The following is a 115,343-nucleotide window of genomic DNA, read 5'->3' on the forward strand; positions in this document are numbered from 1 at the left end:
CCCTTCACGCACCAAAGTCACAAGATCAGTCTTGGTGAAGTTTTCAAACTTCAGGGTCACTTTTGCTACCATATAATCTGCTGATTCTTCGATGATGTCAGTACTAACTGTACAGTTTAGCTTCTCGCCTTTTTGTTTTTTCAAGTATTTAACGACTTCATTCCGGCTGTTGGTCTTTGCATTTGCCGACTGAACTTTTTGGCTGAAATCTTCAGCAAATAGTTGTTCTACGCCAGCTGACTCTCCTTCAGTCGTTACCGCAACATAATGTTCAAGAGCAAAGTCTGCAGTGGAAAGGTTAACGTTTGCTTTTGCTGATTTGGAGCCTGGTCCTTCAGCGGCCATAGCGAATGTCGATACTACGATTAGGGCTGCTGCTGTGAATGTTTTTATTAATGCTTTCATAATGTCTTTATTTTATTGTGTTAGTTATATTGTTCTTATTTGTTGACTCAAAACTACAACACAATATGCCCCTAGCCTATCGGCTTTAGACCAACGATCAGTAAAACTCGGTGAATGACAGGAATGGGGAGGTGAAGTTTACATAAAAATAAACTTGAGCGTTCTAGGTGTATTTAATAGACTCTTATTCTTGCTAATAGGATAAACACAATAAATAAAATGCCTATTGCAAATAGCGCATATATGCCTAACACAGATTTCCATCTGAAATACTCTTCGTAGATAAGAATTTTTGTCGGTTTATGATTGCTATTATTGACTCCATAAGTAGCAATATACTCTTTTACTTCGTTTGGTGAACCTTGATGTACGCCTTCAAATTTTTTAACGATTATCTTGTTTTTTGAGTGATAGTCTTCTAAAAAATAGCCTATATCATCAACGATTACAGTAACGTTAGATTCGCTTTCTTTATCATCTACATACAAATCAATACCTCCGCTTTTTTTTCCATTTAGCTGTGCTTCTTTAATCTTAAATCCTGTAAGCTCAAATTCATCTGATTGCATGCGATCAAGTGCCGTAATTGGAACCTGCTCATAGATTTTATGATATTTATCATAATCTTCTTTTATGCTTTTTCCTACAAAGAAGAGTCCTACGAGTAATATCATCAGCGGCTTAAAAACGCCTGCTATTCCTCCCATAAAATCGGTTTTGGGTTTATTGTCCATTCTTTCTGATTGAAGTCTTTGGTGTTGTTTTATTTCCCACATCTTCCTGATGTACATCGTGATTACTTGATTTGTCATTTGTGCACCTAAGCAAGGAAGCTTACTTAAAGCTACATCATTTCTCCTTCGTATAAATTAACTTTTTAATATTCGCCATGCACCAGTTATTATTCGCTGTATAGCATCAATCCATTTACCGTGGGTATACATCCGACTATGAATAAAGCAAAAAAGCCTCATCTCACGATGTGGCTTTTCTGATAATATATTTTCCCCAATTACCTGTTCTATTTACTATGCCTAGATTATTAGTCCAATTCATAAGATTACTCTGGAACTAAAAAATTTCTATTGATAAATTTAAAACCGGACTGAATTTGTTTATATTTTGAATATCTATAATCAGTAGGTTCAGGTATCTCGATTAAATTTTTCGAATTATTTTTTCGTTTCTTAATCAATATTGAAGAAGAAATCCGCGACTCACTTTGAAATTGGAAGAATTCTTTAGCACCGCGATCTATCGCAAGGAGTTTATTATGAATAAAAATCCCATATATAGAACTTGAGTTACTCAAAAGATAATTGTAAAATGCAGACCTATCCATATAATAAATCTCGAGTATAGAATCTCGTTTATCGAAATACAAAATAGCATCCATGTCATGAATGACCTTTCCGCTTGTAGAATCCTCTTTAAAAAATACCCTTTCCAATCTTTTATCCACCTTCTCTATTAAGGGAAAATCATTTCCGGTTTGTGATTTAGCTGTACTAATAACAAAACAAAAGAAGCTCAATAGTAATACCTTTTTCAAAAATTTCAAAACAAATCAAATAGTTCCTTTTCGTCCATCTGTCTTTTACTCTATAAACTTCAATTTTACTGTTCGAAGTTAAATCCCCTTTGCTCTCAAAAACTCAATTGCTTTATTGATAAATACTGATTTTTTTTCTAATGTAAATCGATAACGTTCTTTAAAAGTTCGGATATTTTCCGGATATTCCAGGTCAACGATGATATCTGGGATTACACCTTCCCCGACATGATAAGACTTTCCTTTCCGATCATGCAACAATGCTGTCATTAAATTAACGGAATAACCTTTATCCACATAATAGAGTTCATTGTTCGAAGTTAAACCATTCGTCTTCGCTCCGATTAAAGTGACATTCTTTTGTCCTAGGAAATGACTCGCAGTAATTTCGCCAGAACTTGCAGTGATATTTGAGACCAGGACAATAATGGGTATCTGATTATTTCTAAGTGGTTGAGCTTGGACGGTATCGAATTTACAATATTTAGCTTCAATGCTATTGTCAATATATAGACCATTTTGAGGAATCTGAAATTTATTGATTAAAACCTCCTTACCATCTTTATCTAAGGTTCCATCGAAATAAGAAAAAGTTTGAGTCGTATCAATTAAGCTATGGAATGGAGTGACCATTGGTACAAAAGCGCCCCCATCATTTTCAGTTAAGTCAATAATCCAGGCTTTCGGCTGCTTTCCATCCAGTTCACGCAACTGTTTTTGTAAAGTATCAATATAGCGTCTATGCTCTAAAAGTACACCAGGAACATTGATATATGCATATTTATCTTCAATGAAACGATGTTGAAAATTGAGCGGAGGCATTCCTTCTTTCTCATAGGTCGTACTTGCGATCATTTTAATTAATGCCAAATTATCCATTGTATCTTTAACGTAGCCCACGCTGGAATGAAGGTCACTTAATCCGGAAACTATTTCTTTAAATGTCGGCAATAATGAATCTGTCTTATTCATATGCTTAACCTTTGCATTGGTCTCTGTGCGTAATTGGTCGAAGTTGATCTTGCTACGCATAAAAGAATGGACTTCCAACGTATCGATAAATTGATTTGCTAATTTGATTACCTCCCTATTTTGAGCACGGCAAATATTTAAAATGGAAAAACAAGCTATGAAAAAAAAGGCTTTGTACATAAATTAAAGATTAATAATATATCAAAAATAAAGAAATAACACCAATTCTATTTAACGTTTGTAGAAATATATACTGAAAAAGCCACATCTCACGACATGGCCTTAAATAAACATATGATTCATTAGTTGTCAGCTCTCGGTATGACCGAGCTGACAACTAGTTATTGGGAACTATTTATAGGAGTTAACTGAACTAGTTACTTTCCAATTATTACCTTCACGTACCAAAGTCACAAGATCAGTCTTGGTAAAGTTTTCAAATTTTAGAGTTACTTTGGCTACCATATAATCTGCTGATTCTTCGATGATGTCAGTACTAACTGCACAGTTTAGCTTCTCGCCTTTTTGTTTTTTCAAAGATTTGATCAACGCGCTACGACTATGGCTTTGCGCATTAGAAGCTTGAACCTTTTGGCTGAAGTCTCCTGTAAACAATTGCTCTACTCCCGCTGACGCGCCTTCTGTCGTTACCGCAACATAATGCTCAAGGGCAAAATCTGCTGTGGAAAGGTTAACATTTGCTTTTGCTGATTTTGAGCCGGGTCCTTCAGCTGCCATTGCAAATGTTGATACTGCGATTAAAGCTGCTGCTGCGAATGTTTTTACTAATGCTTTCATAATGTCTTTATTTTATATTGTTAGTTATATTGTTCTTATTTGTTGATTCAAAACTACAACACAATACGCCCCTAGCCTATGGGCTTTAGACTAATAGATAGGAAAACTCGGTGAATGGTGGAAATGGGCAGGTAAATATTTTTTATTATCTTAATGTGAAATCATTCATCCAATCATTTATGAACGAACAATCAAACAGATCTGCTAGTGATCCGAATACATCGGCTAGCCAAGCGAAAAATAGAATGTATGGAGCATTGTTTGGTATTGCAGTTGGTGATGCTTTGGGTGTTCCATTTGAATTCAGGTCGAAAGAAGACATGCTTAAAAATCCAGCTACTGAAATGATCGGTTTTGGCAGTCATAATCAACCTATGGGTACTTGGTCTGATGATACCTCATTAACCTTGTGTCTCGCGGACTCGCTTTTGAATGGGTACAATATATTAGATGTATCCGAAAAATTTATAGCATGGAAGGAAGGTAAATTGTGGACAGCACGAGGAGATGTCTTTGATATTGGTATCACCACAGCTAAATCAATCAGTGAGCTCAAACATATTATCGAATCCGGGCAAATCGGGGAGCTAACTGCACTAAGATATCAGGCAAGAGAACAAGACAATGGTAACGGTTCATTAATGAGAATACTGCCGCTTTTATTTGAAATCAAAGGACTTACACCAGCAGAACAATTTGAGAAAATTTGGAAAGTCTCGGCCTTAACGCACAAGCACATACGCGCTGCCATGGCATGTTTTATCTATCTCAAATTAGCTGAACTCATTTTGCTAGGCTTGGCCAAAGAGCAGGCTTATACTGAAATGCGAAATCAAGTTTCAAAATTCTGGGTAGACAGCAATTTCCCTGACTCAGAAATCATTTATTTTAATAGTACGATTTTACATGACATTCGGTCTAAATCACATAATGAATTAAGGTCCAGTGGTTATGTGATAGATAGTTTAGAATCAAGCCTATGGTTTTTTATGGAAAAAGACAACTACAGGGATACAGTATTATCTATAATAAACCTTGGTGAAGATACAGACACTGGAGCTGCCATTGCGGGGGGATTAGCTGGTTTGTATTATGGACTGGAAAGTATACCTGAAGATTGGCTCCTGAACCTCGCCCGTTATGATGATATCAAATCGCTAATAGAAAAAATGGCGCGGAGATATTTGGATTAGAAATTTCGATCGTAATCTCTAGCACGCATAAGCTAGTTTCAAACAGGTCAATTTAAAACATCGAAATATTTATTTTTAAAACTATTTCAAATCGACTGTTGTTCTTATCATACAAAGCGGCTATTAGTTACCTTTCGAAAGAAAGGACCAACATAAAAATTGGCGTTGTACAGTGAAAATCCAATCGTCTAAAAAAAACATTGGATGACGAAACAAAAAAGAGGAAACGATAGGAAACATAAAAATTACTGTACAAGTAAACGCTAAGAGAAAGGGTCTGATTTAACATCAGGCCCTTTTGACGTAAAAAACCATATCTCACTATATAGTACCCCATAAATTAACCACTAACCTGTACAATACTTTTATAGAATTTTGGTACATTTAAAAATATAAACCAAAAATATATTTTACTTGAATGAGCGCAAATGTTCCTATTGTTCGACAAGTCTCTTGGCCAGCTGTCTTAATCATCTCATTGGTATTGGCTGGTTTTATCGCTATTTCTGTATTTTTCTTTCAAATACATGGGATTATTATGGGTATAGCTTTCTTTTGGGCCTTAGCTGTCCTATTAAATCAGACAATTCCGACAAGCCACAACAAAGGGATGAAAGCTATAAAACGAAAGGACTTCAAAGTGGCCCTAGAATACTTTAAGCAAAGTGCTGATTTTTTTACAAAGTATGCTTGGGTAGATAAATATCGTACTATAACATTTTTAAGTGCTTCAAAAATGCACTATCGGGAAATTGCACTTTGCAATATTGCATTTTGCTATGTACAGACAATGGAAGCAGAAAAAGCAAAATCAACCTATGAAGAAATTCTAAAAGAATATCCTGGCAATGGAATCGCTTATTATGCACTAAATTCAATCAATACGTTTTCAAAAAAGATTGATTAACAAGAGCAAGTCCGACAAATTATTCTGATCTTACCATAGTGTAAAAATGTCACATAAGTATTAATTCGTAGCATAGGTAATTTTATATCAATTATAAGGTCGGTAAATATGCAAATTACTACCACATGAATAGCGTCTAGTACTGATTAAATCGAGTTTGATCCGATCTGATATATTGGGGAACAACGGCCTTCCCGAGCCAAGAACAACAGGATATACCATTAATGCATATTCATCTATTAAATCTAACTTTGCGAGTTGAGAGACAATAGTACCGCTTCCGTAAATAAGAATATCACCACCCAGACCACGCTTCAATTCCTCAATATCATGTTTATTGACCTCCTTAACAATTTTTGTATTGTTCCAATCAGCCTTGGCAAGTGATTTTGAAAAAACAATCTTTGGGGTATTGTTCATGAAATGAACAAACGATGGCCGATCCGATGCAGTCAAAGTCTCATCGGACCAATATTGAAACATTACTTCATAGGTCTCCCTACCATAAATAATCGTATCCGCTTTATTCTGCCGCTGTTCATAAAAATCCTCGATTTCGCTATCCCAGGGAAACCAATCTGTTTCTCCATGAATACCTGCGATAAAACCATCAATCGATACCCAGTTTAAAAGGCTGATTTTTCTCATAATAAGCTTAATTTTAATTGTAATTTAGGATCGTGATTTTTTTCTACAAAACTATTTTTGAATAGAATAAAATTATAGATTTATAACCTTTAAGCACTTATCATAAGGCAAGAAAACAGTTATGTTTCTTCCTTAAATCTTTAAGTACATTAGTGATTGATGAGGAAAACAGCCATTATCTATTCACATGATAAAATTATAGGCACTGCGGAACTGGAAGTCGGGGATTTCAGTATGGGAGGTCTATATGGAAGCTTTAACCCAAATCAAACTTATTTCAACCAAATTCAGAAACATGCCCAAGAATTTTTAAATACAAATGGTAAGAATATAAAAGAATGGATGTCCCTAAGATTTAATGTTCAACTTGAAAATGGAATGTTTTTATTTCCCGTAGGTGGTATCACGATTGAAGACAGCGAGGAACTACCAGAGCTCGCTAAAAGAATCGATTTGGCGGGAGTTGATACAAGAATAATCGAAGATTTTATTATCGAAAATCCGTCGAAAATCTTTGTGGAATCCCCTTGGGAGCCACTTACTATTGCCCAAAAATTGGCTTTTGAAGATAAGCTGCATAAAGAAGTCCATTCATCAGGATTTATACGCAATTATTTTCGGAGTCATTCCTCCAACCCTATTTTAAAAGAAGCAATGGTATCAGCTTTGTCTATAAATGTTACCGCATCTGAGGTATTATTTGAAATACAGAGTAAGACAATCGATCAACGATTTGCTTTAATAGCATTCAAACAATCAGGTCTAGATAAAACCAGCTTGTTATCGGATATTACATTATTCCATGATTTTGAGGAATTCAAATATCTGAAGATGTATCCTGACAGAAACGAATGGGAAGATTAACTCACAATGATACACAAAAAATTAAAACCATATCTCGGGACCTGGCCCCAAAAAAAAACAGATGATTCCTCATCAAGAATAAAAACCTAGCCATTGATAAGGTTGAGGGTTGGTCAATTGAAAAATTGTCTTTTCTCGCTCATTCAAATTATCATAATAATTAGAGAATTCGACGATATATTCTTCTCCCGCTCCCATTTTCCAAAACATATCCATAGCGTCTTTATCTGGGAATTTAGACCAAGGTGTTAGCAGGGCATTTTCAAGCGGTTCGAAATGTCCGAATTGATTAAGCAAATCTCGTACTTCCATCAGTGCAAAACCCAACAGATTTTGCCCACGCCAACAATAGATATTTTCAATATCACTATCATCTTGTGACATCCCAATGCCCCAAATGTCATCAACAGGACTTGCTTCAACTAATATTCTACTTTCAGTATTCAACATGTAAGCGGCTAACTCAGGATGCTGATTAAACTTATGTATATTTCCGAGCTTGACAACTTCAAACTTTCTTTCATTCCAAATCTGATCGTCATAGCCAATAACCTGCCTGCCCAAATCTTTAGCCTCGCCTGGTTTATGACAATTGATAATTTTCTCAAAAATTTTTTTATCACCAAACAGCAGTGCTTTGTGAGCCATCATCCAATGTTCGGCGGTCTTATAGGTTATATTATCAACCGTAAACTCGCTTTCATACCATTGACTAAAAATAAATTTACCAACACCTTGATGTTGATTATTAGTATGGCCCCAGAAGAAGATAAATTTGAACATATCTCCATTTTCAAACCTTTCTTTTAGCCATTTGATATTGTATTGTGACATAATGCCATTTCTATGCTAATAAAGGACTAATTTAAATATAATAGCTACCAAACAAAATAATATCAGGAAAATAGCGCATTCTAATATAGATGAAAGTAATAAAGCCGCATCTTTCGATGTGGCCCTACAACATTTATATATTTATTGAGATGGCTCTTATTGATAGGAATGAATTGACTTGGACACCTTCCAACTCTCATTCTCGTAAACCAACGTCACAAGATCCGTCATCCTAAAGTTGTCAAATTTTAATACAATTTTTGCAATCATATAATCTGTCGATTTTTCGACGATCTTGATATTCACTTTGCAGTTCAGGATTTCTCCCTTTTGTTTTTTCAACGATTTGATCACTGTACTACGTCCATAGGTCGATACATTGGCAGCCTGGATCTTTTGATTAAAATCTTCGGCAAACAACTGCTCCACACCCACTGATTCTCCTTTTGTCGTTACCGCAACATAGTGCTCTAAGGCGAAGTCTGCCGTAGAAAGGTTGATGCTTACTTTGTCTGATTTGGAGCCTGGTCCTTCAGCTGCCATTGTGCATGTGGATACAGCAAATAAGGCTGCTGCTGTTAATGTTTTGACTAATCTTTTCATAATGTCTTTTCCATACTAATGAGTGCATAAAGCATATAGAATCCGTTTTATCAACCGCATGCCAAATACTATACCAGTCGCCACAATAAGTCCATTTGTATCTCCTAAGCGCTTCAATGGGTTTTTTAAAATCTTCTTCTAAAAAAGAGATGTACGCATACGAACAGTTTATAAACATATTGTCCGCATACGTACAGCGCATCAAGAGTCTAACAAGAGATTAACTATAGTGAATGCTGGTGGTATTCCTTGGAAAAACTGGGATATTTGAAAATAGAGATTTCGGAGTGGAGCTGAACAGGCTTCGTCAGTTGTTTGTTGAGGTATAGGAAAACTCTTTTTACTTTAGCCACTTCTAGATTAAAAATCCATATATGGAGAGATTTAAGGATAGGTTAATTGCTATGGTCAGTGATGGCTATTAAAGTCTGAATAATCTGCCAACTATGCTAACTATATAAATTAAGATATAGAAAATAAAAATCAACACAAAAAGGTTTATTATACGATTTAGTAAATACAGAGGAACTTCAGAAAACTCAATTTCCCCAAAAATAAGATCCAAAAATGTATAAATAAAAACTAGTATCAAAGGATACTTTATCATAATCCATAGTGTTGTATTTTTTTTCATTTTAGTTATATAGATACCCTCATCTCTCCTATATTTATAGACATCGCTAGACTCAATCATGCTACACGAATAGGTTAGCCTGTCGTGTAAATTATAAAAATAGCCACCAATACTAAAACTGATATCACAGCCGCTGCTACGGTAGACCTAGCTCTATATTGGAGATCTTTTGGAAACATTAGCTGGCGAATAAGAGCTAAGCCGACTGCACCAACTCCCGAAAGAAACAACCTGATATAAAAGCTACTGTCACTAATATCCATATAGTTTCCGCCGATATAATCAATAATAAAAATCTGTAACACCGTGAAACCTATTGCAAATAACAAAGAGGCAACGGCACCCTTGATGTCTTTTATTTTTACAAAATTTAGCGTTTGAAGTATAGCCCCGAAAATAACTCCAAAAAATAGACTAAAAAATAATATTGCACTATTTTTATATAGTTCGATGGCATTTTCATCGGTTGTAGCTCCTTCGTCCCATGAATTCTCCTCTGCAAACTCCACCGCTCTCTTCCTATTTACCAGCGCTTCAATCGCCTCCGATTCATCTGGAGTAAAATTCCGTCCCCTTTCTTTTAAAATCTCATAAGCATATTGAACCGCATCAGCTACTGATCTACTATCTGGTTTTATATACTTTTCAAGCTCAATGTCCGAAAGCTTTTTGATAACATTTCTATTTACCATAAAATTTAATAACCCTTTACATTGTTGCACAGACGAACAGTTGTCCAATTGCCCCAACTATTTGTTTTATTTCTCGCGAAACACTGTTTTGAAAAAAAAGATGATTGCACCTTAATATTCCTAATTAAGCTAAATTTAAACAACAGTGTTTATTGCTTTTGATATATAAAACTTAAACGGCCCTTGGCATAAATTCAGATTGTATGCTGCAATAAAATTACATCGATTTCAATTTAAAAATATAGCAATTCAAAAAAAAATATTTATTTCCAAAACGATTTTTAAACGACAACTGTTCTTATAATAGAAAAAGGCTATTAGCTACCTTTCGAAAGAAAGGTCCAACATAAAAATTGGCGTAGTACAGTGAAAATCCAATACGCTAAAAACGTTGGATGAGGAAACAAAAAAGAGGAAACGATAGGAAACATAAAAATTGCTGTACAAAAAACGCTAAGAGAAAGGGTCTGATTAACATCAGGCCCTTTTGACGTAAAAAAGCCACATCTGCTGATATGGCTTACAACTTATATATTTATTCTAGATGGCATCTTATTTATAAGAATTGACAGATTTGGACACTTTCCAGCTGTTACCCTCACGTACCAAAGTCACCAGATCAGTCTTCGTGAATTCTTCAAAAGCTAAAGTAACCTTGGCTACCATAAAATCCGCTGATTCTTCAAGGATCTGTGTACTTACCTTACAATCGAGTTTCTTTCCCTCCTGTTTTTTAAAGTAGTTAACCACTTCTTCACGGCTATGTGTTATCCCTTTGGAAGAAGATTGAACATTTTGGCTGAAGTCCTCGGCAAACAATTGACCTACTCCAGCTGATTGACCTTCGGTAGTGACCGCAACATAGTGTTCTAGGGCGAAGTCCGCTGTTGAAAGGTTAACGGCTACTTTTTCTGATTTTGAACCTGGTCCTTCAGCTGCCATAGCGAATGTCGATACTGCGATCAGGGCTGCTGCTGCGAATGTTTTTACTAATGAGTTCATAATGTCTTTATTTTATATTGTTAGTTTTTTAGTTTCTTTTCTAATTGTCGCAAGGATATTGATTTTGTTGCATCATTTCCTTGTAGATTCTGAATCAAAACTACAACACAATAGGTCCTTAGCATACGGCCTTTAGACCAATATGACGGAAAACTCGGTGAATAGCGAAAATGGAGCGGTGAGTGCTCCGAGCATAGCGCAAACTTTTAATAACCTTTTTCCAAAGAAACTTCGTTGAGTAAAGGTCGTCCTTCAGTCATTCTTCTATAATTATCCACTACCTGTAAGACCGAAGAACTAATATTTGTCCTACTTGCAACATGTGGAGTTATAAAAACAGAACTGCAATTCCAGAACGGATGATCTTGGGCTAATGGTTCCTGATGAAATACATCGAGGTAAGCGTTAGCAATTTGCTTCTCAGCGATTGCTTCTAATAAATCTGCATCAACAAGATGTTCGCCTCTACCGACGTTAAGTAGAACTGTTCCCTTGGGACATAAACTGAAAAGATCATGGTTTAAAATTCCTCTTGTCGCATCAGTCAATGGCAAAACATTCACAATAAAATCTGTTTTCTCAACAGCCAGGCCAAGTCCCGCAATCCCCGTGAAAGAGTTTACCCCTTTTAGATTTTTAGCTGAATTCGACCACCCGTTTACCTTGAAACCCAACTGGGCTAACCTTTCAGCTACATAACCGCCGATTTCACCCAATCCTAAAATCGTTACACAGGTTTGACCAATAGATTTATATACCAGGGGCTGCCAATGTTGTTTCACTTTTCTCATGGCATAAGCCGAAAAATTCTTCATCGAATGCATCAAACATGTCAAAACGTGCTCAAACATATCACTTTTTAACATGGGGTCTACAATCCTACAGGTCTGGATATGTGAAGGTATAGATTCAGGAAATAAATGATCTATCCCAGCTCCTCCAGACTGGATAACTTTTAGATTGGGAAAATGAGTATAATAATCTGCCTCGGGCTTCCAACAAAGTGCAAACTCGACCTCATCATTATTTTCGATCTCAGGATAGATCTCAACGTTTATTTCGGGTAAATGTTTATTGATTTCGAACTTCCACTCTTCAGCCCGACCACTACTTAGTACCAATGCTATACTCATATTGCTTTCATTTATACGAAAATAACATTTATCCTAAAAATAGTAATGTACTTATTCCAGAATAGCTTTATTATCTGGTAACCAAAAGCTGCAAGTGAGACGATAAAAGTGTTTTATGAGAACAAGAACCATTTAAGCCACTTATGATTTTTATACCAAGTAAAAATCAATGAAAAAACTGAAGAGAAAGAACTTGCCAAAGAATTCAAAACATGTAATATAGTCCCTGCCAACGACAATAAGTGTTTAACACAATAAATACAGTTATTATCACTTCTAGAAAAAGGACTAAGCATGCTCCTATCAATAACCTAACTTGTCTTTTCAATTTTAAAACCTCTGAATTCATAATTGATTAATTTAATGGATATCGTTGAACCGCCCCTTAAGATTCATATATTTTCCTATTCTCTTGAAACAAAATCTATCACCTTAATAATCAAAACCATAAAATAACATTCTTTCATTTTCATAAAAACCATAACAACTAATCTTAACACGCACAAAAAAGCCACATCTCACGATGTGGCCCAAAATAAGCTTATGATCAATCTGTGATCAGCCCTAATGATTTGTTTTGTTTAGAAACTACTAATACCCGAATTTTGCTAAGCGGCCGTACATCTCCACAAAAGCACATTGATCCAACAACCACTTGGATTTTTTAGGTTTCTCCAATGTCCAATCAGCATCAAACAGCCCATCTTGATCGCGCATTTTATCCCATGCCAGATCAAGATTTTTCGCAAAAATGTCCATGTATTTTCTATTCCCATCCTGTTCGAACAAACTGATATATCCCCGCATCATCACAGCATGGAACCAGACATTACTGTTTTTTAAGATTGGAAAATCAATTCCGTCTCTGGTCTGAAAAAAATAGCTTAAACAAGCTTCAGCCAGCTGCTGTGCATCCATCAGATACTTTTTTTCCTTCGTCAGTTTATAAAGCAAGGCCGCAGCCTGCAACATCTGGCCCGAATTATAGGAATATTTGGCTTTATCTACCTTACCATTTAGATGTATATTATCCCAATACAGCTTGTCATCTGGATCTCGCAAACCTGCTTTTGTCCATTCATATAGCCGTCGACCTTCATTTAGATAATTCTTCTCCTTGGTTGCTTCAAACAGTTTTAGGGCAAACACAGCTGCTGGAGCATTCGAACAGGCATTTTTAGATTCCTTTTTTTGCTCACACCAATAAATACCACCGCCAAGCTTGTTATCTTCACCACTCTTCACAAAAGCCCATATTTCTTTTGCATTTTTGAGGTAATCAGCTTTTTTGGTCTGGATATAGCTATCGGTAAAATCAATACCCAACCATATATTGTCATCGTAAAAACGGTCTGATGCCGGTGCGGAATTGATATAAGAGGCATAACCTACAGGTACACGCTGTTCATCTCTGTATTCACGGAGTCCTACCAGTACCTTTTGATCCAATACTTTCTGATGCTTAGCTTTATCCTTTGACAGTTCCATCAATGCATTTACGGCAGAGAAACTGCCCGAGAAAGGCCAGAGATAAGCGTATTTTTTCCGCTGCCCTGATTGTTCGTTATTATTCAGATAATCTGCTTTAAAATTTTCATCAAAAGGATATTTTTCGATCAATAATTTATTTTCAGCGCCCCCATATTTGTTATAGACCACATCTAGGGTCTTTTGCGCACGTTCGGAGAATTGATCTTTTTTAACTTGCGCCTGCGTCGTCAAATAGCATAATCCTGTCAGAAGTAATGTCGTCGTTATCTGGTTTATTTGTTTCATTTGCATCTATTAGTTTAATGAAGCCATCAGGAACTAATGTTCATCTAATGGCTCCGAGGTATCCAATCTGTTATTTTGACCTTATCTGATAGCGTGCCAGCCCTTCAAACAGCATGGCAGCACTGGCGTAGGCTGAAATTTCGCTATTACCAATCGGCGGCTGAGACCAGGAAGAGCCAAATAATAGCGTTGGTAAGCTGGTTCCTTTGGTCCAGGCAATTTTACCGTTGTTAACCAAAAACTTCTCAAACTTTGCGCGATAATCTGCATCGATTCCCTCCAGGTTCAAATATTCAACAAAATACCGGATGAATATACCCTTAAACAGCGCACCGTCACCATTACCTTCATCGCGCAAAATATTATTCCCCACATCTATACAGCGGGTAATGGTGTAATAGCTAATTTTTTGCGCATCGACCAGATAGATCTGATCTTTGGTAATCTTAAAAAGCTCCACAGCCGTACCAAGAAAAGTTCCCTGATTATAGGTCAACGTGGTTACATCAACCGCATCTGTCTCTCCATTGATATTATCGTACACAGCACCCGAAGATGGATTATATAAGGTTGCCTTCTGCCATTCATAGATTTTTTTGGCCCAGGTCAGGTAGTTTTCATTTTTTGTTAGATTATAAAGTCTAGCCGCAAGAATGCTAGCAGGTCCATTAGAACAGGCATTCTTGCTGTATAACATATCCTTGCGCCAGGCCAATCCACCGCCAGCATATTGTTCATTCCAGGCTTTCAAAATATCAGTCCATAACAGTAGTACCGCATCGAGATATTTTTGCTCCTTAGTCGTCTCGTATAGTCGCAGCATAGTCAAGGCATTCCACTCCATATCATCATAGAATACATTATAGTAAGTGTTGCCATTTTTAACCTTGACACCCTCAAACCACTTACTGAAATAGGCGCTGTATTTAGCGTCCTTCGTCCGTTGATAGGCATCAATAACCACGTCCATCGCGTGGGCATTGGGCCAATATTGAAAGCCCTGATCCGATTGGTTGATGGCGTTGTTAAAATATCCAGCTTCATTCCAGAAACCAGAGATCATTTTGTCGGACACCTGCGTAGCGACCTCTGTCCAAGATTCCCGAATCGTATCGTCGTATAGATATGTATCCTCGACTTTTGTGCACCCAAACAGTAAAAACAGCATGGATGAGATTATCACTATTTTCTTCATCATTTCCTCTTTTTAATTTGGAACTACTGCATGTGTATAATCTTTGTCCCCTTGTAAGATCATGGAGATTTTGGTCGGACGCCCATCTACTGCATCCACAAATTTCCATTTGTCATCCCATTGCGAAAGATTAGGTAATATACGGACAAAGTAATACGATGGGGCTGAAGAACTGTTTGGTGGGCTATCGGTCCCTGTCTGGGTTCCCAATTGCACAGTCTCTGCCTTTCCTGCCTTGACCGTTTCCATCTGGAACTTATAGCGTTGGTCGCGCCCCCAGCTTTCCTGTTTAAAGTTGATGACACCTGTTGCCGACCAGATACCCTTGCCTTGATAAGGGAGATCCAGTACCACCGCACCTGAAGGTGAGAAATAAACGCCCATGCTTTTGATTTCAGAATAGGTAATCGTCGAAACGTTGAAATCTATTCGAATTCGATACACCGCAGTCTTGGCAACGGTATTGCTGCCGGTCTCTGCTTCTTTTATCTTGGTTTGATCTTCGGAATAGAATACACGACCATCTGCCGATTTACGATCTGTAAAGATATATTTTTTACCGGCTTCCAATTTTGTAAAAATCTCATATTCACCATTACCAACAAGCTTAAACGGTATTGCTTGAGCAATGGTTGTACCGTTCTCAGCACCTTCACCGGTGATAAACAATTCGTCCGGAATATCTGCAAACCCTTCCAGCGTTTTGATGTTCAGATTTTTTTTCACTTTACTCAGCACGCGTTTCATGCCTCGTATGGAATACACGGACCAACTGATGTCACCACTTGCGCCGGGTTCTATCCCAGCTTTGGCAGCCACCTGATTCAATATTTTGTGACTGATATTTGCGCCATTTGAATTCCCATTATTGTCGGAAGTAACGGTATATAGCGGCTTGCTGAAATCGCCATTTAGCTTATCAAAAACAACTTCATATTGGGCAGCTCCCCCATCGGCGACCAGTGCAGATTCCCATTCAAAATACAGAGCCGCAGAACTCGAACTCAATAATTTAACGGCCTTACCATCTGTCGGTGCATATAAATTCTCCACAGCGGATACATCCGCATCCGAGTATTTCATATCGTCTTTTTTGCAGGAAACGATGTTCGCAACCAATGCGAGCATTGCTATAACTTTAAAATACCATTTCATGTCTTTATCTTTAATTTTGTAGTTCAAAACGGACGTTGTCCACGCTATCGTTTGCAACGGTTTGTTTCGATTAAATTTTAGTTTGAATAGCCTTGATTATTGGGCAATAGGTTTTTATTCAGGTCAATCTGTGTCCTTGGCACTGACCATAGATAATCTCTGCTCTCGTCAAATCGTCTAATATCCAATTTGATATAGCTATTGTTACCACCATATTTTGCACCAGTTACCTGTCCATCCAGAAAGGTTTTACCTGCTTTCCAACGTACAATATCATAGTAACGTAGTCCCTCCAAAGCGAGTTCGCTTCTTCGTTCATTTCGTACGATCGTTTTCAGATCACCGGTCATAGGAAAGTCCAGCGCTTTGCCCGCCACAAAGCCAGCTCTTTTGCGGATAGGTTTGATTGTCATATCCCAAATTGCGGCATCGAGTTGCCCTAGCGCCTCTTTCGCTTCGGCATACATCAGTAAGATATCAGCATATCTGAACATAATAATATTGAGCCCGGCATCGTATTTTACCGTTGCTGTCACATCGTAATATTTCTTCACATAATAGCCAGTTGCAGAAGCATTGGCGCTCGCTCCCTGATATTCGTCCAAGCGCTCTTTATCTGTTCCTCCGGAGCCTGGCTTGATAAAAATTTTACGGACTGTCCCATCAAAGTCAGTCCATTGGCCGCCATGAAAAACAATAGTTGCCGCCATCCGTGGGTCTCGATTTATGTAAGGATTATCACTATTGTAGTTAGGATCCGCGCTTATGGTATTTCCATCAAGGGTGATATAGTTGTCAACAAGGCTCTGCAAAGGGGCATAGCCGTTCAGTCGCGCCTGAGCAGAAATCGGAGCCGCATCATAGAGTTTATTCCAGGTTTTCAACTGTGGTACATAGCCGTAATCGAGAATAACCTCCGAATTGTATTCTTTTGCTGCAGTAAACAATTCCGGATAGCTATCGAAAAGCGCATATGTCCCAAATTCCCCTTGTTTCTTGATCAAGTTCTCACAATACTGCAATACTTTGTTCCAGTTGCTCTCATAGAGAAAAGCCCGTGCCTGAAAAGCTGAAGCCGCACCTTTTGTAATTCGACCTTTATCATCGGCAGGCAACACATCTTTGCTGGGCAGATCAGCCATGCATTCATCCAATTCCTGATGGATAAATGCCATGACGGTTGCCTTGGCCGTCCTTGGAACGATTTTAGATTCCTCTAGGGAGATGTCTTTGGTAAAGAAAGGAACATCGCCGTAAAAATTGACCAGTCTAAAATAGAGGAATGCACGGATAAATCGTACCTCCGCAATCCGGCGTTTTTTGAGCACAGCATCCATTCCGGGGACACGATCTACATTTTCAAGATAGACGTGGCAGGTCTTGATGCCGCCATAGAGATCGGACCATTCCGAAGCAAAACGTCCCAAGGTAGGGTCAGCAGTTCCATTGCGGATAGCGCGCTGGTCGGTATTTGACCGCCCTTCAAAAATATTATCACTTAGCGCTTCATCATTCCATAATCGGTCGGCTGAGAAGAGTTGATTATAAGCCATATTGACCATTTTTTCTGCGTTTTCTGGGTAATCCCAAAAGTTCTCATCCGTAAATCTATCTGTTGGCAAGGTATCCAACTTATTGCAGGAAGTGAAATGAACAACAGCCATTAAACTCAAGCCTCCTATAAGTAATTTATATAGTTTCATCACATAAATGGTTAGAATTGAATATTTAATCCGCCGCCATAATATTTCAACGTTGGATAATTGCGGGCACTATTGGCTGAACCTCCCATATTGGAGTCAAATTCGGAAGATTCGGGGTCTATCCAGGAGTTTTTGCTCAATGTGAGTAAGTTTTGGGCATTAACAAAAAAGCGTACCCGTTGTAGCCCCAATTTGGATGTGACATTCTTTGGTAGTGTATATCCTATTTGGAGATTTTTCAGACGTGCATACTTCCCATTGAAAAGATAGAGATCAGAATCTTTCCCAAAGTTGTTTGTTGAGGCTGTAGATCCATTGGCTGTAAGTCGAGGCCACTGCCCATCAATATTTGTCGGCGTCCAGTAATCAAGTTGATGTTGATAAATAGCGTACGAATAATTCTGGTGAAAGGGCTCAATCAGTTCACCGCGGATCATCATATCCCGTTTACCAACACCTTGCCAGAACATGCTAAAATCAAAATCCTTATAACTGAGGTTATAGGTCAGGCCGAATGTAAATCGTGGGAAACCATTACCCAGGACAAATCTATCCCGTGCATCGATCATTCCATCATTATTGCGATCCACATATTTGACATCTCCTGGGCGCAAGTCCGCGGCAGTGATACCACTTGGCAGGGCCGAGGTCTCGATATCCGAAATATTCTGGAAGAGTCCAGCCATTTTGTAGCCATAATAGGAATTGTACGGCAGACCGACACGTGTCAATTTGGTAATATTATCTACTGTTGAAATCCGGTCATCTCCTGGCATGGAGACAATCTTATTGTGACTGTCACCTATATTGGCATTGATCTGATGCTGAAACTCGCCTGTTTTAGTGTGATAGGTCAGGTTGATCTCCCAGCCTTCATTGTTCATTTCGCCCAAATTCTGGTTTTTTAATGAGGTCCCAAACACGGATGGGATCTGTGGTGACATCAGAATATCTACTGTTCGCTTCTTAAAATAATCAAAGCTTGCTGTCAGCTTATCCTGAAAGAAAGTTGCATCAAGGCCAACATTGAAATTATAGGTTTTCTCCCAGCGCAAATCCAAACTGGCATAATTAAATCCCGCGGCAGCTACTGGCTTATTATTAAATCCATAGCTGTTTGGATAGGATTCATAAGTAAAATAATATGAATAATCATCCACGGCCTGATTTCCCAGTACACCATAGGTGGACCGAACCTTGAGGCTACCGACATGCTCCTTATACCAATTCATAAAAAGCTCTTCCGATGCTCGCCATCCAAGTGATCCTGAAGGAAAGAATCCCCAGCGGTTTGCTTTTGAAAACTTGGAAGATCCATCGTAGCGAAAGCTGAATTCGGCAAAATACTTACTTTCAAAGTCATACCCGGCACGACCGAAGATTGAGTTGATACTATTCTGTAAAGTTCCATTTGGTGTGACACGGGCACTGGCGGGATCGATAACTGTTCCGGTAGTCGGTGTTCCCAGCACTGGATCGGTAAACTTCATTTTAAGTTCATTCTGTCTACGCGTATAGGACTCATTGGATGCACCAATCAAACCTGAAACATGATGACTCCCGAAGGTCTTATCATAATCCAGCAATAACTGAAAATTCAGCAAAGAAGCTTTTTCATTAAAATCTTCTGTATTACGATCTGAATTTACGAACACCTGTGGCAGCAATGCCTCAGGGTCGGAATACAAGGGTACTTGGATCCTTCGGATAAAACGATGGTCTGCATAGATATCTGCGCCAAAAATACCGCGCAGCTTCAGACCGTCGAACAGTTTTGCCTCGAGATTCAGATTGATGTTAAAATAATCATTATCATTTTTAATATAACCACCTTCATTAAGTTCAGCCAGCGGATTTTGATCTGTGAGTGCGTTATTGACCAGATATTTTCCATTATCTGCCCGCATTCGATAATAATAATAAGAAGGGAGGCGAGAAGCATTGATGATGGCACTTCCGGCTGTATTGCTCATATTGTTGTTACGTGTATACGCTAAAATTGAGGTCAGTTTAAAACGGCCGATCTCAGTACTGAGATTAGTCCGTAGATTATAGCGTTTTATCCCAAAATCCTGTCCAACAAAATTGCTGGGTTGATTATAAAAACCTCCTGAAAATAAATAAGAGCTTTTTTCACCACCACCCGTGACGTTGATATTATATTTTTGTTGAAACGAATTTTTCATGATTTCCGGCAAATTCCATTTTTCGATATCCTGATGTGCATACAGATCAGCAATCGCTTCTGGTGAAAACTGTGGATCCATTCCTGAGTTGGTGAGCGCAAGATTGCGTAAGGTCGCATTTTCATAGCCAGCGACTGGGGAAAATAAGATTTTGGGTTGTTGCACACCCCATTGCGTGCCAATTGTCACCGAGGGCTTCTGATTTTGGCGTCCCCTTTTTGTGGTTACCAAGATGACACCATTTGCTGACCGTGAGCCATAAATAGCTGTGGAACCTGCATCTTTGAGTACAGATACTGTTTCGATATCGTCCGGATTGATCTTGTTCAGTGTTCCACCTTCGGTAATAATTCCGTCAATCACTACTAGTGGGGCATTACTATTTACCGTAGATATTCCCCGGATATTGATGTTCATTGAATTATCGTTTGGATCCATACTTTTCTGTTGAATGGTCAAACTTGGGGAAGCGCCCTGAAGGGCCTGTGTAACGTTGCCGACCGGTCGGTCCTGAAAGGTCTTTGCACCGATCTGATCGACGGCACCGACAACGCGCTGCCGTGTCGTGGTACCATATCCGATAACGATAACTTCTTCCAGCTGGCTATTGCTACTTTTCATCAGCACATGTAACTGTCCCAATTCCTCTGTACGCATAGCGGCCAACTCCACAAGCTGCTGATCGTACCCGACAGAGGAAAATATCAACGTGGATTTTGGAGAAAGATTACTGATCGTAAAACTACCATCAGCGGCAGTGGAAGTTCCAGCTGATTCATTTCCTTTTACGCGAACGGAAACGTTGGCAAGCGGTTCACCACGCTCATTGGTCACCCGTCCCTTGATCATTGCCTGAACTGGCACCGTCGCATGCTGTACCGATGGGCTTATGCTTGTAGACCGGGGCTTGTCCCGAATGACGATTGTCTTACTGTTCATCTGATACGATAGCGGCTGATCTGCAAAAAGCTGAACCAGCACATCTGACAACATGCGGTCTTTTACTTTTATATTGACAGGTTTAGCCGCCGACATTTGCCGTTCTGTATAGAGAAAATTGTACCCTGTCTGTGACTTGAGGTCCTTAAATATTCTTTTAAGGCTCATATTGGAGTATTCCAATGTTACCTTTTGTGCAAAAGTCGAAGCGCTAACCTGCATAAAAGTAACCAAGATAATTATGGTCGTCAATCGCATAATAAGCCATAGTTTACGGAATAGCAAATATGCTATCACCTTTTTTCTGATATAATTTTGATACATTTGCAAGGTTTGATTTGCAGTATATTCGAGTCGTCCAAAACAGAAATATAATGCAGATTGGATAGTTAAAATTTAATTGTCCCAAACAGCAACCGAGTCCTTCGGGATCTTGGTTGCTTTCTTATAGCCCACCGTGGTGACTATTCGTTTTGTATATTTCTATTCATCAGTTGCTTTTTTAGGTATTTATAATCAATTATTTATTAAACAATTACGGAAGAACATATAGGGTTTTCCCTTCAATCCTGAAATGGACTGCCCCCGTATTTTCAAGCAGATTTAAGACTTGCTTTACGTTATCAAAGCGGGATATCCCTCCGCCGAACTTCTCTGTTGTTTTTTTTCCCTGATAGATTACATCCACATTATACCAGCGTGCTATTTTTCGCATTACACTTTCGATATCATCCTCATCAAACATAAATTCGTGATTGGTCCACGCAATTATTGGAGCTGTATCTACTTGCTGTAATTTAAGCGTTCCGTTGGCGTTAAGGCTAGATTGTTGTCCAGGAAGTAACTTCAGTTTTTGGTTGCTGGAAGATACTTCGACACTCCCTTCCAAAAGTGTAGTCCGCGATGCAGGTTCATCAGTGTAGCTATTTACATTAAAATGAGTACCCAGTACTTTGATCTGTTGACCGGATGTATTGACAATAAAGGGATGTTTCGGATCCTTTGCTACCTCAAAATAGGCTTCTCCTACCAATTCCACTTCCCTTTTCCCTTTGTGGGCAAACTGCATTGGATACTTAAGGGCTGAAGCAGCATTGAGCCATACCTGTGTACCATCTGGTAACTTAATCCGATAGGTTTCTCCTTTGGTTGTTGATAATATGTGATTGCCAGACCCAGCACCCGCATTTTTCCCTACTTCGTAGATCAATTGTCCATCATTACTTTTAGAAATCTTGATGCCCATTTCATCTGCAATCTGTCCATTCATGGTCTCCTGTAAGCGAATCTGATCGCCATTGGCCAGGGTTAAGGTCGCGGATTGTTTTCCTGGCGATATCAACTCTTGTGCAGACTGTTGATTTGCGGGATTACGAGCACCATCAAAAAACCACCAACCAGCAAACGATATTCCAATGACAGTAGCAGCAACAGCGGCAATACGTTTCCAGGACCACAATGATCTCGTTTTTGGTTTATTTATCTGAAGATGCAATTGCTCCCAGGTGTTATCCAGTACCAGCAGAAGTTCGGGATCCTGAAGCAAGACCTGATCTACAGGATCATCCAAGACTTCCTGGATCAGTTCCTGCAGCAGTATTCGGTCTTCCCCCGATTTTATATAAGTCAGAAAAGCGCGAGAATTTTCCTCACTGAGTTCTCCATATATATACTGCCTTAACGTATATTGAAGTATTTTTTTTTCCACAATTGGTTATCTTCTTTTTAGCTAATACACTTCAAAAGCAACGATCATCTGCTCCCGTTGCAATTTTATTTTATATTTTTTCAGCCTAAAGAAAATAATAGGGATCAATGATGTTGAAGAAGTATAAAAGAGGCTATTAGCAGCGTGGATTTATCCAAAACACCGTGTCTTTCTTTGATATATTTGGTAGCCTTTACAATATGGTCATTGATTGTGGAAGTCGAGATTCTTAATAAGGTACTTACTTCTGCGTAGCTTTTACCTTCGATCTTACAAAGCTTATAGATCAGTCTGCGTTGAGGTGGAAGCTGTTCAATCGTCTGGGAGAGCCATTGTTCGTCCTGTTTTTCGTCTAATTGTTCTTCTACATGGCTGTACAATTGCGTATTATGTTGACTAAGGTAGGCTTGAACCTGTTTCTCCAGAGTATTTTTACGGATAAAGTTATATACGGTGTATTTAGCAATCTGAAACAGATAGGATCGAAAAGACTGTTCGGGATCAATTAGCTCACGCTTATCCCATACTTTTATAAAAACTTCCTGTAAGAGCTCGGCAGCATCCTGTTCGGACTTCACCATTTTACGAATGTTGAGATAGATTCGGCCACTGTAGAGGGTATAAATTTGACGAAAAGCTGTTTGGCAGCCCGAACGCAGGGCCAACAGGTTTTCCTTCTCTTCAATATGATCATATCTCGGTTTATACATTGTCACTCTGGTGAAAATATAAAAAATGGGTCACCAAATCTTGGACCTTTCTCTCATAGTGATGACAAAATAGCAAGAACTATCCCCTTCGTTGAAAAGTAAAAATGCTATAGCTTTATCGTATTTGGTTATCCTCTATCCATCTTAGGTTCATTCAATACATTTATTATCACCATAAAATCGGATAATAAACGAGCGCTGGCATTCTGAAAAATTGAAACTCCAACACATCGATAGCTTAGCTATCGGATACATCCATAAGATTGAATAAAACAAATATAAAAAAACTAAAACGGTTTTGCTTATTTCAGAAGAAAATTAAAAAATGAGCAGGCCGCAGCAATTGCCTCCCCGTGGAATTTGCAAATTGTCCTTTGTCTTAAAATAACGAGGAAACAAAGCATGAATTGGCTCCTATAATCTAGCGATTTCATAAGACCTTTACTCGGACCTCGTTCGGATAAAAGCGAATAAAGTCTGTTTCAAATACGAATAATATAACTATGAAATAAGTATTATTTGGAAAAGAATCTCTTACCTGCTCCCTCGAAAAACAGAAAAAGCCGGATCTCAGGATCGCTCCGAATTTAGCCGCGTCTTCACAGCTATACGTTTTCGCATTAGAAGATTGAACCATTTAACAATATAAAATTGAACCATACAGAAACACTTTCAACATGCAAACTCAGGTAATTTAGCCTAAACCATTTAGATTAAAAAAATGAGTAAAACAATATTAATAACAGGAGCCGCAAGCGGTTTTGGAAAAATTGCTGCATTTGATCTGGCAAGCAAAGGTTACAAAGTAATTGCAACCGCACAGGTTTATCCACAGGTAAGCGACTTAATACGTGAGGCCACCGAAAAAGGAATCAAGCTTATTGTTGACAAATTAGACGTGACCGACCCTCGGGATCTAGCTTATATTCACAAGAAATATGATATTGATATCCTGATCAGCAATGCTGGCATCATGGAAGGTGGACCAATTGCTGAACAGCCAATGGACTTAATCCGTGCTATGTTTGATGTCAATGTATTTGGAGGTCTTGAGCTCGCACAAGGATTTATCAAAAAATTTATTGCCCAGAAAAAGCCGGGCAAGATTGTGTTCACAACTTCAATGGGTGGCCTTTGGACAGTGCCCTATGTGGCGGCTTATTGCGCTTCAAAACACGCGATGGAAGCGATTGCAGAAGGATTAAAAACTGAACTAGCAGACTTTAACATTAAGATCGCCACATGTAATCCCGGTGTATATGGTACAGGATTCAATGACCGTGGTGTGGATAGTATATTCCGCTGGTATGATTCTGAAGTCAATTTCACACCGCATGCTGTATTTGATGGCATCGCTGAATCGTTGAATAATCAATTGGATCCACAAGGCATGGCAGATTGCATTGTAGATGTAGCGCTGGACGAAAATTCTAATTTTAGAAATGTTTATCCTAAGGAAACCGAAGATTTTGTAAAACAGCTGCAGGTCGAAGCCTGGACTGCAAAAAGTTAGTTAAATAAACAATATCCTATGGGCACAGCTACCTTGCTGTGCTCTTTTCATAAAATAATGGACCAATATGATGAATATAAATTATAATCAAGCAACCCAACTATTGAATGCTTCTATTGTGAAAGCGAACGAAATAGGTATTTCTGTCTGCATAGCAGTAGTAGACAATGGCGGACATTTAATGGCTTTAGCAAGACTTGACAGTGTCTTTGGTGTCATAGACTTCGCAATAAAAAAAGCAAAAACTGCGGTCATGTTTGGTGTAGACAGTGACACTATGGGTAGTATTATCGCTGGCGCTGATATCCATTCCTATGGCATGATCAACTCCAATGATGGTTTATTGACAATACCTGGAGGAATAGTCATTAAAGATGCGAAAGACAACATTATTGGAGCAATTGGCTGCTCCGGAGGTACTCCTGAGCAGGATAAAGAAATTGCAAGCGCGGGTAGTCAGATAATCCTTTAATTTAATGATATTTGTATCATGACTGCAACCCACGAGATCATATTTGATAGGCTGGTGTATTCCTGTGCATTTGAAAAACATAGGGGATCCGAGGAATTTTATCCGGATCATTTTTTAGGATTTCAGCTCTGCGGTGAAACACATGCTTTTCATGATCAGGGATTTACAGTTATCCATGAAAACATGGTCGTTCTGGTCAAAAAAAATCAGCTTATCCGTACCATAAAATATCCTTCAAAATCTGGAAAATATAATTTCATTGCGATAACATTGGACAAAGAAACTTTGCAGCGTTACGCTTTTGAAAATAAAATTGTGATAGATACACAATATCGAGGAAAGCAGAAATTATTTTTTGAGCCCAATGAGTTCCTCACCAGTTATTTTATTTCGCTTGCTCCTTATATAAATAAAACGAAACAGGCAACACCTAGACTTGCCGATATAAAAGTCAGGGAGGCTATCGAGCTCTTGCTTGATAGTAACCCTGATTTAAAATATATTTTGTTCGATTTCATTAAAACCTATAAAATCGATTTGGAAGAATTTATGAACAACAACTATATGTTTAATGTTCCGATAGAATCATTCGCTAAACTTACGGGACGCAGTATATCTTCTTTCAAGCGTGACTTTGCTCAGATCTTTAATTGTAGTCCCAAATTGTGGCTCAAGAATAAACGTCTGGAAGAAGCGTATTATTTGATCAAACACAAACGGCAAAAACCAACAACCTTCTATCTGGATCTTGGTTTTGAAAACCTAAGTCATTTTTATTCATCATTCAAAGAGAAATATGGCTTAACAACTTCAGAAATCTAGTATTCTTTTTCTCTTATAATTTTTTGACAATATGGGAAAAGCAGTCTTTTTAGTGTACTTACAGCTGTTGACCAAAGCTGAAATCGAACGCGGAAAATAGATGCTCCACTGACTAATAAAATGACAATTTTTATTCATAAATTGAGTCATTTCATTATAAACAGATTTGCTATGGGAACTAAAATTTCAACAGACAAACTAGTATTGAAACCTGTCGAACTGTCCGACCTCCAAAACATGTATTATCTTAGGACCAATCCACAAGTTGCCAAATATATTGAGCGGGATGTCAATAAAAATCTCGAAGAGATCAGGCAGTTTATAGAGCTAGTCAGAAAAAATAATTTTTACTTCACGATCAATACCATAGCTCCCAGTGAATTTATTGGAACGATAACCTTATGGAATATCGACCGAAGTACAAATTATGCGGTGATAGGCTACGAGTTGCTTCCTCAATTTCAAGGGAAAGGATTAATGAGTGAAGCCGTAAAGGCAATACTAGATTATGCTTTCAATGAAGCAGGATTTGAATATATTGAAGCATATACGCATCGCGAAAATATAGCGTCCAAAAAACTCTTGGAGCGAGTCGGCTTTAAATTGGTAGTGGGTAAAATTGATGAGGATAATTCAGACATTATTATTTATGGAATAAATAAAATACAGAAAGAAAACTCAATTGATCATGAATAATATAATTTAGTAATTTCAAAGGTGATACATAAAGCATAATAAAACAACAGATGAAATTTAGCTTTTTAATTGTAATGTTACTGACTTATGGCTTTGGCCAGGCACAGGATATCGAAATTAACGCTTCAAAAAAAGCCAAGATCAATAATATAATCTCACTCTTCAAACAAAAGAACTTCGACGCTATTTCAGCCATTATAAATTACCCTTTGAAGCGAGAAAACCCGATTCCAGCTATTAAAAATCCAAAAGAATTTAAGCAACGGTCTCACGAGATTTTTGATCAGAGGCTCCTCAATCTGATTGCAGGTTCAAAAACTGAACAATGGTCGGAAGTTGGGTGGCGGGGAATCATGCTCGATAACGGCGCTGTATGGATAGATAGTGATGAAGGGAAAATAACCGCCATAAACTATCAGAGCCCTTTTGAAAAAAAATTAAAACAAACACTGATCCAACAACAAAAAGATTACGTACACAGTTCTTTAAAACTATTTAAAAATCCAGTATATACAATAAGAACTGAAAAATATCTGATTAGAGTAGATGAACTTGCTAACGGAAAGTACAGATATGCTTCTTGGAAGATTGGCAACAAAGAAAACGCGCAACCTGATATTATAATTAATAATGGCGAATTGGAGTTTGGCGGAAGCGGAGGGAATCACGTCATTACATTCACAAACAGAAACTATACTTACAAAATATATCGGAATATTATTGCCGAAAAAAATGCGCCTGATATTACCCTGGATGTAGAAAAAGATAACCAAAAAATTTTGAGTCAACGCGGAACATTAATAGCGAATTAAAAATACTGTTTGCTAAATTAGCATTCAATAACAAGCCAAATTAATACGAAATCAATATGATTTAATTGAGTGCGGTTACTCACCGGTACATTAGAAAGTTCATAAAGAAAAATTTAAGTGTCATAAAAAAATTGATGCTGGCAAGAAGAGTAATTATTCCTCTTCTTTATTGAACATCACCCTAAAAAATTCCAAAGTTGATTTTTCACCTGTTGGTAAATATAAAAACCCATGTCCTCCACTTTCCACGGATTTTAACACCCAATTTTTAGTCTGTTTCTCTACTTGTTGGTACACTTTCATGAGGTCGTCATAGGTATAAAGACTATCGTCTTTGGCATGTATTGAGTAGATAGGATGTGTGAGTTCTGGAATTCCGTTTTCGGATTCAAAATCACCAATCTTCGGCCGTGCTGAAATGGTATAAAATGCTCGAAACGGGGTATTTTGTTCCTGAGCAAACCGATAACTGACATTTCCCCCCATTGATAATCCCCCCAAATACATTGTATTTGTGTTAATATAATAACGGAGCTTAACCTCAGCCAATATCGTCGCAATAATTGCAGAGCAATTGTCGTAATTCTTCCATCCAGGATTTCCCTTTTGAAAGGGATATATAACAATCGAATTGGTGCTATCAGCAATTGTAAATATAGGTTCAAACCGTGTCTGAGGGTCTACTGTGAACGATGCTTCTTGAGCACTCACCCCTCCATGTAGGAAAAAAAGCGTCCTTGTTGGCGTATCGCACTGATAACCCCTGGGAACAAATACAAGATATGGAATTTCAAGTTCACCTTGATTAATATGATACAACGCAAAACCTTGTCGTGCATTTTGATAGGAAGCTTGTTTACCTGAGATCGCATTCGATAGAATTTCATCTTGCCAAATTTTGTCTAGCTTATATTTTTGCTGAATCTGGGCTTCCATCTTCGCTAAGATTTTTTTGTATGTGAGGTCATGTATTATTGATTTAAATAGGGAATCATTTTTAAAATAGGACAGCTCTTGTTCGTTATCGCCCAAGCCTAATTTAACCCCTTCATTTAACCATTCAATAGCCAAGTCGGTTTTACCACAGCGAAGTGCAATCAGCAGCGCATTTGCATAATCATATTTTCCTTTATCATCTTGCTTTTTAAAGGCTTTTTGAAAAGTCAGAAGAGCGTCTTTGTATTTTTCCAATTTAATTTGTGTACCAGCCAGATCCATCAATTGTTCATAGGATTGAGCAACTGATTTCTGAAACGAAAGCAAGACAAGCAATACCATTAAAATCTTCATTTTTTAATTTGGATAATTGTGTAGGAATATAAACTTATATAAATATGTTAAGCAAGAAAATGGATATCGTATGGAGCATATAGGTCGACTAAAAAGCCACATCTCGCGATGTGGCTCTCCAACATATATATTTATTTTAAACGACCTGCTTATTTATACGAGTTAATAGATTTGGATACTTTCCAGCTGTCGCCTTCGCGAACCAAAGTAACAAGATCCGTCATGGTAAAATTTTCAAATTTCATGGTTACTTTTGCGATCATATAGTCTGCTGATTTTTCGATGATCCGGGCGCTCACGTTACAATTCAACTTTTCTCCTTTTTGTTTTTTGAAAAAATCGACCACAGCATTACGGCTATTGGTTGCTGCCTGTGAAGATTGAACATTTTGGCTGAAATCCTCCGTAAACAATTGTTCAATTCCTGCTGATTCGCCCTTTGTTTTCACCGCAACATAATGGTCAAGGGCTAAGCCTGCTGTGGAAAGATTAACTGATGCTTTCTCTGTTTTTCCGACTATTTTTTCCGTTGCCATAGCGAAAGTAGATAATGCAATTAAAGCGACTGCTGCGAATGTTTTTACTAGTGTTTTCATAATGTCTTTATTCTATTGTGTTAGTTCTGTTGTTCTTATTTGTTGATTCAAAACTACAACACAATACGCCCCTCACCTACGGGCTTTAGACTAATGGACAGGAAAACTCGGTGAATGGCGGAAATGGGGAGGTAAATCGGCGACAGGACAAACTTTTCGAACCAATATTTCAAAAATCAAAATATTGTTGATAAATTGTCTATATATGGATAAAGCATTAACAGTTCTGGATTCGACGATACTAAGCAAAGAAGATATAATAGCTATCATGAATTTGTGGAATCAAGAGTATCCGGCTAATTTATCCTATACTTCCACAGCAGATTTCGAAGCGTATACAAAAAGTCTATTGTATCCAGACCATATACTTATCAGAAGCGACAATTATCTTATTGGCTGGGCGACCAAATTTGATCGCGGAAATGAGCGCTGGTTTGTGATTATACTGTCTAGAATCGTACATGGAAAAGGTCTGGGAACTGAATTAATGAATAAATTAAAAGAAAATGAACAACGGCTTAATGGATGGGTCATAGATCATGATCTTGGAATAAAAACAGACGGAACTTTTTACCACTCACCACTTGGATTTTATATAAAAAATGGATTCATTCCAACCACTGATCAACGCCTCGAACTCCCCCATTTATCAGCTGTAAAAGTGACATGGGATGCCAAAATATAAATACAAAGACTGAGTTTAACGAATGAACATAACAATTTCAGATACCCGAAACATCAATATTGATGATATTTTAACCTTATACAGGGCCAATGGATGGAGTGCGGCTGACAAACCGCACGAACTATATCGGGCACTGATCAATTCACATACATTAATCTCCGCATGGAAAGAAGATAGATTGATAGGCCTAGGAAATGCAATTTCAGATGGACACCTCGTTGTTTATTACCCACATCTATTAGTCCTTCCTGACTATCAGGGACAAGGAGTAGGCCAGCTTATTCTTGAAAAAATGCAGGATATTTATGGCCATTTCCATATGCAGATGCTTACAGCAGACGGAAAAGCTGTAAATTTCTACAAAAAGAATGGTTTTGAAAGAGCTGGAGAAACTGAACCTATGTGGATTTACAAAGGCAATGAGCACTAAAAACTGGATTGAACAATTTGCTCTTACATAGATAAATTCATTATTGAAAAGCCGAAGCTTATACTGCTAAAAAATCAGTTATATGATTTAAGTCATATAACTGATTTTTTATATTGTAAAGTTGCGTACTGTTATTGTCCGTTGAATTTGCTATTAAAGTAAGCATCCACGACATGCTGATCTTGTGGAAAATTAAAGACTTCTTTGATCTTATTTTCCTCGATTTTCCAAAGTAAACATGACATATTATTTAGGCTTTCACCATCTTCGTCATTACTCCAATTACGATGACAGTCTATAACATGATCATCACTAACACCCATTACTATTCCTTCGGCTTGAAAATTATACTTTCCCAATTTAGTTAGATAGTCGAGAATTCCGGATACGCCCACTTTAGTTCCGCTCAAAGGATGTGCGCCAGGAATATGCCATTTAACATCACTATGGAAGACATCCGCTAGGTCATCGACATTGTTATTTGCATAAGCTTCAAAAAAACGGTGTATTAATATTAAATTGGGATGATTGTGATTATCCATTGCTGATAAATATGTTTAGATTATTGATGGTGTCATTTGCTAATCTGCAAAGACCACTTGATTAGTAATTCTATTCTAAAAGCAATTTAAGATTAAAATCTAACAAAACAAACCTGCCAATGGACAAAAGCTACTTTCATTTTGCTCACGATAGTTACTAAAAAAGAATACCTCTCTAACCTGCTCACCTTAGCAAACGGATGAAGAAAACTCAATGAAAGGCGGAAATAGGAGGATAAGGCAGTAACAGGAAATTCAACCTAAGTTGTCAATCTCCAGTTGAATATTTAAACGGGCTTGTTTTTCATACCTATCGAAAAACAAATCTGTTTTAAAGATCCTTTCCATATTCAGAAAACTCTGCAGAACTTGTTTTCTACCTTGGTCAAAATAAATAGAATCTCCATATTCTTTGCGGATGCCGACGGCATATTGAGCATAAGATCCACTGTCAGCCCCTAGTATTGACATATCGGCATCTATAAAGTAATTGATATCAGACGAACTATTGCCCGCATGTGTCTTTGTTGCTAAGATCATCTCGCTACATACACTGATCAAATCGGATGGATATTGTAGTCTATTTAGGTGATTCACAGCCACAAGTGCACTCTTTTCTTCATTAGTACCATCCATCATAAAGTAGACGATGTCATGATAAATCATAGCTAGATAGGCTGTGGAATAATCTGACAATTTATTTTTGCAAAGATCTAATTGATTGCTAAAATGCTGCAAATGTACCAAGGTATGATATGCCCTTCGTTGATCGGAATATGATACGATTACCTCATTCCAGCAGGATTCCAACAGGACGATATCCTCAATATATGGTTTGAGGCACGAAAAATAAATCTCTTTCATTTGTAAGACATCAATGATCATAAGTAAAGCTAATTATTTTTGTTATCATATTCGTTTTCAAACAACTTATCTAATTAACTTTAAATACGAAATTAAAACCGAACAAGGAATGAAACCTGGTAGAATAATTGACACATTGGTACTGTGGATCATCTTAGCAATACCTTTTCTAGGCAATGGCCAACAATTGACGCAGATCCAAAAGGGGTATTGGGTTGCCTGTGGAGATGACAAAGTGCTTATTATCAATCCCGCAATTGGTTCCGATAGCTCAGCCATTGTCTGGAAATGGCAATTCGGAGAAAGCGCCAATCAAATACCGAAGGAATATAGCAACTATTTCAAGTCAATAGATGAATGCAAGCCCGTGTTTTCAAATAAAAAAATCCTGATTACATCATCGACTGGTGCAACCTGCTTATTGAATATCGCCGATAAAAAAATTGAGTTTTACGCGAAGACACCCATGGCCCATTCAGCGGACATATTGCCCGGAAAACTTGTAGCTGTGGCAAACTCAACTCATCCAAAAGGTAACTCTCTGGAGCTTTATCAATTAGACCAACCGGAGAAACCGATCTACAAGGACACACTTTATTCGGGGCATGGTGTAGTCTGGAACAACAGATTACAGCAATTATTTGTGCTTGGCTATGACGATCTGCGAACGTATAAATTAACTGATGCTAAAAAAAGCTTAACGCTCGTCAATACAATAAAAATTCCCGGACAAGGCGGGCATGATCTCTCTCGGATAGATGACAATCGTCTACTGGTTTCGTTTACAAATGGCGTAGTTATTTTTTCTATAAAAGAACGAAAATTCGATCCATTCTCACCCTTAGCTGATGCTCATCATATAAAATCCATAAACTGGAATGCAAAAACAAACCGTCTGGTATACACAAAAGCAGAAGAAAGTTGGTGGACATATAATATCTATGCGACCAACCCAAATCAGAAGGTATATATACCGACCCTGAAACTTTATAAAGTCCGTGTCTGCGATTAGGAGTAGCTGAACACAAAAAAGCCACATCTCACGACGTGGCTACTAAACTAAACTTATAAACTTATGATTCACTAATAGTCAGGCTATGAGCTAACTTGACTCACCATTAGTTATTGATTCTTTGTCCTATTTATATGCATTTACCGAACTGGACACTTTCCAGTTTCCATTCTCATTGATCAAAGTCACAAGATCTGTCTTGGTGAAATCCGCAAATTGCATTGTTACCTTTGCGACCATATAATCTGACGATTCTTCGATGATCTGGGTATTTACCTTGCAGTTGAGCTTCTCCCCTTTTTGTTTTTTCAAAAATTTGATGACTTCCCTACGGTTATTTGTCGCTGCGTTTCCTGATTGGATTTTTTGGCAGAAATCTGCAGCAAATAATTGATCTACTCCGGCCGACTCTCCCTCGGTGATAACCGCAACATAATGACTAAGGGCGATATCTGCAGTGAATAGATTAACTACAGCTTTCTCTGAAGTTGAAGATGGTTTATCTGCGGCCATAGCGAAAGTACTTATTGCGATCAACGCTGCTGCCACGAATGTTTTTACGAATGTTTTCATAATATTCTTATTTTATTATATTAGCTTTTCATCTAAATAATTCATCCATTATTAGTGATGAAGCTTTATACTCTCGGTGGTTTATTGTTCTTATTTGTTGATTCAAAATTATAGTACGATAGCTGCTCCGCCTATGGTCTTTAGGTCAACGGGTATAAAAACTCGGTGAATGAAGGAAATAGGGAGGTGAAATTTAAAACGCTTTTCAGAAATCTGAGAACAAAACATATATGACAGAGCATATTCCCTTTATACAAGTAATTAAAGTTCCCATCGTTGCAGATCTAGTACTGAGTCCCACCGTCCTATACGATGAAAATGGAACCTCCATCTGCTTTGAAACGGAGGATGAACAGTTTGGTAGAATCACCATACAAAAAATGGATGGAATCAGAATCTGCCGTGGGGAAATTCCACCTTATCACGATCCCAGAGAAAATTGGGAAGATTTTGAGGTAGGCACCTGGGTGTACCGGGTTGAAAACTCAAGATGGCTGATGGAAAGATATCAATATGAAAAAAAACACTATGGCCAATCGTATGAATGGGGCAATTCAGTGGAAGAAATGTTGACCGACTATACACATTATTACTTTTTCTTTCATGACGAATTTGTAGAGGTTATCGCTAAAGGCTTCTGGTGGGAAAAAGCTGAACAGAGCTTACTCGGAAAACCATTGTCAATGAGTCATCCATTCCTCAAATTACAGACTGATTTTACGGAAGAACTCAACATCAATGATGCTCGATTTTATATCAAGATAAATCCTAAATCACATCAAGAACTCTTAGAAGATGTACGTTTTTGCCATCAAACCATTCTAGAGGTTTGGGTAAAAATTAAGGGTGAATACTTTCAGGAGGGGACACTAAAAATTAAAGAAAATAAGGCTGTCGTTTTTTCTTATTATCAACCTAGGTTCGGAAAAGATATTATCATAAAAAAAGGCATTGCAGATCTAGCTGACCTGGAAAATGTACTAATGTCCAAACCTTGATAGATGAAGTCGTAGATCTTATTTTTCTCGTAATATTGGATGTAATTTATCATAATCTGACCAATCACCAAAACCTTTGAACTGGACACCTCGGTCCCATGGAACCATTGCTTTGCAATCAAAGCAAATTTTGGCAAGTCCAATACATTTTTTATTCTTATAAAAAACAAGGATATCTCTAAATTCATGTATACATGAACTATCTATATCCTCTTGTCTAGCTTTGCGAAAAAATAATGAATCTATAACGCCATAATGCTTTCCATTAATCAGCGTTTTGGTATAGTCGACATCCTCCAGTCTCTTTAGGAAAGCAGTGTCAACTTGATTATCACCTAATACAGACAACAAAAAAACATCCTGCTCGGATTGGATCTTCTTGTCTTGCAACTCTCCAATTTGATTAAGATCAATCATTGTTGAATAATGAACAAGCGAATCAAACTGAAAAGAACCAGAAGTGATGTTATTTGGGGTCTTTCCCTCTCGCGAACCACCATTGCCAACACAGCCCTGCGAGCAGATAGAGATGATCATAGCAAAAATTCCCACTGATATAAATGTTCCTCTTTTCATTTTCATAAGCTCCTTTTTATTACAGATTCATAGCACCATGATAGCTAAAGAATCGATCCTTGTGCAAAATTTATTGACCAACTAGATTCTAGGATAATAGACAAGGCTAAAATATGATAAAAAATTCTATCAAATAAGTAAATCGAAGATTAAAAAAACACAATAAAGTAGCAAAGATATAGCCACAACTAAGAAAAAAATATAGTCAAAATAGGGGTTCTAGCTATCTTCAAGCGTTAGATAAGCTCGCTATCATTACTATTGAGCAGAATAAAAAACCAAAAACAACTGTCCTGATAAACATTCAAAATGGGCCAATAATTATTGCCCATTTTTGCACCAGCATGTTTTAAAACAAAAGTAGAGTCCAAGGCTCAGTTCTCCGATTTCACCGACGACGAACCTTCCCTTATTTGAAGTTCCATATCAAGCTGAAAATTGTATTTTCCTTTAGGATACCTATTTCTTTTCAACTGATATACCACCATTTACTGACCAAGCGAGCAGGATAGCCCATGATGCATCTATCAAGTTTATTACGGATAATAGCGTATCATTCCGGATTTCCGGCCAAACCGATCGTCAAATATGAAACCATTTATAAAGACTCTGCTTCAAAAATTTGTAATAGTAGGATTTCTGTGCATCCTCTCACTTATGACCTATGCTCAAAAATTAAGCGTAATCGACCTCAAGGTAGAACACCTTAAAAATCCTATGGCAATCGAGACGGCTAATCCCCGATTTAGCTGGAAAATTATTTCCCCTATAAAAAACACTTTACAATCGTCTTATGAAATCAGAGTAGGTACAAATAAAGCTTCGATAAACCTTGGAAAAGATCTCGTCTGGGAAGCTACTGTCTCCGGAGATCAATCTGTACTGATTAAATATAATGGAGCAGCACTGCATTCAAAAAGAAGATATTTTTGGCAAGTTAGGGTAAAAGACAATCATGGCAATACCTCCGCCTGGTCTGATACCCATTTCTTTCAGATGGGTATCGGCGCTATGGACTGGAGCGCGAAATGGATCAAGGTAGCAGAAACAGACACCTCAGCACGAAGCCCCATTTTTAGAAAAGAATTTTCCATAAATAAAAAACTAAAGTCTGCAATGGTCTATGTCACAGCAAAAGGACTATACGAAGCTCGTATCAATGGCCAGCGCATCAGCGATACTTATTTTGCTCCGGGGTGGACCAGTTATAAAAATCATTTACAGTACCAAGTATATGATGTGACCGCTGTACTAAAACATGGTACCAACGTATTCGGTGTCAGCCTCGGAAACGGCTGGTATAAAGGACGGATAGGCTTCGGAAATCAACATAATTTTTATGGCGATACGCGTGGATTGCTTCTGCAACTCCTCGTGGAATATACGGATGGTACAACAGAAACAATCAATTCCGATGAAAGCTGGAAATATGCTTATGGACCGATCATGGCATCTGATATTTATGACGGCGAAATTTATGATGCCAGGATGGAAATAGCCGGCTGGGATAATATCGGCTTTAAAGAGGACAATAAATGGAATAACGTTGGCATCATGGAGAAAGGGCCGGAAAAACTTGTTGCGATGGCCGGTCCACCAGTTAAGAAACATGAACAGTTTAAAGCCCTTAAGGTTTTCAAAACACCAGCAGGTGAAACAGTTGTAGATTTTGGACAAAATCTAGTAGGTTGGGTCATGCTCAAAGCGAAAGGTGCAGCCGGAACCAAGATCACCTTGAGCCATGCTGAAGTGCTTACAAAAGAAGGCAATTTTTATACAACAAACCTTAGGTCTGCAAAGGCACAGGATATCTATATTTTAAAGGAAAACACAGCACAGATCTTTGAACCTCATTTTACATTTCAGGGTTTCAGGTATGTGAAGATCGAAGGCTACCCTGGTGAATTGACACCGGAAAACGTTACAGCTGTTGCCTTATACTCAGCAATGGAGACCACAGGCAAATTCGTAACCTCAAATGCATTATTGAACCAGTTACAGCACAACATTCAATGGGGACAAAAAGGAAATTTTTTGGATGTGCCAACAGATTGTCCACAACGCGATGAGCGCCTAGGATGGACTGGTGATGCGCAAGCTTTTGCCAATACAGCGGCCTATAATATGGATGTGTCAGGATTTTTCACCAAATGGCTAAAGGATGTAAAAGCGGACCAACTCCCTAATGGTGCAATCCCCCACGTAATCCCCAATGTACTGGGAGCAAATGATGGCGCATCTGCCGGCTGGGCAGATGTAGCGACCATTATCCCATGGGATATGTATGTGGCGTATGGCGATCGACAGTTCTTGGAAAATCAATATGAGAGTATGCGAAAATGGGTAGATTATATCTCATCTACCGCCAAAAACAACCTATGGAATTCAGGTTTCCACTTTGGAGATTGGCTTTTTTATCGTCCTAATGATGATAACGATGGAAGAGCTGCGGTAACGGACAAGTATTTGATTGCACAGACTTTTTATGCACATTCGACCCAACTATTGATCAATGCAGCAAATGTATTGGGTAAACAGGAAGACGTAGCTAAATACAGTACCCTCCTAACAAACATTAAATCCGCTTTTGTAAGGGAATACATGACCCCAACGGGTAGGTTAGTTTCAGGAACACAAACAGCCTATGTACTCGCACTACAATTTGATATGCTACCTGAACAACTCAGAGCAGCCTGTGCGGATCGTCTTGTAGCCAATATCCGGGACTATGGAAATCACCTCACAACCGGATTCTTGGGTACACCATATTTATGTCATGTGTTGACCAGGTTTGGTCACAATGATGTCGCTTACGACCTTTTAATGCAGGAAAGCTATCCTTCTTGGCTTTATCCCGTAAAAATGGGCGCAACAACAATATGGGAACGGTGGGACGGAATTAAACCTGATGGATCTTTTCAAACCCCAGATATGAACTCCTATAACCACTATGCATATGGGGCAATTGGGGATTGGATGTACAGAACGATTGCCGGAATCAATTCGGTCGCTGACAATCCGGGTTATAAAGCTGTTGTCATTGCTCCCAAACCCAATGGAAAAATAACAAGTGCGTCTGCGGAAGTAGAAACCGTTTATGGCACGGTAAAATCAGCATGGAAACTTGAAAATGGACTATTGAAACTTGAGGTCAGCATACCGGCAAACAGCAAAGCCAAAGTAATCTTGCCTGACTTAACCAAAGAAATTGGTTCCGGTACATACTATTTTGAAAGTAAAATTTAATACAAAATCTGGCTCAGATCTTGGTTAAGACAAAAAATATGAACGGTGTAACAGACTGATCCTAATTTTATACTAGATTGCTCTATTGTAAAGAGCTAGGATTACATTTGATTTTTGTAACTTTGCATAATCATGAGCGAAACACTGGAAACTTTACAGGATTACTATAAACGATTGAGCCATCTCCATACAAATAGTGGAGATATACTAGATGTTGAACTCGGAAAATCACATTTCAATATTTCGCCACGCAAATATTGTGATTTTAAAACACCCTACAACAGACGCGATTTTTATAAAATCAGTCTCATTTTAGGGAAAGGATGGTTCAAATACGGTCAACATGAATTATATATCGATCGGCCTGCCCTATTTTTACCCGCATTAAATATTCCCTATACATGGGTATGTGACACGAACAAACAAGAAGGATACTTTTGCCTTTTTAATCAAGAATTCTTTTCCGGAAGCCAGACATTTGAACCATTTAAAAAGACCTCCCTATTCAAAGAATGGAGTAAGCCCATTATCTTTTTAGATGTAGAACAGCTGCATTTGATTACAACATTTTTCGATAATATGTTCCGGTTGAATAACTCCAGTTACCCTCTTCGCTGTAGTGCCATCAAAAGCAATTTGGCAGCAATCCTTCATCTAGCCTTAGAGTGGAGAATGGAAGATGTAGAGTTGCAAGATCAATCGGGCAGCGTCCGGATGTATCGTTTGTTTGATGAATTACTGCACAAACAATTTCCATTGGATTCTCCCGCTTACCCGCTTGCATTACATACCGCAGCCGATTTTGCGGCAAAGCTCAATGTGCATGTCAATCATCTCAATGCCTCTGTCAAATCGGTCACCAATCAGACCACTACGCAGATTATCAAACAAAAAATCTATGAGGAGGCCAAAAATCTATTGATCTATACAGATTGGAATGTCGCTGAGATCGGTTATACCCTTGGGTTTGATGAACCAGCTCATTTCAACAACTTCTTTAAGAAAAATGCAGAGACATCTCCGCTCAAGTTTAGACAGAAAAACAAATGATATTTGATTTTCGTAATTTTTACTTTGTCAGATAGCATCGGTATTAGCCAAAAAGTCTCTAGTTTTGTTTAACAAAAAAGAGTAAAAATGTTAAAAGAAGCATCTTCGCAACGCATCAGGTTAGTAACATTCATGGCATTTGTATCCATGCCCCTTTCAGGATTTGTAACAGATATCTATCTTCCTTCGTTTCCGGCAATGGCCAAAAGTCTACTTGTTCACGAACGAGATATTCAATTAACATTGACCAGTTACCTATTGAGCTATGGCATTTCCCAGTTATTTATAGGCAATATTCTTGACAGTATAGGCCGATATCGCCCGAAGCTTCTGGCATTAACGTTTCTGATACTAAGCAGCTTATTGATAACACATACACACAGTGTGTTACTTATTTGCTTATTAAGAGTGGTTCAAGGCGTAGCCATATCCATTTTGGTGGTGGCTACACGTGCACTTTTTGTCGATCTATATGCAGGTGATCGGTTAAAAAATTACCTAAGCTATTTTACCATCGTCTGGTCATGTGGCCCAATACTAGCGCCTTTTTTAGGAGGTTATCTTGAAAAACTATTCGATTGGCAGGCTAATTTTTATTTCCTTGCTTTCTACGCTGCCGCCTTATTATTATTTGAAGTGTTGTACAGTGGGGAAAGTATTGCCGAAAAGAAAAAGATTAACCTAAGGGACAATCTCAACCTATATAAAATGATGCTTCAAAATAAGCTTTTTATACTAGGTATCCTGGTGCTTGGTTTTAGTTACTCCATTGTGATGCTATTCAATATGACGGGGCCATTTATTATTGAAAATACATTTCATTTTTCATCCGTCACAATTGGTTACTGTACATTGATACTAGGCTTTTCGTGGATGATTGGCGGGTTTATTACAAAAAAGCGGATGCATCTTGATTTCGTCCCACGGGTCATCGTTCCTGCTCTATTCCAGGCTTCACTTATTGTCGCTTTAATCGTGGTGAGTATGTTCCAGCAAAACCTATATATCATGGTCGGCTTTGCATTTTTTATTCATATAATTTCAGGCGTTTTATTTACGAGCTTTTTTACCAACAGCATGTTATTTTTCCCAAAGCATGCAGGCACCGCAGGCGGTCTCATGGGTGGAATGGTTTACATTGTGACATCACTGTCCAACTTTATTGTGGCCATTAGTGGCAAAGTAACCACACAGAATGGATTAGCTTGGCGTTATTTTATTTTTTCCATGTTATTGACCTTAATTATCATGTATATGTGGAAACTACAGAAAAATAACAGGAGGCAAAACAGCTCATCAAGTTAAGTTTGTTCAATTCCTTAAACTAAATAAGATAAAATATTTTATTATTTTTAAGCAAGTGGACAGCAATTTCAATTGAAAAAATCGAACTGCTTATTTTAGGTTTAGAACTAGAGATGGAGTATGAAGCGTTAAACCTTTGGAACCTAACTAAAGTTACGCCCCACAAATGGCAAGAAAAGCAATAAAACAAATTCCCAATTCAATTATTTAAAATAAGAAAAGGCGCTCAAATAAATGGACATATCGATATTTCTAAAACCTCTATCAATCCAAAATGTCACACCATTTTATACATGGCTCAATGATCCAGAGGCAATTAAATATTCACTTTCGTTATTTCAATCGTTAAATACAAAGGAAAATATCGATGAATGGTATATATCAGTCATCAATGATTCAAAAAATTACAATAGAGGGATTTTCCTTTCCAATTCAGATATTCCTATTGGTTATGCTGGGATTTGCAACATCTCTATCACAAACAAACTTGGCGAGTATTTTATCTTTATAGGGGATCGCAATCAATGGGGAAAGGGATTTGGCACGCAGGTAACCAAACTGATTGTTGACGCTGGATTTGAAGAATTAAATCTCAATCGTATTATGCTTACTGTATCGGAACCAAATTATGCTGCCATCAAGGCATATAAGAATGCTGGTTTCAAAATTGAAGGAAGAATGCGTCAAGCATGTTATAGAGACAATAAATTCCATGACAAATTAATCATGTCAATACTGAGAGACGAATGGAATGTTAGATAGCATGCCTAAAAGCTTGGTCAAAGAACTCGAAAAATCATATAAGTAAACTACTTAGAATAGGCTGTTTTTGGATATAATCTCTTGAATGCGTTATACACAGCTTGATGGATAACTGTTGAATGTAATTCTTCAGGCATATAATCAAAAATAACATCCATCTTCTTATTGTTACCTATAACTTTATAAAACGCTTCAGCATCCTGGTACATTCTAATATCTTCATCCCTATTGGGTACTCCCAGATATACACGCACTTTTTTTCTCAAATTAGCCTCCAGTAGCTTTTCGGTATTTTTCAATAGCTCCTGCTGTCCCCACCACAGACTCGGACTGACAATAATATAATTATCAAAGAGATCAGGTTGTTTAAGTAGTATTTCAGCTGAGAAAAGCCCAGCTAGCGACTCTCCAATAACTGTCCGTTCCTTGTTTACCCTATAATTTTTACTGATATGGGGCAGTAATTCATCTTTTAGAAAAGCCATGTATTTTTCGGATCCGCCATAGGTAGGAAAACTGCTTTTTTGAAAACCTTCTTTCTCTAGGAAATCAACGTTTGGAACAGCGAAAGTAAAATCACGTTTTCGGATATTTCCCTCGATTCCGACAACAATGCTATTGGGGAATCTCGCAATCCAAGGTTGGGTATCAAAACGAACAATTCCCGCAATATGAAAAAAGTCTTCTTCCATACCGCCATCCAAGACATAGATAACAGGGTAAGTTACCGTATCGTTGGCCTGATAATTATTAGGAAGAAAGATATTGATCGTCCGCTTTTCGTTTAAAATATTAGAATGCAGTACCTCTGATTGACAGTTAGAAAGCACATTACCTTTGGTTTGTGCAAAAGAGATACAGCTATAAATTATGGCTATAAAAAGAATGATATTTTTACGATATTTCATTTCGAACATGATCTTATTAAAGAACCTCCATCATAGACATTTTCATTTCGGTATAGAAACTTTGTCTGGAGGAGAGATACTGGAATCGAAAGTAAGTCTAATAATTAATTTAAAAAAACATTTTTTATTATTCTGTACCGCGCCCCATTTCATTTCTAGCTAATTCCACTATCGCGGACGCTCATCGCTATTCTATACGTTCACATTGGTAGCCCCAATCGAGCATCTGTTTGACAATCCCACTTATCTCAATATCCGATTGTGAAGATTCAATCCTTAAAATCCGTTCCTCGTCCTCAAGATCAAAGTTAACTTTATAGGAGGAGAACAGCTGTAGAAGCGTCACAACGATTTGTTGTGCTTCTCTATATTTATTGACATTCGTTTTAAATATTTCAACTCTTTTCATAGTATCGGATCTCACTTAATTTTAAAGAACGCTAGTATACTCTCATCACCGAATCGTGCCTTCATTTGGCTTTTTCTTCTATGCGTTAAGCATAAAATTCCCTATCGTCCAACTCTTTAGGTCACATCTACTGCTTATCGATTGATAAGCGCTGTAAATCGATCAGTTCCCTCTTGTCAGATGTACCTACTGAATCCGTACGATAGACTTGTAGAGCATCAGAGAACGCTTCATTATGTTTTTTTGTCTCGATATTCGAAAACAAAGCTAAAACCATAAAAAACAACAAAATGATCAACGCATTAAAGAAATGTACCATATCTGGAGCGATTAAATTATGATGGTCCAATTTCCCAAATAAGGAGCTCTTATCCCATATATTTTCGGTAAAAAGCAGATTTCGGTCGGTAAACAATCTCTTTTTTCCTTTTAATACACATCAAGCATTTTTATATTTGATTACAATTGTTTCAGAATAGAATTAGATGAATATATTGTGAAGAGCGAAGCAGATGACCTTAACATCTTATTGGGATGAGATAGTTTGAAAGTCAGGTTCAAAAATTAAAATTAATCGTGGCCAATAAAAAATTAGTTCCAAAATACCTTTTAAGAGATCCCCTATTCTGGAGTGTCTTATTGCTTAATCTATTGATTGTTTATTTATACGGTGATGATGCGATATATAATTATAAAATCATTCTCGCCCAGTCCATTCAAACATTTGCATATACAGTAGCACATTATATACTACTCAAGAATACGCCGATTAAATACACGATAAAAAAAATAAGGTTGAACCGCACGCGTAAAAAATCGGATAAAAACAGAAAATCATTTGGAACCTATATTGAAAAGGACGAAACTGGTAATTGGGTTTATACGACAATCTTCTTTATTTTACTTTGCTTTTTTACGGTATTTTTAACAGCAATTGTTCTTGTTATCAACAGGGTCGCACACAACAACACTTTTGTGTTTCAGGCTTCAGATTTTTACCCAGCAATATGGGCAGTATCGAATGCTATCTTTTATTATAAAAATAACAAAGCACGTTTGACTTATTCGAATGCCAGTCCGAGAGCGTTAGTAGCAGTTCCTTTTTTCAAACTTTATATTCCAATGTTTATGATGCTTTCAGGATATACTCTGGTCATGAAAGTCATAGGCGATATTGTTAGTTTTATACTCTCCAATCCTAAATATTGGACGTCATCAACTGATAAGGACGCATAAAAATCGTCTAAAAACAAAAAAGCCACATTCGACAAAATGTGGCTCAGTTAGTATATTGATTTAAATGGCTTCTTAAGAAAACTGTTCTGTAAGTATACGTGGATTTTCAGGAACAATCGCTACCACACAAAACTGCCTATCATTATCTTCGATCGTCTGTTGGGCATCTTTTGGCAGATTGCCTAATGCAAATTGTCGTCTCCAAACCGCTACCCCATCTGTAAATGCCAACGGAAGTTTCTTCGCAAATTCTCCAGGTTTCACAAAATCTATCTTGAAAAGATCCAGAATTTCCTTATCTATCTTGTCATTGGTATTCGTTGGAATAGCAAAAATTTTTTCAGCGATTTTATTGATAAAGGAGCTGTCGTGTCTCATCTCTCCAGTACTATAGATACAGTAGTAGATATTTTGCACATCATTTCCGTAGACTTTCTTTGCTATACATACAGGCGCCGTCTTAGTCTCTTCATAAAGTTTTTTATGTGCAGAGCGATTAATAATTGCTGCCAAAATAAAGCAGAAAACCACAATAACCGACAGGATACTAATGATACCTATGCCAATAGTTTCGACCAGTCCTTCAAAAATAGCAAATGCGAGGAAAAAGAGTAAACCTATGCCTATAATCAAAGGCGCATAGACAAGCTTATTCTTTCCAAAAGCAGAACTTTTCACATACTTATCAATAATTGTACGGTCATGCTCAAATTTACCCAGATGTGTCATGTTCATGTACTATTTCTCTATTTTATATAATTCATACCTGATTGCAAAATAAATGTATATAAAATACGCCTTACCATAATCTCACATTTACAATTCGCCAGCGCTGATTTAATATTCGTTTGAATAGGAGAAAAAGAATAAACGGCCGCTAGGAATTAGCTTTCTTCAAAATCCCCCTTTTCACGCCATCGTCAATTAAACTTTCGGCATATTCCCATAATACAGGTGAACCATCTTTGATCACGCTCTTTTTTGCGTATACCTTATTATAGTTTACACCAGGTTCATTCCAGGTCCCCCCATTATTAGAACTATTCTGCAACAGTGGTTCCAATCGGTCCATTGCTTTGGCGAACTGCGCTTCGCGAGTCTCCCCAGCTTCAAACTCCTCCCAGATCGAAATGAGTTCTTCCGCTTGCTGCTCCGGTAACATTCCAAATATTCGTTTGGCGGCTAAACGCTCTTCCTCCGTATTACTATGTGCTTTTTCGTTATCATAGATAAAGGTATCTCCAGCATCAATTTCAACAATGTCATGTATCAATACCATCTTAATAACTTTCAAGAGATCTACAGACTCGTCAGCATGCTCAGCTAAAACAATAGCCATCAACGCCAAATGCCAGCTGTGTTCGGCATCATTCTCACAACGATCACTATTAAAAAGCTTAGTCCTTCGCTGGATGTATTTCAACTTATCAATCTCCTTGATAAAATCAATCTGTTTCAACAATTTTTCGGATGTCATCATGAATATATTATAGTACAATCAATATACAAAGTTAGTGCTTTTATACTCCTTCCCAATTGCCAAATGGCAATTGGGAAGGACGATTTCAATTGCTATTTTATTGACATCCATAGGACAAACCAAGAGTCCTAGATCAGTATAGATTTATTAAATTTGATAAACATCAAATCTCGTCCCGACGAATGAAGAAAATAGGATTTTTATCTTTTGGACATTGGTCCAAACACCCTGCTTACAGTACCCAAACAGCAAGTGACACATTACTTCAGTCAATAGATCTGGCTGTTGCAGCAGAAGAAATAGGCATAGACGGAGCTTATTTTCGTGTACATCATTTTGCCAATCAGTTAGCCTCTCCCTTTCCTTTATTGTCCGCCATTGGGGCGAAGACCAATACGATTGAAATAGGCACAGGAGTAATTGATATGCGCTATGAAAATCCACTTTATATGGTGGAAGATGCTGGGGCAGCCGATTTAATTTCAGAAGGCCGATTACAACTGGGTATCAGTAGAGGTTCACCTGAACAAGTAATAGACGGTTGGCGTTATTTTGGTTATGAGCTCGCTGAAGGCGAGAGCGACGCTGATATGGGCCGCAGGAAAGCTTTAGAATTCCTGGAAAAACTTAAAGGAAAAGGTTTCGCTGAGCCAAATCCCTATCCGATGTTTCCGAACCCTCCAGGCTTACTCAGGCTAGAACCGCACGCTGAAGGGTTGCGTGACCGCATCTGGTGGGGTGCAGCATCGAATGCCACAGCGGTATGGGCGGCTCAAAATAGGATGCACTTACAGAGTTCGACATTAAAGTATGACGAAAATGGAAAACCTTTCCATATACAACAGGCGGAACAGATACGTCTATATAAACAAACCTGGAAAGAAGCTGGACATCCTGGCGAACCCAGAGTTTCAGTCAGTCGATCAATTTTTGCATTGGTTGATGATTTAGATAGGTATTATTTTGGACAGGAAGCAGATCGGGCCGACAAGATAGGTTTCATTGAAGCGGACAAACGCGCTATTTTTGGCCGTAGTTATGCGGCCGAGCCTGATCAGCTCGTCAAAGAACTGGCTCAGGACGAAGCTATCCAGGAAGCGGATACTCTTCTCCTGACAATTCCAAATACTTTGGGTGTAGATTACAATATTCATGTACTTTCGGCTATTTTGGAACATGTTGCACCTGAGTTAGGCTGGCGCTAGATATCCTATATTGATGATAAACAATATTCGTTACAAAACCAAAATTGCGGTAATCGGTGCAGGACAAGCCGGGCTTTCTTCTGCTTATCATTTAAAGAAATTGGGATTGGAGATTAATCGGGACTTCATTATTTTGGATGAAGCCCCCGCTCCTGGTGGTGCTTGGCAATTTCGCTGGTCTTCGCTCACATTAAGCACGGTTAACAAAATCCATGACCTACCAGGTATGTCATTTGAAGAAACATTGACAAATAATGAGACCGAGGTACAGGCAAATATAGCTGTCCCACATTATTTCGATCTCTATGAAAAAAGGTATGGGCTAGAAGTTTATCGACCACTTAAAGTTGATAAGGTGTCCTTGCATGGGCAACGTTTTCATATAGATACTACTGAAACGTTGTTTTCTGCAGCGGGCATTATTAACGCCACGGGTACCTGGGAGAATCCTTATATTCCTTTCTACCCGGGAGCAACACTATTTCAAGGAGAGCAACTTCATACAAAAGATTTCAAAACAGCGGACTATTTCAGAAACAAGCATGTTATTATAGTCGGTGGCGGAATATCTGCCATCCAATTGTTGGATCAGATTTCGGAAGTGACAACAACAACATGGGTCACACGACGTCCCCCACTATTTCGTGAAGGCCCTTTTGATGATATGGCGGGTCACAATGCTGTGGCTATGGTGGAGGAGCGTGTGCGGCAGGGGTTACCACCGCTATCAGTCGTATCGGTGACGGGACTGCCTTATTCAGCTGAAATCCGGGCGATGGAAAAACGAGGGGCACTCACACGACTTCCCATGTTTAGTGAGATCACTGAAACTGGTGTAAAATGGGAAGATGGAAGCGAAGAAAAAGCAGATATTATCCTTTGGAATACGGGTTTCAAAAGTGCATTGGAACATTTAGATCCGGTACTGCCCAAAGAAGAAAATGGGGGCATCTTAATGGATGGGAGACTGGCCACAAGGGTCGCAAAGGAACCCCGCATTCATCTGGTCGGCTATGGGCCTTCCTCCTCCACAATCGGAGCTAACCGAGCCGGAAGCGCAGCAGCAAGGGAACTAGTAAAAACATTAAACCTTTTGTAATGTTATCTAGGTCAGGATTAAAAATAACCATATTATATTTAGTGAAGATTTATCTATATTTAGATCTATAAAGAGTTTCATAATAAAAATAAATACAACTGATGGATACGCAAAACATTATTCCAGATCAATCCATTGCGTTGTTTGTCAAGAATATTATGGTATTCGAAAACAAGAGCAATGTGGAGACGATCATTCCATTTTTTGCGGATGGATACCCTGGGCTATTGTTCCATCAAACCGAAGCGGGTTTAACCATTCAACCTCATGGTAAAAAAATGCCCATAATCTTCTTATATGGCCAAACAATCAAACCCATTACCATTGACCTTAACGGCCCCTTTAAAATCATTATTTTTCAATTTTATCCTTTTGTATTACGTGCTTTTTGGGAAATAAATCCCGAAGATATCAATGACAACTGCTATGATTTAAATAATAGACCGGGAACAAAACTCAATGAACTTATTACAGAAATCCTGTCCTCTCCAACTATTCAAGAAAAGGTCATCATAATATCCAAGTTTCTTATAAGTTATTTTGAGCAGAAAAGAAACAAGCTAGATTTTTCAATAAAGGGTGTAATTCAATTCATTATAGATAAAAAGGGCACTGTGCCTATCAAAGAGATCGCCAAAAAAGAAAAATTGCACATCCGAACACTTGAAAGAAGATTTCTCAAAGAGACTGGAATATCCGCAAAACAATTCGCGAAAATAGTCCAATTTCAATCTTCACTCACTCAATTAACAACGAATGATTTTAGGGAGATAAGCGAAATTGTTTATACGAATGGATTCTCTGACCAATCACATTTTATTCGAGTTTTCAAAGCTTTCACAGGAGTAACTCCCCATACATTTGGCAAACGATAAAATTGTCGCTTTTATTCTATTTTGGATTCATGCTAATAACGAATTTTACCCTAAGAAATTAAATATAATATATTTAAATCACCATCAATGAAACTACAAGAAATCACTTTAGCTGCTGCTGTGACAACATCGGCATTAATATCCGGGCTCTTTTTTGCCTACACGTTTTCCGTCAATCTTGGGCTTCACAAACTGGATGACAGGGGTTATTTGATGGCAATGCAAAATATCAACAGAGAAATTTTAAATCCAGTATTTTATATCTGTTTTCTAGGAGCACCATTATTGTTAATTGCTTCATCGGTGATGTATTTCGATTTATCTTCTCCGAAGTTCTATTTGATCGCTGCTGCATGCGCCAGTTATATCATCGGTGTATTTATTATTACAGCCGCAAAGAATGTTCCGCTAAACAATCAATTGGATACGCTCGATATCGCAGGCGCGACGTCTGATGCTTTACAACGAATGCGCCTTCTTATTGAGGAACCGTGGGTGTTCTGGAATAACCTACGAACTGTATTCTCTTTTCTAACCTTAGTTTTTTTAATTGTCAGTCTTATATTTTTCAAATCAAAAGATTAATAACGACCAAAGCGGCACATTTTCTTTCACGCCGTTCTGGACTTCTTTGTAATTCCTTTAAAAGGCTTCCCCCATCAGGCAACCCTCTTTTCATGCCAGCTTCCTGAGCTGGCTATTTTTACACATAAGATCGCATATTGTCTACCCCAATAGAAGTACTGATATAGCGGATGATCAATCAGGTAAAAGACGAAAAAAGCAGCAGAGCATACGGATTTAAATTCATTGTCAACGGATTTAAATCCTGCTAGAAAGCGTAACAGTTTCTATTGTACTTTTATAAAAAATCCAGATGAAATTATCTTGAACGTAAACTAATAAAAAAAAATCCAATGAAAACACAAAACATAATCCCCGCCCTGTTATTGTCCTCCATAGGCTTAATGTCCTTATCTGCATGTAATGGAACATCAGTAGATACGATTAAAGCCATGGAATCCAACTATGACAATCAGAATAAGACCATCGAGTTAACCGGTGAATTTGATGCTCCCTCTTTTACGTTTTCATCGGGAAAGTCAAAAACCATGGCGATGCATTTTGTTGTAAAACCTCATGCAATCAGTTCGGAGAAATTTACAGCATTCAGTGTTATGTTACCTGTTGGAACAGAAAAAAACAGTGTTCTATTTGAACTCCCAGCAGACCAAAAAAACTATACATTAAAAAACTTCCATGTCATTGATAAAAACGGAGAGAAAATCAATCTCGATACGCATACCACATTTAAAATGACGGGTACTGTACATTACAGTGAATTAGAAAAACCTGAAGGTGAAAGGGACAAAAACAATTTCAACTATAAAATAACTGACGTGACCTTCGAAAAAGATTAAAAAATCATGCTATAAACCCGATCAAACTCGTTAATAAAAACTAAAAATATGATCAATATTCAGCTTGGAAACAGCTTCTCTTTTGGATGGATAATTATTGGATTTGCCCTTATCATGGCTCTGGGGATTTACATCGCTTATAGAAAACAACACGCAATTAAAATAAAATATGTTATTGCCTTTATCATTATGTTAGTTGTAGGCATAAAATGGCTTTTTGAAAAATAAAAGTAATCTTCTCCAATAGCTGTCTTTTTTAGATATAAAAAACGGAAGAGTGCACAAGTACACAACAGAACTTTAACACCTGAATAAATTTATTTTTGTAAATTCAAGTTTAAATGTTCGAATCAATCGTGATCGATGCCATTGTTAAATGTAAATTTATCATGAAATTTATTTTCACTTGTGTTCTCTTTTCAATACAACTATTTGTATTTGCTCAAGAACGACCCCAACTTATTCCGTTCAAATTTGAAGGTAAATTGGGTTTAATGGATGTATCCACAGCAGAACTTCTGTATCCGGACACTCTAATGGATGGCCGGAACAGGTATTATGTCATTGGAGACTTCTGTAGTTATATTATCTCGAAAAATGAAAAGGAAGATACTGTAGTTGATGCCTATTCGGGACAGGAACAATTTTCTGGGCATTTTGATAGTGCATGTGGCCGCTTGAAAATCAACAAAGACAGTTATTATCACTTTGAAGTGGGTGGAAACTCAGCTCTCTTAAAGCCCGGAAGTCCTCTTATACAGTTAACAACCCGATACCAAAGCATTGAACCAAATCATGACGCGTGGGACAATGAAAGCTTGGATGGCAAGCAATATATCTGGGCACTAAAAACGGATGAAACCTACGATGTTTTGAGTGCCGATAAAAACTTTGCCCGTATAAATTCCTTACCGAATTTTGAAAGTTTTGATCTGGTATATCGAATAAATGAAGATGCCCCCATAACTTTGGTTGGATTTGTCTTGGGTAGCAAAAATGCGATCCAACGTGCTTTCGGCCAGAAATATAATATTCCAGAATCTAACCAAATGGTTGAAGTCTATGATATACATTTTAAAAAATTAGGCAATACAATTTACCAGAATGTAGCAATCAAAAAACTATTCAATCATGAAATTGAACTACGGGGTAGTATGATGCCTCCACCAAACCTTGAAAACCAGATAATCACCGCTCAAAATAAAACAATTGTGCTGAACGACGAATTTAGCTTAATTCCGGCAAAAGATGATCAGACACAATTGGTCCTTGTCAATACGCAGCAAGGAAATGCTTCAGTTTTAGGAAATGACCACTTTGATTACAGGTACATTAGTACAGCCCAAAATTTAAAAGCGCTCCTACAGATAAGACATGCGGAAACTGGAACTTTTTTTTACTTTGATTTTAACGGGTTTTATTTCCCAAAAGGAGTTCCTTTAATCCCCAAGAATTACAGAAAATGGAACTAAAGGAACGAAGTAAGGTTTCAATAGAAAATAGACAAAATAGGATCACAAAAAACAATTTTTGACAGATGATTACTTTAGTTTTAGTATTAAGCGTAATTTTGGCGACAGTTGCTTTTCTAGTCACCGAAGAGAATGCAGCCTCGTCACTTTCTGGATATAACTCCCTTTCGTCAACAGAAAAGCAACAGTTTGACATAAAAGCTTTTGTCCCATATTTTAGAAAATTTCATCTATCACTAGCGGTTTCATATTTGTTGATTTCCCTCTTCCTTCTCTTCGCTGTCAGTTCGTATTGGGCGAAGATTTTTGGTATAGCTTATCCCTTACTTGCTTATATATTTTTTATTTGGAAAGCGAACAGTTTTTTCATAAAAAGGAATAAAAAACAGTATATCCTTTCAATTACTATCATTTGCTTTCTTCTTATTGTTCTTTTAGTGATTATGATCCAATTTTTAGAGAGCTAATTCTGTGATAGCCGTAATCAATTTTGATTAGATAGGAAGTATCAAAAAACTATTTCTAATTTTATAGGATTATAATTGACCACATGGACAAGCGATCAGAACATCTACAACAATGGATTGATATCTATAGTGATACACTTCTCAATAGCGCTCTTTTTTTGCTTTCTGACCGACAAGACGCAGAAGATATAGTCCAAAATGTATTTATGTCTGCATTCGAATCATACCATTCTTTCCAGGGGCGGAGCAATGTAAAGACTTGGCTAATGGCTATTCTTAAGAATAAGGTCGCTGAGTTTTACCGTAAAAAGTACCGGCATACAGGCAATATTCCACTAGCTCATTATTTTGATAATGAGGGATCATGGAAACATGATGATATTCTACAAGACTGGAATGAAAAAGACGACAACCTCCTTGACAACAGCGATTTTAATAGCGTAATGGCTGAGTGTATGGACAAATTGCCCCTAAAATGGCTTATCCCGGTAAAGCTCTATTATTTAGAAGAAAAAAAAGCGGCTAGCGTATGTCAGGAAACTGGCCTTACGACAACTAATCTATGGAAAATCCTCCAACGAAGTCGTATGCAACTTCGGGAGTGCCTGGAATTTAACTGGTTTAATATCTCATGATTTCGTAAGCAATGATAAAACAACTTATTCATATATTGATAATGCCCTGCAAACAAGCAACACTGCTTATCGAACAGCAAAATGCTGGTGAGATTCCATTTTTCCAAAAAATACGCTTAAGGCTACATCTTATGATCTGTAAGTGGTGCCGTGCCTATAACCGCAAAGTACATGCAATGGAAAGTATGATGAAAAAGATATTCACACAAGATGCTCCTGAAAAATTCAGTAAAAATGAACTAGAGCTCTTTAAAGACAAATTAAAAGACAAGTTAAAATAAAAGGATTTTTTTTGTCAGGATTTTGAAGTGCATGCTACTAAAAGGGAAACAGTAAGTACAAATTAAAATTTTAGAAAAATGCATCTCATAACGCAAACAAAAAATTCCCCACCATCATCGCAATGGGGTTTCTACATTTCCACATTCGGCATAGTCTTCATTCTTCTGTGGCTAGGGATTTTCAAATTTACCCCAACGGAGGCGATGGCCATAAAGCCATTGATAGCGAATCATCCACTCTCTTCCTGGCTATACAAACTATGGAGTGAACAAATGGTGTCCAATATTGTTGGTATTGTTGAAATAGCTGTTGCCATACTTATCTTACTGAGTTTAAAATTTAGGCAATTGAGACGATACGCCGGAATTGGGGTATGTATTATTTTTACGATGACTTTAAGTTATCTCTTTACAACACCAAATATGTTCAAACATGTAGACGGAGTTCCTGTGACAGATTTCTTTATCCTTAAGGATATACTATTTCTTGGGTTTGGAATCAATTTACTGCAATCAGCTAAAAAATAAAAGATCATGAAAATTATATGGACCATCACTATTCTCGCCTTTATAGGCTTGATAATAGTCAAAATAGGCTTTTCACAAGGAGAAGAGAAAGCATCAGCTCCAGAAAAGAACTCAGCTCATAACAGTAAAACTAGCGAAATCTACTTTGCGGGGGGCTGCTTTTGGGGGACAGAACATTACTTCAAACAAATAAGAGGGGTAACAGCTACAGAAGTTGGGTATGCGAATGGGAATCTTGACAAACCGAGCTATGAACAGGTATCAACGGGTAATACTGGGTTTGTAGAAGCCGTAAAAGTCGATTATGATCCTACGCTAGTTGATTTGAAATTGTTGATCGACTTATACTTTAAAACAATTGACCCGACAAGCATGGATAAACAGGGTAATGATATTGGTACTCAATATCGGACAGGAATTTACTTTACAAAGAAAGAGGATGAAAAAACGATCCGGGATGAGATTGCTCAGCTTGCAAAGAGCTATAGCTCAAAGCTTGTTGTAGAAATTGGTCCCCTACGGAATTTCTATACTGCTGAAAATTATCATCAAAATTATTTAGAGAAAAATCCTCAGGGTTACTGCCATATTCCTGCTGACCTATTTGAGAAAGCGCGACAGGCAAATCCGAAACCGGCTAAGTACAATAAAGTGGACAAAAAAACACTGAAAAAGGAGCTGACTGCATTACAATATGATGTTACTCAAAACAATGCTACTGAAAAGGCTTTTGACAATGCTTATTGGAATGAATTTCGAGAAGGCATTTATGTTGACGTGACCACAGGCGAGCCCCTATTTATTTCTACAGATAAGTTTGAATCCGATTGCGGATGGCCAAGCTTTTCTAAACCGATCAATGATCGGCTGATTGCCGAAAAAAGCGATAGGTCTTTTGGGATGAATAGAACTGAAGTGAGAAGCAAAACAGGTGACGCTCATTTAGGCCATGTTTTTAATGATGGGCCGACTGAACAAGGGGGACTACGTTATTGTATCAACAGTGCTTCACTACGCTTTATCCCAAAAGATCAAATGAAAGCGGAAGGTTATGAGAAATTTATTCCTCTGTTACAAACCAAAAGCGACAAAACTAAGTAGCACAACATCTCATATCAGACTATTAATAAGTGTAATTGCTGGCAAGATAAAATTCCATTAGTCCATTTGAGGGGTGTCATACTAGAGTTTACAGAGATTATTGCCCGGGGAATCTCTTTACAACAAGAGAGCCAAGAAGGTCAAACAGCCCTAGTTTATCTAATTTCGTTGGCATCCCCCGATAATCATTTTCCAAATCCGAAAGGGTTTGCTTTTGGGACTTGGAACGCTTCTTTTAAACACAAAAAGCCAGGTTGAAAAACCTGGCCTTAAAAATAAACATATGATGGATTAGTAAATGGCAGCCCCTATGAACAGTCTATCTCCACGATACGATCCGGGATCTATACTTGAAATTAGATTAAGTTCTAAAATACCCTAATAAATTTACCTTCCAAGGTTCCCTCAGAAACATCGAGGATATCTTCGACCACTATTGTTGCAGACTCTTTGTTAAACTCTTCCAGAAATCTCCACAAATCATTCACTTTTATCGGAACAAAATACTGATTCGTATCTTCCACAGTATTCTCAGACTTAAGTATATTATAGCCTTTACATTTTAAGTCCTGAAGGATAGCATTCGTCAATGGGATATTCATCTCTCTAAAGTTTCTATTGCTCGTATGCGCTGCACACGCCGTATTTAACCACTTAGATTTATAGAAATTGAAAGCAATGAACATGCAAGAATAATGAGCAACCAATGTCCTTTATATAGGGTTGTTTGTAATAGCGTATATTATATATACTGTTCGACGCTAAGACACCATACATTAAACATGTTCATCTGCTTCCAATTCATATTCAAATATAGTAAATAAAACTAATTAAATTAGTTTTATTTACTATATTTTTTAGTCAAAAAACTAACAACTTGTGAGCCATAGGGTTTATATTTTCCGGATATTAAGAATCTCTTTATTATTTAAAACAGTCTTAGGACGAGAAAGCGGTGATACAATTGGGCATACAAGTAGCTATATGCAGGAGCAACAGGAATCTTGTTTCGCAAATAAAAGCGGGTTTTATTTGCGAAACAAGGTTTGATTATGGTTGATCACTTCAAAGATGTCCAGTGGAAGACAAAAATGTACTGAACATCTTTATAATGAGCGGCTGATATCAACAACATTAAAGATCTGGTCCACATCATCCAAGCTAACTTCAAAGTCTGGATAAGTAGCTTTGTCCGTATTGAGGGAACGTAATGTAAGGATTCCATTAGCGACATCGTGATGAGCAATTTCCTTAATAATCACTCCTTCATATCGATGTACGACGACCCAATATCTATATTTATGGGTATGAAATTTTGACTGCCACAATTCTCGTTTAATCAAACGTCCGGTAACAATATCGCCGTCAAGGACACTGGCATCAGTCCCGTCTGTCATACTATCACCACTCACTTCAAAGGAACGGTAAGCTCCTTTGTGAAATTCATTTACGGTAATAAAATGTGCGGGTAAATCATCCATGTATTCAGCATCCGAAAATCCCGAAAGATAACCCGCTTTTGCCTTCTCGGTTACGAGCTTGGTCTGCATCAAATAGCGTCCGGGAGACACCTCAAAGAATATATTGTTCTTATTCTCGTCAATAAATTTGACATCACTGGAAAAATATCCGATAGATTTTCCGTTTCCTACATTGATCATGGAAACAGTATCAGACTGAATGATTGCACCGGACTGATTTCGTTCTCCTTTTCCATAAAGCAGCCAATCGTATTGAACTTGAGGAAAAGCGTTTTGAATACGGGTTTTCATCGTGAGACCGATCGGATATTCACCTTTCTTGATACGCGAATACACCTGTTCACGCACCCCCAATAAGCCCGCAAATTCCCGATTGGTAATTCCCATCTCCAAGCGCAAAATCTCAAAATTATTATCTGGATAAGTTTCCATGTTTTTATAGGGTATTTAACAAATGTTACACTAATTCATAACAATCTGACACTAAGTTACACAAGATATTAAACCTAAACAAATAAATAAAACAAACAAAAACACTATAAACTCATTATCAATGCATTACAATTAAACAAATAAGTTTAACTATTTTCAATTAAGACTAAAAATTCAACAAAATTAACATTTAAACTCTTGAATGATTAACAAATTTGTTTAACTTTGTTTAACAAACATTATGGATACTTAATGCTTACTATCGGCAAATCCAATAGAAAGAAAAGAACCGTCAATGACTTTGAATGATTAGGGGCAGTAAAACAGAACAAAAAATATACACTTTAAATGAACATAAAAATGGAACGCATCATCACAACAAATTCGCAGCTAAACAGCTCAATAGGATTGAAGCATCAGCATATCAGGAAATTTGGCATTATTTCAAAAGAAACACAGAGTATGGAATTGATGACCGTGCTAATGCAATCAAAAAGTTTAACAACAATTACAAGTCAACGAAAAGATAAGACCTATTCCCAGCGTATGAACACTTTATATTATTCTTTCATTATGAGTTTCTTAAAAGAGAACCATCCCGAAATTTTGAGATCAATTGACAAAATATACGAGCCCGATCTTTCCAAGATCAGTCAGGTCATCGATTGTTATTGTGAATTTATGGGTATCCCCTCGCAACAGATTATGGGTGAGTACATCAACTATAAAGATATCCAGCATCGTTACAAAGCAATCGCCGTTGTCTTGCGTATTTTTCAGCCAGAAAAACTGGATAACCTAAAGACTAAAGTAAAAAGCACGATATACAAGGAACTGGGTCCATATTTAAAGATAAATAGTGATACCTTACAAAAGTCCATCATCTGCGCATGTAACCAATTTGACATGTATAACGACTTTAAGAAAGATATCAAGCAAGCGACAAATTATTATTTCATTAACAAACGTTTCAATGATAAATAAGATTGGTTTCCCAAGAATTTATACCGATCATAAAACAAACGAGCAGCAAGTTTTCAATGATCGGTATAATAATCTTTTATCCAATTATTACGCTCTCCGACGCAACCACCAGACCAAAAGGCATATCACGACAAGTAAGCCTATCAAAAAATAGAATATATTTGTTCCAGCCGGCTGTACCGTCCGTTTTGAAGTCCTTCCATCTATCCGTATTTTATCTTCTTTGTACTGAACATTGTGGGCAATCTCCCGACGCTGATCAGAAAGATATTTCTCAAAACCATTAGTGCTATCAGAATAATGCGTTCGGCGTTTATTTACCCGTCCCTTACCTATTCGCACAACTCCATTCGGACTAATCTCAATCGCCTCACCTTCGATCTGCATCAGAGCCTCGCTCCGTGTCAAGAGTCGATTATATGATTGCTCAATCTCCAAGTGCCTTCTACTAGAATCCACGCTTGACAGTTCGGCCATTTTTTCGTTCGCCTCCACTGTCCGCGACTCCTTTGTTTTAGTAATCTTTTTAAATAAACCGCAGCTACTAACGAGCAGTAGCATTACGGTCAATCGAAGTATATTTTTCATTTTTCACTCTTTTTAGTTCAATCTGCAATTCATTATAAAGCTTCATCAGGTCATCATATTTCACCTGCAACTCGGCCAATATCTTCGAGCAGGCTATGCGATCCTCATTCGCGAGTTTCAGCCCTTCGTTGAGATCTTCTATAATGGCTCTTAAATGTTCTATATCTTTTTCCAGCCGGTTTGCATAACCTTCCCACTTATCGATCACTTTCCCGGCATTCTCCACATTTGTAGCTTCCACTTCCGCCTGCTGCTTGGGACGACCGACAAAGTAACCTCCGATAGCAGTAACGATAGGAATAATCAGCTTTTCCAAAATTTCAAGTAGTTCCATAGTAGTTATTTTTTATTAGTGGCTTAAACTTCATCCAAGGGAATTGTGCTCCCGGATCCTCCTTTCTTCCAGGGGCAATATCACTATGCCCCAAAATTTCCCGAATGGGATAATTGGCGATAATTGCCTGACAGACTTCTATCGCTGCATTGATCTGCTTTTCGGTATAAGATTCTGTCCCCTTATTTTGCAACTCAATCCCAATACTGTATCTGTTCAGATCTTTCAAGCCAGCCCACGAACTCAGTCCTGCATGCCAACATTTGACATTGAATCGCGCCAGTTGTGTTACAACACCCTCGCGACTGATATGCACGTGCGCAGAAACTTTACTTTTTGGATCTGACATCCAATAAATCGCACTGGTAGCATTGGATGCTCCATCATAATGCATGATGATATAAATAGGCTTGATATTACCGCTTTTATTAGGTGTATCCTTATAGGACACACCTACCAATTGATGTTCTTTAATATTCATGTCTTCTTTTATTATTATAATTTACTTTGATGTTAATCGCCTCCTTTTTCTTATCTGGAGTCCAATTTTATTCCGATAAAGGCGGCCAGCATTTTACTTTATTTGCTATTTCTATACAAATTTAGGTGGGAATCAAGATTGAAAATTAGAATATCAACGGTATGTAAGCGGTATGGAACAACTACCGAATATCAGCTCAAAACGAATATTTTTTATTGTCGGTCAATTCCTAACAAAAAAGAAGGCGATCAAAAAATAAAAAAAGTAAATTTACTTCGACTTGATTGGCTATTGAAAATGATTTATGAATAAAAAAGAAGTAGCAACTAGCAAATTTTTAAGCCTAATACTTCGGCATGTACCGGAGCGTATTGGGATCGAACTTGATGAGAATGGTTGGGCCGATACAGACCTGTTGATTCAAAAAGTTAATGATCATAATCACGAATTGACATTGGATATGCTTAAGCATATTGTTGACACGAATCCGAAAAAGAGATTCGCTTTCGATGATAGTTTTAAGAGAATCAGAGCAAATCAGGGGCATTCTATTCCTATTGAACTCGGATTGCGTCCAGAGGTTCCACCTGATGTCCTATACCATGGCACAGCGATGCAATATGCAAATTCAATCATTGAGCAGGGAATAAAAAAACAGAATAGACTGCATGTGCACCTAAGTAAGGACATCGAAACTGCAAAATCAGTCGGACAACGACATGGAAAACCTATTTTATTCGAAATAAATGCATTAGCTATGTTTAAAGATAGATTTGATTTTTTCTTATCCGAAAATGGTGTCTGGCTCACTGACTACGTGCCTGTACAATACTTACGTTTTGTCAATTTCAAGGTTGAATCTACTAAATAGGGACCATAGCGCATAAGTTTTAGAATAACACCATGTCCAATAGTAAATAACAGCGATGCTTACATCCGAAAAAATAACAATTAAAAAAAACGAGATAAAAGAAGACGGTTTCACTGTCATCGAGAATGTCTTTAGCAGAAATGAAGTTGAGCAATTGGTAACCATGATTGAAAACCAAGATCATTCAAGAGATACATTCAGGCGTTCCTCTGATCTTTTTGCGATCCGCCAGGTAATTAAAGAAATACCTGCCATATATACTATAATTTTCAATGATAACCTTAAAGATGTTATTTCTAAATTACTGGGAGCAGACCATTTTATTGTAAAGAGCATCTATTTCGATAAACCCGCAACATCAAATTGGTATGTATCATACCACCAAGACTTAACGATATCTGTGCTCGAAAAAACTGATTCTGAAGGTTTTTCGAACTGGACGGTCAAACATAATCAATATGCAGTACAGCCACCGCTGGAAATTTTGGAAAATATAGTTACGATAAGAATTCATCTTGATGACACGGATGCGGAGAATGGTGCACTAAATATTATTCCAGGATCACACAACAAAGGAATATACCGTCCCGAAACCATCGATTGGACCATGGAACAGGAAAAAAACTGTCCTGTCCCGGAAGGCGGAATTATGATTATGAAACCACTATTACTCCATAGTTCCAAACGCACAAGCAACAACAAACGTAGAAGAGTTATCCATATTGAATTTTCTAGTATAGAACTAGCCAATAACTTATGCTGGGCTGAAAGATTCTAGTATAAAAAAGACTCCCGTTGGCCACAAAAAAACTTTTCCGTTATTCCATTGTTATTTGATCGTTATAGCATAGGATGAGTTATATCGTGAAGGCTAGGAAATCGGTTCACCTAGCCTTTTTTATTGTCAGCGCAAATACATTCATCAGCACTAAAACGAGTCATTATTTGTTTTACTCAACATCACAAAACACGGCTGTGATGGCAGCTCGATATAATGCACAGCCTGTCTTATTACTTACAGAAATGTAGGTTTTACCGCTAAAGCCAGTCTATAATAAGGCTTCAAGGAATGGTGCAGCATCATTTCATCGCTTTTTTGTTCATCAAACACCCTGAAGTACTCCGCATCAGGAGCTAAAATAACATGTGTCCCTGTACGGACATAATCATTGCTAGGAAAATAGGTCGGTTCTTTAAAATTCGGCAAATATTTCTTAACCATTTTTGAAACCTGTTTACCCAAGATCTTTTGATAATTCACTACAGCTTTCTGTGATGGATTTTTCAACATCCGAAAAGCGATTCTTTTCTTTATCCCCTGCTTCTTGATCGTGGAGGCTATTGGTGTTACGGGATTTCTACTTGGAAGATCTTGAAGCTGCTGTACAGTAAATGGCATCTGTGGAACCCAATCTTTGGGATTAACAATTTGGTAAGCCCAACCATAACTTCTATTTTCATATTCATAGGCGAAATAAAGGTTACCAGGTTTAGGCGCAGCCGTGCAGTAGGTCTTGAACCGAATGTCTTTCGGCAAGCGGCCAGCATCTTGCAATTGATAGAAATAAGCCGTTAACAGATAACTGATTCCTCCACCCTGACTATGTCCGACAATCAGAATATCCTTTGTACCCTGTTGATAAAGTGAATCTATTTTGGGCAACATATCCCTAGAAAGAAAGGCTGTACTAATTAGGTATCCGACATGAACAGCCGCATTGGGATCATTAGACAATTTATAATCAAATACAAAATTAGTATCTATTTCCAATTTACCTATAGCTGGAACCATTGCGGCATAGAGATTTGCCAGCCAGCTTAGATTATCATCTACTGATCCCCGCGTACAAAAAATAGCTGTGTTTTCATCCCGCTGCCATAACTCATACAAATTATTGAGTCCCATGGTTGGGCTTCTATAAGACAATTTCGAATACTCGGGTGCTGGGATATCAGATGGATCGCTCCCATCCTGTTCGTAGATATGTGCATTGACTCGCAACATTTCCTGATATTCGGACAGGTTAAATCCAGGATTAAGCCGCTGGGCTTCAACAGCTATCGCAACAAAAAGCAGACAGCTAAATAACCAATATTTTATCATAGTGATATTTCTATTTGCGTAAATAAATTCAAAAAATAATTTTCGAAATGCAGTTAATACATATCCGACAGCAATAGCTATGCCTTAATTATTTATTTTTGTACTTTAGAAGAATATATCAAAAGGCATTTTATGGACAATAATCATTTTTCTAATTGTGACCAAGAGCCCATACATCTTTGTGGTCAAATACAGCATTTTGGTTGTCTCATCCTATTTGATGCCACCCAAAATTGTATAGGCTGGAGTGAAAACTGGACAGAAACAGGTTTACCTAGGCAAAGTGTATTTTTGGGACAAAGCTTGACCAAGTTTATCGACTGTTTAGCTATTCAACATGCAATTGATCTTGATCAGATATTACACGATCATGCTGATAGTTTCAAACACCGTTATGTTGCGGATATCTATCTGGAACAAATCCCATATTACCTAAGTATCTATCCCTTTGACAATAAGATATATATTGAGATCGAACAACATCGTTCGCAATCGCATCAATTTAAAAACACATTCTTTTATGCCAAACATATCAATGACAGTGAGGATATCTGGAAGGCTCTGGCTGAGAATATTTTTACGGTGACGGACTATGATCGTGTTATGATCTATAAATTTTCAGCGAGTGGAGATGGCCAAGTCATTGCTGAACATGTTGTTGGCGACTTGGAACCATTACTAGGCTATCGTTATCCTGAGTTTGATATTCCCCAACAAGCGCGCCAACTCTATACTAAAATATTTGCCAGGGTAACACCCGATGTAGATGCTGTCCCAGTCCCGATTTGGGGCTTTGAACCTGAGAAATTAGATCTCTCTATGACAGCGATACGCGCAATGTCTCCCATACACCTGCAATATCTTCGAAATGCCCAAGTAAAAGCAAGTGGTAGTTTCTCCATCATCATCAACGGAAAACTATGGGGATTGGTTGCTTGTCAGAATAGACTACCCAAATACATTGATCTAGCACAAAGACATCTTTCCATTTTCATTGTGCAATATGCTGTAAATAGTTTTTTGGCCAATAAACATATTGAAGAGAATAACTTCAAACTTAAAACAAAGAGTATCGCATTTGAAATCAGACAAAATCTATTTACAAAGAAAGATCTTTACAAAGTAATTAGTGCACTGACCACTAGCTTAATGGACATCCTTCGAACAGATGGTATCGCATTTAAATATCTCGACAAATGGCATATTGTTGGCCATGCGCCAAAAAAAGATATGTTATTAAATCTGGATAGTCATTTCAGTAGAACAATTTCTGATCAATTGTTTTGGCAATCCGATTTCAAAGGACATCAAGATGAAAACGAGACTACATTTCCATTTCCTGGTATTGCTGGAATAGATTTGGAAAATAAATTAGACTTCAAAATCTATTTCTTCCGAAAGGAAGTAAAGGTAGAGGAAACCTGGGCAGGACGACCTGAAAAGCAGCTTATTTATGATCCAACAAAGACTATAAATTTCCCTTCTCCCCGCACATCCTTCAATGCCTGGAAGAAAATAGTCGAAGGCACAGCCCCAAAATGGAAAGAACGCGAAATTAATTTCTTAAAAAGCTTAAGTATTACCATTCAGGAAGCCTGCTTAAAGAAGATCATTGAAATCCAAGCGCTCAACGAAAAATTGATTGAAACAAATAATGTTCTGGAAACATTCAGTTACACATTGAGTCATGATCTAAAAAACCCGTTGGCCGCACTACAGATGACAGCCCAGATGATCCGGGACAGACCCGGTTTAACTCAGGAATTTCTTGGAAAAGCAGGTAGAAACATGATGGACGCTATCCTATTAATGAATAACATGCTAGATAAAACAGTCGATTTCGCCCGTAGCAAAAGCTATGAGTTCGAATACGAAACTGTCTATCCGGAGCGGTTCATTGAAAATATCATTGATGATTGCAGTGTAAGATTTAATGTCCAAAACTTACGATTCGAGAAAGGGCGAATCCTTCCAATTGATGGAGAAAAGACCTTAGTCTATCAACTGTTTCTAAATCTTTTGGGCAATGCGATCAAGTATAGCAGTAATAAAACGGCACCCTTAATAGGTATAAACAGCCAAATAGAAGAAGATTATGTTTTGTATAAAATATGGGATAATGGCATCGGAATGTCAGCGGAAGAAACTGAACGGATTTTCGAAATATTCCATCGTTTACCTAATGCAATGCAATTTGATGGATCAGGAGTCGGCCTATCAATTGTGAAAAGAATTGCAGACCGACTCAATGCAAAAATCTCTGTCGAAAGCAAGTTGAATCAGGGTACAATTTTCGAGATCAGATTCCCCATAAGAAACTGATTTTTATGGTCATAAAAATAAAAAAAACACTATTTCCGACAAGAATATTGGTCAAAAGAAGGTCTAGGACAGATGAAGGTGCAAAGTAATCTGCGCCCCGTTTCATCCATTCTTTTTTATTAAATTAGAGACCAGCCGATAGATTCAGATTCGTACTCAACAGGTATAAATTATAATGTGTACAGAATCATTTGATTTACCGGTCACAGCGGGAATCTTCAATAAGTATTAATAGTAAAATGGATAAATTCAGCTTGTTAGTTGGCAATGATATCAATAACATTTCCCCTGGAATCAGTTGGAGCGATTTGCTGTCTAACATTAAAACAAAATATCATGTAACGGCATTGGAAAATGGGCAAAAACCTTTTCCGATGTTGTATGAAGAGATTTTTCTAAATGCAATTAAGATACAGCATCTTAATGAGAAAGAACTTAAAACATATATCTCGGAGAGTGTCTCTCAGATAAATCAAAATGAAATACACCAGTTGATCCGGGCCCTCCCCACTAAAAACATCATCACAACAAATTATGAATTTAGTTTGGAAGGATCCACTTCAAAGAAGAATACAAGCCTGATCCGAGAAACAACATACAGTGTTTTTCGCCGACATGAAACTTCGGACAAAACATTTTGGCATATCCATGGTGATTGTGACAGTCCCAGCTCCATCAACCTGGGGTACGAACATTATTGTGGGCAGCTTCAGAAAATGAGAGATTATGTTGTAAATGGCACTAATTATACCTCGGATACGGTATCTAAAGCGGCTTTAATAAAGAGATTGAAACAGAAAAAAGACTTACAGCTGCAATCATGGATAGACCTGTTCTTTACCCAAGATATTCATATTTTGGGACTATCGCTGGATTTTGTGGAAATAGATCTCTGGTGGTTATTGACCTATCGTGCCCGAAATAAGTTTTATAGAAAAAGTGACTTCATTCAAAATCAGCTGTTTTACTATACCACAAAAAAATGGCATCAAATCGCTGCTGATAAAATGCAATTACTTAAAGCCAACGATGTGGAAATTGTCGTTATTGATGAATCTGACAAAACAAAATATTACAAAAAAATATTGAAAGAGATCAGTAAACGGTACCAGCTTCCTTCCAATAAATAGCCTACTATTCCATGTCATTGACAAAAAAAGAGTTTCGCTCATCAAAAAGAAATATACTTTCTCCCTGTATTGAAAGCCTTTTAAATGGGTCCCTCCTTAAGAGAATAAAAAATATATTTCCGCCCCCATTTTCAGATGTAAAATTAAAGAGCGAAATCACCAACATCGTTTATTTGAACTGGATGATACCTATCGAAAAAATTCGAGACATGATTCCCCAAGGGCTAGAGGTGAATGCTATTCAAGGGAAGGTATTATTTTCTATTTTGACCTATCGTCATGGTCATTTTGGACCAGCTAAACCAGATGGATTGAGGTCATTTTATAGTTCTCCACTACAAAGCAATTGGAGGTTTTATATTGCAACAGATACCAAGCTATTTAAAGAACCAACGGTCTTATTTGTCTCCAATAGCATGAGCAGTTTCCTCTACTGTTTAGGCAGTCGCCTATTTAGCAATATGATGTTTACACATCATCCCCTATCATTTAGCCATCAATATATTGATGATCACATTCATACAAAAATAGATCCCGGCACCAGCAATGCGCCAGATCTGGAAGTCATTTGCCATTCAGTTGAAGAATGGAAAATTCCCAACGATTTTCAGCATATATCAACTCATCCCAGCGAGCTTCTTGAAAAAATTATTGTTCAAAACCGCGCATTAACATCTCAGGATCTGAATTCGTCACATATTGCCAACATTTCACTCGCTTTTGATATAAAGGAGATCAAACCTTTAAAAATTGACTTTTTCAAAAGTCATACATTATATGAAATTGTAAAAGAGGAAGAATGTTTTGCCTTTCAAATACCGTCATTGACATTTTTTATGAATAATGAAAAAAGAATAAAACAATGTTTTATATAGATTTTTTTATCGCTGTATTGATAGCGAATGCGATACCGCACTTCATTTTTGGGATCGCCAAAATACGATTTTTAGGACTTTTTGGTTATTCACCAACAGGCAATATCTGTTATGCTCTTTTACAATGTATTATTGCTTTATTACTCTTCTCTTATCAATATGGAATAACGAATATCTATACAAATCCCGCTATACTTGGTGGCCTAACAGTACTTTTGCTCTACTTTGCATTTGGCAGACTGCTCATCAACAAGTTCCATAAAAAATAATCTGAACAGTTTTATCGCAATATTAAGTTTATTTTTTTCTCTTCAGACTCTATTTGGTTAGCATAATCAAATAGCTATTACAAAACCTTACTGAATACATTCTCACCCTATTTCCATCGAAACAAAATGACTACTCCATACCAGAGTTTCCTTATCCAGCAAACTTAGCAGAATGTCAGACGAAGGAACTCGGTCAAAACAACCAAATGCATCATTAAATCTTCTCTATAGACAGTAACACAAAAAGCGAACAAGAGGAAAATATTTAAAAAATAAATTAATATATAAAATTAAAAACAAGATCAACAACCAATAAATTTAATTATTACCGCTAAAAAATATATTTTGCGAAATAAAAAAAATACATCAATTTTGTCTTGGCTAAATTAAAATTAACAGGGAAAGTAATACCAAAAAATTACCGTATCTACATTTTCATATTTTTATTGTTCGACAATGTTTTTCAAGAGATCCACCTATTTCTTATTAGGTTTATTGTTGCTTATTGGATGTAAAAAAGACATTCCATCTCGCATCACTCCAGTAGATCCCGAACCAATTGATAGAAGCAAAATACCTATTCCAGCAGGATTTACAGTTGATTTGGCTTCCATAAAAATTAATACGATAGCAAATGCGAATGAGCCTGGATCGTCACGGCCTGAATTGATCCAGGACATATCCGGTAAAAATGCAAGTTATTGTCATCCTGATGTTGAGTATTTCCCAAAAGGCTTCAACGGATACAAATATTGGATGGTCTTTACACCTTATTTTGGTATATTAGGTTCTGATCGAGCTGCATCATTATACGAAAATCCCACTATTGTAGTATCAAATGATGGCAAAGAATGGATCACACCCACAGGCTTATCCAATCCCATACAACGTCGTCCTGCTATAGAAGATTCTTATATTCCTCCGAGTGGCATACCCAACCAAGGCTACTGGTCTGATGTCGATTGGAACTTTAATGGAAAAGAGTTTGAATTATATTATAGAGGATGTTTCTTTTCCAATAAAATTTTAAGACAATGGGGTGCAAAGAGCGATAATAATACGAGAAAACTAAATCAGGAAGCCGAGCGTGTTATTGTAAGACAAACTTCAACCGATGGAATCCATTGGACTCCACTTGAAATTGTATACACGAGCAATGAACCAGCTTCTATTCAGGACAATCATATCATATCGCCTTCTTTTATCAGAAATGAAACTGGGATGTTTAGCTACGAAGTAGATTTTAAGCCGACCTATCAATCTCCTATCATGACAAACATCCTTCTGCGCGTGTCATCCAATGGTCTGGACTTTACAGCCTATCGAAATAGCAAACAAGTCAAATTCATCAATAAACCTTGGCTTGAATTAAATAAAAGTTATTCGACCTGGCATCTGCAAGCTGCCTATATTGACGGTTATTATTTTCTATGTCTCGCTATAGGAAATGTAGATAGGTACTCCTCGGACTTGAATTATCTCGCCTATTCAAAGGATGGAATACATTTCCGTGTATTTGAAACACCTTTAGCTTCATCGAATGTATATCGTTCAGCTGTGTTTGCTAAATCTTCTTCAACAAATGACATCGAATTTGGTGCTGTTATAGGCTATAAATCAGGCACGTTTGGTTATAGGGAATTTAAGTTAAACAAGAAGGTCTTGGAAGATGGGTTAAAATAAAATAATATGGGCTGTAATACTTACTTTTATAGCTTGACCTTAATACGCTAAAAATGGCAATCAAAGATATTGAAATTGTAAAAACTGAGATTCTATCTGATAATTGGTATACCTTAAAAAAAATCACCTATCAATATACAAAGCCGGACGGAACTGTACAACAACAAAGTCGAGAAGCTTATGATCGTGGAAATGGTGCTGTAATACTACTTTATAACATAGCATCTCGAACCGTTATATTGACAAGACAGTTTAGAATTCCAACTTATATAAATGGGAATGAATCTGGAATGTTAATAGAGGCTTGTGCAGGTTTGTTAGATCAAGATTCGCCACAGGATTGTATCCGTAGAGAAACAGAAGAAGAAACTGGCTATCAGATCAAGGAAGCAAAAAAAATATTTGAAGCGTATATGTCTCCAGGCTCGGTTACCGAAATTCTACATTTCTTTATCGCGGAGTATACGAACAATATGAAGGTTAGTGATGGAGGAGGATTGCAGGAAGAGGAGGAAAATATTGAAATCCTAGAAATTAATATCGATGATGCTTTAGCAATGATCGAAAGCGGTGAGATCAAGGATGGCAAGACAATTATGCTCCTACAATATATTAAGTTGAAAAGTATCATGTAAGTCTTTACTTTTAACCGGACATCTTAACGAGCTACCTTCCTGAAAATAAATTTAGCCTGTTGGAAATTGATTGTAGATGGTATATAATGAGGAATTCCCATATATTCTTGTTCGGTACCAGTTCCTAAAATATATTGAGACCCTTTCTTAAGTAAAATAAAGGGTCTCCTTTTTTTCTGTCCCCAGCCGAATGGCGTATAGTAATAATCACCGCTCAGGGTATCATTTTTGATATTCCCCCGAACCTCTCCCGAGTCAATTTCACCACCGGGTCTATAAAAACGTAACTTTCCATGAAAACGGCTTTCAAAGAGATCAAGTTCAAGTTGAGCACTATCGCGATTACTATAAGCAACATACTTTAATAACTCTGCATCCCGCCTCTTTTCCTCACAGCTTGCAAACGAGAGAACCAACAAAACACAATAAACGGCAATAGCAATTAAACGCATTCTTCGTATGAAATTTAAATATTCCTAGAATGAGCTAAAAATAATCTATTCTGCTTAAAAACAACAAAAATGTGATAAAATAAATCTATCATTAAAATGTTAGCCATTTCCCGCGTTAGCGACAACTTTATCTGCCAAAGCTTTAAGCTGTTGCATATCTGAATAATCCAGTTTTAAAGCTTCAAAAATCTGCATCGGAATACAGGCTGCTTTTTCTTTCAATTGCAAGCCTAGATCTGTGAGACGAATCTTTACGACTCGTTCATCCGTTTTACTTCGCGTACGGGTAAGTAGCTCCTTGCCTTCCAATCGTTTCAATAGTGGTGTAAGGGTACCATTATCCAAAAATAACTTCTCCCCCAATTGGTTTACGGTTTGTTCGTTATTTTCCCATAAAGCCATCATTGTGATGTATTGTGGATAAGTCAAATCTACTTCTGCTAGAATAGCACGATAATGCTGCATAATCTCGCGATGCAGAACATATACGGAGAAACATAACTGTTTGTCCAGTTTCAATAAATCATCCATCTTGCAAAGATATTGTTTTCTTAAAGTTTGAAGTATATGATGTTTCTATTTATACTCAACAACAAATTCTTCTTTCGGCATTCTGACTTTTTTCATTGTAGAGATCCAGTCACGAGAAGCATCTGCGACACCTACATACATTAATGATACACTTTTCAATCCAAGTTTTTCCAATTGCAATACTTCATCCACTACTTTATTATCAAAGCCTTCCGCCGGCGTGGAATCAACCCTGAGTTCTGCCGCTTGTGCCAGAGCTAAACCTAAAGCAATATAAGTTTGTCGTGCTGTATGTACAAAATTACGTTCCGCAGCCTCATTTAGATAAATGGACTTCAATTTATCTGTATACGATCCAAAGCGCCCACGAGGTAAATCTCGCTCATCTGTAGTGAAATCATATACTTTATCAATGCGCTCTTCGGTGTATTTATCCCAAGCCGCAAAAACCAACACATGAGAACATTCTCGCATGCATTCCGGATTTAAGGCTCCTTTTGCTAACTCATCTTTGAAAGCTTGATTTTCAACGACCAATACTTTAAAAGGTTGCAAACCCGAAGAAGTTGGTGCAAACCGAGCTGCCTCCAAGATCTTGTCTATATTTTCTTGTGTAACCTTTCTTGTCGGATCATACGCTTTCACAGCGTGTCTCCATTGTAAGTCTGTTATTAAGGACATTTAATTGTTTGTTTATTTTGAAAAAAGAACGAATAATATTGCTAGTAATGCCGGAATTCCCTGTACAAAGAAAATCTTTTTACTTGCAGTGATACCTCCGAAAATACCAGCAACAAGAACACAACCTAGGAAGAATAGGCGAACATTGTCACTCCAGATCGGATCATTGATAAAAAATGACCAAGCCAAACCGGCAACCAAAAAGCCATTATATAGGCCCTGATTAGCAGCAAGCCCTTTTGTCGGTTTAAATAACTCGGCAGCTAGCGCTTTACCGAAACTACGCCTTCCAGCAGTTTCCCAAGCAAACATTTCCATCCATACAATATAGACATGTTCAATGAGTACAAGCATCGTGAGCACTGTGGCAATATGATTCATCTATTATTCGTTGTTTGATACTGTTAACTTCACCTCTATATTACCTCTGGTAGCATTTGAATATGGACACACCTGATGTGCTTTTTCAATTAGTTGCTGTGCCACCTCCAAACTGACTGCAGGAATATTGGCATGCAATTCCGCCGCTAAACCAAAACCACCGTTCTCCAATTGTCCAATACTTACCTGAGCGGTAACCTTGGTCTCACCTGTTTTTATCCGCTCTTGTCTAATCACCAAATTCAAAGCACTATCAAAGCAGGCAGCATAGCCAGCAGCGAAAAGCATTTCTGGGTTTGCATAATCATCGTTCGCACCTCCAAGACCCCTCGGCATACGAACCGCCAGATCCAATACAGCATTTTCACTTTTTACCTGACCGTTTCGTCCGCCTGTGGCTGTCGCGCCTATGGTATATAACGTTTTCATATTTTAATTTGTTTTTGTTTCAACAACACAAATGTAGATTGAAAAATTATATTGTGCAAAATATAATTGGACTATTGACATTAAAATGAAAATAGAAGTCAATCTTTAAATGGCTAGATTAGACTAATCTCCAACCAAAGAATAAAAAAGGTAAATTTGATTATTGCAAATGTAATTGATATGAAAACAACTACAATCGAACAGTTCTACAATGAGATCAATGCTTCAATACCCGAGGAAATAGCGCGTGAGATCGGACACTTCAATGTATTTAGCTTTGAGGAGCTCGCTGCAAAGCTGAAAGAGAAGCCCATCATGCCTTACAATAAGCGAACTTATTACAAAATCAGTTTAATCACAGGAAAGAATACAGCCGAATATGCTGATAAAGTAATCGAAATTGAGGGATCTGCATTGGTATTTGCAACACCGAAAGTTCCTTACCATTGGATACCCAAAGACGAACATCAACAAGGCTATTTTTGTGTTTTTACTGATGAATTTCTAGCACGAAATAAAAGTGGTGTCGTACTGGATGATCTACCTATCTTTCAACCTGGTGGACTTCCTATTTTCCAGATTACAACCGAACAGCGCATCGAAATTGAGCGAATTTTCGAAAAGATGAACAAGGAATTATCTTCTGATTATAGGTTTAAATATGATCTTTTACGGAATTATGTTCTTGAAATCATTCATTATGGACAAAAGCTACAACCGAAAAGTATCAGTAACCCCATGCACAATGCATCAACCAGAATTACCTCTCTTTTCATCGAATTATTGGAAAGGCAGTTTCCAATAGAATCACCGATGCAACGGTTGCAATTACGAACTGCCAATGATTTTGCCGAACGTCTCGCCGTTCATGTAAACCACCTCAATAAAATTCTCAAGGACAATACGGGTAAGACAACAACACATGTAATCAGCGCAAGAATTATACAAGAAGCAAAAATCCTCCTCAGGCAAACGGACTGGAATATCTCAGAGATTGCCTATTCACTCGGTTTTGAGGAAATAGCGCATTTTTCTAATTTCTTTAAAAAGCAGACCAAGCTTTCACCAAACAATTATCGTTCTCAACGATTATAATTTGAATTTCGCAAATATTGATTTGCTTTTCACAAACTCAGCAGATACTTTTCATGCGAAATTTGTCTTATTAAATTTTAAAACAAAATAAAAATGGCTAAAAATAAAATCGCTTTAGTAACTGGCGGAAGCCGAGGTTTGGGAAAAAACATGACAATTAATCTTGCTAAAAAAGGAATTGATGTCATACTGACTTACAATAGCAATAAAGAAGAAGCAGATCATGTCGTCTCTACGATTAAGGCTTTGGGACAACATGCAGTGGCATTTCAATTCAACGCCGGAGATACAAAATCCTTCGATCATTTTATAACACAAATAACCGAACATCTAAAAAATCAAACAGGTCAATCAAACTTTGATTTTCTAATTAATAATGCGGGCACGGCATTGTATGCTCCTTTTATGGATACGACGGAGGAGCAATTTGACGCTGTTTACAATATCCATTATAAAGGTGTCTTTTTTCTAACCCAGAAAGCACTTCCTTTTATAAATGATGGTGGGCGTATCATTAATATTTCTTCGGGTCTTGCCCGCTTCGCGGTTCCTGGTTCTTCTGCTTATGGCTCGATGAAAGGTGCCATCGAAGTCTTGACAAGATACCTGGCCAAGGAACTAGGCCCTCGGAGTATTGCAGCGAACGTAGTCGCACCAGGAGCTATTGAAACAGATTTTGGCGGTGGACATGTTCGTGACAACAAAGAAACCAATGCTCATATCGCGAGTGTAACAGCCCTAGGTCGTGCTGGTGTACCTGACGACATTGGTGGAGTTGTGGCCTTCTTGTGTACTGAGGATGCCCGATGGATCAATGGACAACGCATTGAAGTATCTGGTGGTATGAATCTTTAATCAACTTGATAGAGAATAAGTATATATCTTACTGTTGTAAAATATATACTTATTAAAATATTGTATATGATTTTCGCTTCTATTACTCACGATTCATCTTAATGAATATAATACCAATTTCATTTTCTTTTTAAAAACAATAACCATACTGTTAAGTTGCGCTTCGAATGGCTAAGTTTGTAGGATAGATGAAGATACAACTTGCAATAATAAGTGATATACATGCCAATATTGTAGCATTGGATGAAGTACTAGCGGATATAAAAAAGAGCGGGGTAACACAGATTTACTGTTTAGGTGATCTGGTCGATTTTGCCCCATGGGGAAATGAGGTTATTGCCCGAATACAGGAAAGAAATATCACCTGTTTACTCGGAAATCACGATCAGCGGATTGCCTTCGATGAACGTATTATTCCCTTACCACACCACGATGCAATCGAAACAGTAAACCGTGACATCGCCATCAATCTCAGCAAAAACGATATAACAGCTGTCCACAAAAAATGGCTGGCAACATTACCTTACAATATTGAATTAACGTTCAAAGTCGGTAATCATCTTAGAAAGATCCTGCTTGTGCATGCCAGTCTTCATAGTAATGATGAATACATTCATGAATCAACACCCAAAGCAGACCTGTCCGTTCAATTGCGCGAAAGAGCCATTGATATCCTGGTCATGGGTCATACCCATCACTCCTATGTCCAACGGACTGAAGAAGTCCTGTTTATCAATTGTGGGTCTGTCGGCCGAAGCAAAGAGAAAGACAGAAAGGCTTCTTATGCCTTAGTTACGCTGACAGAAGAAAACATAGAAGCCAAAATAGTTAAAGTAGATTATCCGATTGAGGAAGTCGCAGCGGCTATTTATCACAGTGATATTCCCGATTTCTATGGCGATTTTTTACGCATGGTAGATGCCTAATTATCAATAAAAACCCGAGGTTTATTTAGTTTGTTTGGCAACTATATTTCCGTGTGAATAACCAGCTCGACATCGCTGTCTATGCTTTAAAATCGGTCTATTTTTCCGGTTAGTGCAAACATGATCTATTGGTAACAATGACTTTGCACAAAAAACAAAAGTCTTATTAACAAGAGATTAACCCAAGATGGAGAATAAGAAAATTGTATGTAAATTAGAATTATAAAAATGATATAAACCTTACGATACTGACATTCCTTAAAAAATCCAATTTTTTATCAAAAACAAAGGAATAATTATCAATAGAAAATCTTAACGGGAAATGGAAAAGCAGCTATTTATTGCAAGCAGACTTAGAGAAGTTTTATTAAATGGTCATTGGATTGCAAATACCAACTACCAAGAACAACTAGCAGATATCAGTTGGGAACAGGCTATCCTCAAGATCAACAATTTAAATACCATTGCTGCACTCACCTATCACATCAATTATTACTTAAAGGGATTGCTTGCCGCATTTGAAACTGGAAAGTTGGAAATTAATGATAAATACAGTTTTGATTTACCTGAAATAACCAGTAAGACAGATTGGGATGAACTCCGGCATGATTTTATCAGAAATGCTGAGCGCTTTGCAGATAAAATCGAGCAATTTGATACAGAAATTTTTAGCCAGCCTTTTTTTGATGAGAAATATGGTTCCTATCTGAGGAATATGGAGGGGGTGATTGAGCATAGTTATTATCATCTGGGACAAATCGTATTGATCAAAAAAATAATCACACAATGAGAAAGGGAGGTGGATCCTAGCAGATTTATTTTGTATTGCTAAAGCAATTTATCTAAGTTTGATCCCTATGCTAGCAGCTTACTTTCAATCTTTAGGTCTTTTTAACCCGGAAGAAATTACCGAGATTGTTCAGCTTTTTGAATTCAGAAGGCTGAGCAAAAATGACTATTTTGTCAAGGAGAATCAACCCTGTAACGAGGTTGCCTTCATCGCATCCGGAATCTTTCGTTCGTACTATACAACCTCAAGTGCCGAAGACGTTACCTATTGTTTCAGATTTCCCAATAGTTTGATCGCTGCCTACTCATCTTTTATTACAGGAGGACCAAGTGTTGAAACCATGCAGGCCCTCAGCCCCGCCGAACTCTGGGTCATCAAAAAAAGTGCTATTGACAAACTTGCCGCCGAAAGTCTAGTATGGACAAAATATCTTAAAATGATTGCTGAACAGCAATACCTAGAACTTGAAAAACGTATCTTTCAATTGCAGAAAGAAACTGCTTTGCAACGCTATACGGTCTTGCTCCGAGATCAGCCCGAATTTGTACAACAAATACCGTTGCAGTATTTAGCGTCCTACCTAGGCATCACACAACGGCATTTAAGTCGAATCCGCAGTGAAATTACTTTTTAGACATTTGTCCTATAATTCAAGTACCAGTACCTCTACTTTTGTGTTATCAGAAGAATAACATGAAGAAGAAAATACTTATCATCAATGGTCACCCCAATAGGGAATCCTTCAATTTTGGCATTGCTGCAACATATCAAGATGGTGCCGAAGAATCTGGAGCGGAGGTTCGATCGATTAATATTGCAGATTTGAATTTTAATCCCAATCTCCAGTTTGGATACCAGAAGCGAACAGAACTCGAACCAGATCTCCTACAAGCCTGGGAAGATATCCTATGGGCCGAACATTTAGTTTGGGTACATCCCGTTTGGTGGGGCGGTCTCCCTGCTATGATGAAAGGTTTTATCGATAGACTCTTTCTACCTGGCTTTGCTTTCCAGTACCGTGAAAATTCTCTTTTTTGGGACAAATTACTCAAAGGAAAATCGGCAAGGATAATAACAACTCTGGACCAGCCCGGTTGGTATTATGCTTTGGTCTTTGGTAGACCGAGTGTAAATCAACTCAAAAGATCTACCCTACTATTTTGTGGTGTATCACCAGTAAAAGTCACTTACATCGGAATTATAAAGACTTCGGATACAAAAACGCGGAATAAATGGTTGTTTAAAATCAAGCAACTCGGACGAAAACAAGGTTAAAAACCAACCTGATTTCTCTTTGATAAATTTTTCAGGGAATAAACACCATCGCTTGTGCTTTTTTGTCAAATGGCAATTGTCCCCTCCCTGTTATCCCCTAGCTTTGATCCGTAAATTCAAAACAACAGCAAAATGGATATTTTAATTGGGCTCCAGTGGGGAGATGAAGGAAAGGGAAAAATCATTGATCTGATCGGCAGTGATTATGACATTATTGCCCGGTTCAATGGCGGGGCAAACGCCGGACATAGTATTTATCACGAAGGCAAACGGATCACCCTCAAATTACTGCCTTCAGGAATCTTTTATCCCCGGATCAAAAATATTATTGGTACCGGTGTAGTGATCGATCCTCTGGCTCTCCAAACAGAAGTGGAACAGCTTCAATCCATTATTTCTGACACAGAAATAATCAATCGAATCCTAATTTCAGAGAAAGCCCATCTTGTATTGCCTACTTACAAATATTGGGATATGTACCTCGAAGAGTCGTCGCAATATCGCACTATCGGAACGACTAAAAATGGTATTGCACCCACCTATTCCAATAAAATACTTCGGCAGAATGTACGTGCGGGGGATATCTTTTCCAAAGATTTCGAAACCTATGTTTTCCAAATTTTAAATAAACAGTATGCCGAATTACAGGCTTTGGGGCAGGATATGCCGCCGGTACAAGAATTATATGATAATTTTCTGAAGGCATGCAGTTTTTTAAAAAAGTTACAAATTAAGGATACAGAAATAATCATCAATGAAGCAATTAAGAACAATAAAAAAGTACTGGCAGAAGGAGCTCAGGCGACATTATTGGACATTGATCATGGTACCTACCCCTATGTGACCTCTTCAAACACCATCGCATCCGCCGCATGTGTAGGTTTAGGCGTATCGCCTAAGCTTATCGATAAGATTTATGGTGTTACCAAAGCCTATTGTACACGCGTTGGAAACGGCATATTTCCAACGGAGATCACGGGCTCCCTTGCCGATGAGCTGCGTGAAAAAGGTGGTGAATTTGGATCCAATACCAAACGGCCGCGAAGGGTGGGCTGGCTTGACCTACCTGCATTAAAATATGCTGTCATGTTAAACGGTGTGACCGATCTGGTACTGACAAAAGCGGATATTCTAAATGGAATGTCCGAGGTTCCAATTTGTACAGCATATGAGACAGATGGTGAAACAAGAACCTTAGCTGCTCCGACATGCGTAGACAATGCCCCAAAGCCAATCTGGAAATTTTTAGACGGATGGAATTGCCCTTTGGGTAAAATCGATCAGCGGGCACAAATCCCAAAAGAACTGAAGCTATTTATCTCCTTTTTGGAAGAAGAGTTAAATATACCCATCAAATATCTGTCTACAGGACCGCAACGAGAAGAATTGATTATCTTAGGTAATTAATATAAGCAATATGGAACAGCTTTTAGCGTTTATCCGAAAATTTGGTCAGCTTGATCAGCGGGAGGAAAGTCTAATCAGGCAGGCATTCGAGAAGAAGAGCATTCTAAAAGCCAGCTATTTTGTCACCTGTGGAAAGGTTAACAACAGCATCGCCTTCGTAGAAAGCGGTGTATTTCGCTCCCTTTATTATAATCATAAAGGTGATGATTTTACACGTTACTTTATTTACGAAGGCCGCTTTATCGGGGATTTCCAAAGTTTTCTGGATCGTACCCCGTCCAATGACTATATCGAATCTGTAACTGATGCGCAGTTATGGAGTCTTGATATCCATAATTTCCTGTTGTTAGAAAAAGAGATCAAAATCTGGCCCTTATTGATGGCCAAGCTGTATGGGTTTGTGATTGAAAGCAAATTAAAAACAGCAAATACCATGATGAATCTTGATGCCAGGGAACGCTATCTGCTATTTCTAAAGCTCTATCCCGGACTGGCAAATCGTGTTCCCTTAACAATGCTGGCCTCCTATTTGGGTATTACAGCTTCTTCTTTAAGCCGTATCCGAAAAAATATCACGTGAGGATACTAATCATATCGGGTCATCGTTCCTCGCGAACTTGGTGAGTTGTCACGGAACCACTTATCAAATTGAGGTTTGGCAATAAAGAATGTTATTTTATTTTTTGCTGAATCCTTTAATTTGTCTTTAAACAAAGTAATGATCTGCTCCTTGCTAAACGTCTCTTTCGGTTCGATAGGATTACCATCGTCATCATAAGAAGGACTATACTCCTCATTACTCCGATCAAAACGCAAAGATTCTATCTCAGGGATTACAAGTTGAAATACTTTATCCTTGGTATGCCAGATCAAGCGCAATCCCGAGGAAACACCTTCCAATTCCCTCGAATTCATTGTCGCCTCGGGATTATCCAATGTAATCTGATCCACTAGTTTATTCACATCATCCGCAGATACATCCTCCTGTTCAGCCATCCAGGCAAAAACCTCCTTTTCTGCTAGATCTGTGAGGAGTTCAAGTGTTTTAAATTTAAAACTACCATAATCCGCCAGATTGATGTCATTCTTATTCGAATTGACATTATATTGAACATAATAGACTGTGCTATCAGGAAGATTTTTTCGCTCAAGTACGATTTCATTTTCTTCCACATCGAGATTCACCATATCGACTTTACCCCGGAAAAGATCCTCATTACTTAGAAATTTTGCGAGATCCACATTCATATCAACCCCTTTCAATTGCAATGGGGCTTCTGCGTATGGCTTGACAGACTGTTTACAGGCAAATATGCTAAGCGATAAGATTGCAATGCCTATAGTCCCTATCTTTTTACTTTTCATCCGTTTTGATTTTTTAAGTTTCTACCTGTCTTATTAGTAGAGGTCATCAATAGAAACATGAACAACATTTCCGTCCTTGTCAAGAACAATCTCTCCCATGGTGAAATATCCTGTGCCATCCTTTGAAAAGGCAACATCCAAGCGTTGAGAACCATCCGGAGAAGGAGGTAATACAATTTTTTTGAAGATCCTGTTGTTTTTATCTATCAGGAACAACTCCTCCTTTGCAGTGCGAACCAATGCATGACCCCTGTAGAATTCGGTAATATTACTATATTGAGGCTGAATAACAATCTTTCCGTTCAGATCAATAAAACCGTAGCCATCATAATCAGAGAAAGGAATCATCCCTTCGGCACTCCGACTGATATCTATATATCTCAGGTTTGCGGGAAGATCAACCCGTTTATTCTGATAATCTAGCAAAAAAGTCTCCCGACCTTTAGTGACGTACACCCAATTCGCAGTTTTTAATCCCTCAATTTTATCATATTCCAAAGGAATGACCAGTTTTCCGCTGGTATTTAAAACTCCGAATTTATGCAACTTGCTACGTACCATAAAGCTACTATCAGCAAGCATATCAACGGTACTTAATAAAGGGGTTTCAATAAGATCTCCTTTTAATGTATAGAGATCAAAAGTCTCGCGTCCCCTTAGTGTATAGTTTGCAACAAATAACTTGCCCTGTTTTTCTATAGCTGTATATTTAAAAGGCACTATTTCTTCTTGTCCATTGCGAAGCACACCCAGATTTTCCTTTTTATTTTTAAATACGGATAAATCCGCATTAAGCTTCCGCTCAAATCGGTAACCAGCTTTGACAGGCTCCAGCTTTTTATCTTTCACATTTAAGAAATAATCAATGCTATCACTTGAATCAAAGAAGTAATCTTGACTGCTACGTGTCAATTCTTTAAAACGAGGTTCAATAATTACATTACCCATGGAATCCACAATACCATATTTCTTTGCTTCCTGATCTAAATAGGTCATATATCCATAGGAGGCAGTACGTGAAACAGGAATTTGGCGTTCTGCTTTAATTGTTTCATTTGATTTTCCAAAATACAATAAAAATTGCTTTACAGGATAAGGGAATGAGATGGAGAGTCGCTGTTCAACAGGCCCTAGGTACTCCTCATTGGATTCAATATATGCTCTAAGCTTTTTGATAACGTCAAATACATCTGCATTCTTGTTATCGCCCAACAATACCTTAAGGTCTTTCTCAATAGCTGACTGATAGTAATTCAACTTTTTCAAACCTTGAAACATCGCTTCAGTAAACTGAGGTTCGAAGCGGTCAAGCATGGCATCCTCTACCGCTGCGGTTTGGAATTTTTGAAACAACTGTCCAGCCGACTTCGCCTGTTTCTGAATTTCTGGATGTAGTCCATAAAGTGGCATCGCCGAATAAGAATTCGATTCCACCAATTTATCATTTGGAGTTTCTCCTCGGTGACCAAGATAATTGTAATATAAATCCAGCGGTAGATCGAGTTCTATACCCTGTGGACTAATGGTATCGATCGTTAAATCGTAGCCCATATATTTCACCGTTTTGGCATTTGGAGCGATTACCAATGAGTCCAACTCATGTGGAAGTTGATATTTTATTTCCACGAGCGCCTGACTAACCGGCAAAAGGCCGACTTCGGATGAATCAAGGCGGTTATTTCCTTGAAAGAGCTGTTTAAATGAGGTTGAGAGCTGCCCTGTTTCCGATATTTTATCATCGGTAGCATCTAGCTCAAATGATGAATGTGGAATACCAAAACTTTGTACCGCTTTGAGTGTAGTGGCATAGCTTTCAAATGCAGCTTTCAGTGTATCAGGATTAGGAATAATAAAGGCCTTATTTTGGATATCCATCCGATTCCAGTTTACCGTATCCCAATTAATTTCCTTGGGATCACCTGAAGATAATCCCATTGAAAAGCTAAAATAAATGGTTTGCTCTTTTACCTTCGCTAGGGCAGTATCAATCAATTGTACCTGCTGTTTAAAAAAATTCGCCCGATCCTGAGGGGAAAGCTTACGGATATGAGCCAGCATCTCTGTCCGGCTGTCGAATTGTCCAATGTCTTTTTTCCCTGTACAGGAAGCAAAAGACAAGAACAATAAAAATAGGAATGTTATTCTCATGCAATTTCTCTTTTCAGAACCCAAGTCATTTATTTCACCACATGATCAAATATCCTGCCTAAGTCGGAGAGTTTGCTTTAATTTTTAAACATTCAATAAAATGACCTGGTACATTTTACCAACGGTATAACAATCGCGTTGTAAAAACATTGTCTTTCAGATCATCAGAAAAATTCTTCAAGCTCGTTTTTTCATTGGTCACATGCTCATTATATACCGTAAGTTTTAATCTATTACTGATCTGATAAGCGACACCATAGCCCAATGTGCTAAATTTGACATCACCATCCGCCGTAAAATTATCAGGCATTCCTATGGTCATGCCACTTGCCTTTGTATTAGGGTCATAGACATCGTAAGCCAATAAAGCTGTAACACCTGTTTTTGCGATTTCTTGTGTAAACCAAAGATAATAACCGTTAAATTTCCGTTGGTATAAATCTGTAGCAGGCTGTGTCGTAAAACTTCTGCTCGCATACGGACCTTTAATATCCGCACCTCCAGCGACACCAGGCTGATCACCGGCTACATATTCCGTCTTGAAGCTAGATTTTCCAAAGCTATTATCCAGTTCGATCTGAAAGTTTGCACCATAGTAGTTTCGACCAATGGCTTTTCCTTCATTGTCATCACTGGTATGCGCAGTATAGCCATTAGCAATCGCAGTGTAGTATGTTTTGGTGTCGTTGCGGACAGAACCTTTATAGAAAGAGCCACCAAATCCGAGCTGCAATCTTTTATCTGCAAGGCTATCGAATTTAAATCCTAGGTTACCGATCAGATCCTTTTTAGAATCGTAGTCTTTGGCGGAGTGGCCGCTTCCGTTTACCAGAGCCAAGTCCAAGTTCAGGAATTTCATTTTGGCTCCAGGGTGGTAACTGACCATCCCCCCAAGGTCACGTTCACGCGGCATTAGCGTCTGGAAAACACGCGCCCGTTCGGGGAAATCACGGTAGCCAGAAGAATAAACAATAGAATATCCGAATGGTCTGTTGAAGAGACCTGCTGTCAGACTCAAGCCTTTCTGACTAGGGTGGCGTAATTGAATAAAAGCGTCCATTAACTGTACACCATCTTGTGTCGCATCGAGCTGGAATACAATACTTGAGTAAGTATCCACACGGTCAATCTTGAGGCGTCCACGTCGGATCATGAAACGATTGTCTGAATTCTTAGAAAAATCACCACCGGAGAAAGAGGTTATTCCCGGCGATTGAGCCTTTTGAAACTGCGTCTGAAGGTATCCTGTGATTTTGATATCATGTGGATCATAACTTGAAGGTGCATTATTATTTTGCGCCATGGCTACTGCTGGACCGATCAGAGTTGCGAGTAAAAGTGCCTTTTTCATCTATTTAATTTATTTACAAGTGACCAGTCTCATCCATATAAATGAGCTTGTTGCACTTGGTTTGTTTTCAGCTGTGATGGAGCTATCAGCTTTATTCAATTCGTTGTTTAGCTCGAATAAAGCTCAATAGTTTCATTTGAATAAAATAATCTCTAATATAATGAATGAATTTTAAGCGCATTATAGGGTTTCATTAAATCGTATAAGCGCTCTTCTTTCAACGCCGTAAAAATAGATTCTCAACATTAAGTTAATGTTAATAAATTGTTAGACTATTAATTTATATACATAAAATTAATGATTTGGTAATAAACTACAACTATGATGAATTAGCTAATTTATCGGTACCATATCGTGGAATTTCTGAAGATTTCGTACCAGTATCTAAAATCTTAAAGTTCAAGACAGAAAAAACGTCTCATAATTACTTATGAGACGTTCCTTCATTGTTAGCAAAGTCTTTCAAAATTTTATTTTGTTAGCCATACTCTCGCTTGCACAGGAATAATTTCCTGTCCGTTATCAAGAGTCACTAAAAACATAAATGCTATTTCTTGTGTTTTTAGTGTTGTAGAATTTTCAAAATCTTTAATGATTTTTTCATTTGCCGCGCTCTTGCTCCTAAATTCCGAGACAGACGTATTAAATACAACCTTATTACCAGCTCCTGCAATGGGATTAGTAATATAGGTACCCGCCCTAACCCCACCAGCATTAATTGAAGTACCTCCAGCTAATACTTTCGAAATTTCCTTGATTTTTCTACTAGAACTCTCTGGTATTGTCAGAGTCAATGTGAACGTATTCGTTGCCAACGGGACTTTAATGTAAGGATTAAATCCTTCTGTCAAGGCCCCCTCATATGTAACTGGAATTTCAGGTCGATTGTCCGAATAGAATTCCGTATAATCTTTGTTGCATGACACCATGAATGTCATTACAGCTACTATAAAGTATATTAAATTTTTTTTCATCTTCTTTTTTATTTAATTAACATCCCACCAAACTTTGACATTCGATTGCGGTATTGCTGTGCCCTGTGGAAAATTTGGATTACGTTGAACTTCAGAACTAAGATAGACTGCTCTAACTGGTCTAGTTCCGTCTATCCCGCCTGCATTTTGGTGTGGAGCTAACACTGGGTATCCAGTTCTTCTCCAATCATTCCATTGTTCCAAACCATTTGCAAATTGAGCAATATATTTTTGTGTAATAATTTGTTCTATCTTTTTCTCATTACTACCGCTTAACGTAACTGTTGTAGCATTATCAGCAAAAAATTTATTTATGTCGCTCGACGTTACCTTTGCATCATTCATTGAAGCTTTAATACCTGCTTCATAAAAAGTTTGGGCATTTCCGGCAACTCCGAATCGAATGATTGCTTCTGCTATATTGAAACAAGTTTGAGCATATGTAACTAAACGAGTCGGTCCCTCCCCCTCAGCACCAGTTGCATAATCGTTATATTTTGAACGATCGTCAAAGGGAGGAAAGGTTCCTCCAAACCCGTTATCCGCTGTGACATAATCACCTTTAGGGCGGGTAACAAATATCGGTAGCCTAGGATCATTCGTACCTTTTAACAAATTTACGAACCTCGTACTTATCAACAATTCATTTTGAAACAATGAGTTATAGGATAATGTCCAAATCGGGGCCTGACTACCTGTTTGTCCACCAAAATTTATCGCAAGATTTTGATCATTACTATTAATATATTGATTTTTTGTTAACACGGCCTCGATCTCTGACTTAGCACGATTCGGTTCAACCAAGCTAATTTGCATTGCCAATTTTAATAAAAGAGAGTTTCCCGCTCTTTTCCATTTATTAATATCTCCTTTAAAAACAATATCATCAGTTCCAGGTTTTGTTGGACTCTCCTTTTCTAAATCCGCTAAGCCCGCTTTTGTCAAATCAAACAAGCTTTGTATATTAGAACCATTTCCAAGGTAAATATCTTTTTGAGAATCCAGTTTGGGTCTCGTCACACCAATATCTCCTGTTAACGCTTCAGAATAAGGGATGTCTCCCCAAACGTCAGTAGCCATAGCAAAACTAAGTGCCGACATGATTTTACCTATTCCTGCATAAGCGGGTCCATTGTTAGCTTCAGCAGTTTCTATTAATTTTTTATAATTTACTAATGCTCCTCCGTACAATTCAAAGCGCCACTGATTTCCAAAGTCATCACCGTCAATAATGTACCGATCATAATCCTGTGGACTGCCAGCGGCTCCCGTTGTAACACTCATGATCGTAGAAGCGAATCGGTTTAATTCGTTTGAATTTGCAAATGCAGTTCCTGCTAACCCAGTTGGCAATAATGTTGATGCCGGCACCTCCAATGGATTATTTGGGGTATCATTGACATCCAAAAAATCCTTACATCCGACCAAGGATAAACCAATGGCCAAAATAGACATTTTATATATATTATGTTTTATAGATTTCATTGTGTGTTGTATTAAAATGTTGCGCGGATATTAAAACCAAAATTTTTCGTAGTTGGAATACCATTTAAATCCAAGCCTTGAACGTTTCCAGCACCTTGTGTGTTGACTTCTGGATCAGTAGGAAATCCTGGGGCAAACATCCACAGATTTCTTCCACTAACCCCAATAGAGACCTGTCCAAATGGAGAATTTTTGAGAACATTTTGCGGAAGGCTATAATTGATTGCCACCTCGCGTAGTCTATAAGATGTTGCATCAAAAACAGCCGCTTCAGAAGCAATTCCACCTAATCCTTGCCAATAACTTTGGGCTGAAATCTGGATATCATTAGGTCTATAAGTACCATCTGCATTTGCAATTACACCAGGCAATATGCGTGGTTTGTCCCGATCAATTCCAGTCTCAAGAATGGCGCCCGCATTTCTCAAGTCAACTTGACCCATTGAGAAAATTTGTCCACCTTTATTAATATCAAACAAAGCACTTAAAGAAATACCCTTATATCTGAATGTATTTGAAATTCCTAAAGTGTAATCTTTTTGTGGATTAGCTATTACTTGGTTAGGAATTGGGTTAGCAAACAAACCAGTTGCAGGATTTATTAACAAATCGCCATTCTCATTTCTAGCATTTTTACTCCCAACAATAACTCCATATGGATATCCTTCAGCAATAGATGGGGTGATACCTCCGAAATAATTCACTCCTGGAATTACAGTACTTGTTAGTACATCTCCACCAACTGGCTTTTCTCCAAAAATAGCAACTACTTTATTGCGTATTCTTGTGAAGTTCAAATTAACGTTCCAACTAAAATTATTATTTTTAATTGGATAGCCATTTAACATCACCTCTATACCTTTATTAGTCATCTCGCCGATATTTGAAGTCTGTGTGTCATAGCCTGATGAATTTGCCACCGCTACATTAAATATTTGGCTCGAACTTTTAGTACTAAAGTAAGTAAAGTCTAAATCGATTCTATTATTGAAGAAGCCAAATTGTCCTCCAAGTTCATAAGATTTAACAAACTCAGGCTTTAAATTAGGATTTCCAATTCGCGAGCTAATTTTGAACCCTGTGATGCTTGATCCGCCCACTGATATCGGAAAAGTAATACTCGCTGTATTGTTTCCATATTCTCCAGCGGTATATACTGACCTAAGTAAATAAGGATCTGCATCCCGGCCCACCTTAGCTATATTTGCTCTAATTTTCATAAATGAGAGCACATCGGATTTCATTGATTCCCATACTTGTGTTGGAACGAAGCTTAAAGAAGCCGAAGGGTAGAAATAAGTGTTATTTTCTTTCGGTAAAGTAGATGATTTATCTGCCCGACCAGTTAATTCCAAGAATAAATAATCTTTGTAATTTAATCCCAATTGAGCATAATAACCCAATAATCTTCTACGTTCTCTATTAGCGTAAGATCCTGTAAAAACAGATGCGTTGTTCACATTATCATATCCTGGTATGACAAGATCACTGGAAACAATTCCCGATTCCTTGTAATCCCGCTGATTTATATTTTGGCCCAATAAAAGATTTGCACTCAAACCTTCCGTAAAGATATCAGATTTGTTTGCACGAATCATTAAGTCACCATTAAGCTCAGATCTGAATCTGTTATCTTCATCAATACCACCTTTAGGTGCGCGCGCCGCACCGATACGTAAAACTTGCTTTCTTGAATCGAAATAAGTATCCCCAGTTACCCGATAGCTTACGTTTAGCCAGTCTGCAATGTCGTAACCAATACTTAAATTACCATATACACGATCAACATCTGAAGTAAAGAATTCGTTCTGAACACTCCATAAAGGAGAATTTTGAGTAGGAACAAAATACTGTCTTTGTCCAGCTTCATTCAAAATTGGTGTTCCTATCAAATCATAACTAATCGGTATACGTGAAAGTTGTCCAAATGCACTTCCTCCATTTCCCATAGTTGCTCCTCTTTGATTAGTTTTGCTATAGGTAATCGTTCCACCAAGTTTAACTCCATTTTTCAGCTTGGAATTCCCGCCAACGTTTACAGTATGTCTATTATACTTACTTTCCGGAACAACCCCTTTTTGGATCGTACTTGATACTCCTGCATTAAAATTATTAATCTCATCTCCACCCGCAAGATTTAAAGAGTTTTGATAAAACGATCCCGTATTAAAGAAGTCCTTAATATTATTAGGATAAGCTTGATAAGGAACCTCTTTTCCTGTACCGCCTTGAATCACTGTAGGCACAGAGCCAAATTTCGGCCCCCAAGAAAGTGTACTTTGGTTGTTATAAATATTTTGAGATCCTTGACCGTAGGAGGTCTGCAGCTCGGGTAGAAAACCTACACGTTGCCAGTTTGCTGAAGAACTAAAGGTTACTTCGGTTTTTCCACCTAACCCCTTTCCACTTTTTGTCGTAATCATGATAACCCCAGCCGATGCTCTCGATCCATAAAGCGCAGATGCTGCAGGTCCTTTCAAAATATTGATAGTTTCAATATTATCAGGTGGTATATCATTTAAACGGTTCGACGGTTGTGAACCAAATAAACTATTTTGGCTATTATCTGTATCATTACTGAATATAATTCCATCCACAACAATCAATGGCTGGTTATTACCACCGAAAGACGTAATACCACGAATGTTAATATTCGTAGATGACCCCGGTTGACCCGAAGAACTTGAAATGTTTACACCTGCAACTTTACCCTGTAAAGCATTTAATACATTTGTTTCTGACTTTTGGGCTAACGCCTCACCTCCAACTTGTTGTGTCGAGTATCCCAACGATTTATTCGTACGTGTGATACCCTGCGCTGTTACAATTACCTCTTCAAGTGCATTTTCAGAATTGCTTAATGTAACATTAAAGGCAGACTGTCCTTCTTTAACGATTATAGTTTTGTCGGCAAATCCAACTGAACGGAATACGATTACCTTACCTGTAGGTACAGATAATGAATAATTACCATTCGCATCTGTTTGGGTAGCTGTAGTTGATCCCTGTACAACGATGGTAACACCAGCTAATGGCTTACCATCTGCACCAGTTACACGACCACTTACTTTCTTCTCTTGCGCGAACGCTACTGAAGTCAGGATCATACTACCCACGAAAAAACTGAGTAATTTGTGTTTCATATGTTTACGTTTATTTAAATAAGTATGTTTATTTTTCTAGAGATAATTCGGTTAGTATTCTATCTTTTCAATAATTTAATAAGTCTGTTAGTTAGCAATACATCTTTATATAGACGGTGAGTCTGTTAAAAAATGTTAAATACAAAAATATAACTTTTTTTAACATTTGCAATGCATGCATAATTTCCCAATAACAATATGGTAAAGAAAAAATAACAAATAGCTTATAATCAGATTATTATTTTATAACTTTTTTTTCAAAGATTGTAAAGAAAAATATTTTATTTATCGAAATAAAATAAAATACCATATCATTATAATAACCAAATAAAAAGGCTATACATGTTTTAACAAGTATAGCCTTTTGAATCAAGCTTATTTAATAAGTTCTATCTCTTTACATTCCCCACCAAACAGCGACATCCATCGGAATGTTCTTCGCATTTGGATTATATAAAGTTGTTGTTTGCGGGAATGGATACCGCTTTGGAATAACGGGCAAGGTCGCACCCACGCTTTGCGGTCTTGGTTTTAATGCAGGAATTCCAGTTCTCCTATAATCATTATAAGGTTCAATTCCTTGATTATAGAGTGCAACCCATTTCTCCATTAAAATATCTGTTTTAGTCGCTGTAGCATAATTTGCAACATTGCTAGCAGATTCTTTTCCATTTGTCACATACGCTACATTTGCCTTAATAGCCTCATTTAATTCTGCCGCCGCATTACCGCCTTGTCTTTGTTTCACTTCAGCTTCTATAAATTTTGCTTCATAATAGGTAATAATTGGAAAATTCTGATCCGCTGCGAAAAACGGACCAACCACTGAGATATCAGGAACAATAGACTCCTTCGTAATATCCCCTCCAATAAATTGTTTCTTAGAATTAGGACGTAGAAAGTACGCTAACCGTGGATCATTTTTTGCAGACAATCTATCAACAAATATATTGCTCGCCCCCAAATAACCTCTTCTCGCAGCCTGAAAAGCCCCCCATTGATTTTGGGAATTTTCATCGTGTGGTGCGATCATATTTTCATCATTAGAAGAAATTCCTTTCTTTAAATAGTCAAGCACTTTAGCCTCAGTACCTGCCTGTTTACTCGACGTCCGATTCAGAAAACGTGCTCTTAACGTGTAAGCTGCCTTCATCCATTTTTCAACATCTCCTTTGAAAATCAAGTCATCTTCTGCTGGCAGGTAATAGTTTTCATCTTCGGCAACAGATAAATCTGTAATTGCATCAGCTAGAAGTTTATCTATACTTGTGTAAACATCTTGTTGGGAATCCAATTTAGGTGTTTTGTTACCAGTTGTCCATTGAAAAGCCTCAGAATAGGGCACATCGCCCCATAGGTCAGTCGCTAAACTGATATTAAGCGCCATCATAACTTTCGCTATCCCCTCATAGTACGGGCTTTTGGTTTCGGTGATCTTCGCCTTATCGATCATTAGTTTCAAATTATACATCGTATTCGTGTATAATCCGATCCACACATTATCAAAATCACCTTGGGTAATGCGGTAATTTTGGACATCTGAATACTGTGCATTTAGACCTACTGAGTGTTGTACCAAAATACTGCTCATACGGGACAAGTCCCCTTCCACATTTTGAAAAGTATTCACCTCAGCAGCGGTCAACATGGACGGCAAGTTCCCATCAAGTGGATTATTGGGACTTATATATAGATCATCGCCTGTTTTACATCCGACAATAGCTGTAAAACATAAGGCATATAGTAATTTTACTTTATTTTTCATGTTATGAATAATGTTTAATTAAAAACCAACTCTAAAATTAAGGGAATAAGATTTTGTGCCAGGATTATTAAAGAAGTCATATCCGGCGAAATTTTGATCCGATCCGGTCAAACTAGTTTCTGGGTCAATCCCTTTATATTTTGTGATCAAGATCGGGTTCCGAAGATTAACGCCTACTTGAATATACTGGATCGCTTTAGAAACTTTAGTAAAACGGTAATTCAAATCAATAGAACGTAACCTTGCCCAAGTACCATCCTGAATGGACACTTCCGATGAGGAATTTCCTAAATAGTTTTTAAAGTAGTTAAATGCTGTCAATTCGGTTGTATTTTTTTGTCCTTCATTAGCCCCACCTCCGTAGACACCATCAATGACATACTTACGTTCACGATCTTCAGTAATAGCCGCTTTTCCTCGATTGATCAATACTGCATTCGTAGCGCCCCATAGTTTGCCGCCCTTTCTAAAATCCCATAAGAATGAGAAGGACCAGTTTTTATAGGAAAATTCATTATTGATATTCATTAACCATTTCGGTATGGTACTTCCTACACTACCCAAATCAGATTCATACATCGGTAAACCGCTATTTGGATCAATCAATACCTGTCCCTGTGCATTCCGCTGAAATTTTTGTGCATAGATTACACCAAATGGCTGTCCTACGATCGCAAAAGATTGCGGAGCTGAAAAAGCGTCACCAATAGATAATTTATCCACGCCAGGCGCTAGTTCCGTTACCTCGTTGGTATTTTTGGACCAATTTAAAGTAGCATTCCAGTTAAAATTGTCCGACTTCACAATGTGACCATTTAACGTCAATTCAATACCGCTATTTTTCATTTTACCGAAATTGTTATAGTAATAAGCGAATCCACTGGTTGGATCTACAGGCATTGAAATCAAAAGATTAGATGCACGTTGTTGATAGTAGGTAAAATCAAAGCCCAGACGATTATTCAAAAATTTCATTTCCAAACCTGCTTCATAACCAACGTTTCTTTCTGGTTTAAGGTTTTCAGAGACATATTCATTTGAAATAGCAAAACCTAACTGTCCTTGGTATGGAAAGGAATAACCATTTGTCATACCGTCTGCAATCAATGGTGATGTGAAATACGTTCTATTTGAATAAGGCTTTGGTGATATGCCCACATTTGAATAAGCCAAACGAATTTTACCAAAATTTACAATTTCCGATTCTTTAAACAAATCTGAGAAAACGTAAGAGATATCAGCTTTCGGATAGAAGAATCCTTTTGCATTTCGGCCAAAGGTAGTTGACCACTCGTTACGACCAGTCAATGTCAAAAATAAAATACTCCGATAATCAAATGTTGCGTCTAAGAAAATTGCTTTGCTATTTCTGTACTCTTCTGAATTACTCGCGTAGAGCATTTTTGCATTATTTAAATTATAATAATCTGGAATACTTAGATTTTTTCCCCTCGCAAAATTAGCAATGCTTTGAACATAATTAAAATTTCCCCCTAATAAACCAGAAACGGAAAAATCGTCCGAAATCTTCTTATTAAATTTCAATAAAAGATCGGTATAAATATTACGGTAGTTGACATTTGTCCGCTTGATTTCACCCCATCCAGCTGAATCATCATCACCACTTGACCCTACGGCGTAAATCTGATTCCCATTCGTTGCGTAGGTATCAAGTCCAGTTTTCCAAGAAACAGAGAACACATCATTTAATTTAACATCTGCATAGACGTTGCCTAAAAAACGATTATTTTCTTCTTTATAGGGATTACGCTCGGTTGACCAATAGGGATTATCATAACTTTCGAAATACGTTTTTTGTATACCTAATTCATTTTGATAATCTTTCAGATTAAAATCCACCGGGGAGCGCAAGAGCGCAAGCATGACGCCGGCAATATTGCTACCATTTTGAGCCGCTCGCGTATTTGCATTTGTAAAACTGAAATTTCCACCTACAGTAATTCGGTCATTCAATTTTGATTCTGCGTTGAGTCGTGAAGTATAGCGATTATAACTTGTGTTCGGAATTATACCGGTATTATTTGTGGAGCCCACCGAAAAACGCATAGTGGTTTTTTCCCCACCGGAAGTGATCGATAAGTTATTATTAAAAACGTTTCCATTCTTAAAAAACTCATCCACATTGTTATAGATTGGCTTTCCTGCCGCTATTAAATTTTCACCCCAGCTATCCGCCGTCTCGTTAGTATATACTCCATCCGTTCCCTGACCATATTTTTTTTGAAACTCGGGCAATTTATTTACCTTCTGCATTTCATAACTCGAAGAGAAAGTAATGCCAAGACCTGAACCTAGTTTACCTTTTTTTGTGGTGTAAATAACAGCCCCATTACCTGCTGCCTGACCATATAAAGCCGCCGCAGCTGGGCCTTTGAGAATAGTCACTGTTTCAATATCATCAGGATTAATATCCAACGCTCTATTAGCAACCTGCACACCAGAAAGACTCTGGTTGTAAGGATCGTCGCCAGCCTTTGTGTTGTTCAAACCATTATCAATTGGAACACCATCAACAACGATAAGTGGCTGGTTATCTCCTGAAAAAGAGGCAGCACCACGCAACACAATTTTTGAAGAAGCTCCTGGTGTACCCGCTGATGAAGTGATTTGAACACCTGATGCCTTCGCTGCTAAACCTTGGATAATGTTTGCTTCACCAGATTTTACCAAATCATCTCCACTTACTTTAGATGTAGAGTAACCTATACCTCTAGAGCTTTTAGAAATTCCTAATGCCGTCACAACGACCTCTTCTAAAGCATTATCCTTGTTGTCCAGTACCATATTAAAGGATGTCTGACCTTCTTTTACGATCAAAGTTTTATCAGCAAAACCTACAGAGCGAAAAACAATTACTTTACCGGTTGGTACCGTCAAAGTATAGTTTCCGTTAGCATCTGTGGAGGTTGCCACATTTGATCCTTGTACGGCAATAGTTACTCCGACCAATGGCTTACCATCGGCACCCGTAACACGACCACTGACTTTTTTTTCTTGTGCAAATGCGACAGAAGTCAAGATCATACTACCCACAAAAAAGCTGAGTAATGTCTGTTTCATATAATTTGTGTTTATAAAAATTTGTTTATAGTCTTAGCAAGCCAAATAGCACAGGCTATTTATCGCTTAAAAAGTCATTTAGTTAGTAATGTATTTTTAACAAAATTTTCTCCTGTTAAAAAATGTTAAGAGCAAATTTATAACTTTTTTTATCTTTTACAATGCATGCATAAAACCATGAGATCATTTAGTAACATCAAAACACACAAACAATTGATTAACAAGAGATTAATTTACAAAAAAAACAATAACGGGAACCTTAAGGTTAATAATCTTCCTTCACAACTAATGCAGACATGTCGCTAGTATTAAATTAAACAATTTCAATTCTCTAAACCATTTGCTAAATCAAAATTTTCAGATTTCAATTACACACAATTTTAAAACCGCAACTCTATAACAAGAAAACAACTTATTTACAACAACATAACAATAAATAAAATTTCGTCTTAGAGAGTATTTAAAATATCATTTATGTTATAAAAGGTATCTAAAGGTATTTCAAAGCTTTTTTTGCTATAAAAAAAATATTTTAAATTCATTAATTTCTTAAAATAAACGAAACAATAATAAAACATAACTTATATTAATTAAACATAAAGCTACAGTAATAAAAAAGAGTCTTTCTGAAATTTAATAGATCTGTTGACATACGTTTACGAACAAGACAATCCTAACGTGCCAGTAATCGAGGATTCAGTTTTGAGGTTGATAGCAAAAAAAAGCGGTCTCTTTCGAGACCGCTTTCCAATTTATAACCTTAGACTGATAGACTAGCGTGTACCGCCTGCCCACCAAACATTTTCAGTGTAGACATATTGTCCATTACCGTATGCTGCCTGAACATTTGGATTCGTTGTTGTATCATCGTTACCATATGGTAAACGTAATGGGAATTTACCAGGATTTTTCAATTCAATAAGGTTTTCACCATTTGCTTTCCAACGGCGGATGTCGTTGTACATCTCAGTTGACTCGCCAGAAGCACCAAAGAAGGCTAAATATTTTTGGTTTGCAATCTCTTTCAATGCATTGGCTTGAAATAATGGTTTTACGTTATTATTGAAATAATCCGAAGCAGCTGCACTCGTAATTTTATCCGACGTTTCAACCATTGTACCGTTTGCCGCTACTGTTGGTGCAACCAGTGCTGCATTAACAGAAACTTCAGAATTAGCTATAGATGCTATTACCGCATCCTTCAACACAGCTTCTACCGTATTCACTCCCTGTCCTAAACGTTGCATAGCCTCCGCTTTCAAAAATAACAACTCGTGATAACTCAAAAACTGAGTAGGAGCAGTTTGAGAAAACACAAATGTTGATGTTAAGTACTGATACTGTACTTGCTCGCTTTCTCCATTTGGAGCCAATAGCTTATAGGATGCTGCATTTGACGCGATATCATTTACTTGTGTCCAAACACCCGTTTTTGAATTCTGCGGCGTAAAGAAATCTCTCACTAAACGTGGATCCTTACGTACAACCATCTTATCTGCTAGGCTTTTACTTGCAGCTAAACCATCTCTTGACCACTGAAAATCAAATAATGGATTTAAGTTTGTCTTGCTATACTGCGTAAATTTCGCTTCATCCGAAGCATTTGCGAACGACTTATCAACATTCGCGATAACCTCAGTTAATACAGCCGACTTATTTGAAGAAACATTCAAAAGACGCATTCCGTAACGAGCTTTAAGCCCATATGCAAATTTCAGCCATTTAGCACTGTTACCATTATATAGTATATCTTGTCCCCCGGCAGCACCCGACGCATGCGTATCTCCTTTAGGAAGATTAGCAATAGCCGCGTCCAAATAAGCGATGACTTGTTTATATAATTCCTGCTGTTTATCTAATTTGGGATTCTTAATTTCCAAAGGTTTAAACCCTTCAGAATATGGCACGTCACCAAACATATCGGTCAACAAAGCTAAGTTGTAAGCCGCCATAACCTGCCCCATACCCAATGTAGTATAGTTGCCAGCTTGTGGACCACCTTCTGAACATTTCTCAATGACAATACGGGCATCACGAAGGGCAAAATACATATTCCCCCAAGTATTGTTAAACGTTGATGCTGCCGATGGTTCATTTGTACGATGCTCGGCATTCCATGTCTGATTGAATACCCCTACCTCATGCTCCACATAAGTAGAAAGATAAGTATTGAAGTCCCCACCGACATTATAAAAAGCAGTTCTTGTGATGACATCAGTCAACAAAAATTTAGCCTGTACATCTGTAGGTTTGTTTACATTTTCGTTGATCTTGTCCATCGCATCCTCTGAACAAGAAGTAAAAATTACTGGAGCGGCCAAGACGCCCATAGCCAATAATCCTACTATATTTAATTTTAATTTCATTGTCTTAATCTTAGAATTTAACATTAACACCTAATCCATAACTCGATGTACCCGGTAGAGAGAAACGCTCAAATGCACCTGACATATTTGTATTTCCTTGTGAAACCTCAGGATCAAAACCCTTTAATTCGGACCAAAGAATGATGTTACGTGCGAAGGCATTTAAATCAACCTTGATTTTTGAATTTTGATATACCGGATACCCTACAGCAATTTCACGTAACTTCACGAATGAAGTTCCACGAATACCAGCTTCGGAAATATTGCTCAAAGTATTGAAATAATCGTATGCTTTTGAAGGATCAATCAGGATATCGTTAGTTTCATATTGACCTGGAGCTACTTCTTTTACAGCAGGTTGCTCAAATAAGAATCCATTTCCATCACGAAAATCAACTGTTTTCTGTGTAACACCATAAACATCTAACGTGTTTGAAGTACCGTGATACATTTGTCCACCCTGTTTCCAATCCAGTACCGCTGAAAGTCTTACTTTTTTATATTCAAAGTTGGTATTGAAACCTAGGTTGAAATCTGGAGAAACGCTACCGATTACTTTTTCTTCACCCGCTTGAGGAAGGCCATTTTTATCAACGACAATCTGTCCGGCGTCATTTCTCAAATAAGACACCCCGTAAATTACTGGGAATTTAGATCCAATACCTGCACGAACTTGCGGAGTAACAAAACCTCCCATGAAGATACTGTTTACACCTTCTGCCAATTCATCGACATAGTTATCTATTTTGGTAAAGTTGAATGCAAAATCCCATTTAAAATCTCCCTTACGATATGGTGCAACCGCTAAAGTAACCTCATGTGCATTGGTATGAATTCTACCACCATTTGTAACTAAGCTAGAGTAACCAGTAGAAGCTGCTAATGGCACTTCAAATATTTGGTCTTTTACGTTCTGACGTGAGAAAGTGTAATTCAAATTAATTAAACCATTCCAGAATGTTAAATCAGTACCAACTTCAATCGCTTGCGTGTTTTGCGGTTTTAGATTCGGGTCATAAACAATGGAGTATGGGGTATAAGAAGTTATACCGTCACTGTTGATTGGATAAATAATTGGTGTACCACTAGAAAAACCGCCACCATATGTTGGTTTGTCATAGTAGCTCTCATAATAATCTCCTGCTTGACCAACTTCAGCGTATGAAGCTCTCAATTTACCCATGGTCAATACCGAATTTTTAACACTCTCCAATTCTGTAAAGACAAAACCTGCCGAAACAGAAGGGTAGAAGAATGAACGGTTGTTTCTAGGCATGGAAGAAACGATGTCATTACGGCCAGTGGCATTTAAAAACAACATGCTTTTGTACGCCAATGCTAAACTACCAAAAGTACCAAAAGTACGTGTGTGACGCAAAGTTTGCTCACCTGTTACACTTGAAGCATTATTGATATGATTCCATCCAGGAAAGTTAAAATTCATTCCATAAGCGTAATCTCTTCTACGGACACGGTTTACAATCTCGTTACCCACCATGGCATCAAAGACCAAATCATCATTAATCTTCCAATTGTAAGCAGCTGTTCCTAAGGAGTTCCACTCTGTTACAGAGACGTTGAAATTTTCGACTTCACCAAAACCATTCGCATGACCATAACCCCAAAGATCAGTGTAGTTTGTTGTATATGAGTCAACACCTGCTTGATACTTTAGCGTTAATTTTTGGTTCTCGCCTAAGTTAGTCGCATATTGTCCAAAGCCATTACCAAAGAAACGTTGTGTATCCTCTGTAAATTTGTTGTTCTCAACTGCCCAATAAGCACCATCAAATCCAGCGGTACCACGGTAAGTATTTTGGCTTGTAGGCGCATTCAAATAATAGGATGGTATACCTTTTAGATCATATGAAGCTGGAGCACCATAAACAGTGGCAACAATTCCATTATTTGCACCTGTTTGTTTTGAGATATGGGAGTTCACATAGTTACCCGTGAAACCAGTCGTCCATTTATCAGACAATTTCGCCTCACCCGATAATTTAGCCGTATAACGGTCCATTCCTGTCGAAGGGACAATACCATTGGCATTGGTCGAACCTAAAGACAACGCGTAACTTCCTTTTTCAAATCCTTGTACAATATTAAAAGAGTTATTAAAGGTATTTCCAACATTAAAGAAATCCTTCGCATTGTTATATGCTTGCGGAGTTGCCCAAGGATCTAACCCTGCATTGGCACGTTGTGGAACATAATACTGCCCTTGGTGCTTTCCATATTGTTTCGTATACTCATTATCGGTATTTCCACCATAAGTCGCATCATTGGCCAATTGATCGATAGCAGGTCCCCAGGACATAGAAGACAGCGGTGAATACTTTCCACCTGTTCCTTGCGCATATTTTGTCTGAAAGTCTGGAAGAACGGAGACTTTATCGAAGGAAACATTGGAACTGTATGATATTTGTGGCTTACCTTGTTTTCCTTTACCGCTCTTTGTGGTAATAATAATTACACCATTAGAAGCTCGCATACCGTATAATGCCGATGCTGCCTGTCCTTTTAGGATATTGATGCTTTCGATATCGTTCGGATCGATGTCCAGCCCTCTGGATGAATAATCTGCACCAGAAACAGAGTTACCTGTAGACTGATCTGAAGTCGAAGAAATGGGCAATCCGTCGACAATGTATAGCGGTGAGTTATTTCCTGTAAATGAACGTGCTCCACGAATCGTAATATTCGCAGATGCTCCCGGCATACCTGAAGAAGGTGTTACCTGAACCCCTGACACTTTACCTTGTAATGCTGTAGCCAAGTTGCTATTTGCAGCTTCAGTCAATTTATCGCCTTTGACTTCTTGTGTCGCATAACTCAATGCACGCTTTTGGCGCGATTGTCCCATTGCAGTCACAACAACCTCTTCTAAAGCGTTGTCATGATTCTCCATAGAAACATTGAATACAGTGCTATTGTTATTAACAATAATGGTTTTATCGTCAAAACCAACTGAACGAAATACGACAACTTTACCTGCGGGTACATTTAATGAATAATTACCACTAGCATCTGTTTGTGTCGCTTGATTAGTTCCTTGTACTACTACTGTTACCCCTGGTAACCCCTTACCATCAGCAGATGTAACACGACCACTAATCTTTTTTTCTTGTGCGAATGCGACCGAAGTCAGGATCATTCCACCAACAAGAAAACTTAGTAATGTTTGTTTCATGTTTTAGTTAGTTAATTTTATTATTTTTCTAGTCCTTTATATTGATATAAATTATATCCGTTAACATAACTGTCTAAACAGACATTGTTTAGACAATAAATAGCAATACGCAAAACAGCATATCGCCATTCAGTTGGTAACAGTTGAAAATATTATTGAAAAAGTCAACCCTAGGTAGATGTAGAGTCAATCTGTTGAAAATACTCAGCTGTAAAATTTGCTCCTTTCAGCATTTACAGTAAATAATAGTTAGTGCGATTTTTATTAGCGGTTCCAAATATAGAAAGCCAAAGTTGCTTTTACAAGTTTTTTAACATTCACCAGCAAAAACAAAAAATACTGCAATAAAGACAGCAGTATCTTACAAATTCAAACGGGAGATTCATTTTAGAATAAAAACTCAACAAACAAATTCAAAACAGAATTTTATACGGAATCACACATATTTAACAAAACATTAACAATGTCATAAGAAAACGTTAACATTTGTATTTCTTTATTTTTAGTCACAAAAAAAAGAGTAATTTATAACGATTCTAAAGTTTACATAAATCGAGTTATTTCAAAAAAAAGAGACTTTACCTGTTCAGGTAGAGTCTCTTTCTATCACAAATCCCGATTAAGAAATTTGTTATTTAATTCGTTCGCTTAATCAATATATTCGAATTTGGTATAAGGTACCAAAACAGCTGGTATCCGAATACCTTTATCTGTTTGATTATTCTCTAAAATAGCCGCAACAATACGTGGTAAGGCTAACGCTGAACCATTTAAAGTATGAGCTAATTGCATTTTTCCTTCAGAATTTTTGAAACGTACTTTCAAACGATTTGCCTGATAGGTTTCAAAATTAGATACGGAAGAAACCTCCAACCAGCGTTTTTGGGCAGAACTATATACCTCCATATCATAAGTCAATGCAGCGGTAAAACTCATATCGCCACCACATAAACGTAATACGCGATAAGGTAGTTCCAATTTTTTAAGCAGACCTTGTACATACAGGCTCATTTCCTCCAACACTTCATACGATTTTTCCGGATGGACAATCTGTACAGCTTCAACTTTATCAAACTGGTGAAGACGGTTCAAACCGCGTACATGAGCACCATATGACCCCGCTTCGCGACGGAAACATGGTGTATAGGCACAATGCTTAATCGGGAATTGCGCTTCCTTCACAATCACATCTCTGTAAATATTGGTTACGGGAACCTCTGCCGTAGGGATCAAGTATAGATTATCATTGTTGACATAATACATCTGACCTTCCTTATCTGGCAATTGCCCTGTAGCAAAGGCTGAATCTTCATTCACCAAGATCGGCACCTGTACCTCTTCATATCCTTGCTCAGCCGCCTGATCCAAAAAGAAATTGATCAATGCACGTTGCAATTTTGCCCCCTTGCCTTTATAAATTGGAAATCCGGCTCCCGCAACTTTTACGCCGAGCTCCAGATCCACAATATCATATTTGTTTAATAATTCCCAATGTGGCAACGCGTCTTCTGATAATGCGGGAATCTCTCCATTTGTTAATACGACTTCATTATCATCAGCGCTTACACCAACTGGAACAGAGTGATGCGGTAAATTAGGCAATTGTACAATCTTATCATTCAACTCGATTTCAACCGCTCCCAATTTATCCAACAGTTGCTTTACTTGCTCTTTATATCCGGACGATTGTGATTTAACGGCTTCAGCTTCTTCTTTTTTTCCTTGGCGCATCAGATCTCCAATCTGTTTTGCTGCCGCATTAGCTTCTCCCGAAAGGGCGTCCGATTCCGCTTGGATCTTACGGCGGTCTTCATCTAAACTGATGATTTCGTCGACCAATCCAATTTCCTTGAAATGCTTGACAGCCAATCTTTCGATAACCGTATCCCTGTTTTCACGGATATAATTCAATTGCAACATAATATAAATGTATTATTTAAAAAATAGTGAACAAACTTAGATAAATTTGCCTTCATATACAAGCAAATTTATTCAATAACACCTGTTTGTAGCGCATTCATGCTCCTTTCACTAGCATAGGTTCCTTTGCCAACTTTGTGAATTATACACGGGTTGATTGAATGGAAAGGCTTGGTTATGCTCAGAAGATACTGCGTATTAATGATAGCTTGCGCCATCCTTGGATGAGTTCATTAGGATCAGAGTTAACACAGTTTTATCATCAGGTAGTGGTACGTTCAGTAATAGTGAAGGAGATGTTCTTTACCTATTTTCATTCCGATCCGATTAATATAAAAAACGTCCTCCAGAAAAACTGTTTTCCGAAGAACGTTTCAAGCTATATTTTACTACTGCAAAATGAATTGGCAACAAGAATATTTTGTCAACACCCTGATATTAAATCAGATTTAAACGATCATCTAAGCTACCGTAACTTCTTTACATAAATAGACATCTTGGATTGCATGTAGCAATTCGACCCCTTCATTCATCGGTTTTTGAAAAGCTTTCCGACCAGATATCAAGCCAGTCCCGCCAGCTCTTTTATTGATTACAGCAGTTTTTACAGCTTCCTGTATATCGTTTTGTCCCGATGCTCCGCCTGAATTGATCAGTCCTGCCCTACCGGCGAAACAATTGAGTACCTGGTAGCGACAAAGATCAATGGGATGGTCCGATGATAACTGGGTATACATCCGTTCATCCAATTTACCATAGCTACTTTTACCCATATTCAGTGCCTTAAAACCACCGTTCAATTCTGGAAGTTTTTGTTTAATAATATCTGCTTTTATGGTTACACCGAGATGGTTGGCCTGTCCTGTTAGATCCGCAGCTAAATGATAATCTTTGTCTCCTGTTTTAAATGCTGAATTCCGCAAATAACACCATAATACCGTAGCCATACCAAGTGAATGTGCTTCTTCAAATGCTTTTGCTACTTCGATAATCTGACGATCGGACTCTTCTGAACCGAAATAAATAGTCGCTCCAACTGCTACCGCGCCCATGTTCCAGGCTTCGCGTATCGTTCCATACAGAATTTGATCAGCACGATTGGGATAGGTTAACAGTTCGTTGTGATTGATCTTGACTAGGAAAGGAATCTTGTGTGCATATTTTCGCGATACTGCCCCTAAAACGCCAAAAGTAGAGGCTACGGCATTACAGTTTCCTTCCAGTGCTAATTTCACGATATTCTCCGGATCAAAATATTGGGGATTGGGAGCAAAAGAAGCACCTGCACTATGTTCAATCCCCTGATCTACCGGCAATATGGACAGATACCCGGTATCGGCAAGCCGCCCCGTTCCGAAAAGTTGTCCCAAGCTACGCAATACCTGCGGTGTGCGGTCGCTCGCACCATATACCTGATCAATAAAAGTAGATTCGGGAAGATGGAGCATCGTTTTGGAAACTGCTGGTTTGTCAAACCCTAATAGATAATCTGATTCCGCACCTAGATGTGCCTGTATTTTTTCGATGTATTGCATAATTTATTATTGCATTTATATAGAAAATAACTCCAAAATAGACAGAATGTTTTAGCACATATTATATAGTAAAAAAAACTTAACTTTGACCATGTTATATTTAGTTCCAACACCTATTGGCAATCTGGAAGACATGACCTTTCGTGCAGTCAATATTCTGAAAGAAGTAGACATCATCTTAGCAGAGGATACAAGAACAAGTGCTCCCCTTTTAAAGCATTTTGGCATCGATAAAAAGGTATTTGCACATCATCAGCATAATGAGCACAAAGCAGTTTCCGAAATCATAAAGTTTCTGAAAGAAGGACAAAATATCGCCCTTATTTCAGATGCGGGGACACCAGCGATCTCTGATCCCGGTTTTTTATTGGTGCGGGCTGCTCTTAAAGAAGGATTGGAAGTGCAATGTCTACCCGGCGCCACCGCTTTTGTACCGGCCCTTGTAAACTCAGGTTTACCAAATGACCGTTTCTGTTTTGAAGGATTTCTACCTGTTAAAAAAGGACGCCAAACTCGTCTCAAGGCTTTAGCTGAAGAAAAGAGAACAATGATTTTCTACGAATCACCTCACCGCATACTCAAGACAATCGAAGAGTTTATTACTGTCTTCGGTGCCGAGCGACAAGCTTCAATTTCTAGAGAATTGAGCAAGTTATATGAGGAAAATGTTCGCGGAACATTAACTGATTTAAAATTACACTTTGAAAACAATCCAATTAAAGGAGAATTTGTATTTTGTGTAGGTGGATTGGAATAAATTTTGACAATCTTTGATTAATAAAACGTATTTGACATGAACATGGAACAATTTGCACAAGATGGACAGGATATAAAAATCATTGAAAAATTGATTACTAAAGTCCAGGACATGCTTACTCCAGGAGAAAAAATAGATTATATCGCAGTACAGAAAAAGCCTGCGGTGACAATTTTACCTGACAGTATCACCATTAGTAATAAGCGCATTTTTATGTGTGAATTCACCAAATTGGGCTTAGCGACTGATTTTGAGATTTTTGGATGGCAGGATATTAAAGATATTGCCTTCAAAGAAGAGATCTTTGGTTCAAAGGTCACTGTCATTCCTTTTACTGGAGAAAACTTAAGTATTGACTACATTCCAAAAGTTCAAGCCAGAAAACTCTACCAATATATTAAAGCTGCTCTTGAAAATTATAAAAAAGCAGAGCTAGCCGCTGAAAAGGAGAAGATCGTAATCACCCCGAGCAGCCCTCGGGAGGTTATCGTTGAGAAGGTTGAAGACAATCAGCCGACTCCGGCACCAGTTTCGACAGCAGCACCGGTCGTTACACCTCCTGCGCCAGTAGCACAACCTGTTTTCTCGGCACCAGTAGTTCCACCAGCGCCACCTGTTTCCGCCCCTGTGACTCCGGTTGTCGAAGAAGAGGAGGATGAAATTACCTTAAAGCTAAAAAAACTAAAAACACTCTTTGACAAGCAACTCATCACACAAGATGAATACGAACAAAAGAAAAGAGAAGTTTTATCCAGTTTATAAAAATAAGTGGATATTGTGAAGAACAACTATTTATTGGCACTTTTAAGTGCCTTTTTATTGTGGTTGGCTTGGCCCCCCATCCCCTATTCCAGCGTATTGCTTTTTATCGGCTTTTTACCCTTATTGATTGCGCTGGAAAATATCATCCGTAATGATACAATTAAAAAGAAAGGTAAAAAGATCTTTCTAACGGCAGGTCTGACAGCAGTCATCTGGAACACCGCATCCATTTATTGGGTATACAATTCCATCTCTGCAGTTATGCCTCCTTTTGCCGCGATTTTGATCAGTTTGATCCCTTTCTGTCTGGGCGCGGCATTAATGGCCATTGCATTCAACTTATACTATCGATTAAGACGTAAGACTTCGCTGTTGTTATCTCTTTTTGGATTAATGGGATTTTGGATCAGTTATGAATTTCTTCATGCTACCTGGGATCTTGCATTTCCATGGATGACCTTAGGAAACGGCTTTGCTAATTTTCATCAATTGATTCAATGGTACGACATCACTGGTGTATACGGTGGATCAATATGGATCTGGTTGGTCAATATCTTGGTTTTTGTGCTCTATCTCAATCGAAAAGGTATCTACCAACTCAAAAATCGGATAGTTCCCATTCTTTGTCTAGTGCTGGTCTTATGTGTTCCAACCGTCTATTCATTGGTTCGCTATTTCAATTACGAGGAACACCAAAACCCAGCCCAGGTGGTAGTGGTGCAGCCCAATGTGAACCCTTACATCAAGTTTCAGATCAGCCCCGAGGAGCAGTTAAACACCTTGTTTTCACTGTCGAGTTCAGTAGCCAAACCCAATACGGAATTTTTTATCTGGCCTGAAACTGCCCTTTCCCAAAATGGTGATTTTGATGAAGAAAACCTGCGAGAAACGTATTCCTATCAACGGATTCTAAAATTTTTGGATCAATACAAAAATGGCAATGTCTTATCGGGTATAGAGAGTTATCAATTATACAATTATGCAAAGACAGCAACTGCACGTGAAATTGCCCCGAATATCTACCAGGATAATTTTAATGCAGCAACATTGATCGATTACTCATCCAAGCTGCAATTTTACCATAAATCTAAATTGGTTCCTGGCGTAGAACAGATGCCCTTTGGTGCTGCGATGAATTTTTTAAAACCCTTGTTTAAAGCTTTTGGTGGTACGACAGGTGGTTATGGAAAACAAGCAGAACCTTCGGTTTTCTATGCACAAAGTGGTATTGGCGCTGCTCCTGTCATCTGTTATGAATCAATCTGGGGGGATTATGTGGCGAAATATGTTAAAAAAGGAGCACAGTTTATTGCGATTATCACCAATGATGGCTGGTGGGGTAATACTTCTGGAAAAGACCAACATCTGCAATATGCAAAATTAAGGGCCATCGAAAATCGACGCTGGGTTGCCCGATCGGCGAATACCGGAATTTCTGGTTTTATCAATCAACGTGGTGATATCGTACAACAGACAAAATGGTGGGAGCCAGCAGCATTGAATCAGGAGATCAATCTGAGCGAAGAGATTACAACATACACCAAAGTAGGTGACATCGCTGCATATCTTGGTCTAGCAATCGCTCTGGGTGGATTTCTTATAATAATTGTACGCAAACGCGATCCTCGTTTACTATAACAGCTAGTTCCTTTACTCAAATGTCTGTTTTGGCATAGTTGGTGAACCCCAAAAGTTAAATCAAAAACCTTTGGGGTACACTTCAACCTCGATACAACAAGTTTGCCCCTATTCCCCTCATATTCCCCCAACAATTCCATAGCAAAGATCCTATTCACAACGGATCCACTTTTACTTTTTTAGGTCTTCTGATTTCAATCGAAAAGCTCTCCATCCCCATTCAGCCCTCCAATGGAAAAAAACGACTAAATTATGATGAAAATAAGTCATTTAATGCATTTGATTTACTTTTGATATTTGTAATTTTGCATCATGCAAGTATATTTCGACAATGCTGCGACTACAGCCTTAGATCCTGAAGTTATAAAAGTAATGTTAGATGTCATGGATAACAATTTTGGAAATCCATCTTCTATCCATAGTCACGGAAGACAAGTAAAAACAATAGTAGAAAAAGCCCGGAAAACAATCGCCAACCTACTCCATGTATCTCCGGCAGAAATTTTCTTTACCTCGGGTGGAACCGAAGCCGATAATATGGCTATCGTACGTTCGATCACGGACTTTGGCATCACACATGCAATTACCTCACCGATAGAGCACCATGCCGTTCTACATACGTTGGAGGAGCTTGAAAAACAGGGAAAAGTTCATCTTGATCTGCTTCATGTGGACAACAAGGGAAATCTGGACCTGAATCAACTGGAGGAGCTTTTAAGTAGCAATCCCCGTACCTTTGTTTCCATTATGCACGCCAATAATGAAATTGGCAATCTGAATGATATCCAACGTATATCGGAATTATGCCAACAATACAACGCGATATTTCACTCGGATACCGTGCAGACCATGGGCCATTATCCGCATGATTTAGGTCATCTTAAAATCGATTTCATTACAGGTGCAGCGCACAAGTTTCACGGACCAAAAGGTGTAGGTTTTCTCTATATCAATGCAAATAATAAAATTAAACCTTTGATTTATGGTGGAGCTCAGGAGCGGAATATGCGTGGCGGAACTGAGAATGTTTATGGGATAGCGGGACTAGCCAAAGCTTTAGAGCTTGCCTATGAGCATATGGAAGAACATCAAGCTTATATCCAAGCACTTAAATCGTATATGATTGAAGAGCTGCAAAAAGCGATTCCAGATATTGATTTCAATGGTGTTATCGAGCCCAGTAAATCACTATATACGGTACTAAACGTATCCTTCCCTTGTAGTGACCTTGCTGACATGTTGCTATTCAATCTGGACATTTCGGGCATATCCTGTTCCGGAGGAAGCGCCTGTAGTTCAGGAACAGATATTGGGTCTCACGTATTGGGAGCTATTAAAACAAATTCAGACCGTCCATCGGTCAGATTCTCCTTTTGCAAAAACAACACAAAAGAAGAAGTGGATTTTGTCGTGTCAACCTTAAAAGAACTTTGTACCAAAAATAAATAGCAATAAGGACTACTAAACAAAAAAACCGAAGAGAATTCTCTTCGGTTTTTTTCTATGTAGGTATTATATCGTTCAATAAATTTCAGTTTTTCGTCAGCACATAGTATTTGGAGATATCTCCTGTAATATCATTACCCGATAGATCCAGCTGGCTTAAGAAATGGTTACCTAATTTGAATTTGTAATCAACGCCGTCCAGTGTAATAATGTTTCCATCCAATTTCCATTTTCCTTCACGCACAAAAACATCATCACTTTTGTTCAGATATTTGGACGAATATTTATAGGAGTTGTCTTTGTGTAATGATATCAATGTTTCAATGCCATCGCAGTCGGCACAGGGCATCACCCCTTTATATTCTCCAATCACGATTTCCGCTCTGTCTCTTCCCTTTAATTCTTGCAAATTATCTTTATAGGCAGCCACACTCTGTTTGGGATTATCACATCCCCCCAATACAATCATTACCAACAATCCCACTGTCCAAATAAACCTTTTCATCTCATTCCAAATTCAAAAAATCAGCATCTAATAGTTACACCCTTAAAATTCATAACAAATTAGATACCAAAAATTTAGAATGGATTAAAAATCATCATCGTCATCCTCTACTAAAAATGACAAAGCTCCCTGTAACTCTCCCAATGCATGGAAATTACGGCTTTTACGCGCAATTTCAATTCCATTTTTATAGGTTGTAATTGCAGGTTCCTGTTTGTCCAGTTTTTCATATAATTTTCCCAGATGATAATATGTTCCCACATAGTCGGGATGGTTTTCTATCAGCTTTTCAAATCTGGCCAAAGCTTCTTGCTCGTCATTCAGCTTCAGATACTCCGCAGCAATGGCGTATTTTAAAAAAGGATCTTCGGGGCTCTCTTTCAAAAATTCGTTGAGTTGATCCAATCGTGTTGACATATCTTTTTTATTTCAAATTTAACTAAAATTGCGTTTATCTGTAAACAATTGTTTTAATTCCCTCCTAGCTGCTGTGCCGTAAATCAACCCATTCGGTACACTTCTCTCGTAATGATCAAGTGAATTCAATTTAGTGTTCTAAATCTCCTATATATCCCAGCAATAAAATCTAAATCATAGTTGCTTCATACTCTCATAATAGTACCCCGATGAAGGCCATCATAAAAAACTGCTAACTTTTCAACTTCATCAAACAAATAACAATGTTACATGCTAATTTGCTCCAAGCACTTGAACATTAAATGCAATAGGCTGAGCAATTCGTCGAAGCAAAAATACTATGCTAGCATATAAAATGACATTATACTGACGCATGATCTTCATTAAAAAAAAGAATACTGAAACTATCAAAACTTAACAAATACAAACAAAAAAAGCCAAAAAATTCAAAATACAGCAAAAATAACAAGACATAAGCAATACAAATTAAAAATAACACAACAGCGCAAGTGAACCCTGAGACAAAATTTTAAGCGGGTCGGGGCTTTTTATTTGATAGAAAATATGGTAAGTTTGGGTAAAACCAATCGTATATGAAAATATTAGTTTGTATAAGTAATGTCCCTGACACTACATCGAAGATCACTTTTACAAATGACAACACTGCCTTTAATACAGCTGGGGTGCAGTTTATTATAAACCCTTATGATGAGATTGCCCTTTCGAAGGCAGTTGAATTGGCTGAAGGAGGAAAAGGAACAGTGACTGTCATCAATGTTGGAGATGCATCCACCGATGCGACCATTCGCAAAGCATTGGCTATAGGCGCAGACAATGCAGTACGTATTAATGCTATTCCCAGAGATGCCTGGTTTGTGGCTAATCAAATCGCAAATTACGCAAAGGACAATGCTTTTGATCTGATTTTAACCGGACGGGAATCCATCGATTATAATGGTGCTCAGGTCGGTGCAATAGTTGCCGAATTGCTGAATATACCATCGGTATCAATCGCCAAAAAGGTTGATATCGCTGCTGATTCCGTCAGTATTGAACGTGAAATAGAAGGTGGAAAAGAAGTCGTAACGTCTAAACTTCCCATTGTTATTGGCACAGCGGAAGGAGTAGCCGAGCCTAAAATACCCAATATGCGTGGTATTATGAGTGCACGTACCAAACCATTGGATGTGCTGGAACCATCCGCAGTTGATACACTTTCCCACATTGTTAATTATGAGACTCCAGCTCCACGCGGCACTGTAAAACTCGTTGATGCTGCAGAAGTTGAGAAATTGGTTGCTCTATTACATGATGAGGCCAAAGTTATTTAATCATTAAATTCCGAAAAAACTATGTCAATACTAGTATATGTAGAAAATACCGATGGCAAATTCAAGAAGTCCGCTTTTGAAGTAGTTTCTTATGCGAAAGCCATCGCTGATAATACAAACACTGATCTTGTTGCCATTTCCATTGGTAATGTTGCGCAGGATGAACTTGCTGCACTGGGCAACTATGGTGCTTCCAAAGTACTCAGCGTCAATAATGAGCAACTCTCCTCTTTCGTCAATCAGGCTTATGCAAGCATTATCGCTGAGGCTGTCAAAAGCATAGGAGCTAATCTGCTTGTACTTTCCAATTCATTCTCAGGTAAAGGACTTGCTCCCCGGATTGCTGCAAAACTCCATGCTGCACTTGCGGATGGCGCGCTTTCCTTACCAACTATCGAAGGCGAAAAATTAACTGTTAAAAAGACCGCATTTTCAAATAAAGCATTTGCCACAGTAGAATTGACCACAGCAACCAAGGTCATTGCCCTTAGTCCCAATGCTTACGAGACCAAGGAAACCGGAGGCACTGCTGTAGTTGAATCATTTACGGCAAATATTGCCCAAGCAGACTTCTCTACAATCGTCAAGGAGATTGTACGTGCGACAGATAAAGTCTCATTACCTGAGGCAGAAATCGTTGTCTCCGCAGGCCGTGGACTAAAGGGTCCTGAAAACTGGGGAATGATCGAAGAGTTAGCAGATGTCCTTGGTGCCGCCACAGCATGTTCAAAACCTGTTTCTGATGCAGGATGGCGCCCCCATTCTGAACACGTTGGCCAAACGGGCATTGTTGTGAGTCCTAATCTCTACATCGCAATTGGTATCTCAGGTGCTATCCAACACTTGGCTGGGGTCAGCTCATCGAAAACTATTGTTGTCATCAACAAGGATCCCGAAGCGCCATTCTTCAAAGTTGCTGATTATGGTATTGTTGGTGATGCATTTGATATTGTACCCAAATTGACACAAGCATTAAAAGCTTACAAAGGTAGTTAAGCTTTTTATACCATATTTTCCTCCCCATTCATAAAAAAGTGAATGGGGAGTTTTCGTTTTGCCTTTAAAAATTTGCACTCTCCACATTCGAAAAGGTCTTAATTACTAAGGAGAAATCGATAAATTTGTTTCACACAGAACGTAATTATAATTGCATATAAAAGCAAATTTATCTAAGTTTGTACACCGCTTTGGAATTAAAATGAAGAAAATCAGATTAGATATAGTTGGTTTATCCTATAGTCAAACACAGTCTGGGGCTTATGCCCTGGTATTGGGAGAAGTGGAGGGCAACAGAAGATTGCCCATCATTATTGGTAGCCATGAAGCCCAAGCTATTGCTATTCGGATAGAAAAAATGATTCCAAGCCGCCCCCTTACGCATGACCTATTTCAATCTTTCGCGGAATCTTTTGGTATTAAACTCGTTGAGGTACTTATCTATAACTTGATTGAGGGTATTTTTTATGCGAAGATTATTTGTTCTGACGGCAACAAGATGGTTGAAATTGATGCACGAACCTCCGATGCCGTTGCGCTGGCCGTTCGATTTGAAGCACCAATTTACGCCTATGAATTTATCATGTCATCTGCGGGAATCATTATTGAGGGACATGAATTCGCATTTTTGGAAAATTTGGACAAAGCCAACAAAGTACAAGATCCCAATATGGTTGAGGTCGAAGAAAAGACTCCTTCCAAATCCCCTAACAACCCTTTTTCTTCGTTCACAGACGAACAATTGGAGCAAGCACTCAACCAAGCATTAACGGAAGAGAATTACGAGCAAGCAGCGTTGATTAGGGATGAAATTTCCAAAAGAAAATAACTCCTCTCTCTAAAGCGAAACAAAAACTCTAAATAATATCGTTTTATGTCTATTAAATTAAGATTGACCATTATGAGCTTCTTTCAGTTTTTTGTCTGGGGAGCATGGTTGATTACAATAGCTAACTATTGGTTTGGCACAAAGCAATGGGATGGCACACAATTCGGCGCTATCTTCGCGACAATGGGAATAGCTTCGCTATTTATGCCAACATTAATGGGGATCATTGCAGACCGCTGGATAAATGCTGAAAGACTATATTTCATACTGCATTTATGTTATGCTGCCGTTCTTTTCTATTTACCGCAGGTAAATGATCCTAACACCTTTTTTTATGTGATGCTCGCGGCCATGTGTTTCTACATGCCTACATTGGCCCTATCCAACTCAATCGCTTATACGGCGTTGAATGAAAACAACTACGATCTGGTCAAAGCATTCCCTCCGATCCGTGTTTTCGGGACTCTCGGATTTATCGTTGCCATGTGGATTACAAATCTTACAGGCAATAAAGCGACGGGCTACCAATTTTATATTGCCGGAACAGCCGCCCTCTCTTTAAGTCTATATGCACTGACTTTACCCAAATGCCCACCTAAAAGACTCCAGCAGGAAAATGCCTCTTGGACGCAATTGCTGGGGCTAGAAGCTTTTAAATTATTTAAAAGCTATAAGATGGCGTTGTTCTTCGTTTTCTCCATGTTCTTAGGCGCGGCTTTACAATTAACCAATGCCTATGGAGATGTATTTTTGGACGAATTTAAATTTTTCCCTAAATATGCTGAGTCAATAGTAGTAAAACGTTCGACAATCATTATGTCCATCTCGCAATTCTCCGAAACATTGTTCATTTTGGCCATACCATTCTTTTTAAAAAGATTTGGTATTAAGAAAGTCATGTTGATCTCTATGTTTGCTTGGGTCTTGCGCTTCGGCTTATTCTCGTTCGGGGATCCGGCAGGAGGCTTATGGATGATTGTACTTTCTTGTATCGTCTACGGAATGGCATTTGACTTTTTCAATATCTCGGGTTCCCTATTTGTAGAGACATCTACGACTTCAAGCATACGTAGTTCTGCCCAGGGCTTATTTATGATGATGACTAATGGTTTTGGTGCAGTGTTTGGCAGTTACGCTTCAGGGTGGATTATCGATCATTATTTTACCAAAAGCTTTCAGAGTGGACAAGATCTTGCCCAATACCTGGACACGAATATCAACGATGTACATTTTCTACATTTTTTGAAGGGGGAAAAAATCTCCTTATTATCTGATGGGATATTAAGTAAGAATTTGATGCTCAGAGACTGGCATAACATCTGGCTTGCCTTTGCCATCTACACGCTAATTATAGCAATTCTCTTCGCAGTATTCTTTAGACATAAACATGAGCGTGAATCGCAAAATTAAAAATAACAAAAAGCCGCAAATGCGGCTTTTTGTATATTTGCAGGATGCAAAACACAACAACAGAATTGTTGAAGGATTCTCAATCCCAAATTTATAACTGGACTTTTCAATGGATTAAAAATCTTGGTTTGGATAACCAAACCAATCATTTTATCAACTCAATTATTTTATTGTTGTTGGTTGTCTTATTTTTGATCATTGTTGATTATTTCAGCAAAAAAACACTCTTATTATTAACTATCAAAGCCATCCGAAGAAGCACCAACCGATTTGATGACTTATTGATTCGGAATAAAACGTTAAAACTGGTTGCCCATTTTGTCCCCATATTGGTCGCACAGTATATCATACCCGTTATTTTCATGGGTTTCCCGAATTGGAAAGAAAACATCAACAAATTGCTGGCGATTGCCACTACGGTTGTCAGTTTACTGATTGTACACTCCTTGTTAAAAAGTATTCGGGATATATTACGAACAAAAAAATCCTTTGCGGACAAACCATTAGAAAGCTATTTACAAGTCTGCCAGATCATCATGCTCTTTATCGGTGGTACCATCTGTTTTTCGATCTTGACAGGTAGTTCTCCCTGGTCATTTCTTTTATCACTGGGCGCAGCCTCAGCGATCCTGATGTTGGTCTTCAAAGACACCATCTTAGGCTTTGTCGCCAGTATACAGGTCTCGGCCAATGATTCAATACGTGTAGGTGACTGGATAGAAATGCCTAAATACGGAGCCGACGGGACCGTAAAGGAAATCAATCTCAACAATGTTAAAGTGCAGAACTTCGATAAGACCATCACAACAATCCCAACACATACCTTATTATCGGATTCCTTTAAGAATTATAGGGGCATGCAGCAATCTGGAGGAAGGCGCCTAAAAAGAGCTATAAATATTAAAATTTCCACGATCCGTTTTTTAGCTAATGAAGAGATCGAAGGATTAAAGAATATACAGATACTCCGTCCCTATATCGAAGACCGTGCAAGAACAATAGATGAATTTAACAGCATTCATCAGATTGACCCTTCCAATCCAATTAATGGCAGGAAAATGACCAATTTGGGTATGTTTCGCGCCTATGCACTTACCTACCTCCGTCAAAATCCCCATATCCATAAAGCCATGCCCTTAATGGTCCGGCAGTTGGCATCGACCGAACATGGGGTACCGATCGAACTTTACTTCTTTGTCAATGATATACGCTGGGAATATTATGAAGGTATTGTATCTGATGTTTTTGACCATCTGTTTGCCGCCACAAAATATTTTGACCTCGAAATATTTGAAAATCCCGCTTCGGATGATTTTAGACAATTTATAAGAACACAAAAAATCAGTGTATTGAATTAGTGCCAGTAACAAGCGCTATCCATAAAAACAGTGAAAGGTAATCCGGGGAGATTACCTTTTCACTTTAAAAACAAACTAAATTTTTAGACGTGTTTCACAACAGATCTACACATTAACCCTAACTCTTTATGAATCAAAAATTACTCTACACAAATATAGGACTGCTATGTTAAGTCCATCTTAAGCTAACTTTAAACTTAAAACAATTCGACAAATAGTTATTTAAATCATTTAATACGCATCTTTTACCAATAAATCAGACTTCAATACGCTTAAAATAAATTTTGGTTCGTCAACTGAACCAACCCTATAAGATTGTGTGCCAAACCTGTTGGAATTGTTTTTCGATTAATTTCTTACCCCTATCGCAATAGGGATACTGTGGTGTTTCCAAAAGAAAAGGCAATCCGAAGATTACCTTTCCTGGAATAGTAAATACTCAATTATTCCACCACAATACTTTTCGTCGCGAAATGTTCTCTGTTGAACATATCTATTGCCCTAATTTCGATCTGATATTTCCCTGTTTTAAGTTTCGGCAAATTCGTTACCCACAGATGGCTGGATTTTTCCGGATTAGATGGGCGGCGAGTTGTCATCAGCTTTTCGGCGGTATCGTATTTCGCTAGGGACTTTAAGAAAGCCGGATCATTCTCATTCACATATTCCATCTCTTTCCAATCTCCTTGGTTAATTCGATAAGCCACTTTATCCCCTTCTCTACCAATGAAGAAGTTTGCATAAATCGGATATCTTTTCGTATACTTTTCGGGTACTACGGAAGCACCATAAATATCGATCTGATAGCTTGCCGGCTTACCTACCACTTTATAATCGAAACTATATTGATTACCTTCAATTTTCAAAACGGCATAACCCTTTGGTGTACCATCCCGCATGGTAGAAACCGGAATTCCCTTGTCATTCAACTCGCCTGAATACCAATCTCCTGATGTGGTTCCGACATTATATTCGTGGTGCGCATGCTCCTGTTTCCAACCATCTTTCTGTCCATAAAAATATTGACGTTGAAAATGTGTATGTGCCGAAAGCGAAAGTGTATGCTCAAAAGGGGCTAAAATATCAAAAAGACGCTGTCTGTCTTCATTGCGAAACACATTCGAGTTTTCATGATATAATGGGATATGGAACGAAAGGATAATCAATTTGTCTTTAGCTACCTGCTTTAAGTCATTCTCAACAAAATCCAATTGATCTTTCCGAAAACCACCGAGATATCCTTTTCCGGTACGTGGATTGGGATAGATAATATTGTCCAACACAATGAAGTGTGCATTCCCATAATTAAAGGAATAATTGTTGGGACCAAAAGTTCGCTCAAAAGACTCATCCGAAAGGCTGTCGGTTTTGGCATCATAGTTCATGTCGTGATTTCCCATGACATTATACCAAGGTAGTCCCATCGTAGAAATGACCGACTTGTATTTTGGCTGAAGAGACAAATCATCACCGACCAAATCTCCGAGACTGATTCCGAATTTAGCGACAGATTTGTCCGCAATCTCGTTGATGATGCCATCCTTAAAAAATCCCAGTTCTTCCTCGGTATATGCTTGTGGGTCACCAAAG

At 38.0% G+C, this 115,343-nt stretch carries 109 protein-coding genes (1 of these 109 running past the window's edge); 55 read left to right on the top strand and 54 right to left on the bottom strand.

Annotation, left to right across the window (positions count from 1 at the left end):
- The 5 genes from ABFX33_RS01800 to ABFX33_RS01820 all read right to left on the bottom strand — a co-directional run.
- On the bottom strand, positions 1-405 hold a 405-nt coding region (locus tag ABFX33_RS01800; RefSeq protein ID WP_346083924.1), incomplete at its 3' end, for a nuclear transport factor 2 family protein.
- Positions 406-578: 173 nt separating this feature from the next.
- A complete protein-coding gene (locus tag ABFX33_RS01805; protein ID WP_346083925.1) occupies positions 579-1,181 on the bottom strand; it encodes a hypothetical protein in 603 nt (200 codons plus the stop codon).
- A gap of 284 nt (positions 1,182-1,465) precedes the next feature.
- Positions 1,466-1,957: a hypothetical protein gene (locus tag ABFX33_RS01810; protein ID WP_346083926.1), complete on the bottom strand. Its 492-nt coding sequence runs from the start codon at positions 1,955-1,957 to the stop codon at positions 1,466-1,468.
- 78 nt (positions 1,958-2,035) lie between these two features.
- Entirely contained in the window at positions 2,036-2,989 is a 954-nt protein-coding gene (locus tag ABFX33_RS01815) for a S41 family peptidase (protein ID WP_346083928.1), read from the bottom strand.
- A gap of 291 nt (positions 2,990-3,280) precedes the next feature.
- A complete protein-coding gene (locus ABFX33_RS01820) occupies positions 3,281-3,727 on the bottom strand; it encodes a nuclear transport factor 2 family protein (RefSeq protein WP_346083930.1) in 447 nt (148 codons plus the stop codon).
- Between the two features lie 179 nt (positions 3,728-3,906).
- On the opposite strand from ABFX33_RS01820, the gene ABFX33_RS01825 reads away from it, so the two are divergent.
- Together ABFX33_RS01825 and ABFX33_RS01830 are read left to right on the top strand one after the other, a co-directional pair.
- Positions 3,907-4,920, top strand: a complete 1,014-nt coding sequence (locus ABFX33_RS01825) for an ADP-ribosylglycohydrolase family protein (protein ID WP_346083931.1) — start codon at positions 3,907-3,909, stop codon at positions 4,918-4,920.
- Between the two features lie 418 nt (positions 4,921-5,338).
- A complete protein-coding gene (locus ABFX33_RS01830; RefSeq protein ID WP_346083933.1) occupies positions 5,339-5,827 on the top strand; it encodes a tetratricopeptide repeat protein in 489 nt (162 codons plus the stop codon).
- A gap of 87 nt (positions 5,828-5,914) precedes the next feature.
- Here the strand turns inward: ABFX33_RS01830 and ABFX33_RS01835 are convergent, their stop codons facing one another.
- Positions 5,915-6,475, bottom strand: a complete 561-nt coding sequence (locus ABFX33_RS01835) for a dihydrofolate reductase family protein (protein WP_346083934.1) — start codon at positions 6,473-6,475, stop codon at positions 5,915-5,917.
- Between the two features lie 159 nt (positions 6,476-6,634).
- Between ABFX33_RS01835 and ABFX33_RS01840 the strand changes: the two genes are divergently transcribed.
- Positions 6,635-7,339: a hypothetical protein gene (locus tag ABFX33_RS01840; protein WP_346083935.1), complete on the top strand. Its 705-nt coding sequence runs from the start codon at positions 6,635-6,637 to the stop codon at positions 7,337-7,339.
- A gap of 72 nt (positions 7,340-7,411) precedes the next feature.
- On the opposite strand, the gene ybiA is transcribed toward ABFX33_RS01840, so the two are convergent.
- The 12 genes from ybiA to ABFX33_RS01900 form a co-directional block, all read right to left on the bottom strand.
- A complete protein-coding gene (ybiA, locus tag ABFX33_RS01845) occupies positions 7,412-8,173 on the bottom strand; it encodes a riboflavin biosynthesis intermediates N-glycosidase (protein ID WP_346083936.1) in 762 nt (253 codons plus the stop codon).
- Positions 8,174-8,329: 156 nt separating this feature from the next.
- Positions 8,330-8,776, bottom strand: a complete 447-nt coding sequence (locus ABFX33_RS01850; RefSeq protein ID WP_346083937.1) for a nuclear transport factor 2 family protein — start codon at positions 8,774-8,776, stop codon at positions 8,330-8,332.
- 708 nt (positions 8,777-9,484) lie between these two features.
- A complete protein-coding gene (locus ABFX33_RS01855) occupies positions 9,485-10,102 on the bottom strand; it encodes a hypothetical protein (RefSeq protein ID WP_346083938.1) in 618 nt (205 codons plus the stop codon).
- Between the two features lie 552 nt (positions 10,103-10,654).
- The gene (locus tag ABFX33_RS01860; protein ID WP_346083940.1) at positions 10,655-11,104 is read right to left on the bottom strand and encodes a nuclear transport factor 2 family protein; all 450 of its coding nucleotides are present in this window, start codon (positions 11,102-11,104) and stop codon (positions 10,655-10,657) included.
- Between the two features lie 206 nt (positions 11,105-11,310).
- Complete coding sequence (locus ABFX33_RS01865; protein WP_346083942.1) at positions 11,311-12,237, bottom strand: 2-hydroxyacid dehydrogenase; 927 nt, start codon at positions 12,235-12,237, stop codon at positions 11,311-11,313.
- 591 nt (positions 12,238-12,828) lie between these two features.
- A complete protein-coding gene (locus ABFX33_RS01870; protein WP_346083944.1) occupies positions 12,829-14,013 on the bottom strand; it encodes a glycoside hydrolase family 76 protein in 1,185 nt (394 codons plus the stop codon).
- 70 nt (positions 14,014-14,083) lie between these two features.
- Positions 14,084-15,211 (bottom strand): glycoside hydrolase family 76 protein, encoded by a 1,128-nt coding sequence (locus ABFX33_RS01875; protein WP_346083946.1) that lies wholly within the window; start codon positions 15,209-15,211, stop codon positions 14,084-14,086.
- Between the two features lie 9 nt (positions 15,212-15,220).
- Positions 15,221-16,363: a SusE domain-containing protein gene (locus tag ABFX33_RS01880; RefSeq protein ID WP_346083947.1), complete on the bottom strand. Its 1,143-nt coding sequence runs from the start codon at positions 16,361-16,363 to the stop codon at positions 15,221-15,223.
- A 77-nt stretch (positions 16,364-16,440) separates the two neighbouring features.
- A complete protein-coding gene (locus tag ABFX33_RS01885) occupies positions 16,441-18,066 on the bottom strand; it encodes a RagB/SusD family nutrient uptake outer membrane protein (protein ID WP_346083949.1) in 1,626 nt (541 codons plus the stop codon).
- Positions 18,067-18,077: 11 nt separating this feature from the next.
- Positions 18,078-21,488, bottom strand: coding sequence for a TonB-dependent receptor (locus ABFX33_RS01890; RefSeq protein ID WP_346083950.1), 3,411 nt, complete (start codon positions 21,486-21,488; stop codon positions 18,078-18,080).
- 238 nt (positions 21,489-21,726) lie between these two features.
- Positions 21,727-22,899, bottom strand: a complete 1,173-nt coding sequence (locus ABFX33_RS01895; protein ID WP_346083952.1) for a FecR family protein — start codon at positions 22,897-22,899, stop codon at positions 21,727-21,729.
- Positions 22,900-23,003: 104 nt separating this feature from the next.
- Positions 23,004-23,609 carry an RNA polymerase sigma factor gene (locus ABFX33_RS01900; protein ID WP_257092830.1) on the bottom strand — a complete coding sequence of 202 codons (606 nt, stop codon included), beginning with the start codon at positions 23,607-23,609 and terminating at the stop codon, positions 23,004-23,006.
- A 721-nt stretch (positions 23,610-24,330) separates the two neighbouring features.
- On the opposite strand from ABFX33_RS01900, the gene ABFX33_RS01905 reads away from it, so the two are divergent.
- The 5 genes from ABFX33_RS01905 to ABFX33_RS01925 all read left to right on the top strand — a co-directional run bounded on the left by ABFX33_RS01905 (position 24,331) and on the right by ABFX33_RS01925 (position 27,924).
- The gene (locus ABFX33_RS01905) at positions 24,331-25,122 is read left to right on the top strand and encodes an SDR family oxidoreductase (protein ID WP_257092832.1); all 792 of its coding nucleotides are present in this window, start codon (positions 24,331-24,333) and stop codon (positions 25,120-25,122) included.
- A gap of 67 nt (positions 25,123-25,189) precedes the next feature.
- The gene (locus ABFX33_RS01910; protein WP_208642553.1) at positions 25,190-25,594 is read left to right on the top strand and encodes a GlcG/HbpS family heme-binding protein; all 405 of its coding nucleotides are present in this window, start codon (positions 25,190-25,192) and stop codon (positions 25,592-25,594) included.
- An 18-nt stretch (positions 25,595-25,612) separates the two neighbouring features.
- Complete coding sequence (locus tag ABFX33_RS01915) at positions 25,613-26,416, top strand: helix-turn-helix domain-containing protein (protein WP_346083954.1); 804 nt, start codon at positions 25,613-25,615, stop codon at positions 26,414-26,416.
- Positions 26,417-26,587: 171 nt separating this feature from the next.
- Positions 26,588-27,112, top strand: coding sequence for a GNAT family N-acetyltransferase (locus ABFX33_RS01920; RefSeq protein ID WP_346083956.1), 525 nt, complete (start codon positions 26,588-26,590; stop codon positions 27,110-27,112).
- Positions 27,113-27,162: 50 nt separating this feature from the next.
- Entirely contained in the window at positions 27,163-27,924 is a 762-nt protein-coding gene (locus tag ABFX33_RS01925; RefSeq protein ID WP_346083957.1) for a hypothetical protein, read from the top strand.
- 153 nt (positions 27,925-28,077) lie between these two features.
- On the opposite strand, the gene ABFX33_RS01930 is transcribed toward ABFX33_RS01925, so the two are convergent.
- Both ABFX33_RS01930 and ABFX33_RS01935 read right to left on the bottom strand, forming a co-directional pair.
- Positions 28,078-29,214: an alpha/beta hydrolase gene (locus tag ABFX33_RS01930; RefSeq protein ID WP_346083959.1), complete on the bottom strand. Its 1,137-nt coding sequence runs from the start codon at positions 29,212-29,214 to the stop codon at positions 28,078-28,080.
- 149 nt (positions 29,215-29,363) lie between these two features.
- Complete coding sequence (locus ABFX33_RS01935; protein ID WP_346083960.1) at positions 29,364-29,810, bottom strand: nuclear transport factor 2 family protein; 447 nt, start codon at positions 29,808-29,810, stop codon at positions 29,364-29,366.
- A 205-nt stretch (positions 29,811-30,015) separates the two neighbouring features.
- Between ABFX33_RS01935 and ABFX33_RS01940 the strand changes: the two genes are divergently transcribed.
- Both ABFX33_RS01940 and ABFX33_RS01945 read left to right on the top strand, forming a co-directional pair.
- Entirely contained in the window at positions 30,016-30,495 is a 480-nt protein-coding gene (locus tag ABFX33_RS01940; RefSeq protein WP_346083962.1) for a GNAT family protein, read from the top strand.
- Positions 30,496-30,517: 22 nt separating this feature from the next.
- Positions 30,518-30,925: a GNAT family N-acetyltransferase gene (locus tag ABFX33_RS01945; protein ID WP_257092852.1), complete on the top strand. Its 408-nt coding sequence runs from the start codon at positions 30,518-30,520 to the stop codon at positions 30,923-30,925.
- A gap of 131 nt (positions 30,926-31,056) precedes the next feature.
- On the opposite strand, the gene ABFX33_RS01950 is transcribed toward ABFX33_RS01945, so the two are convergent.
- Both ABFX33_RS01950 and ABFX33_RS01955 read right to left on the bottom strand, forming a co-directional pair.
- Complete coding sequence (locus ABFX33_RS01950; RefSeq protein ID WP_346083963.1) at positions 31,057-31,467, bottom strand: nuclear transport factor 2 family protein; 411 nt, start codon at positions 31,465-31,467, stop codon at positions 31,057-31,059.
- 255 nt (positions 31,468-31,722) lie between these two features.
- Positions 31,723-32,331 (bottom strand): HD domain-containing protein, encoded by a 609-nt coding sequence (locus ABFX33_RS01955; protein WP_346083965.1) that lies wholly within the window; start codon positions 32,329-32,331, stop codon positions 31,723-31,725.
- 109 nt (positions 32,332-32,440) lie between these two features.
- On the opposite strand from ABFX33_RS01955, the gene ABFX33_RS01960 reads away from it, so the two are divergent.
- On the top strand, positions 32,441-33,343 hold the full coding sequence (locus tag ABFX33_RS01960) for a DUF6528 family protein (RefSeq protein WP_346083966.1): 903 nt from the start codon (positions 32,441-32,443) through the stop codon (positions 33,341-33,343).
- Positions 33,344-33,469: 126 nt separating this feature from the next.
- Here the strand turns inward: ABFX33_RS01960 and ABFX33_RS01965 are convergent, their stop codons facing one another.
- Positions 33,470-33,916 carry a nuclear transport factor 2 family protein gene (locus ABFX33_RS01965; protein ID WP_346083967.1) on the bottom strand — a complete coding sequence of 149 codons (447 nt, stop codon included), beginning with the start codon at positions 33,914-33,916 and terminating at the stop codon, positions 33,470-33,472.
- Between the two features lie 230 nt (positions 33,917-34,146).
- Here ABFX33_RS01965 and ABFX33_RS01970 point away from each other — a divergent pair, with 230 nt between their 5' ends.
- The gene (locus tag ABFX33_RS01970) at positions 34,147-34,914 is read left to right on the top strand and encodes a hypothetical protein (RefSeq protein WP_346083968.1); all 768 of its coding nucleotides are present in this window, start codon (positions 34,147-34,149) and stop codon (positions 34,912-34,914) included.
- A gap of 18 nt (positions 34,915-34,932) precedes the next feature.
- Here ABFX33_RS01970 and ABFX33_RS01975 read toward each other — a convergent pair whose 3' ends face one another.
- The gene (locus ABFX33_RS01975; protein ID WP_346083970.1) at positions 34,933-35,490 is read right to left on the bottom strand and encodes a hypothetical protein; all 558 of its coding nucleotides are present in this window, start codon (positions 35,488-35,490) and stop codon (positions 34,933-34,935) included.
- A gap of 657 nt (positions 35,491-36,147) precedes the next feature.
- On the opposite strand from ABFX33_RS01975, the gene ABFX33_RS01980 reads away from it, so the two are divergent.
- The 4 genes from ABFX33_RS01980 (at position 36,148) to ABFX33_RS01995 (ending at position 41,853) form a co-directional block, all read left to right on the top strand.
- The gene (locus tag ABFX33_RS01980) at positions 36,148-38,736 is read left to right on the top strand and encodes a family 78 glycoside hydrolase catalytic domain (protein WP_487047292.1); all 2,589 of its coding nucleotides are present in this window, start codon (positions 36,148-36,150) and stop codon (positions 38,734-38,736) included.
- Between the two features lie 132 nt (positions 38,737-38,868).
- Entirely contained in the window at positions 38,869-39,786 is a 918-nt protein-coding gene (locus tag ABFX33_RS01985; RefSeq protein ID WP_346083973.1) for a helix-turn-helix domain-containing protein, read from the top strand.
- A gap of 87 nt (positions 39,787-39,873) precedes the next feature.
- Entirely contained in the window at positions 39,874-41,091 is a 1,218-nt protein-coding gene (locus ABFX33_RS01990; RefSeq protein ID WP_346083974.1) for an MFS transporter, read from the top strand.
- A 234-nt stretch (positions 41,092-41,325) separates the two neighbouring features.
- Positions 41,326-41,853: a GNAT family N-acetyltransferase gene (locus ABFX33_RS01995; protein WP_257092873.1), complete on the top strand. Its 528-nt coding sequence runs from the start codon at positions 41,326-41,328 to the stop codon at positions 41,851-41,853.
- A 47-nt stretch (positions 41,854-41,900) separates the two neighbouring features.
- On the opposite strand, the gene ABFX33_RS02000 is transcribed toward ABFX33_RS01995, so the two are convergent.
- Both ABFX33_RS02000 and ABFX33_RS02005 read right to left on the bottom strand, forming a co-directional pair.
- Positions 41,901-42,761, bottom strand: coding sequence for an alpha/beta hydrolase (locus ABFX33_RS02000; protein ID WP_346083975.1), 861 nt, complete (start codon positions 42,759-42,761; stop codon positions 41,901-41,903).
- A gap of 187 nt (positions 42,762-42,948) precedes the next feature.
- Positions 42,949-43,170: a methyltransferase type 11 gene (locus tag ABFX33_RS02005; RefSeq protein WP_346083977.1), complete on the bottom strand. Its 222-nt coding sequence runs from the start codon at positions 43,168-43,170 to the stop codon at positions 42,949-42,951.
- A gap of 576 nt (positions 43,171-43,746) precedes the next feature.
- Between ABFX33_RS02005 and ABFX33_RS02010 the strand changes: the two genes are divergently transcribed.
- Positions 43,747-44,406 (top strand): hypothetical protein, encoded by a 660-nt coding sequence (locus tag ABFX33_RS02010; protein WP_346083979.1) that lies wholly within the window; start codon positions 43,747-43,749, stop codon positions 44,404-44,406.
- 72 nt (positions 44,407-44,478) lie between these two features.
- Here ABFX33_RS02010 and ABFX33_RS02015 read toward each other — a convergent pair whose 3' ends face one another.
- Positions 44,479-45,141 (bottom strand): hypothetical protein, encoded by a 663-nt coding sequence (locus ABFX33_RS02015; protein WP_346083981.1) that lies wholly within the window; start codon positions 45,139-45,141, stop codon positions 44,479-44,481.
- 142 nt (positions 45,142-45,283) lie between these two features.
- On the bottom strand, positions 45,284-45,886 hold the full coding sequence (locus tag ABFX33_RS02020) for an HD domain-containing protein (protein WP_346083982.1): 603 nt from the start codon (positions 45,884-45,886) through the stop codon (positions 45,284-45,286).
- 182 nt (positions 45,887-46,068) lie between these two features.
- Here ABFX33_RS02020 and ABFX33_RS02025 point away from each other — a divergent pair, with 182 nt between their 5' ends.
- The 12 genes from ABFX33_RS02025 (at position 46,069) to msrB (ending at position 54,970) form a co-directional block, all read left to right on the top strand.
- Positions 46,069-47,091 (top strand): LLM class flavin-dependent oxidoreductase, encoded by a 1,023-nt coding sequence (locus ABFX33_RS02025; protein ID WP_346083983.1) that lies wholly within the window; start codon positions 46,069-46,071, stop codon positions 47,089-47,091.
- Positions 47,092-47,104: 13 nt separating this feature from the next.
- The gene (locus ABFX33_RS02030; RefSeq protein ID WP_346083984.1) at positions 47,105-48,190 is read left to right on the top strand and encodes an NAD(P)-binding domain-containing protein; all 1,086 of its coding nucleotides are present in this window, start codon (positions 47,105-47,107) and stop codon (positions 48,188-48,190) included.
- Positions 48,191-48,291: 101 nt separating this feature from the next.
- The gene (locus tag ABFX33_RS02035; RefSeq protein WP_346083986.1) at positions 48,292-49,065 is read left to right on the top strand and encodes a helix-turn-helix domain-containing protein; all 774 of its coding nucleotides are present in this window, start codon (positions 48,292-48,294) and stop codon (positions 49,063-49,065) included.
- A gap of 87 nt (positions 49,066-49,152) precedes the next feature.
- Complete coding sequence (locus ABFX33_RS02040; RefSeq protein ID WP_346083987.1) at positions 49,153-49,650, top strand: anthrone oxygenase family protein; 498 nt, start codon at positions 49,153-49,155, stop codon at positions 49,648-49,650.
- Positions 49,651-49,982: 332 nt separating this feature from the next.
- Positions 49,983-50,486 carry a hypothetical protein gene (locus tag ABFX33_RS02045; RefSeq protein ID WP_346083988.1) on the top strand — a complete coding sequence of 168 codons (504 nt, stop codon included), beginning with the start codon at positions 49,983-49,985 and terminating at the stop codon, positions 50,484-50,486.
- 48 nt (positions 50,487-50,534) lie between these two features.
- Positions 50,535-50,714: a hypothetical protein gene (locus tag ABFX33_RS02050; protein ID WP_346083989.1), complete on the top strand. Its 180-nt coding sequence runs from the start codon at positions 50,535-50,537 to the stop codon at positions 50,712-50,714.
- Positions 50,715-50,875: 161 nt separating this feature from the next.
- A complete protein-coding gene (locus tag ABFX33_RS02055) occupies positions 50,876-51,958 on the top strand; it encodes a hypothetical protein (RefSeq protein WP_346083990.1) in 1,083 nt (360 codons plus the stop codon).
- Between the two features lie 65 nt (positions 51,959-52,023).
- Entirely contained in the window at positions 52,024-52,425 is a 402-nt protein-coding gene (locus tag ABFX33_RS26680) for a DUF3784 domain-containing protein (RefSeq protein ID WP_428835639.1), read from the top strand.
- A gap of 83 nt (positions 52,426-52,508) precedes the next feature.
- Positions 52,509-53,060: a sigma-70 family RNA polymerase sigma factor gene (locus ABFX33_RS02060; protein ID WP_346083991.1), complete on the top strand. Its 552-nt coding sequence runs from the start codon at positions 52,509-52,511 to the stop codon at positions 53,058-53,060.
- Between the two features lie 41 nt (positions 53,061-53,101).
- Complete coding sequence (locus ABFX33_RS02065) at positions 53,102-53,341, top strand: hypothetical protein (protein WP_346083993.1); 240 nt, start codon at positions 53,102-53,104, stop codon at positions 53,339-53,341.
- Positions 53,342-53,419: 78 nt separating this feature from the next.
- Positions 53,420-53,869: a DUF417 family protein gene (locus ABFX33_RS02070; protein WP_346083995.1), complete on the top strand. Its 450-nt coding sequence runs from the start codon at positions 53,420-53,422 to the stop codon at positions 53,867-53,869.
- A 6-nt stretch (positions 53,870-53,875) separates the two neighbouring features.
- Positions 53,876-54,970, top strand: coding sequence for a peptide-methionine (R)-S-oxide reductase MsrB (gene msrB / locus ABFX33_RS26685; protein WP_428835640.1), 1,095 nt, complete (start codon positions 53,876-53,878; stop codon positions 54,968-54,970).
- Positions 54,971-55,338: 368 nt separating this feature from the next.
- On the opposite strand, the gene ABFX33_RS02085 is transcribed toward msrB, so the two are convergent.
- Both ABFX33_RS02085 and ABFX33_RS02090 read right to left on the bottom strand, forming a co-directional pair.
- Complete coding sequence (locus ABFX33_RS02085; protein ID WP_346083996.1) at positions 55,339-55,572, bottom strand: hypothetical protein; 234 nt, start codon at positions 55,570-55,572, stop codon at positions 55,339-55,341.
- A 504-nt stretch (positions 55,573-56,076) separates the two neighbouring features.
- Positions 56,077-56,883, bottom strand: a complete 807-nt coding sequence (locus tag ABFX33_RS02090) for a hypothetical protein (RefSeq protein WP_346083997.1) — start codon at positions 56,881-56,883, stop codon at positions 56,077-56,079.
- 348 nt (positions 56,884-57,231) lie between these two features.
- On the opposite strand from ABFX33_RS02090, the gene ABFX33_RS02095 reads away from it, so the two are divergent.
- Positions 57,232-57,867: a hypothetical protein gene (locus tag ABFX33_RS02095; RefSeq protein ID WP_346083999.1), complete on the top strand. Its 636-nt coding sequence runs from the start codon at positions 57,232-57,234 to the stop codon at positions 57,865-57,867.
- 87 nt (positions 57,868-57,954) lie between these two features.
- On the opposite strand, the gene ABFX33_RS02100 is transcribed toward ABFX33_RS02095, so the two are convergent.
- From ABFX33_RS02100 to ABFX33_RS02110, 3 genes are read right to left on the bottom strand one after another with little or no spacing between them, the layout of a single operon-like run.
- A complete protein-coding gene (locus tag ABFX33_RS02100; RefSeq protein WP_257092919.1) occupies positions 57,955-58,455 on the bottom strand; it encodes a hypothetical protein in 501 nt (166 codons plus the stop codon).
- Positions 58,412-58,789 carry a hypothetical protein gene (locus ABFX33_RS02105; protein ID WP_257092921.1) on the bottom strand — a complete coding sequence of 126 codons (378 nt, stop codon included), beginning with the start codon at positions 58,787-58,789 and terminating at the stop codon, positions 58,412-58,414. Before ABFX33_RS02105 ends, ABFX33_RS02100 begins: the two co-directional genes overlap by 44 nt.
- Complete coding sequence (locus tag ABFX33_RS02110; RefSeq protein ID WP_346084001.1) at positions 58,776-59,270, bottom strand: N-acetylmuramoyl-L-alanine amidase; 495 nt, start codon at positions 59,268-59,270, stop codon at positions 58,776-58,778. Before ABFX33_RS02110 ends, ABFX33_RS02105 begins: the two co-directional genes overlap by 14 nt.
- 304 nt (positions 59,271-59,574) lie before the next feature.
- On the opposite strand from ABFX33_RS02110, the gene ABFX33_RS02115 reads away from it, so the two are divergent.
- Together ABFX33_RS02115 and ABFX33_RS02120 are read left to right on the top strand one after the other, a co-directional pair.
- The gene (locus ABFX33_RS02115) at positions 59,575-60,141 is read left to right on the top strand and encodes an RNA 2'-phosphotransferase (protein ID WP_346084002.1); all 567 of its coding nucleotides are present in this window, start codon (positions 59,575-59,577) and stop codon (positions 60,139-60,141) included.
- A gap of 55 nt (positions 60,142-60,196) precedes the next feature.
- Entirely contained in the window at positions 60,197-60,919 is a 723-nt protein-coding gene (locus tag ABFX33_RS02120; RefSeq protein ID WP_346084004.1) for a phytanoyl-CoA dioxygenase family protein, read from the top strand.
- Between the two features lie 237 nt (positions 60,920-61,156).
- On the opposite strand, the gene ABFX33_RS02125 is transcribed toward ABFX33_RS02120, so the two are convergent.
- The gene (locus ABFX33_RS02125; RefSeq protein ID WP_257092927.1) at positions 61,157-62,245 is read right to left on the bottom strand and encodes a lipase family protein; all 1,089 of its coding nucleotides are present in this window, start codon (positions 62,243-62,245) and stop codon (positions 61,157-61,159) included.
- Between the two features lie 132 nt (positions 62,246-62,377).
- Here ABFX33_RS02125 and ABFX33_RS02130 point away from each other — a divergent pair, with 132 nt between their 5' ends.
- The 6 genes from ABFX33_RS02130 to nudK all read left to right on the top strand — a co-directional run bounded on the left by ABFX33_RS02130 (position 62,378) and on the right by nudK (position 69,159).
- Positions 62,378-64,567 (top strand): ATP-binding protein, encoded by a 2,190-nt coding sequence (locus ABFX33_RS02130; RefSeq protein WP_346084006.1) that lies wholly within the window; start codon positions 62,378-62,380, stop codon positions 64,565-64,567.
- A gap of 239 nt (positions 64,568-64,806) precedes the next feature.
- On the top strand, positions 64,807-65,697 hold the full coding sequence (locus tag ABFX33_RS02135) for an SIR2 family protein (RefSeq protein WP_346084007.1): 891 nt from the start codon (positions 64,807-64,809) through the stop codon (positions 65,695-65,697).
- 11 nt (positions 65,698-65,708) lie between these two features.
- Entirely contained in the window at positions 65,709-66,572 is an 864-nt protein-coding gene (locus ABFX33_RS02140) for a DUF2071 domain-containing protein (RefSeq protein ID WP_346084009.1), read from the top strand.
- Positions 66,560-66,841: a hypothetical protein gene (locus tag ABFX33_RS02145; RefSeq protein WP_346084011.1), complete on the top strand. Its 282-nt coding sequence runs from the start codon at positions 66,560-66,562 to the stop codon at positions 66,839-66,841. The genes ABFX33_RS02140 and ABFX33_RS02145 overlap by 13 nt, the downstream gene beginning before the upstream one ends.
- Before the next feature lie 456 nt (positions 66,842-67,297).
- Complete coding sequence (locus ABFX33_RS02150) at positions 67,298-68,524, top strand: hypothetical protein (protein ID WP_346084012.1); 1,227 nt, start codon at positions 67,298-67,300, stop codon at positions 68,522-68,524.
- Positions 68,525-68,577: 53 nt separating this feature from the next.
- Positions 68,578-69,159 carry a GDP-mannose pyrophosphatase NudK gene (gene nudK, locus ABFX33_RS02155; RefSeq protein WP_346084013.1) on the top strand — a complete coding sequence of 194 codons (582 nt, stop codon included), beginning with the start codon at positions 68,578-68,580 and terminating at the stop codon, positions 69,157-69,159.
- A 23-nt stretch (positions 69,160-69,182) separates the two neighbouring features.
- Here nudK and ABFX33_RS02160 read toward each other — a convergent pair whose 3' ends face one another.
- The 5 genes from ABFX33_RS02160 to ABFX33_RS02180 all read right to left on the bottom strand — a co-directional run bounded on the left by ABFX33_RS02160 (position 69,183) and on the right by ABFX33_RS02180 (position 71,633).
- Positions 69,183-69,611 (bottom strand): hypothetical protein, encoded by a 429-nt coding sequence (locus ABFX33_RS02160; RefSeq protein WP_346084015.1) that lies wholly within the window; start codon positions 69,609-69,611, stop codon positions 69,183-69,185.
- 99 nt (positions 69,612-69,710) lie between these two features.
- Positions 69,711-70,142, bottom strand: a complete 432-nt coding sequence (locus tag ABFX33_RS02165) for a MarR family winged helix-turn-helix transcriptional regulator (protein WP_257092945.1) — start codon at positions 70,140-70,142, stop codon at positions 69,711-69,713.
- Positions 70,143-70,187: 45 nt separating this feature from the next.
- On the bottom strand, positions 70,188-70,823 hold the full coding sequence (locus ABFX33_RS02170; protein WP_346084016.1) for a nitroreductase family protein: 636 nt from the start codon (positions 70,821-70,823) through the stop codon (positions 70,188-70,190).
- A gap of 12 nt (positions 70,824-70,835) precedes the next feature.
- Positions 70,836-71,204 carry a DUF1304 domain-containing protein gene (locus tag ABFX33_RS02175; protein ID WP_346084018.1) on the bottom strand — a complete coding sequence of 123 codons (369 nt, stop codon included), beginning with the start codon at positions 71,202-71,204 and terminating at the stop codon, positions 70,836-70,838.
- Positions 71,205-71,207: 3 nt separating this feature from the next.
- Positions 71,208-71,633, bottom strand: a complete 426-nt coding sequence (locus tag ABFX33_RS02180) for an organic hydroperoxide resistance protein (protein WP_346084019.1) — start codon at positions 71,631-71,633, stop codon at positions 71,208-71,210.
- A 180-nt stretch (positions 71,634-71,813) separates the two neighbouring features.
- On the opposite strand from ABFX33_RS02180, the gene ABFX33_RS02185 reads away from it, so the two are divergent.
- The 8 genes from ABFX33_RS02185 to ABFX33_RS02220 all read left to right on the top strand — a co-directional run bounded on the left by ABFX33_RS02185 (position 71,814) and on the right by ABFX33_RS02220 (position 78,561).
- Positions 71,814-72,728 (top strand): helix-turn-helix domain-containing protein, encoded by a 915-nt coding sequence (locus ABFX33_RS02185; RefSeq protein WP_257092953.1) that lies wholly within the window; start codon positions 71,814-71,816, stop codon positions 72,726-72,728.
- 93 nt (positions 72,729-72,821) lie between these two features.
- On the top strand, positions 72,822-73,583 hold the full coding sequence (locus ABFX33_RS02190; protein ID WP_346084020.1) for an SDR family NAD(P)-dependent oxidoreductase: 762 nt from the start codon (positions 72,822-72,824) through the stop codon (positions 73,581-73,583).
- Between the two features lie 188 nt (positions 73,584-73,771).
- Positions 73,772-74,509 (top strand): metallophosphoesterase family protein, encoded by a 738-nt coding sequence (locus ABFX33_RS02195; protein ID WP_346084022.1) that lies wholly within the window; start codon positions 73,772-73,774, stop codon positions 74,507-74,509.
- Positions 74,510-74,831: 322 nt separating this feature from the next.
- On the top strand, positions 74,832-75,299 hold the full coding sequence (locus ABFX33_RS02200; RefSeq protein WP_346084024.1) for a DinB family protein: 468 nt from the start codon (positions 74,832-74,834) through the stop codon (positions 75,297-75,299).
- A 67-nt stretch (positions 75,300-75,366) separates the two neighbouring features.
- Positions 75,367-75,933 (top strand): Crp/Fnr family transcriptional regulator, encoded by a 567-nt coding sequence (locus ABFX33_RS02205; protein WP_346084025.1) that lies wholly within the window; start codon positions 75,367-75,369, stop codon positions 75,931-75,933.
- Between the two features lie 59 nt (positions 75,934-75,992).
- Positions 75,993-76,574: an NAD(P)H-dependent oxidoreductase gene (locus tag ABFX33_RS02210; RefSeq protein ID WP_346084027.1), complete on the top strand. Its 582-nt coding sequence runs from the start codon at positions 75,993-75,995 to the stop codon at positions 76,572-76,574.
- A 132-nt stretch (positions 76,575-76,706) separates the two neighbouring features.
- A complete protein-coding gene (locus tag ABFX33_RS02215; protein ID WP_346084028.1) occupies positions 76,707-77,981 on the top strand; it encodes an adenylosuccinate synthase in 1,275 nt (424 codons plus the stop codon).
- A 10-nt stretch (positions 77,982-77,991) separates the two neighbouring features.
- Positions 77,992-78,561 (top strand): Crp/Fnr family transcriptional regulator, encoded by a 570-nt coding sequence (locus ABFX33_RS02220; RefSeq protein WP_257092967.1) that lies wholly within the window; start codon positions 77,992-77,994, stop codon positions 78,559-78,561.
- A 5-nt stretch (positions 78,562-78,566) separates the two neighbouring features.
- Here ABFX33_RS02220 and ABFX33_RS02225 read toward each other — a convergent pair whose 3' ends face one another.
- The 12 genes from ABFX33_RS02225 to ABFX33_RS02280 form a co-directional block, all read right to left on the bottom strand.
- Positions 78,567-79,346 carry a hypothetical protein gene (locus ABFX33_RS02225; RefSeq protein ID WP_257092969.1) on the bottom strand — a complete coding sequence of 260 codons (780 nt, stop codon included), beginning with the start codon at positions 79,344-79,346 and terminating at the stop codon, positions 78,567-78,569.
- Between the two features lie 33 nt (positions 79,347-79,379).
- Positions 79,380-81,494 (bottom strand): WG repeat-containing protein, encoded by a 2,115-nt coding sequence (locus ABFX33_RS02230; protein WP_346084030.1) that lies wholly within the window; start codon positions 81,492-81,494, stop codon positions 79,380-79,382.
- 115 nt (positions 81,495-81,609) lie between these two features.
- Positions 81,610-82,845: a porin gene (locus tag ABFX33_RS02235; RefSeq protein WP_346084031.1), complete on the bottom strand. Its 1,236-nt coding sequence runs from the start codon at positions 82,843-82,845 to the stop codon at positions 81,610-81,612.
- A 470-nt stretch (positions 82,846-83,315) separates the two neighbouring features.
- Positions 83,316-83,819, bottom strand: a complete 504-nt coding sequence (locus tag ABFX33_RS02240; protein ID WP_346084033.1) for a hypothetical protein — start codon at positions 83,817-83,819, stop codon at positions 83,316-83,318.
- A gap of 12 nt (positions 83,820-83,831) precedes the next feature.
- Positions 83,832-85,304 (bottom strand): SusD/RagB family nutrient-binding outer membrane lipoprotein, encoded by a 1,473-nt coding sequence (locus ABFX33_RS02245; RefSeq protein WP_346084035.1) that lies wholly within the window; start codon positions 85,302-85,304, stop codon positions 83,832-83,834.
- Between the two features lie 11 nt (positions 85,305-85,315).
- Positions 85,316-88,447: a SusC/RagA family TonB-linked outer membrane protein gene (locus ABFX33_RS02250; protein WP_346084036.1), complete on the bottom strand. Its 3,132-nt coding sequence runs from the start codon at positions 88,445-88,447 to the stop codon at positions 85,316-85,318.
- 397 nt (positions 88,448-88,844) lie between these two features.
- A complete protein-coding gene (locus ABFX33_RS02255; RefSeq protein ID WP_346084037.1) occupies positions 88,845-90,212 on the bottom strand; it encodes a SusD/RagB family nutrient-binding outer membrane lipoprotein in 1,368 nt (455 codons plus the stop codon).
- An 18-nt stretch (positions 90,213-90,230) separates the two neighbouring features.
- Positions 90,231-93,293 carry a SusC/RagA family TonB-linked outer membrane protein gene (locus ABFX33_RS02260; RefSeq protein ID WP_346084038.1) on the bottom strand — a complete coding sequence of 1,021 codons (3,063 nt, stop codon included), beginning with the start codon at positions 93,291-93,293 and terminating at the stop codon, positions 90,231-90,233.
- Between the two features lie 773 nt (positions 93,294-94,066).
- On the bottom strand, positions 94,067-95,659 hold the full coding sequence (locus ABFX33_RS02265; protein ID WP_346084040.1) for a SusD/RagB family nutrient-binding outer membrane lipoprotein: 1,593 nt from the start codon (positions 95,657-95,659) through the stop codon (positions 94,067-94,069).
- Positions 95,660-95,669: 10 nt separating this feature from the next.
- A complete protein-coding gene (locus ABFX33_RS02270; RefSeq protein WP_346084041.1) occupies positions 95,670-98,849 on the bottom strand; it encodes a SusC/RagA family TonB-linked outer membrane protein in 3,180 nt (1,059 codons plus the stop codon).
- Between the two features lie 648 nt (positions 98,850-99,497).
- A complete protein-coding gene (gene serS, locus ABFX33_RS02275) occupies positions 99,498-100,769 on the bottom strand; it encodes a serine--tRNA ligase (protein ID WP_346084043.1) in 1,272 nt (423 codons plus the stop codon).
- A 461-nt stretch (positions 100,770-101,230) separates the two neighbouring features.
- Positions 101,231-102,304 (bottom strand): class I fructose-bisphosphate aldolase, encoded by a 1,074-nt coding sequence (locus ABFX33_RS02280; RefSeq protein WP_346084044.1) that lies wholly within the window; start codon positions 102,302-102,304, stop codon positions 101,231-101,233.
- A gap of 91 nt (positions 102,305-102,395) precedes the next feature.
- Between ABFX33_RS02280 and rsmI the strand changes: the two genes are divergently transcribed.
- The 4 genes from rsmI to ABFX33_RS02300 all read left to right on the top strand — a co-directional run bounded on the left by rsmI (position 102,396) and on the right by ABFX33_RS02300 (position 106,910).
- Entirely contained in the window at positions 102,396-103,061 is a 666-nt protein-coding gene (gene rsmI, locus ABFX33_RS02285) for a 16S rRNA (cytidine(1402)-2'-O)-methyltransferase (RefSeq protein WP_120259621.1), read from the top strand.
- Positions 103,062-103,097: 36 nt separating this feature from the next.
- Positions 103,098-103,823, top strand: a complete 726-nt coding sequence (locus tag ABFX33_RS02290) for a PH domain-containing protein (RefSeq protein WP_346084046.1) — start codon at positions 103,098-103,100, stop codon at positions 103,821-103,823.
- 15 nt (positions 103,824-103,838) lie between these two features.
- Complete coding sequence (gene lnt, locus ABFX33_RS02295) at positions 103,839-105,461, top strand: apolipoprotein N-acyltransferase (protein WP_346084048.1); 1,623 nt, start codon at positions 103,839-103,841, stop codon at positions 105,459-105,461.
- A gap of 312 nt (positions 105,462-105,773) precedes the next feature.
- Positions 105,774-106,910, top strand: coding sequence for a cysteine desulfurase family protein (locus ABFX33_RS02300; RefSeq protein WP_346084049.1), 1,137 nt, complete (start codon positions 105,774-105,776; stop codon positions 106,908-106,910).
- 82 nt (positions 106,911-106,992) lie between these two features.
- Here the strand turns inward: ABFX33_RS02300 and ABFX33_RS02305 are convergent, their stop codons facing one another.
- Together ABFX33_RS02305 and ABFX33_RS02310 are read right to left on the bottom strand one after the other, a co-directional pair.
- A complete protein-coding gene (locus ABFX33_RS02305) occupies positions 106,993-107,412 on the bottom strand; it encodes a copper resistance protein NlpE (RefSeq protein WP_120259618.1) in 420 nt (139 codons plus the stop codon).
- An 84-nt stretch (positions 107,413-107,496) separates the two neighbouring features.
- Positions 107,497-107,829: a tetratricopeptide repeat protein gene (locus tag ABFX33_RS02310; protein WP_346084051.1), complete on the bottom strand. Its 333-nt coding sequence runs from the start codon at positions 107,827-107,829 to the stop codon at positions 107,497-107,499.
- A gap of 593 nt (positions 107,830-108,422) precedes the next feature.
- Between ABFX33_RS02310 and ABFX33_RS02315 the strand changes: the two genes are divergently transcribed.
- From ABFX33_RS02315 to ABFX33_RS02335, 5 genes are all read left to right on the top strand, one after another.
- The gene (locus ABFX33_RS02315; RefSeq protein ID WP_257093023.1) at positions 108,423-109,160 is read left to right on the top strand and encodes an electron transfer flavoprotein subunit beta/FixA family protein; all 738 of its coding nucleotides are present in this window, start codon (positions 108,423-108,425) and stop codon (positions 109,158-109,160) included.
- Positions 109,161-109,181: 21 nt separating this feature from the next.
- Positions 109,182-110,156 carry an electron transfer flavoprotein subunit alpha/FixB family protein gene (locus tag ABFX33_RS02320; RefSeq protein ID WP_346084052.1) on the top strand — a complete coding sequence of 325 codons (975 nt, stop codon included), beginning with the start codon at positions 109,182-109,184 and terminating at the stop codon, positions 110,154-110,156.
- A 202-nt stretch (positions 110,157-110,358) separates the two neighbouring features.
- Positions 110,359-110,985 (top strand): bifunctional nuclease family protein, encoded by a 627-nt coding sequence (locus tag ABFX33_RS02325; protein ID WP_346084054.1) that lies wholly within the window; start codon positions 110,359-110,361, stop codon positions 110,983-110,985.
- Positions 110,986-111,030: 45 nt separating this feature from the next.
- Positions 111,031-112,395 carry a nucleoside permease gene (locus ABFX33_RS02330; RefSeq protein WP_346084056.1) on the top strand — a complete coding sequence of 455 codons (1,365 nt, stop codon included), beginning with the start codon at positions 111,031-111,033 and terminating at the stop codon, positions 112,393-112,395.
- Positions 112,396-112,439: 44 nt separating this feature from the next.
- On the top strand, positions 112,440-113,753 hold the full coding sequence (locus tag ABFX33_RS02335; RefSeq protein ID WP_346084057.1) for a mechanosensitive ion channel family protein: 1,314 nt from the start codon (positions 112,440-112,442) through the stop codon (positions 113,751-113,753).
- A gap of 443 nt (positions 113,754-114,196) precedes the next feature.
- On the opposite strand, the gene ABFX33_RS02340 is transcribed toward ABFX33_RS02335, so the two are convergent.
- On the bottom strand, positions 114,197-115,343 hold the 3' portion of the coding sequence (locus tag ABFX33_RS02340) for a calcineurin-like phosphoesterase C-terminal domain-containing protein (RefSeq protein WP_346084059.1). It continues 413 nt past the right edge of the window; the window shows 1,147 of its 1,560 coding nt (coding positions 414-1,560); the start codon falls outside the window, past its right edge; it ends in the stop codon at positions 114,197-114,199.

It is taken from the genome of Sphingobacterium ginsenosidimutans, assembly GCF_039536865.1.
GTDB classification, from domain to species: Bacteria; Bacteroidota; Bacteroidia; order Sphingobacteriales; family Sphingobacteriaceae; genus Sphingobacterium; species Sphingobacterium detergens.

Coding starts and splice junctions, on each gene's coding strand:
- ABFX33_RS01805 (WP_346083925.1), bottom strand. CDS start 1,181: ATGTGGGAAATAAAACAACACCAAAGACTTCAATCAGAAAGAATGGAC.
- ABFX33_RS01815 (WP_346083928.1), bottom strand. CDS start 2,989: ATGCGTAGCAAGATCAACTTCGACCAATTACGCACAGAGACCAATGCA.
- ABFX33_RS01820 (WP_346083930.1), bottom strand. CDS start 3,727: ATGAAAGCATTAGTAAAAACATTCGCAGCAGCAGCTTTAATCGCAGTA.
- ABFX33_RS01825 (WP_346083931.1), top strand. CDS start 3,907: ATGAACGAACAATCAAACAGATCTGCTAGTGATCCGAATACATCGGCT.
- ABFX33_RS01830 (WP_346083933.1), top strand. CDS start 5,339: ATGAGCGCAAATGTTCCTATTGTTCGACAAGTCTCTTGGCCAGCTGTC.
- ABFX33_RS01835 (WP_346083934.1), bottom strand. CDS start 6,475: ATGAGAAAAATCAGCCTTTTAAACTGGGTATCGATTGATGGTTTTATC.
- ABFX33_RS01840 (WP_346083935.1), top strand. CDS start 6,635: ATGAGGAAAACAGCCATTATCTATTCACATGATAAAATTATAGGCACT.
- ybiA (WP_346083936.1), bottom strand. CDS start 8,173: ATGTCACAATACAATATCAAATGGCTAAAAGAAAGGTTTGAAAATGGA.
- ABFX33_RS01850 (WP_346083937.1), bottom strand. CDS start 8,776: ATGAAAAGATTAGTCAAAACATTAACAGCAGCAGCCTTATTTGCTGTA.
- ABFX33_RS01855 (WP_346083938.1), bottom strand. CDS start 10,102: ATGGTAAATAGAAATGTTATCAAAAAGCTTTCGGACATTGAGCTTGAA.
- ABFX33_RS01860 (WP_346083940.1), bottom strand. CDS start 11,104: ATGAACTCATTAGTAAAAACATTCGCAGCAGCAGCCCTGATCGCAGTA.
- ABFX33_RS01865 (WP_346083942.1), bottom strand. CDS start 12,237: ATGAGTATAGCATTGGTACTAAGTAGTGGTCGGGCTGAAGAGTGGAAG.
- ABFX33_RS01870 (WP_346083944.1), bottom strand. CDS start 14,013: ATGAAACAAATAAACCAGATAACGACGACATTACTTCTGACAGGATTA.
- ABFX33_RS01875 (WP_346083946.1), bottom strand. CDS start 15,211: ATGATGAAGAAAATAGTGATAATCTCATCCATGCTGTTTTTACTGTTT.
- ABFX33_RS01880 (WP_346083947.1), bottom strand. CDS start 16,363: ATGAAATGGTATTTTAAAGTTATAGCAATGCTCGCATTGGTTGCGAAC.
- ABFX33_RS01885 (WP_346083949.1), bottom strand. CDS start 18,066: ATGAAACTATATAAATTACTTATAGGAGGCTTGAGTTTAATGGCTGTT.
- ABFX33_RS01900 (WP_257092830.1), bottom strand. CDS start 23,609: ATGTATAAACCGAGATATGATCATATTGAAGAGAAGGAAAACCTGTTG.
- ABFX33_RS01905 (WP_257092832.1), top strand. CDS start 24,331: ATGAGTAAAACAATATTAATAACAGGAGCCGCAAGCGGTTTTGGAAAA.
- ABFX33_RS01910 (WP_208642553.1), top strand. CDS start 25,190: ATGATGAATATAAATTATAATCAAGCAACCCAACTATTGAATGCTTCT.
- ABFX33_RS01915 (WP_346083954.1), top strand. CDS start 25,613: ATGACTGCAACCCACGAGATCATATTTGATAGGCTGGTGTATTCCTGT.
- ABFX33_RS01920 (WP_346083956.1), top strand. CDS start 26,588: ATGGGAACTAAAATTTCAACAGACAAACTAGTATTGAAACCTGTCGAA.
- ABFX33_RS01925 (WP_346083957.1), top strand. CDS start 27,163: ATGAAATTTAGCTTTTTAATTGTAATGTTACTGACTTATGGCTTTGGC.
- ABFX33_RS01930 (WP_346083959.1), bottom strand. CDS start 29,214: ATGAAGATTTTAATGGTATTGCTTGTCTTGCTTTCGTTTCAGAAATCA.
- ABFX33_RS01935 (WP_346083960.1), bottom strand. CDS start 29,810: ATGAAAACACTAGTAAAAACATTCGCAGCAGTCGCTTTAATTGCATTA.
- ABFX33_RS01940 (WP_346083962.1), top strand. CDS start 30,016: ATGGATAAAGCATTAACAGTTCTGGATTCGACGATACTAAGCAAAGAA.
- ABFX33_RS01945 (WP_257092852.1), top strand. CDS start 30,518: ATGAACATAACAATTTCAGATACCCGAAACATCAATATTGATGATATT.
- ABFX33_RS01950 (WP_346083963.1), bottom strand. CDS start 31,467: ATGGATAATCACAATCATCCCAATTTAATATTAATACACCGTTTTTTT.
- ABFX33_RS01955 (WP_346083965.1), bottom strand. CDS start 32,331: ATGAAAGAGATTTATTTTTCGTGCCTCAAACCATATATTGAGGATATC.
- ABFX33_RS01960 (WP_346083966.1), top strand. CDS start 32,441: ATGAAACCTGGTAGAATAATTGACACATTGGTACTGTGGATCATCTTA.
- ABFX33_RS01965 (WP_346083967.1), bottom strand. CDS start 33,916: ATGAAAACATTCGTAAAAACATTCGTGGCAGCAGCGTTGATCGCAATA.
- ABFX33_RS01970 (WP_346083968.1), top strand. CDS start 34,147: ATGACAGAGCATATTCCCTTTATACAAGTAATTAAAGTTCCCATCGTT.
- ABFX33_RS01975 (WP_346083970.1), bottom strand. CDS start 35,490: ATGAAAAGAGGAACATTTATATCAGTGGGAATTTTTGCTATGATCATC.
- ABFX33_RS01980 (WP_487047292.1), top strand. CDS start 36,148: ATGACCTATGCTCAAAAATTAAGCGTAATCGACCTCAAGGTAGAACAC.
- ABFX33_RS01985 (WP_346083973.1), top strand. CDS start 38,869: ATGAGCGAAACACTGGAAACTTTACAGGATTACTATAAACGATTGAGC.
- ABFX33_RS01990 (WP_346083974.1), top strand. CDS start 39,874: ATGTTAAAAGAAGCATCTTCGCAACGCATCAGGTTAGTAACATTCATG.
- ABFX33_RS01995 (WP_257092873.1), top strand. CDS start 41,326: ATGGACATATCGATATTTCTAAAACCTCTATCAATCCAAAATGTCACA.
- ABFX33_RS02000 (WP_346083975.1), bottom strand. CDS start 42,761: ATGAAATATCGTAAAAATATCATTCTTTTTATAGCCATAATTTATAGC.
- ABFX33_RS02005 (WP_346083977.1), bottom strand. CDS start 43,170: ATGAAAAGAGTTGAAATATTTAAAACGAATGTCAATAAATATAGAGAA.
- ABFX33_RS02015 (WP_346083981.1), bottom strand. CDS start 45,141: ATGAACATGACACATCTGGGTAAATTTGAGCATGACCGTACAATTATT.
- ABFX33_RS02020 (WP_346083982.1), bottom strand. CDS start 45,886: ATGATGACATCCGAAAAATTGTTGAAACAGATTGATTTTATCAAGGAG.
- ABFX33_RS02025 (WP_346083983.1), top strand. CDS start 46,069: ATGAAGAAAATAGGATTTTTATCTTTTGGACATTGGTCCAAACACCCT.
- ABFX33_RS02030 (WP_346083984.1), top strand. CDS start 47,105: ATGATAAACAATATTCGTTACAAAACCAAAATTGCGGTAATCGGTGCA.
- ABFX33_RS02035 (WP_346083986.1), top strand. CDS start 48,292: ATGGATACGCAAAACATTATTCCAGATCAATCCATTGCGTTGTTTGTC.
- ABFX33_RS02040 (WP_346083987.1), top strand. CDS start 49,153: ATGAAACTACAAGAAATCACTTTAGCTGCTGCTGTGACAACATCGGCA.
- ABFX33_RS02045 (WP_346083988.1), top strand. CDS start 49,983: ATGAAAACACAAAACATAATCCCCGCCCTGTTATTGTCCTCCATAGGC.
- ABFX33_RS02050 (WP_346083989.1), top strand. CDS start 50,535: ATGATCAATATTCAGCTTGGAAACAGCTTCTCTTTTGGATGGATAATT.
- ABFX33_RS02055 (WP_346083990.1), top strand. CDS start 50,876: ATGAAATTTATTTTCACTTGTGTTCTCTTTTCAATACAACTATTTGTA.
- ABFX33_RS26680 (WP_428835639.1), top strand. CDS start 52,024: ATGATTACTTTAGTTTTAGTATTAAGCGTAATTTTGGCGACAGTTGCT.
- ABFX33_RS02060 (WP_346083991.1), top strand. CDS start 52,509: ATGGACAAGCGATCAGAACATCTACAACAATGGATTGATATCTATAGT.
- ABFX33_RS02065 (WP_346083993.1), top strand. CDS start 53,102: ATGCCCTGCAAACAAGCAACACTGCTTATCGAACAGCAAAATGCTGGT.
- ABFX33_RS02070 (WP_346083995.1), top strand. CDS start 53,420: ATGCATCTCATAACGCAAACAAAAAATTCCCCACCATCATCGCAATGG.
- msrB (WP_428835640.1), top strand. CDS start 53,876: ATGAAAATTATATGGACCATCACTATTCTCGCCTTTATAGGCTTGATA.
- ABFX33_RS02085 (WP_346083996.1), bottom strand. CDS start 55,572: ATGAATATCCCATTGACGAATGCTATCCTTCAGGACTTAAAATGTAAA.
- ABFX33_RS02090 (WP_346083997.1), bottom strand. CDS start 56,883: ATGGAAACTTATCCAGATAATAATTTTGAGATTTTGCGCTTGGAGATG.
- ABFX33_RS02095 (WP_346083999.1), top strand. CDS start 57,232: ATGAACATAAAAATGGAACGCATCATCACAACAAATTCGCAGCTAAAC.
- ABFX33_RS02100 (WP_257092919.1), bottom strand. CDS start 58,455: ATGAAAAATATACTTCGATTGACCGTAATGCTACTGCTCGTTAGTAGC.
- ABFX33_RS02105 (WP_257092921.1), bottom strand. CDS start 58,789: ATGGAACTACTTGAAATTTTGGAAAAGCTGATTATTCCTATCGTTACT.
- ABFX33_RS02110 (WP_346084001.1), bottom strand. CDS start 59,270: ATGAATATTAAAGAACATCAATTGGTAGGTGTGTCCTATAAGGATACA.
- ABFX33_RS02115 (WP_346084002.1), top strand. CDS start 59,575: ATGAATAAAAAAGAAGTAGCAACTAGCAAATTTTTAAGCCTAATACTT.
- ABFX33_RS02120 (WP_346084004.1), top strand. CDS start 60,197: ATGCTTACATCCGAAAAAATAACAATTAAAAAAAACGAGATAAAAGAA.
- ABFX33_RS02125 (WP_257092927.1), bottom strand. CDS start 62,245: ATGATAAAATATTGGTTATTTAGCTGTCTGCTTTTTGTTGCGATAGCT.
- ABFX33_RS02130 (WP_346084006.1), top strand. CDS start 62,378: ATGGACAATAATCATTTTTCTAATTGTGACCAAGAGCCCATACATCTT.
- ABFX33_RS02135 (WP_346084007.1), top strand. CDS start 64,807: ATGGATAAATTCAGCTTGTTAGTTGGCAATGATATCAATAACATTTCC.
- ABFX33_RS02140 (WP_346084009.1), top strand. CDS start 65,709: ATGTCATTGACAAAAAAAGAGTTTCGCTCATCAAAAAGAAATATACTT.
- ABFX33_RS02145 (WP_346084011.1), top strand. CDS start 66,560: ATGTTTTATATAGATTTTTTTATCGCTGTATTGATAGCGAATGCGATA.
- ABFX33_RS02150 (WP_346084012.1), top strand. CDS start 67,298: ATGTTTTTCAAGAGATCCACCTATTTCTTATTAGGTTTATTGTTGCTT.
- nudK (WP_346084013.1), top strand. CDS start 68,578: ATGGCAATCAAAGATATTGAAATTGTAAAAACTGAGATTCTATCTGAT.
- ABFX33_RS02160 (WP_346084015.1), bottom strand. CDS start 69,611: ATGCGTTTAATTGCTATTGCCGTTTATTGTGTTTTGTTGGTTCTCTCG.
- ABFX33_RS02165 (WP_257092945.1), bottom strand. CDS start 70,142: ATGGATGATTTATTGAAACTGGACAAACAGTTATGTTTCTCCGTATAT.
- ABFX33_RS02170 (WP_346084016.1), bottom strand. CDS start 70,823: ATGTCCTTAATAACAGACTTACAATGGAGACACGCTGTGAAAGCGTAT.
- ABFX33_RS02175 (WP_346084018.1), bottom strand. CDS start 71,204: ATGAATCATATTGCCACAGTGCTCACGATGCTTGTACTCATTGAACAT.
- ABFX33_RS02180 (WP_346084019.1), bottom strand. CDS start 71,633: ATGAAAACGTTATATACCATAGGCGCGACAGCCACAGGCGGACGAAAC.
- ABFX33_RS02185 (WP_257092953.1), top strand. CDS start 71,814: ATGAAAACAACTACAATCGAACAGTTCTACAATGAGATCAATGCTTCA.
- ABFX33_RS02190 (WP_346084020.1), top strand. CDS start 72,822: ATGGCTAAAAATAAAATCGCTTTAGTAACTGGCGGAAGCCGAGGTTTG.
- ABFX33_RS02195 (WP_346084022.1), top strand. CDS start 73,772: ATGAAGATACAACTTGCAATAATAAGTGATATACATGCCAATATTGTA.
- ABFX33_RS02200 (WP_346084024.1), top strand. CDS start 74,832: ATGGAAAAGCAGCTATTTATTGCAAGCAGACTTAGAGAAGTTTTATTA.
- ABFX33_RS02205 (WP_346084025.1), top strand. CDS start 75,367: ATGCTAGCAGCTTACTTTCAATCTTTAGGTCTTTTTAACCCGGAAGAA.
- ABFX33_RS02210 (WP_346084027.1), top strand. CDS start 75,993: ATGAAGAAGAAAATACTTATCATCAATGGTCACCCCAATAGGGAATCC.
- ABFX33_RS02215 (WP_346084028.1), top strand. CDS start 76,707: ATGGATATTTTAATTGGGCTCCAGTGGGGAGATGAAGGAAAGGGAAAA.
- ABFX33_RS02220 (WP_257092967.1), top strand. CDS start 77,992: ATGGAACAGCTTTTAGCGTTTATCCGAAAATTTGGTCAGCTTGATCAG.
- ABFX33_RS02225 (WP_257092969.1), bottom strand. CDS start 79,346: ATGAAAAGTAAAAAGATAGGGACTATAGGCATTGCAATCTTATCGCTT.
- ABFX33_RS02230 (WP_346084030.1), bottom strand. CDS start 81,494: ATGAGAATAACATTCCTATTTTTATTGTTCTTGTCTTTTGCTTCCTGT.
- ABFX33_RS02235 (WP_346084031.1), bottom strand. CDS start 82,845: ATGAAAAAGGCACTTTTACTCGCAACTCTGATCGGTCCAGCAGTAGCC.
- ABFX33_RS02240 (WP_346084033.1), bottom strand. CDS start 83,819: ATGAAAAAAAATTTAATATACTTTATAGTAGCTGTAATGACATTCATG.
- ABFX33_RS02245 (WP_346084035.1), bottom strand. CDS start 85,304: ATGAAATCTATAAAACATAATATATATAAAATGTCTATTTTGGCCATT.
- ABFX33_RS02250 (WP_346084036.1), bottom strand. CDS start 88,447: ATGAAACACAAATTACTCAGTTTTTTCGTGGGTAGTATGATCCTGACT.
- ABFX33_RS02255 (WP_346084037.1), bottom strand. CDS start 90,212: ATGAAAAATAAAGTAAAATTACTATATGCCTTATGTTTTACAGCTATT.
- ABFX33_RS02260 (WP_346084038.1), bottom strand. CDS start 93,293: ATGAAACAGACATTACTCAGCTTTTTTGTGGGTAGTATGATCTTGACT.
- ABFX33_RS02265 (WP_346084040.1), bottom strand. CDS start 95,659: ATGAAATTAAAATTAAATATAGTAGGATTATTGGCTATGGGCGTCTTG.
- ABFX33_RS02270 (WP_346084041.1), bottom strand. CDS start 98,849: ATGAAACAAACATTACTAAGTTTTCTTGTTGGTGGAATGATCCTGACT.
- serS (WP_346084043.1), bottom strand. CDS start 100,769: ATGTTGCAATTGAATTATATCCGTGAAAACAGGGATACGGTTATCGAA.
- ABFX33_RS02280 (WP_346084044.1), bottom strand. CDS start 102,304: ATGCAATACATCGAAAAAATACAGGCACATCTAGGTGCGGAATCAGAT.
- rsmI (WP_120259621.1), top strand. CDS start 102,396: ATGTTATATTTAGTTCCAACACCTATTGGCAATCTGGAAGACATGACC.
- ABFX33_RS02290 (WP_346084046.1), top strand. CDS start 103,098: ATGAACATGGAACAATTTGCACAAGATGGACAGGATATAAAAATCATT.
- ABFX33_RS02300 (WP_346084049.1), top strand. CDS start 105,774: ATGCAAGTATATTTCGACAATGCTGCGACTACAGCCTTAGATCCTGAA.
- ABFX33_RS02305 (WP_120259618.1), bottom strand. CDS start 107,412: ATGAAAAGGTTTATTTGGACAGTGGGATTGTTGGTAATGATTGTATTG.
- ABFX33_RS02310 (WP_346084051.1), bottom strand. CDS start 107,829: ATGTCAACACGATTGGATCAACTCAACGAATTTTTGAAAGAGAGCCCC.
- ABFX33_RS02315 (WP_257093023.1), top strand. CDS start 108,423: ATGAAAATATTAGTTTGTATAAGTAATGTCCCTGACACTACATCGAAG.
- ABFX33_RS02320 (WP_346084052.1), top strand. CDS start 109,182: ATGTCAATACTAGTATATGTAGAAAATACCGATGGCAAATTCAAGAAG.
- ABFX33_RS02325 (WP_346084054.1), top strand. CDS start 110,359: ATGAAGAAAATCAGATTAGATATAGTTGGTTTATCCTATAGTCAAACA.
- ABFX33_RS02330 (WP_346084056.1), top strand. CDS start 111,031: ATGTCTATTAAATTAAGATTGACCATTATGAGCTTCTTTCAGTTTTTT.
- ABFX33_RS02335 (WP_346084057.1), top strand. CDS start 112,440: ATGCAAAACACAACAACAGAATTGTTGAAGGATTCTCAATCCCAAATT.